General features: G+C 70.3%; 102 protein-coding genes, 1 tRNA gene and 1 pseudogene (1 of these 104 cut by a window edge). 38 read left to right on the forward strand and 66 right to left on the reverse strand.

The genetic code is table 11. The features are described 5' to 3' along the window. The first annotated feature begins 91 nt into the window (after window positions 1-91). The 6 genes from ACTMVF_RS25565 (at window position 92) to ACTMVF_RS25590 (ending at window position 6582) form a co-directional block, all read left to right on the forward strand. The gene (locus ACTMVF_RS25565) at window positions 92-400 is read left to right on the forward strand and encodes a hypothetical protein (protein WP_441273448.1); all 309 of its coding nucleotides are present in this window, start codon (window positions 92-94) and stop codon (window positions 398-400) included. A gap of 483 nt (window positions 401-883) precedes the next feature. After that, complete coding sequence (locus ACTMVF_RS25570) at window positions 884-2113, forward strand: branched-chain amino acid ABC transporter substrate-binding protein (RefSeq protein ID WP_441273449.1); 1230 nt, start codon at window positions 884-886, stop codon at window positions 2111-2113. Window positions 2114-2226: 113 nt separating this feature from the next. Next, on the forward strand, window positions 2227-3156 hold the full coding sequence (locus tag ACTMVF_RS25575; protein WP_441273450.1) for a branched-chain amino acid ABC transporter permease: 930 nt from the start codon (window positions 2227-2229) through the stop codon (window positions 3154-3156). Between the two features lie 23 nt (window positions 3157-3179). Then, on the forward strand, window positions 3180-4991 hold the full coding sequence (locus ACTMVF_RS25580) for a branched-chain amino acid ABC transporter permease (RefSeq protein ID WP_441273602.1): 1812 nt from the start codon (window positions 3180-3182) through the stop codon (window positions 4989-4991). Between the two features lie 5 nt (window positions 4992-4996). Beyond that, a complete protein-coding gene (locus ACTMVF_RS25585) occupies window positions 4997-5869 on the forward strand; it encodes an ABC transporter ATP-binding protein (RefSeq protein WP_441273451.1) in 873 nt (290 codons plus the stop codon). Continuing rightward, on the forward strand, window positions 5866-6582 hold the full coding sequence (locus ACTMVF_RS25590) for an ABC transporter ATP-binding protein (RefSeq protein ID WP_441273452.1): 717 nt from the start codon (window positions 5866-5868) through the stop codon (window positions 6580-6582). Before ACTMVF_RS25585 ends, ACTMVF_RS25590 begins: the two co-directional genes overlap by 4 nt. A gap of 78 nt (window positions 6583-6660) precedes the next feature. Here the strand turns inward: ACTMVF_RS25590 and ACTMVF_RS25595 are convergent, their stop codons facing one another. Continuing rightward, a complete protein-coding gene (locus tag ACTMVF_RS25595) occupies window positions 6661-7317 on the reverse strand; it encodes an ANTAR domain-containing response regulator (RefSeq protein ID WP_234766443.1) in 657 nt (218 codons plus the stop codon). Between the two features lie 101 nt (window positions 7318-7418). Here ACTMVF_RS25595 and ACTMVF_RS25600 point away from each other — a divergent pair. Both ACTMVF_RS25600 and ACTMVF_RS25605 read left to right on the forward strand, forming a co-directional pair. Further along, window positions 7419-7493: transfer RNA gene (locus ACTMVF_RS25600), tRNA-Leu, on the forward strand. A gap of 106 nt (window positions 7494-7599) precedes the next feature. Beyond that, window positions 7600-8373: pseudogene (locus ACTMVF_RS25605) on the forward strand (transcriptional regulator). A 53-nt stretch (window positions 8374-8426) separates the two neighbouring features. On the opposite strand, the gene pyk reads toward ACTMVF_RS25605, so the two are convergent. Both pyk and ACTMVF_RS25615 read right to left on the reverse strand, forming a co-directional pair. Next, window positions 8427-9863 carry a pyruvate kinase gene (pyk, locus tag ACTMVF_RS25610; protein WP_441273453.1) on the reverse strand — a complete coding sequence of 479 codons (1437 nt, stop codon included), beginning with the start codon at window positions 9861-9863 and terminating at the stop codon, window positions 8427-8429. A gap of 207 nt (window positions 9864-10070) precedes the next feature. Then, the gene (locus ACTMVF_RS25615; protein ID WP_441273454.1) at window positions 10071-10787 is read right to left on the reverse strand and encodes an SIMPL domain-containing protein; all 717 of its coding nucleotides are present in this window, start codon (window positions 10785-10787) and stop codon (window positions 10071-10073) included. Between the two features lie 138 nt (window positions 10788-10925). Between ACTMVF_RS25615 and ACTMVF_RS25620 the strand changes: the two genes are divergently transcribed. Further along, a complete protein-coding gene (locus ACTMVF_RS25620) occupies window positions 10926-12749 on the forward strand; it encodes a bifunctional metallophosphatase/5'-nucleotidase (protein ID WP_441273455.1) in 1824 nt (607 codons plus the stop codon). A 76-nt stretch (window positions 12750-12825) separates the two neighbouring features. Here ACTMVF_RS25620 and ACTMVF_RS25625 read toward each other — a convergent pair whose 3' ends face one another. The 6 genes from ACTMVF_RS25625 to ACTMVF_RS25650 form a co-directional block, all read right to left on the reverse strand. After that, entirely contained in the window at window positions 12826-14421 is a 1596-nt protein-coding gene (locus tag ACTMVF_RS25625; protein ID WP_441273456.1) for a lysine N(6)-hydroxylase/L-ornithine N(5)-oxygenase family protein, read from the reverse strand. Continuing rightward, the gene (locus tag ACTMVF_RS25630) at window positions 14418-15800 is read right to left on the reverse strand and encodes a pyridoxal phosphate-dependent decarboxylase family protein (protein WP_441273457.1); all 1383 of its coding nucleotides are present in this window, start codon (window positions 15798-15800) and stop codon (window positions 14418-14420) included. The genes ACTMVF_RS25625 and ACTMVF_RS25630 overlap by 4 nt, the downstream gene beginning before the upstream one ends. Window positions 15801-16074: 274 nt before the next feature. Further along, a complete protein-coding gene (gene pepN / locus ACTMVF_RS25635; RefSeq protein WP_441273458.1) occupies window positions 16075-18582 on the reverse strand; it encodes an aminopeptidase N in 2508 nt (835 codons plus the stop codon). Between the two features lie 56 nt (window positions 18583-18638). Then, entirely contained in the window at window positions 18639-19184 is a 546-nt protein-coding gene (locus ACTMVF_RS25640) for a response regulator (RefSeq protein WP_441273459.1), read from the reverse strand. Window positions 19185-19391: 207 nt separating this feature from the next. Next, window positions 19392-19748: a chorismate mutase gene (locus ACTMVF_RS25645; RefSeq protein ID WP_441273460.1), complete on the reverse strand. Its 357-nt coding sequence runs from the start codon at window positions 19746-19748 to the stop codon at window positions 19392-19394. Window positions 19749-19771: 23 nt separating this feature from the next. Next, window positions 19772-20659: a helix-turn-helix domain-containing protein gene (locus ACTMVF_RS25650; RefSeq protein ID WP_441273461.1), complete on the reverse strand. Its 888-nt coding sequence runs from the start codon at window positions 20657-20659 to the stop codon at window positions 19772-19774. 94 nt (window positions 20660-20753) lie between these two features. Here ACTMVF_RS25650 and ACTMVF_RS25655 point away from each other — a divergent pair, with 94 nt between their 5' ends. Then, window positions 20754-22529 (forward strand): glycoside hydrolase family 35 protein, encoded by a 1776-nt coding sequence (locus tag ACTMVF_RS25655; protein WP_441273462.1) that lies wholly within the window; start codon window positions 20754-20756, stop codon window positions 22527-22529. A 37-nt stretch (window positions 22530-22566) separates the two neighbouring features. Here the strand turns inward: ACTMVF_RS25655 and ACTMVF_RS25660 are convergent, their stop codons facing one another. After that, window positions 22567-23376 (reverse strand): S1 family peptidase, encoded by an 810-nt coding sequence (locus ACTMVF_RS25660; RefSeq protein WP_441273463.1) that lies wholly within the window; start codon window positions 23374-23376, stop codon window positions 22567-22569. Window positions 23377-23524: 148 nt separating this feature from the next. Between ACTMVF_RS25660 and ACTMVF_RS25665 the strand changes: the two genes are divergently transcribed. Further along, window positions 23525-24421: a hypothetical protein gene (locus ACTMVF_RS25665; protein WP_441273464.1), complete on the forward strand. Its 897-nt coding sequence runs from the start codon at window positions 23525-23527 to the stop codon at window positions 24419-24421. 174 nt (window positions 24422-24595) lie between these two features. Here the strand turns inward: ACTMVF_RS25665 and ACTMVF_RS25670 are convergent, their stop codons facing one another. Next, on the reverse strand, window positions 24596-25666 hold the full coding sequence (locus tag ACTMVF_RS25670; protein ID WP_441273465.1) for an SDR family oxidoreductase: 1071 nt from the start codon (window positions 25664-25666) through the stop codon (window positions 24596-24598). A 1-nt stretch (window position 25667) separates the two neighbouring features. Continuing rightward, the gene (locus ACTMVF_RS25675; RefSeq protein ID WP_441273466.1) at window positions 25668-26408 is read right to left on the reverse strand and encodes an SDR family oxidoreductase; all 741 of its coding nucleotides are present in this window, start codon (window positions 26406-26408) and stop codon (window positions 25668-25670) included. A gap of 54 nt (window positions 26409-26462) precedes the next feature. Here ACTMVF_RS25675 and ACTMVF_RS25680 point away from each other — a divergent pair, with 54 nt between their 5' ends. Genes ACTMVF_RS25680 through ACTMVF_RS25695 form a run of 4 tightly spaced genes read left to right on the forward strand, consistent with a single transcriptional unit; the run spans window position 26463 to window position 29865 of the window. Then, window positions 26463-27227, forward strand: coding sequence for an enoyl-CoA hydratase family protein (locus ACTMVF_RS25680; protein ID WP_441273467.1), 765 nt, complete (start codon window positions 26463-26465; stop codon window positions 27225-27227). Further along, window positions 27228-28064: a CoA transferase subunit A gene (locus ACTMVF_RS25685; protein WP_441273468.1), complete on the forward strand. Its 837-nt coding sequence runs from the start codon at window positions 27228-27230 to the stop codon at window positions 28062-28064. Then, window positions 28061-28810, forward strand: a complete 750-nt coding sequence (locus tag ACTMVF_RS25690) for a CoA-transferase subunit beta (RefSeq protein ID WP_441273469.1) — start codon at window positions 28061-28063, stop codon at window positions 28808-28810. The genes ACTMVF_RS25685 and ACTMVF_RS25690 overlap by 4 nt, the downstream gene beginning before the upstream one ends. 11 nt (window positions 28811-28821) lie before the next feature. After that, window positions 28822-29865 carry an NAD(P)H-dependent flavin oxidoreductase gene (locus tag ACTMVF_RS25695; RefSeq protein ID WP_441273603.1) on the forward strand — a complete coding sequence of 348 codons (1044 nt, stop codon included), beginning with the start codon at window positions 28822-28824 and terminating at the stop codon, window positions 29863-29865. A gap of 191 nt (window positions 29866-30056) precedes the next feature. Here ACTMVF_RS25695 and ACTMVF_RS25700 read toward each other — a convergent pair whose 3' ends face one another. The 3 genes from ACTMVF_RS25700 to ACTMVF_RS25710 are packed head-to-tail and all read right to left on the reverse strand — an operon-like array spanning window position 30057 to window position 32656. Continuing rightward, a complete protein-coding gene (locus ACTMVF_RS25700; protein WP_441273470.1) occupies window positions 30057-31214 on the reverse strand; it encodes an acetyl-CoA C-acetyltransferase in 1158 nt (385 codons plus the stop codon). Window positions 31215-31240: 26 nt separating this feature from the next. After that, a complete protein-coding gene (locus ACTMVF_RS25705; RefSeq protein WP_441273471.1) occupies window positions 31241-31852 on the reverse strand; it encodes a TetR/AcrR family transcriptional regulator in 612 nt (203 codons plus the stop codon). A 15-nt stretch (window positions 31853-31867) separates the two neighbouring features. Continuing rightward, on the reverse strand, window positions 31868-32656 hold the full coding sequence (locus ACTMVF_RS25710; RefSeq protein WP_441273472.1) for an SDR family oxidoreductase: 789 nt from the start codon (window positions 32654-32656) through the stop codon (window positions 31868-31870). A gap of 61 nt (window positions 32657-32717) precedes the next feature. Between ACTMVF_RS25710 and ACTMVF_RS25715 the strand changes: the two genes are divergently transcribed. Beyond that, on the forward strand, window positions 32718-33857 hold the full coding sequence (locus tag ACTMVF_RS25715; protein WP_441273473.1) for an acyl-CoA dehydrogenase family protein: 1140 nt from the start codon (window positions 32718-32720) through the stop codon (window positions 33855-33857). A 163-nt stretch (window positions 33858-34020) separates the two neighbouring features. Beyond that, complete coding sequence (locus ACTMVF_RS25720) at window positions 34021-35001, forward strand: acyl-CoA dehydrogenase family protein (protein WP_441273474.1); 981 nt, start codon at window positions 34021-34023, stop codon at window positions 34999-35001. Here ACTMVF_RS25720 and qcrB read toward each other — a convergent pair. Together qcrB and ACTMVF_RS25730 are read right to left on the reverse strand one after the other, a co-directional pair. Further along, window positions 34979-36625: a cytochrome bc1 complex cytochrome b subunit gene (qcrB, locus tag ACTMVF_RS25725; RefSeq protein ID WP_441273475.1), complete on the reverse strand. Its 1647-nt coding sequence runs from the start codon at window positions 36623-36625 to the stop codon at window positions 34979-34981. The two genes, ACTMVF_RS25720 and qcrB, sit on opposite strands and share 23 nt — an antisense overlap. Window positions 36626-36675: 50 nt before the next feature. Continuing rightward, a complete protein-coding gene (locus ACTMVF_RS25730; RefSeq protein WP_441273476.1) occupies window positions 36676-37017 on the reverse strand; it encodes a MerR family transcriptional regulator in 342 nt (113 codons plus the stop codon). A gap of 59 nt (window positions 37018-37076) precedes the next feature. On the opposite strand from ACTMVF_RS25730, the gene ACTMVF_RS25735 reads away from it, so the two are divergent. Then, window positions 37077-37943, forward strand: coding sequence for an aldo/keto reductase (locus ACTMVF_RS25735; protein ID WP_441273477.1), 867 nt, complete (start codon window positions 37077-37079; stop codon window positions 37941-37943). Window positions 37944-37976: 33 nt separating this feature from the next. Here the strand turns inward: ACTMVF_RS25735 and ACTMVF_RS25740 are convergent, their stop codons facing one another. After that, window positions 37977-38702 (reverse strand): vWA domain-containing protein, encoded by a 726-nt coding sequence (locus tag ACTMVF_RS25740; protein WP_441273478.1) that lies wholly within the window; start codon window positions 38700-38702, stop codon window positions 37977-37979. A 145-nt stretch (window positions 38703-38847) separates the two neighbouring features. Here ACTMVF_RS25740 and ACTMVF_RS25745 point away from each other — a divergent pair, with 145 nt between their 5' ends. Beyond that, the gene (locus ACTMVF_RS25745) at window positions 38848-39816 is read left to right on the forward strand and encodes a rhomboid family intramembrane serine protease (RefSeq protein WP_441273479.1); all 969 of its coding nucleotides are present in this window, start codon (window positions 38848-38850) and stop codon (window positions 39814-39816) included. Between the two features lie 141 nt (window positions 39817-39957). Here the strand turns inward: ACTMVF_RS25745 and ACTMVF_RS25750 are convergent, their stop codons facing one another. The 3 genes from ACTMVF_RS25750 to ACTMVF_RS25760 all read right to left on the reverse strand — a co-directional run bounded on the left by ACTMVF_RS25750 (window position 39958) and on the right by ACTMVF_RS25760 (window position 47124). Next, window positions 39958-41421: a glutamate synthase subunit beta gene (locus ACTMVF_RS25750; protein ID WP_441273480.1), complete on the reverse strand. Its 1464-nt coding sequence runs from the start codon at window positions 41419-41421 to the stop codon at window positions 39958-39960. Then, window positions 41414-46021, reverse strand: coding sequence for a glutamate synthase large subunit (gene gltB / locus ACTMVF_RS25755; RefSeq protein WP_441273604.1), 4608 nt, complete (start codon window positions 46019-46021; stop codon window positions 41414-41416). The genes ACTMVF_RS25750 and gltB overlap by 8 nt, the downstream gene beginning before the upstream one ends. A gap of 371 nt (window positions 46022-46392) precedes the next feature. Beyond that, window positions 46393-47124, reverse strand: a complete 732-nt coding sequence (locus ACTMVF_RS25760; RefSeq protein ID WP_441273481.1) for a VIT1/CCC1 transporter family protein — start codon at window positions 47122-47124, stop codon at window positions 46393-46395. Window positions 47125-47395: 271 nt separating this feature from the next. Between ACTMVF_RS25760 and ACTMVF_RS25765 the strand changes: the two genes are divergently transcribed. From ACTMVF_RS25765 to ACTMVF_RS25795, 7 genes are read left to right on the forward strand one after another with little or no spacing between them, the layout of a single operon-like run. Next, the gene (locus ACTMVF_RS25765) at window positions 47396-48463 is read left to right on the forward strand and encodes an ADP-ribosylglycohydrolase family protein (protein ID WP_441273482.1); all 1068 of its coding nucleotides are present in this window, start codon (window positions 47396-47398) and stop codon (window positions 48461-48463) included. Further along, entirely contained in the window at window positions 48460-49881 is a 1422-nt protein-coding gene (locus ACTMVF_RS25770; RefSeq protein WP_441273483.1) for an ADP-ribosylglycohydrolase family protein, read from the forward strand. The genes ACTMVF_RS25765 and ACTMVF_RS25770 overlap by 4 nt, the downstream gene beginning before the upstream one ends. 8 nt (window positions 49882-49889) lie before the next feature. Next, entirely contained in the window at window positions 49890-51065 is a 1176-nt protein-coding gene (locus ACTMVF_RS25775; protein ID WP_441273484.1) for an ADP-ribosylglycohydrolase family protein, read from the forward strand. Further along, on the forward strand, window positions 51053-52534 hold the full coding sequence (locus tag ACTMVF_RS25780; RefSeq protein ID WP_441273485.1) for an ADP-ribosylglycohydrolase family protein: 1482 nt from the start codon (window positions 51053-51055) through the stop codon (window positions 52532-52534). Before ACTMVF_RS25775 ends, ACTMVF_RS25780 begins: the two co-directional genes overlap by 13 nt. Beyond that, window positions 52531-53424 (forward strand): ribokinase, encoded by an 894-nt coding sequence (gene rbsK / locus ACTMVF_RS25785; RefSeq protein WP_441273486.1) that lies wholly within the window; start codon window positions 52531-52533, stop codon window positions 53422-53424. The genes ACTMVF_RS25780 and rbsK overlap by 4 nt, the downstream gene beginning before the upstream one ends. Further along, window positions 53421-54647 carry a CaiB/BaiF CoA transferase family protein gene (locus ACTMVF_RS25790; RefSeq protein WP_441273487.1) on the forward strand — a complete coding sequence of 409 codons (1227 nt, stop codon included), beginning with the start codon at window positions 53421-53423 and terminating at the stop codon, window positions 54645-54647. The genes rbsK and ACTMVF_RS25790 overlap by 4 nt, the downstream gene beginning before the upstream one ends. Continuing rightward, entirely contained in the window at window positions 54644-55462 is an 819-nt protein-coding gene (locus tag ACTMVF_RS25795; RefSeq protein WP_441273488.1) for an HpcH/HpaI aldolase/citrate lyase family protein, read from the forward strand. The genes ACTMVF_RS25790 and ACTMVF_RS25795 overlap by 4 nt, the downstream gene beginning before the upstream one ends. A gap of 66 nt (window positions 55463-55528) precedes the next feature. Here the strand turns inward: ACTMVF_RS25795 and lgt are convergent, their stop codons facing one another. The 11 genes from lgt to hisI all read right to left on the reverse strand — a co-directional run bounded on the left by lgt (window position 55529) and on the right by hisI (window position 64550). After that, a complete protein-coding gene (lgt, locus tag ACTMVF_RS25800; protein ID WP_441273489.1) occupies window positions 55529-56506 on the reverse strand; it encodes a prolipoprotein diacylglyceryl transferase in 978 nt (325 codons plus the stop codon). 102 nt (window positions 56507-56608) lie between these two features. Then, window positions 56609-57385 carry a DsbA family protein gene (locus ACTMVF_RS25805; RefSeq protein WP_441273490.1) on the reverse strand — a complete coding sequence of 259 codons (777 nt, stop codon included), beginning with the start codon at window positions 57383-57385 and terminating at the stop codon, window positions 56609-56611. Window positions 57386-57504: 119 nt separating this feature from the next. Next, window positions 57505-58323, reverse strand: coding sequence for a tryptophan synthase subunit alpha (gene trpA / locus ACTMVF_RS25810; RefSeq protein WP_441273491.1), 819 nt, complete (start codon window positions 58321-58323; stop codon window positions 57505-57507). Next, window positions 58320-59603 (reverse strand): tryptophan synthase subunit beta, encoded by a 1284-nt coding sequence (trpB, locus tag ACTMVF_RS25815; protein WP_441273492.1) that lies wholly within the window; start codon window positions 59601-59603, stop codon window positions 58320-58322. The genes trpA and trpB overlap by 4 nt, the downstream gene beginning before the upstream one ends. A gap of 58 nt (window positions 59604-59661) precedes the next feature. Next, window positions 59662-59904 carry a tryptophan biosynthesis modulator TrpM gene (gene trpM / locus ACTMVF_RS25820; protein WP_441273493.1) on the reverse strand — a complete coding sequence of 81 codons (243 nt, stop codon included), beginning with the start codon at window positions 59902-59904 and terminating at the stop codon, window positions 59662-59664. 21 nt (window positions 59905-59925) lie between these two features. Further along, window positions 59926-60735, reverse strand: a complete 810-nt coding sequence (trpC, locus tag ACTMVF_RS25825; RefSeq protein ID WP_128429144.1) for an indole-3-glycerol phosphate synthase TrpC — start codon at window positions 60733-60735, stop codon at window positions 59926-59928. 135 nt (window positions 60736-60870) lie between these two features. Beyond that, window positions 60871-61314, reverse strand: coding sequence for a DUF2752 domain-containing protein (locus ACTMVF_RS25830; RefSeq protein WP_441273494.1), 444 nt, complete (start codon window positions 61312-61314; stop codon window positions 60871-60873). Window positions 61315-61392: 78 nt separating this feature from the next. After that, on the reverse strand, window positions 61393-61644 hold the full coding sequence (locus tag ACTMVF_RS25835; RefSeq protein ID WP_403327166.1) for an HGxxPAAW family protein: 252 nt from the start codon (window positions 61642-61644) through the stop codon (window positions 61393-61395). Between the two features lie 211 nt (window positions 61645-61855). Further along, complete coding sequence (locus ACTMVF_RS25840) at window positions 61856-62497, reverse strand: TIGR02234 family membrane protein (protein WP_441273495.1); 642 nt, start codon at window positions 62495-62497, stop codon at window positions 61856-61858. A 137-nt stretch (window positions 62498-62634) separates the two neighbouring features. Further along, the gene (locus ACTMVF_RS25845; RefSeq protein WP_441273496.1) at window positions 62635-64122 is read right to left on the reverse strand and encodes an anthranilate synthase component I; all 1488 of its coding nucleotides are present in this window, start codon (window positions 64120-64122) and stop codon (window positions 62635-62637) included. An 11-nt stretch (window positions 64123-64133) separates the two neighbouring features. Beyond that, window positions 64134-64550, reverse strand: a complete 417-nt coding sequence (hisI, locus tag ACTMVF_RS25850; RefSeq protein WP_441273497.1) for a phosphoribosyl-AMP cyclohydrolase — start codon at window positions 64548-64550, stop codon at window positions 64134-64136. A 74-nt stretch (window positions 64551-64624) separates the two neighbouring features. On the opposite strand from hisI, the gene ACTMVF_RS25855 reads away from it, so the two are divergent. Beyond that, entirely contained in the window at window positions 64625-65260 is a 636-nt protein-coding gene (locus tag ACTMVF_RS25855; RefSeq protein ID WP_441273498.1) for a TIGR03085 family metal-binding protein, read from the forward strand. Between the two features lie 4 nt (window positions 65261-65264). On the opposite strand, the gene ACTMVF_RS25860 is transcribed toward ACTMVF_RS25855, so the two are convergent. The 10 genes from ACTMVF_RS25860 to hisD form a co-directional block, all read right to left on the reverse strand. After that, window positions 65265-66515 carry an MFS transporter gene (locus ACTMVF_RS25860; RefSeq protein WP_441273499.1) on the reverse strand — a complete coding sequence of 417 codons (1251 nt, stop codon included), beginning with the start codon at window positions 66513-66515 and terminating at the stop codon, window positions 65265-65267. Window positions 66516-66532: 17 nt separating this feature from the next. Further along, complete coding sequence (locus ACTMVF_RS25865) at window positions 66533-67120, reverse strand: ArsR/SmtB family transcription factor (RefSeq protein WP_441273500.1); 588 nt, start codon at window positions 67118-67120, stop codon at window positions 66533-66535. A gap of 117 nt (window positions 67121-67237) precedes the next feature. Next, a complete protein-coding gene (gene hisF, locus ACTMVF_RS25870; RefSeq protein WP_441273501.1) occupies window positions 67238-67993 on the reverse strand; it encodes an imidazole glycerol phosphate synthase subunit HisF in 756 nt (251 codons plus the stop codon). Then, complete coding sequence (locus ACTMVF_RS25875) at window positions 67990-68403, reverse strand: RidA family protein (RefSeq protein ID WP_441273502.1); 414 nt, start codon at window positions 68401-68403, stop codon at window positions 67990-67992. The genes hisF and ACTMVF_RS25875 overlap by 4 nt, the downstream gene beginning before the upstream one ends. Then, window positions 68400-69125, reverse strand: coding sequence for a bifunctional 1-(5-phosphoribosyl)-5-((5-phosphoribosylamino)methylideneamino)imidazole-4-carboxamide isomerase/phosphoribosylanthranilate isomerase PriA (gene priA / locus ACTMVF_RS25880; RefSeq protein ID WP_403327183.1), 726 nt, complete (start codon window positions 69123-69125; stop codon window positions 68400-68402). Before priA ends, ACTMVF_RS25875 begins: the two co-directional genes overlap by 4 nt. Before the next feature lie 4 nt (window positions 69126-69129). Then, window positions 69130-69774 carry an imidazole glycerol phosphate synthase subunit HisH gene (gene hisH, locus ACTMVF_RS25885; RefSeq protein ID WP_403327185.1) on the reverse strand — a complete coding sequence of 215 codons (645 nt, stop codon included), beginning with the start codon at window positions 69772-69774 and terminating at the stop codon, window positions 69130-69132. Continuing rightward, window positions 69774-69938 (reverse strand): hypothetical protein, encoded by a 165-nt coding sequence (locus ACTMVF_RS25890; protein WP_033318048.1) that lies wholly within the window; start codon window positions 69936-69938, stop codon window positions 69774-69776. The genes hisH and ACTMVF_RS25890 overlap by 1 nt, the downstream gene beginning before the upstream one ends. A 4-nt stretch (window positions 69939-69942) precedes the next feature. Then, window positions 69943-70536: an imidazoleglycerol-phosphate dehydratase HisB gene (hisB, locus tag ACTMVF_RS25895; RefSeq protein ID WP_062719038.1), complete on the reverse strand. Its 594-nt coding sequence runs from the start codon at window positions 70534-70536 to the stop codon at window positions 69943-69945. After that, complete coding sequence (locus ACTMVF_RS25900) at window positions 70533-71645, reverse strand: histidinol-phosphate transaminase (protein WP_441273503.1); 1113 nt, start codon at window positions 71643-71645, stop codon at window positions 70533-70535. Before ACTMVF_RS25900 ends, hisB begins: the two co-directional genes overlap by 4 nt. Further along, a complete protein-coding gene (hisD, locus tag ACTMVF_RS25905; protein WP_441273504.1) occupies window positions 71642-72967 on the reverse strand; it encodes a histidinol dehydrogenase in 1326 nt (441 codons plus the stop codon). The genes ACTMVF_RS25900 and hisD overlap by 4 nt, the downstream gene beginning before the upstream one ends. A 170-nt stretch (window positions 72968-73137) precedes the next feature. Here hisD and ACTMVF_RS25910 point away from each other — a divergent pair, with 170 nt between their 5' ends. From ACTMVF_RS25910 to ybaK, 4 genes are all read left to right on the forward strand, one after another. Continuing rightward, window positions 73138-74727, forward strand: a complete 1590-nt coding sequence (locus ACTMVF_RS25910) for an oxidoreductase (protein ID WP_441273505.1) — start codon at window positions 73138-73140, stop codon at window positions 74725-74727. 125 nt (window positions 74728-74852) lie between these two features. After that, window positions 74853-75899 (forward strand): hypothetical protein, encoded by a 1047-nt coding sequence (locus ACTMVF_RS25915; protein WP_441273506.1) that lies wholly within the window; start codon window positions 74853-74855, stop codon window positions 75897-75899. Window positions 75900-75910: 11 nt separating this feature from the next. Further along, entirely contained in the window at window positions 75911-76648 is a 738-nt protein-coding gene (locus ACTMVF_RS25920) for an LON peptidase substrate-binding domain-containing protein (RefSeq protein WP_441273507.1), read from the forward strand. 20 nt (window positions 76649-76668) lie between these two features. Continuing rightward, on the forward strand, window positions 76669-77175 hold the full coding sequence (gene ybaK, locus ACTMVF_RS25925; protein WP_441273508.1) for a Cys-tRNA(Pro) deacylase: 507 nt from the start codon (window positions 76669-76671) through the stop codon (window positions 77173-77175). A 368-nt stretch (window positions 77176-77543) separates the two neighbouring features. Here the strand turns inward: ybaK and ACTMVF_RS25930 are convergent, their stop codons facing one another. The 4 genes from ACTMVF_RS25930 to ACTMVF_RS25945 all read right to left on the reverse strand — a co-directional run bounded on the left by ACTMVF_RS25930 (window position 77544) and on the right by ACTMVF_RS25945 (window position 81689). After that, complete coding sequence (locus ACTMVF_RS25930; RefSeq protein WP_441273509.1) at window positions 77544-78305, reverse strand: AAA family ATPase; 762 nt, start codon at window positions 78303-78305, stop codon at window positions 77544-77546. A gap of 34 nt (window positions 78306-78339) precedes the next feature. Continuing rightward, a complete protein-coding gene (locus ACTMVF_RS25935) occupies window positions 78340-79164 on the reverse strand; it encodes an ABC transporter permease (protein WP_441273510.1) in 825 nt (274 codons plus the stop codon). 118 nt (window positions 79165-79282) lie between these two features. Further along, complete coding sequence (locus ACTMVF_RS25940) at window positions 79283-80257, reverse strand: ABC transporter ATP-binding protein (protein ID WP_441273511.1); 975 nt, start codon at window positions 80255-80257, stop codon at window positions 79283-79285. A 211-nt stretch (window positions 80258-80468) separates the two neighbouring features. Further along, window positions 80469-81689: an NYN domain-containing protein gene (locus ACTMVF_RS25945; RefSeq protein ID WP_441273512.1), complete on the reverse strand. Its 1221-nt coding sequence runs from the start codon at window positions 81687-81689 to the stop codon at window positions 80469-80471. A 246-nt stretch (window positions 81690-81935) separates the two neighbouring features. Here ACTMVF_RS25945 and ACTMVF_RS25950 point away from each other — a divergent pair, with 246 nt between their 5' ends. Continuing rightward, window positions 81936-82100: a hypothetical protein gene (locus ACTMVF_RS25950; RefSeq protein ID WP_164904785.1), complete on the forward strand. Its 165-nt coding sequence runs from the start codon at window positions 81936-81938 to the stop codon at window positions 82098-82100. A 92-nt stretch (window positions 82101-82192) separates the two neighbouring features. Here ACTMVF_RS25950 and dnaE read toward each other — a convergent pair whose 3' ends face one another. Beyond that, window positions 82193-85732: a DNA polymerase III subunit alpha gene (gene dnaE / locus ACTMVF_RS25955; protein ID WP_441273513.1), complete on the reverse strand. Its 3540-nt coding sequence runs from the start codon at window positions 85730-85732 to the stop codon at window positions 82193-82195. A 205-nt stretch (window positions 85733-85937) separates the two neighbouring features. Between dnaE and ACTMVF_RS25960 the strand changes: the two genes are divergently transcribed. The 4 genes from ACTMVF_RS25960 to ACTMVF_RS25975 all read left to right on the forward strand — a co-directional run bounded on the left by ACTMVF_RS25960 (window position 85938) and on the right by ACTMVF_RS25975 (window position 90747). Beyond that, on the forward strand, window positions 85938-87287 hold the full coding sequence (locus ACTMVF_RS25960; RefSeq protein WP_441273514.1) for a DUF2252 domain-containing protein: 1350 nt from the start codon (window positions 85938-85940) through the stop codon (window positions 87285-87287). Window positions 87288-87376: 89 nt separating this feature from the next. Further along, window positions 87377-88075, forward strand: a complete 699-nt coding sequence (locus ACTMVF_RS25965) for a hypothetical protein (RefSeq protein WP_441273515.1) — start codon at window positions 87377-87379, stop codon at window positions 88073-88075. A 77-nt stretch (window positions 88076-88152) separates the two neighbouring features. Next, complete coding sequence (locus tag ACTMVF_RS25970) at window positions 88153-88992, forward strand: thioredoxin domain-containing protein (protein WP_441273516.1); 840 nt, start codon at window positions 88153-88155, stop codon at window positions 88990-88992. A 93-nt stretch (window positions 88993-89085) separates the two neighbouring features. Continuing rightward, entirely contained in the window at window positions 89086-90747 is a 1662-nt protein-coding gene (locus ACTMVF_RS25975) for an alkaline phosphatase D family protein (protein WP_441273517.1), read from the forward strand. 41 nt (window positions 90748-90788) lie between these two features. On the opposite strand, the gene ACTMVF_RS25980 is transcribed toward ACTMVF_RS25975, so the two are convergent. Beyond that, window positions 90789-91358: a dienelactone hydrolase family protein gene (locus ACTMVF_RS25980; RefSeq protein WP_441273518.1), complete on the reverse strand. Its 570-nt coding sequence runs from the start codon at window positions 91356-91358 to the stop codon at window positions 90789-90791. Window positions 91359-91452: 94 nt separating this feature from the next. On the opposite strand from ACTMVF_RS25980, the gene ACTMVF_RS25985 reads away from it, so the two are divergent. After that, window positions 91453-92583 carry a mechanosensitive ion channel family protein gene (locus tag ACTMVF_RS25985; RefSeq protein WP_441273519.1) on the forward strand — a complete coding sequence of 377 codons (1131 nt, stop codon included), beginning with the start codon at window positions 91453-91455 and terminating at the stop codon, window positions 92581-92583. 44 nt (window positions 92584-92627) lie between these two features. Here ACTMVF_RS25985 and ACTMVF_RS25990 read toward each other — a convergent pair whose 3' ends face one another. The 6 genes from ACTMVF_RS25990 to ACTMVF_RS26015 form a co-directional block, all read right to left on the reverse strand. Further along, on the reverse strand, window positions 92628-93368 hold the full coding sequence (locus ACTMVF_RS25990) for an SDR family NAD(P)-dependent oxidoreductase (RefSeq protein WP_403327223.1): 741 nt from the start codon (window positions 93366-93368) through the stop codon (window positions 92628-92630). A gap of 61 nt (window positions 93369-93429) precedes the next feature. Next, on the reverse strand, window positions 93430-95016 hold the full coding sequence (locus ACTMVF_RS25995; RefSeq protein WP_441273605.1) for a Na+/H+ antiporter: 1587 nt from the start codon (window positions 95014-95016) through the stop codon (window positions 93430-93432). 87 nt (window positions 95017-95103) lie between these two features. Beyond that, window positions 95104-95520 carry a GNAT family N-acetyltransferase gene (locus tag ACTMVF_RS26000; protein WP_441273606.1) on the reverse strand — a complete coding sequence of 139 codons (417 nt, stop codon included), beginning with the start codon at window positions 95518-95520 and terminating at the stop codon, window positions 95104-95106. Window positions 95521-95594: 74 nt separating this feature from the next. Next, a complete protein-coding gene (locus ACTMVF_RS26005; RefSeq protein ID WP_441273520.1) occupies window positions 95595-96539 on the reverse strand; it encodes an RluA family pseudouridine synthase in 945 nt (314 codons plus the stop codon). Between the two features lie 78 nt (window positions 96540-96617). After that, the gene (lspA, locus tag ACTMVF_RS26010) at window positions 96618-97214 is read right to left on the reverse strand and encodes a signal peptidase II (protein WP_441273521.1); all 597 of its coding nucleotides are present in this window, start codon (window positions 97212-97214) and stop codon (window positions 96618-96620) included. Between the two features lie 70 nt (window positions 97215-97284). Beyond that, on the reverse strand, window positions 97285-98280 hold the full coding sequence (locus tag ACTMVF_RS26015; protein WP_441273522.1) for a TraR/DksA C4-type zinc finger protein: 996 nt from the start codon (window positions 98278-98280) through the stop codon (window positions 97285-97287). Between the two features lie 879 nt (window positions 98281-99159). On the opposite strand from ACTMVF_RS26015, the gene ileS reads away from it, so the two are divergent. Next, the gene (gene ileS, locus ACTMVF_RS26020) at window positions 99160-102297 is read left to right on the forward strand and encodes an isoleucine--tRNA ligase (RefSeq protein ID WP_441273523.1); all 3138 of its coding nucleotides are present in this window, start codon (window positions 99160-99162) and stop codon (window positions 102295-102297) included. 219 nt (window positions 102298-102516) lie between these two features. On the opposite strand, the gene ACTMVF_RS26025 is transcribed toward ileS, so the two are convergent. The 12 genes from ACTMVF_RS26025 to ACTMVF_RS26080 all read right to left on the reverse strand — a co-directional run. After that, on the reverse strand, window positions 102517-103653 hold the full coding sequence (locus ACTMVF_RS26025; protein WP_441273524.1) for a DivIVA domain-containing protein: 1137 nt from the start codon (window positions 103651-103653) through the stop codon (window positions 102517-102519). Between the two features lie 55 nt (window positions 103654-103708). Further along, entirely contained in the window at window positions 103709-103996 is a 288-nt protein-coding gene (locus ACTMVF_RS26030; RefSeq protein ID WP_004001943.1) for a YggT family protein, read from the reverse strand. Window positions 103997-104055: 59 nt separating this feature from the next. Continuing rightward, on the reverse strand, window positions 104056-104697 hold the full coding sequence (locus ACTMVF_RS26035) for a cell division protein SepF (RefSeq protein WP_031483359.1): 642 nt from the start codon (window positions 104695-104697) through the stop codon (window positions 104056-104058). Window positions 104698-104825: 128 nt separating this feature from the next. Further along, window positions 104826-105545 carry a YggS family pyridoxal phosphate-dependent enzyme gene (locus ACTMVF_RS26040; RefSeq protein ID WP_441273525.1) on the reverse strand — a complete coding sequence of 240 codons (720 nt, stop codon included), beginning with the start codon at window positions 105543-105545 and terminating at the stop codon, window positions 104826-104828. A gap of 6 nt (window positions 105546-105551) precedes the next feature. Continuing rightward, window positions 105552-106280 carry a peptidoglycan editing factor PgeF gene (gene pgeF, locus ACTMVF_RS26045; RefSeq protein ID WP_441273526.1) on the reverse strand — a complete coding sequence of 243 codons (729 nt, stop codon included), beginning with the start codon at window positions 106278-106280 and terminating at the stop codon, window positions 105552-105554. Window positions 106281-106290: 10 nt separating this feature from the next. Further along, window positions 106291-107514 carry a cell division protein FtsZ gene (gene ftsZ / locus ACTMVF_RS26050; protein ID WP_441273527.1) on the reverse strand — a complete coding sequence of 408 codons (1224 nt, stop codon included), beginning with the start codon at window positions 107512-107514 and terminating at the stop codon, window positions 106291-106293. Window positions 107515-107805: 291 nt separating this feature from the next. Continuing rightward, entirely contained in the window at window positions 107806-108603 is a 798-nt protein-coding gene (locus tag ACTMVF_RS26055) for a cell division protein FtsQ/DivIB (protein ID WP_441273528.1), read from the reverse strand. A gap of 25 nt (window positions 108604-108628) precedes the next feature. After that, window positions 108629-109720 carry an undecaprenyldiphospho-muramoylpentapeptide beta-N-acetylglucosaminyltransferase gene (murG, locus tag ACTMVF_RS26060; protein ID WP_302001378.1) on the reverse strand — a complete coding sequence of 364 codons (1092 nt, stop codon included), beginning with the start codon at window positions 109718-109720 and terminating at the stop codon, window positions 108629-108631. A 6-nt stretch (window positions 109721-109726) separates the two neighbouring features. Further along, window positions 109727-111088, reverse strand: a complete 1362-nt coding sequence (ftsW, locus tag ACTMVF_RS26065) for a putative lipid II flippase FtsW (protein ID WP_441273529.1) — start codon at window positions 111086-111088, stop codon at window positions 109727-109729. Between the two features lie 103 nt (window positions 111089-111191). Further along, a complete protein-coding gene (gene murD / locus ACTMVF_RS26070; protein WP_441273530.1) occupies window positions 111192-112616 on the reverse strand; it encodes a UDP-N-acetylmuramoyl-L-alanine--D-glutamate ligase in 1425 nt (474 codons plus the stop codon). Beyond that, the gene (gene mraY, locus ACTMVF_RS26075) at window positions 112598-113668 is read right to left on the reverse strand and encodes a phospho-N-acetylmuramoyl-pentapeptide-transferase (RefSeq protein WP_302003824.1); all 1071 of its coding nucleotides are present in this window, start codon (window positions 113666-113668) and stop codon (window positions 112598-112600) included. The genes murD and mraY overlap by 19 nt, the downstream gene beginning before the upstream one ends. Beyond that, on the reverse strand, window positions 113668-114871 hold the 3' portion of the coding sequence (locus ACTMVF_RS26080; protein ID WP_441273531.1) for a UDP-N-acetylmuramoyl-tripeptide--D-alanyl-D-alanine ligase. Its footprint extends 212 nt past the window's final position; only the last 1204 of its 1416 coding nucleotides appear in the window; its start codon lies beyond the right edge, outside the window — the gene reads right to left on this strand; the stop codon is at window positions 113668-113670. Before ACTMVF_RS26080 ends, mraY begins: the two co-directional genes overlap by 1 nt.

Here is a 114871-nt window from a genome sequence, read left to right on the forward strand (position 1 = left end):
CGCCATCGCCCCGACGACGGCGCCGTTACGGCCAACACCCTTGGTTTTCCCTGCCGTTGAACCCTGACGCCGGGCGGCATAACGTCGAGGCATGACGACGGGAGGATCCCGCCGGCACGGGGCAGCGCTCGCACTGGCGCTGCCCACCGCCGGCCTTGCGGCCGGACGCGGCGGGCAGCCGGAGGCCCAGGGCGACGCGCCCGAGACCCGGCCGAGCGCCAACTCGCCCTCACCGTCGGCGACTTCACCCGGGCAACTGTGCGCGCAGATCATCGTCCACTGGTCGCGCCCGGCACCGACCGGCGACAGCTACGGCACCCACCGGCCGATGCCCCTGCCCGACGGCCAGTACGAGGCGCTCCGCAGATCCCGCAAGGGCGAACCGACCGGAGGTCCATGAGGCCGAGTCAGTCGCCTTTTCCTTTTTCGTGCCCCATACACGAAATAACGAGGACCGCCGAACCCTATTTCCCGGCCGTAACTCTACGTAATACAGCCGCAATACAAGCCAACAGTTCCCCCACGGCGAGCATCCCTCACACAAGACGACAGAAGCCCCCTGGTAGCCTCCAGCTACGACTTCGGTCATCACCAAAACGTGTGAACACTAGTGAAGAAGCTACGCGCGGACGCTGCAAGTTCTCACTATGTGGACAGGGCGAATCGGCCGGAAATCCACTCTTCCCCCCACTGAGTACCGCTCTGCATTACCCCGTGTCATAACAAGAGCGTCACAGCCTTGGTCAGAGGCTCCTCCATGTTCCCTCCACGCGCTTAGAGTCACCGCCAGTCACCGAGCCACCGGATTCGAAGCCACTTCGGCCCAGCGCTCGACTCGGCGCGCTCCATGGGGAACCGCCGTGCCAGGGAAAGGACCTGATTCGTGCGTCAACGTTCGATCATCGCTATAACCGCCGCACTCGCGGCGGGATCGCTGACACTCACGGCTTGTGGGTCGCGTGACGAGGGCGGCAACAGCAGCAACGGCGACAAGACCACCGTGGTGATCGGCCTCGACGCCCCGCTGACCGGCGACCTGTCCGCACTCGGCCTCGGCATGAAGAACTCCGCCGACCTCGCCGCCAAGACGGCCAACAAGCAGGAGTTCGTCAAGGGCGTCGAGTTCAAGATCGAGCCGCTCGACGACCAGGCGCAGCCCTCCGTCGGCCAGCAGAACGCCCAGAAGTTCATCAGCAACAAGGACGTCCTCGGCGTCGTCGGCCCGCTGAACTCCAGCGTCTCGCAGCAGATGCAGAAGCCGTTCAACGACGCCGGCCTCACCCAGATCTCCCCGGCCAACACCGGTACCGAGCTCACCCAGGGCGACGGCTGGAAGACCGGCGACTCGGTCCGCCAGTTCAAGACGTTCTTCCGCACCGCCACCACGGACGAGATCCAGGGTGCCTTCGCCGCCGACTACCTGTACAACCAGGCGAAGATCAAGAAGGTCTACCTGATCGACGACCAGAAGACCTACGGTGCCGGCCTCGCCGCCTCCTTCAAGACGAACTTCACCAAGTTCGGCGGCAAGATCGTCGGCAGCGACCACATCAACCCCGACGACCGTGACTTCAACGCCGTGGTCGCCAAGATCAAGAAGACCGGCGCCGAGGCCCTCTACTACGGCGGCGAGTACCCGGCCGCGGCTCCGCTGAGCCAGCAGCTCAAGGACAGCGGCCAGAACATCCCGCTCATGGGCGGCGACGGCATCTACTCCGGTGAGTTCCCGAAGCTGAACAAGAAGGCCGAGGGCGACCTCGCCACCTCCGTGGGCGAGCCCGTCGAGAAGCTCGAATCCGCCAAGACGTTCATCAAGAACTACGAGGCCGCGGGCTACGAGGACGACTACGAGGCCTACGGCGGCCTCACCTACGACGCCACCTGGGCCATCATCGAGGCCGTCAAGCTGGCGGTCGAGGGCAACGACGGCGAGGTCCCGTCCGACGGCCGCAAGGCGGTCCTGGACGCCATGGCGAAGGTCAAGTTCGACGGCGTCACCGGCGCCATCTCCTTCGACGAGTTCGGTGACACCACGAACCACACGATGACCGCGTACAAGGTCGAGAAGAACGCATGGGTGCCGGAGTTCAGCGGCGAGCCCAAGCTGGGCTAGCAGAGGACGAGTAGAGAACACTCCCCCATCACACATTGATCCAGGCCGCGCGGGAGCACCCATCAGCGCTCCCGCGCGGCGCCATATCCGAACCACTCCACGGAGGCCCTGCGGTGAACGAACTGCCGCAACAGCTGGCCAATGGACTCATCCTCGGCGCGATGTACGGACTCATCGCGATCGGCTACACGATGGTCTACGGCATCGTCCAGCTCATCAACTTCGCCCACGGCGAGATATTCATGGTCGGGGGCTTCGGGGCCCTCACCGTCTGGTTGGTACTCCCCGAAGGCTTCGCCCTCGGCGCAGCGATCCCCCTCATGATCGTCGCCGGCGTCATCGTCTCCGTCGCCGTCGCCACCGCGGCGGAACGCTTCGCCTACCGACCACTGCGCACCGCGCCACGCCTGGCACCCCTCATCACCGCCATCGGCCTGTCCATCGTCCTCCAGCAGGCCGTGTGGATGTGGTACCCGGACGCGAAGAAGGACCAGCCCTTCCCGCAGTTCGAAGGCGGCCCCATCGACATCCTCGGCGCCAACATCCAGCGCGGCGACCTCTTCGTGCTCATAGCCGCCCCGCTGTGCATGTTCGCCCTCGGCCTCTTCGTCACCAAGACGCGCTCCGGCCGCGGCATGCAGGCCACCGCCCAGGACCCCGACACGGCCAAACTGATGGGCATCAACACCGACCGCATCATCGTCATGGCCTTCGCCATCGGTGCCGCGTTCGCCGCCATCGCCGCCGTCGCCTACGGCCTGAAGAACGGCCAGGTCGGCTTCCGCATGGGCTTCCTGATGGGCCTCAAGGCCTTCACCGCCGCCGTCCTCGGCGGCATCGGCAACATCTACGGCGCCATGCTCGGCGGTGTGGTCCTCGGCGTCGCCGAGTCCCTCGCCACCGGCTACATCGGCGACATCCCCGGCATGGACCTCTTCGGCGGCGGCGCCTGGAAGGACGTATGGGCGTTCGCCCTCCTCATCCTCGTCCTGCTGTTCAGGCCACAAGGCCTGCTCGGCGAACGCGTCGCGGATCGGGCGTGATACCCATGACCACCGAGACCCCCATGGACAAGACCACCGACACCACCAAGGTGTCCACCGCACCGGCCACCCCCATCATCCCGCTGCCGCACACCGCGGCACGCGCGCTGACCGTCGCCGGCTCCGCCCTCGCCTTCGCAGGCACCTTCCTCGCCTGGACCTGGACCGACGAATTCCCGGGCAAGCTCACCATCAACGGCTACCCCGGCGGCCTCCAGGTCCTCACCCTCGTCGGCTCCGTACTCACCCTGCTGTTCGCCCTCTCCGGCTACGGCATCCGCGGCCTCGGCTGGCTCACCCCCGGCGGCAAGAACAGCCCCGTCCTGCTCGCCGCCCTCGGCGTGTTCGGCACCACGGGCTACGCCATGGGCGCCATCAGCCAGGAACTCGGCGGCCTCGTCAACCTGGAGCCCGGCGCCTGGGTCTCCGGCATCGGCGCACTCGTCGCCGTCATCGGCGCCCTCGGCCTCCCGGTCGACCAGCCCTACGACGCGGCGGACCCCACCCCCAACCTCTGGGGCCGGATACGCCACTCGCTCACCGCACCCGAGCCCAGCCGCGCCAAGGACCTGCCCTCCTGGGCGGAGATCCTCATCATCGCCGCGGGCTTCGGCGTCGGCCTGTACGTCTTCGCGTACGGCATCGGCACCGAGTACTCCGAGCTGTTCATCGGCTTCCTGATCATCACGGCCTTCGGCTTCACCGCCGTCACCCGCGCAGGCCTCCTCAAGCGGCTCTCGGCACTCACCGCCAAACACCGCAACGTCGCCATGGCAGCAGCCTTCGTCGCGGCGATCTGCTTCCCGTTCACCCAGACCAACGACCAGTTCGCCCTCATCGGCGCGAACATCCTCATCTTCGCCACGGTCGCCCTGGGCCTCAACGTCGTCGTCGGCCTCGCCGGCCTCCTCGACCTCGGATACGTCGCCTTCCTCGGCGTCGGCGCCTACGCCGCCGCCCTGGTCTCCGGCTCCCCGCAGTCGAGCATCGGCGTCGAATTCCCGTTCTGGGCGGCCGTCCTCACCGGCGCCGCCGCCTCGCTGATCTTCGGCGTGGTGATCGGCGCTCCCACCCTGCGACTGCGCGGCGACTACCTCGCCATCGTGACGCTCGGCTTCGGTGAGATCTTCCGCATCACCATGAACAACCTGAACGGCAACAGCGGACCGGACGTCACCAACGGCTCCAACGGCATCCCCAACATCCCGGACCTGGAGATCTTCGGGTTCAACCTCGGACTGCCGCACAACGTCCTGGGCACCGAACTCACCCGCTCCGGCAACTACTACCTGCTGATGCTGCTGTGCACGGCCATCGTCGTCCTGGTCTTCCGCCGCTCCGCGGAATCCCGCATCGGCCGCGCCTGGGTCGCCATCCGCGAGGACGAAACCGCCGCCACCGCGATGGGCATCAACGGCTTCCGCCTCAAGCTCCTCGCCTTCGCACTCGGCGCCGCCCTCGCCGGCCTCGCCGGCACCGTCCAGGCACACGTGTCCTACAGCGTCACCCCCGAGCAGTACCAGTTCGCCGGCTCCGTACCCCCGAACTCGGCCTTCCTGCTCGCCGCCGTCATCCTCGGCGGCATGGGCACCATCAGCGGCCCGCTCATCGGCGCCGCACTGCTCTACCTGATCCCCGCCAAGCTCCAGTTCATGGCGGAGTACCAGCTGCTCCTCTTCGGCGTCGCGCTGATGCTGCTGATGCGCTTCCGCCCCGAGGGCCTGGTCGCCGACCGCAGGAAGCAGCTCGAATTCCACGAGACCGGACAGCTCGACGTACCGGAGGACAAGCCATTGCCCGAAGGCGCGACCGGCGTCGCCAAGGCAGGGGCGTGACCGCCATGACCACCACCACGACCGCACCCACCGCCACGACGGTGCTCGACGCCAGCGGTGTCACCATGCGCTTCGGCGGCCTCACCGCCGTACGCGACGTGAACCTCACCGTGAACACCGGCGAGATCGTCGGCCTCATCGGCCCCAACGGCGCCGGCAAGACGACCTTCTTCAACTGCCTCACCGGCCTCTACGTGCCGACCGAAGGCAAGGTCGCCTACAAAGGCACCGTCCTGCCGCCCAAGCCCCACCTGGTCACCCAGGCCGGCATCGCCCGCACCTTCCAGAACATCCGGCTCTTCGCCAACATGACCGTCCTGGAAAACGTGCTCGTCGGACGGCACACCCGCACCAAGGAAGGCCTCTGGTCGGCCCTCCTGCGCCTGCCCGGCTTCAAGAAGGCCGAGGAGGAGTCCCGGGCCCGGGCCATGGAACTCCTGGAGTTCACCGGCCTCGCCGCCAAGGCCGACCACCTCGCCCGCAACCTGCCCTACGGCGAACAGCGCAAGCTGGAAATCGCCCGCGCGCTCGCGAGCGAGCCCGGCCTGCTCCTCCTCGACGAGCCCACCGCCGGCATGAACCCGCAGGAAACCCGGGCCGCCGAAGAACTCATCTTCGCCATCCGGGACCAGGGCATCGCCGTCCTCGTCATCGAACACGACATCCGGTTCATCATGAACCTCTGCGACCGGGTCGCCGTGCTCGTCCAAGGCGAGAAGATCGTCGAAGGCCCCGCCGAAGTCGTCCAGGCCGACGAACGCGTCATCGCCGCCTACCTCGGCACACCCTTCGAGGGCGAGCCGGGCAAAGCGGAGGTCGCCGAAGTCGAGGCCGCGGAGGCCGAGGCGCAGAGCAGCACGGAAGGGGACGACAAGTGACCGCACTGCTCGAGGTCGAAGACCTCAGGGTCGCTTACGGCAAGATCGAGGCCGTCAAAGGCATCTCGTTCAAGGTGAACGCGGGCGAGGTCGTCACCCTCATCGGCACCAATGGCGCCGGCAAGACCACCACCCTGCGCACCCTCTCCGGGCTGCTCACGCCGCTCTCCGGCGACATCAAATTCGACGGCAAATCGCTGAAGAAGATCCCCGCCCACAAGGTCGTCTCGCTGGGACTCGCCCACTCCCCCGAGGGGCGCCACATCTTCCCCCGCATGACGATCGAGGACAACCTCCGCCTCGGCGCCTTCCTCCGCAACGACAAGGAAGGCATCGAAAAGGACATCCAGCGCGCCTACGACCTCTTCCCCATCCTCGGGGAGCGCAGGAAGCAGGCCGCGGGCACCCTCTCCGGCGGCGAACAGCAGATGCTCGCCATGGGACGGGCACTGATGTCCCGCCCCAAACTGCTCATGCTCGACGAGCCCTCCATGGGCCTCTCCCCGATCATGATGCAGAAGATCATGGCAACCATCCAGGAACTCAAGTCCCAGGGCACCACCATCCTGCTCATCGAGCAGAACGCCCAGGCCGCCCTCTCCCTGGCCGACCACGGCCACGTCATGGAGGTCGGCAAGATCGTCCTCTCCGGCACCGGGCAGGACCTCCTGGTCGACGAGTCGGTGCGCAAGGCGTACCTGGGCGAGGACTGATCGCCGTACGGTGATCGCCCATACGACGAGGCCCGCGCCCCCTGCTGGGGACGCGGGCCTCTCTCGTACGGTGGGGCGTCAGCCCTTGGCGGCCTTCTTCTCCTCGGCGTCCTGGATAACGGCCTCGGCGACCTGCTGCATCGACATCCGCCGATCCATGGACGTCTTCTGAATCCACCGGAACGCGGCCGGCTCCGTCAGCCCGTACTCCGTCTGCAGGATCGACTTCGCCCGATCCACCAGCTTTCGCGTCTCCAGGCGCAGAGTGAGGTCGGCGACCTCCTTCTCCAGCTCCTTCAGCTCGGTGAACCGCGACACGGCCATCTCGATCGCCGGCACGACGTCGCTCTTGCTGAACGGCTTGACGAGGTAGGCCATCGCACCGGCGTCACGAGCCCGCTCGACCAGATCCCGCTGCGAGAACGCCGTCAGCATCAGAACCGGCGCGATGCTCTCCTCGGCGATCTTCTCGGCCGCCGAAATGCCGTCCAGCTTCGGCATCTTCACATCGAGGATGACGAGGTCGGGCCGGTGCTCGCGGGCCAGCTCGACGGCCTGCTCACCGTCACCGGCCTCGCCGACGACGGTGTACCCCTCTTCTTCGAGCATCTCTTTGAGATCGAGCCGGATCAGCGCCTCGTCCTCGGCGATGACGACACGGGTCGTCAGCGGAGGCACGTGCGACTTGTCGTCGTCGGGCGCGTCTACGGGCTGGGGCGACTCGGGGGCGGTCACGGGGGCTCCTCGTTCAGGGGCAGGGGTGCTGCTCCCAAGAGCCTACCTAGCTACGGTATGGTGGACAGGCAGCGGGTCGAGGTAAACCTTCGATTCACTGGGCCCCGGTAGCCCAATTGGCAGCAGGCAATGGATTCAAAACCCATACAGTGTCGGTTCGAGTCCGACCCGGGGCACTTTTCCTTCGATTCCAAGGTCACCACACATAAGCGGATGTCCACGTTCTCGTGAACATCCGCTTTTTGCTGCGCGCCGTCGCGATCGCTCTCGCAGAGTGTGCACATGTACGACCTCAGCACGCGCAAGCGAGCATTGGCCCTGGTGGGCCAGGGGCACAGCCTCAACTCCGTCAGCAAGCAGACGGGCATATCCCGAGCAGCGATCCGCTCCTGGCGGACGTGCATCGAGCCTCGCCAGCGTGCAGGTCGTCCCTGCCCCCAGATGCCAAGACGTTCCCAGCCCGCCCGGGGACCCTGTGGCATACGCCTACCTACTAGGCCTCTATCTCGGTGACGGCTGCATCAACGCTCATCGCCGGGGCGTCTACTTCATGCGAATCGTGTTGGACAACGCCTGGCCAGGCATCATCGACGCTTGCGAGGCCGCAATGCGCTCCGTGCGCCCGGACAACAGCGTGTGCCGCGTCAAGAAGCAAGGCTGCGTCGCGGTCACGGGCTCCAGCAAGCACTGGCCCTGCCTCTTTCCGCAGCACGGCCCCGGTATGAAGCACCACCGCAAGATCGTCCTTGAATCCTGGCAGCAGGCCATCGTCGACACGCACCCGTGGCAGTTCATCCGCGGCCTCATCCACTCGACGGCTGCCGCATTACCAACTGGACGACTCGCCTCGTCGGCGGTGAGCCCAAGCGCTACGAATACCCGCGATACTTCTTTGCCAACAAGTCGGACGACATCCGGAAGCTCTTCACCGACGCCCTCGACAAGGTCGGCGTCGAGTGGACCACCCTCCCGCGCGGTAGCGACCCGTTCAACATCTCCATCGCCCGCAAAGCCTCCGTAGCCCTCATGGACATCCACGTAGGCCCCAAGCACTGACCCCGCACAACAAAGGGCCCCTCCTCAAGAACTGAAGAGGGGCCCTCCACCCGCTACTTCGGACTGTCGTCCTCCCCGATGTGATGCACCCGCACCATGTTCGTCGAGCCCGACACCCCCGGAGGCGACCCCGCCGTGATGACGACCGTGTCGCCCTTCTTGCAGCGGCCGTACTTCAGCAGCAGCTCATCCACCTGGTCGACCATCGCGTCCGTCGACTCCACATGCGGCCCAAGGAACGTCTCCACACCCCACGTCAGATTCAACTGCGACCGCGTCGCCGGCTCCGGCGTGAACGCCAGCAGTGGGATCGGCGAGCGGTAGCGGGACAGGCGGCGGACGGTGTCGCCGGACTGGGTGAAGGCGACCAGGAACCGGGCGCCGAGGAAGTCGCCGATCTCGGCTGCCGCGCGGGCCACCGCGCCGGCCTGGGTGCGGGGCTTGTTGCGTTCGGTCAGGGGCGGGAGGCCCTTGGCGAGGATGTCCTCCTCGGCCGCCTCGACGATCTTCGCCATCGTGCGGACCGTTTCGATGGGGTACTTGCCGACGCTCGTCTCGCCGGACAGCATCACCGCGTCCGTGCCGTCGATGACCGCGTTGGCCACATCCGACGCTTCCGCGCGCGTCGGGCGGGAGTTGTCGATCATCGAGTCGAGCATCTGCGTGGCCACGATCACCGGCTTGGCGTTGCGCTTGGCCAGCTTGATGGCGCGCTTCTGGACGATGGGGACCTGTTCCAGGGGCATCTCGACGCCCAGGTCACCGCGGGCGACCATGATGCCGTCGAAGGCGGCGACGATGTCGTCGATCGCGTCGACGGCCTGGGGCTTCTCCACCTTGGCGATGACGGGGAGGCGGCGGCCTTCCTCGTCCATGATGCGGTGGACGTCCTCGATGTCGCGGCCGCTTCGCACGAACGACAGGGCAATCACGTCGAAGCCGGTGCGCAGCGCCCAGCGGAGGTCGGCCTCGTCCTTCTCCGACAACGCGGGTACCGAGACCGCGACGCCCGGCAGGTTCAGGCCCTTGTTGTCGGAGACCATGCCGCCTTCGACGACTGTCGTGTGGACGCGTGGTCCGTCGACGGACGTGACTTCCAGGCAGACTTTGCCGTCGTCGACGAGGATGCGCTCCCCCGGGGTGACGTCGGCGGCGAGGCCGGAGTAGGTGGTGCCGCATTGCTGGCGGTCGCCCTCTGCGCCCTCCTCCACGGTGATGGTGAAGGTGTCCCCGCGTTCAAGGAGTACGGGTCCTTCGGTGAAGCGGCCGAGGCGGATCTTCGGGCCTTGAAGGTCGGCGAGGATGCCGACGCTGCGGCCGGTCTCGTCGGAGGCCTTTCGTACGTGCTGGTAGCGCTCTTCGTGGTCGGCGTAGCTGCCGTGGCTGAGGTTGAATCGGGCGACGTCCATTCCGGCGTCGACCAGTGCCTTTATCTGGTCGTAGGAGTCGGTGGCGGGGCCCAGGGTGCAGACGATTTTCGCTCGGCGCATGTTTCGACTCTATGACTTACCGGCGGGTAGTGAATTGGCCGCGTATGACTACTCAACAACCTTTGCGTGAAGGGCTATTGACAAGTGTTGAATTGTGCGGCGGGGTGCTCCGATGAGCGTTCGAAGCACCCCCGGTGAACGTGATGGCCGTTCATCCGTGACCGCAAGTGAATTCGAATTGCCGTGCATTCACAGCTTTCCGTGCATTCACAGCCGCGGCGGCGTCATCGTAAAGCGGGCGTTGACCTGGGCGTAGACGTGCTGGCGCTGGGGTTCGAGATCGAGGGGGGCGGCGGCGGTGTCTTCCGCGGCGCCGTAGGCCAGGGAGCGCATGCGGCTGCCGGGGGCCTGTGGGTAGGGCGGCGGGGCGTTCTCCGCGCCGATGTCGGCGAGTTCGACCAGTGCGGCCAGGGAGGTGCCGAGCGCTTCCGCGTACTCCCGCGCGCGCTGCACCGCCTCCCGTACTGCCTGTTGCCGTGCCTGCCGGTGGGCCGGGGAGTCGGGGCGCAGGGCCCAGTAGGGGCCGTCGACGCGGGTGAGGTCCAGGTCGGCCAGGCGTGTGGTGAGTTCGCCGAGGGCGGTGAAGTCGGTGAGTACGGCGGTGATGTGGACGCGGCCGTGGTAGGCGTGGACGCGTTCGCCGCGGCCTTTGTCCTTGAGTTCGGGGCTGATGGAGAAGGCGCCGGTTTCCAGTCGTTCGACTGCGTCGCCGTAGGTTTTGACGAGGTCGAGGACGGTGGTGTTGCGGCGGGTGAGGTCGTCCAGGGCGGCGCGGCGGTCTTTGCCGCGGGAGGCGACGGTGATGCCGATGCGGGCGATTTCGGGGTCGACTTCGAGGCGGGCTTCTCCGCGGACGGCGATGCGGGGGGCGTCGGGGGTGCCGTAGGGGACGGCGGGCTGAAGTTCCTCTGATGGGGCGGTCATACGTCCCACTCTGTCATCGTTTGCTGGGTTACGGGTGCTGCTGGTCATCAGATCGAAACCTGCGGGGGCTGTTGCTGCCTGCCATGGCCAGGTCAGAATCTACGCGCGTTGTTGACCGTTCGCCTGGGAGAAGCAGTCATGCCGTTGAACCGTCGGAAGTTCCTGAAGAAGTCTGCCGTGACCGGAGCGGGGGTGGCGGTGGCGGGTGCGGTGGCTGCCCCGGCGGCGCAGGCCGCGGAGACGGTGACGGGGTCGGGGCCGGCGAAGGGCTCTCGGCCGGTGAAGCGGTATTCGCTGACGGTGATGGGCACGACCGATCTGCACGGCAACATCTTCAACTGGGATTACTTCAAGGACGCTGAGTATGCGGACGCCAAGGGCAACGCGAAGGGTCTGGCGCGTGTCTCGACGTTGGTGAGCCAGGTGCGTGAGGAGAAGGGTCGGCGCAACACGCTGCTCATAGACGCGGGCGACACGATTCAGGGCACGCCGCTGACGTACTACTACGCGAAGGTGGATCCGATCACCGCGAAGGGTGGTCCGGTCCATCCGATGGCGGCGGCGATGAACGCGATCGGGTATGACGCGGTGGCGCTGGGCAACCACGAGTTCAACTACGGCATCGAGACGTTGCGCAAGTTCGAGGAGCAGTGCGACTTTCCGCTGCTGGGTGCGAACGCGCTGGACGCCAAGACCCTCAAGCCGGCCTTCCCGCCCTACTTCATCAAGAAGTTCTGCCCGCCGGGCCTGCCGCCGGTCAAGGTCGCGGTCCTCGGTCTGACCAACCCGGGCATCGCGATCTGGGACAAGGCGTACGTCGAGGGCAAGATGGTGTTCCCGGGCCTTGAGGAGCAGGCCGCGAAGTGGGTGCCGAAGCTGCGGTCGATGGGCGCGGACATCGTCGTCGTGTCGGCGCACTCCGGTTCGTCGGGGACGTCGTCGTACGGTGACCAGTTGCCGTACATCGAGAACTCGTCGGCGCTGGTGGCGCAGCAGGTGCCGGGTATCGACGCGATTCTGGTCGGGCACGCGCACACGGAGATCGCGGAGCTGCTGGTCACGAACGAGAAGACGGGCAAGACGGTCGTGCTGTCGGAGCCGCTGTGTTACGCGCAGCGGCTGACCCTGTTCGACTTCGAGCTGGTCTTCGCCAAGGGCCGCTGGACGGTCGAGTCGGTGAAGGCGACGGTGCGTGACTCGAAGACGGTCGCCGACGACCCGAAGATCACCAAGCTGTTGAAGGACGACCACGACATCGTGGTGGAGTACGTCAACCAGGTCGTGGGCACGGCGACCGAGAAGCTGACGACGGTCGATGCCCGTTACAAGGACGCCCCGATCATCGACCTGATCACGAAGGTGCAGGAGGATGTGGCGAAGGCGGCGCTGGCGGGCACGGAGTATGCCTCGCTGCCGGTCATCTCTCAGGGGTCGCCGTTCTCCCGTACTTCGGAGATTCCGGCCGGTGAGGTGACGATCCGGGATCTGTCGAGTCTGTATGTGTACGACAACACGCTGGTCGCGAAGCTGATGACGGGTGCGCAGATCAAGGCGTATCTGGAGTATTCGGCGGAGTACTTCGTGCAGACGGCGCCGGACGCGACGGTCGATGTGGAGAAGCTGACGAACGCGGGTGGCCGCCCGGACTACAACTACGACTATGTGTCGGGGCTGTCCTACGAGATCGACATCGCTCAGGCGGCCGGTTCGCGGATCAAGAACCTGTCGTACAACGGTGCCGCGCTGGACGACGCCCAGCGGTTCGTGTTCGCGGTGAACAACTACCGGGCCAATGGCGGCGGTGCGTTCCCGCATGTGGCGTCGGCTCAGGAGTTGTGGTCGGAGTCGACGGAGATCCGCACGCGGATCGCGGAGTGGGTGACCGCGAAGGGTGTGCTGGATCCGAAGGACTTCGCGTCGGTGGGCTGGAAGTTGACGCGGAACGGTACGCCGGTGTTCTGAGCGGTGATGCGTGAGGCGCCTGAGCGCCCCTCTTTGGGGGGTGGTCAGGCGCCTTTGCGTATGTCCTGGCGTCCCGTCAGCCCTTGAGTGGGACGACCGTTCCGCGTTGGGCGCCGATCTGGCGGGAGCGGACGTGGCGCGGTAGGGCCGGGTCGAGACCGAAGGTGGTGAAGGCGGTCCGGGTGGGCAGGGGGTAAGCCTCTTTGCCGGTGATGGAGTTGAGGATGGCGGCGCTGCGCCAGGCGGCGAGGCCGAGGTCGGGGGTGCCGATGCCGTGGGTGTGGCGTTCGGCGTTCTGGACGTAGATGTTGCAGCCGGAGCCGGTGATGGAGGGGTCCATGGCGAGGCGGTACTGGTCGTCGATGCGGGGGCGTTCTTTGCTGTCGAGGCGCATGTAGGGGTCGAGGCCGGCGAGGATGCGGCTGAGGGGGCGTTCGCGGTAGCCGGTGGCCAGGACGACGGCGTCGGTGGTGAGGCGTGAGCGGGTGTTCTGGTGGATGTGCTCGAGGTGGAGTTCCACCTTGGTGGTGGCGACACGGCCGGCGGTGCGGACGCGGACGCCGGGGGTGAGGACGGTGTCGGGCCAGCCGCCGTGCAGGGTACGGCGGTAGAGCTCGTCGTGGATGGCGGAGAGGGTGCCGGCGTCGATGCCCTTGTGGAGCTGCCACTGGGAGGTGAGGAGCTGGTCGCGGACGGGTTCGGTGAGGGCGTGGAAGTAGCGGGTGTAGTCGGGGGTGAAGTGTTCCAGGCCGAGCTTGGAGTACTCCATGGGGGCGAAGGCGTCGGTGCGGCCGAGCCAGTGCAGTCCCTCGCGTCCGAGGGGGCGGTGTCGGAGCAGGTCGAGGAAGACTTCGGCGCCGGACTGTCCTGACCCGATGACGGTGATGTGGTCGGCGGCGAGGAGTGTCTCGCGGTGGTCGAGGTAGTCGGCGGCGTGGATGACGGGGACGCCGGGTGCCTCGACGAGGGGCTTGAGTGGGTCGGGCACGTCGGGCTCGGTGCCGATGCCCAGGACGATGTTCTTGGCGTAGGTGCGGCCGAGGGCTTCGGCCTCTCCGTCGGGGCCGAGCTTGGTGAAGTCGACTTCGAAGACGTCGCGTTCGGGGTTGTAGCGGACGGCGTCGACCTGGTGGCCGAAGCTCAGTGCCGGGAGGTTCTCGCTGACCCAGCGGCAGTAGGCGTCGTATTCGGCGCGCTGGATGTGGAAGCGCTCGGCGAAGTAGAAGGGGAAGAGCCGGTCGCGGGTTTTGAGGTAGTTGAGGAAGGACCAGGGGCTGGCGGGGTCGGCGAGGGTCACCAGGTCGGCGAGGAAGGGGACTTGGATGCGGGCGCCTTCGATGAGGAGGCCGGGGTGCCAGGCGAAGGTGGGGCGCTGTTCGTAGAAGACGGCGTCGAGGCCGGTGAGGGGGTGGGCGAGGGCGGCGAGGGAGAGGTTGAAGGGGCCGATACCGATGCCGACGAGGTCGCGTGGGGTGTCGGGGTCGTCGGGGGTGTCGGGGTCGTGGCGTGGGGTTGTCCTGAGGGTGGGCTGCGGGCCGGTGTCGGGGACGGCGTGGGGGCCGGTGCCGGGGCTTGTCTGAGGGCGGGTGAAGGCGCTTGTCTGGGGGCGCGTGTGGGTGCCGGTGTGGGGGTTCGGCTGGGTGCCGGTGTGGGGGTTCGGCTGGGGGATCATCCGGGGGTGTTTCCTTCCACCAGTTTCAGGAGAGCGGCCAGGTCGTCCGGGCGTGTGTGGGGGTTGAGGAGCGTGGCTTTGAGCCACAGGCGCCCGTCTATCCGGGCCCGTCCGAGAACGGCGCGGCCGTCGGTGAGGAGCCTTCGGCGTACGGCTGCGACGGCGGCGTCGGTGGCGTGTGCGGGCCGGAACAGGACCGTGCTGATGGTGGGCGGGTCGTAGAGCTCGAATCCGGGGTGGTCGTGGACGAGGGCGGCGAACTCGCGGGCGTGGTCGCAGACTTGCTCGACGAGGCGGCCGAGGCCGCTGCGGCCGAGGGTCTTGAGGGTGACGGCGATCTTGAGGACGTCCGGTCGGCGGCTGGTGCGCAGGGAGCGGCCGAGGAGGTCGGGCAGGCCCGCTTCGGTGTCGTCGTGGGCGTTGAGGTAGTCGGCGTGGTGGTGGAGCGCGGTGAGGTCGTGCGGGTCGCTGACGGCGAGGAGGCCGGCGGCGACCGGTTGCCAGCCGAGCTTGTGCAGGTCGAGGGTGACGGTGTCGGCGGCGTCGAGGCCGGTGAGCCGGTCGCGGTACCGGTCGCTGAAGAGGAGGCCTGCGCCGTAGGCGGCGTCGATGTGGAGCCGGGCGCGGTGGGCGGCGCACAGGGCGGTGATCTCGGGGAGTGGGTCGATGAGTCCGGCGTCGGTGGTGCCCGCGGTGGCTGCCACCAGGTGGGGGCCGGGGAGCTGGGTGAGGGCCTCGTCGAGGGCGGCGGGGTCGAGCGTGCCGGCCGGGGCGGGTACGGCGACGGGTTCGGGCAGGCCGAGCAGCCAGGCGGCGCGGGGCAGCGAGTGGTGGGCGTTGGCCCCGTGGATCAGGCGAACGCCGGCGCCTTGGGCCTCTCGGGCGAGGAGGAGGGCCAGTTGGTTGGATTCGGTGCCGCCGGTGGTGAGGAGCGTGGCGCTGCCCCTCTCCTCTCCCACGCCGCCGAACACCTCCGCCGCGAGCGCCCCCGTCACCAACGTCTCCAGCTCCGACGCCCCGGGCGCCTGGTCCCAGGAGTCCAGCGAGGGGTTGAGGGCTGAGGCGGCGAGGTCGGCGGCGGTGGCGAGGGCGAGGGGTGGGCAGTGCAGGTGGGCGGCGCAGAGGGGGTCCGAGGGGTCGGTGGCGCCCGCTGCGAGGGCCCGCACCAGGTTGTGGAGGGCGTCCGGGTCGCCCTGGTGCGGGAGTACGTCCCCGACCGCGTCCCGCATGCGCGCGGCGACCGCGTCCGGGCCGCCGGCGGGCAGTGGTCCCCCGCGTGTTCGGGCGCCCTCGCTCAGTGCTTCGAGCACGGTGTCGAGCAACGGCCGCAGGGCGTGGGGACCTTCAGGGCCTGAAGCGAGCGACGGTGACGCGCTCATGGTGTCCTCCCGGGCGCAGGGCAAGAGGGACTTCCAGCTTGTACCCGGATGCGTGATCGCGCCCGAAAAGCCCAACGACAGGAACCCGAAAGGGGTAGTTGCGCGCGGGGAAAGCGTGTCGGGGGTGGTTTGCCGAAGGTGGCGGAGTAAGGGGCGGCGAGGGGCGGCGGCGGTCCTCTTCTGTCGAGGGCTGATCCTCCTGGGCGTGCAGGAAGATCAGCCCGCAGCATCGCTCCCCCGGGTGCCGGTGGCGTCTACGCCACCGGCACCAGCGTCACTCACCCTCCCGCACGCGCAGCGCCCGTGCCAGGTCGTCGAGTTGGTCGGCGAGCCTGCGTCGCAGCGCCGGGATCGGCTCGCCGTCGCGCAGGCATTCCTCGCCCAGTCGCAGGTTGTCGGCGTCGACGGCGTACGCGGGGAAGGCGCAGCGGCCGGCGGCGTCGGCGATGGCGGGGCCGCGGCGGGCGGCGACGGCGACCGCGTCCTCGTAGTAGCGCGGCACGTACTGCCGCACGAGGTCGGCCTGTTCGGGCTGCCAGAAGCCCTGGGCTGTGGCGATGAAGAGGTAGTTGGACAGGTCGGTGCCGTCGTCGGTGGCGAACATGGCGTCCCAGGCCTTTGCCTTGGCTTCGGCGTCGGGCAGGGCGGCCCGGCAGCGGGCGGCGCCCTCCTGGCCGGTGGCGCTCGGGTCGCGTGACAGTTCGTCGGCGATGGCGGCCTCGTCGACGGCGCCGAGGACGGCGAGGCGGCCGAGGACGCGCCAGCGCAGCTCGGGGTCGAGTTCGGGGCCGCCGGGCACGGTGCCGTCGGCGAGCCAGGCGGCGATGGTGTCGGGGTGGGCGGCGACGTCGATGAAGTGGCGTACGGCGATCAGGCGCAGTCCGGGGTGGTCGCCGTCCTCGGTGCGGCGGATGAGGTCGCGGCACAGGGAGGAGAGGGTGGCCAGGGCGGCGGGGCGCTGCTCGGGGGTGAGGTAGCGGTCGGCGACCTGGGTGGTGGCGAAGGCGAGGACACCCTGGACGATGGCGAGGTCGGTCTCGTGCGGCAGGTGGGTGCGGGCGGCCTCCAGGTAGGCACCGGCTGTCAGTTCGCCGTCGCGGACGGCGTCGCGCAGGGCGTTCCAGACGAGCGCGCGGGTGAGCGGTTCGGGCAGCCCGGCGAGGCTCGTGCGGATGGTTTCGAAGGATTCGGGTTCGAAGCGGATCTTGGCGTAGGTGAGGTCGCCGTCGTTGAGGAGGAGCAGTGCGGGGCGCTTGCCGATGGGCTGCGGGGCGGTGTGCGGGACGTCGAGGTCGAGGCGTTCGCGCAGGACGAGGTGGCCGTCGTTGTCGCCGAGGTCCAGGTCGTACAGGCCGACGGCGATGCGGTGGGGGCGGCTGCCGGCGTGGTCGACGGTGAGGCTGTACGTGCCGTTCTCGCCGGGGGTGACGGTGGGGGTGAGGGTGTCGACGCCGGTGGTGCGCAGCCAGCTGTCGGCCCAGGCGTGGACGTCGCGTTCGGTGGCGGCGGCGAGGGAGTCGATGAAGTCGGCGAGGGTGGCGTTGGCGAATTTGTGGCGGGCGAAGTGGGTGTTGATGCCGGCGAGGAAGTCCTTCTCGCCGAGCCAGGCCACCAGTTGGCGCAGTGCGGAGGCGCCCTTGGCGTAGGAGATGCCGTCGAAGTTGAGCATGGCCGTGGCGGTGTCGTGGACGGCTTCGGGGGCGACGGGGTGGGTGGAGGGGCGCTGGTCGGCGTCGTAGCCCCAGGCCTTGCGGGCGACGCCGAAGTCGGTCCAGGTGTCGGTGAAGCGGGTGGCCTCGGCGCAGGTCTGGTAGCCCATGTACTCGGCGAAGGACTCGTTCAGCCAGATGTCGTCCCACCAGCGCAGGGTGACGAGGTCGCCGAACCACATGTGGGCCATCTCATGGGCGATGACCATGGCGCGGGTCTGGCGCTCGGTGTCGGTGACGGCGGAGCGGTAGACGAACTCGTCGCGGAAGGTGACCAGTCCGGGGTTCTCCATGGCACCGGCGTTGAACTCGGGGACGAACGCCTGGTCGTAGGAGTCGAAGGGGTAGGGCTCGTCGAACTTCTCGTGGTAGCGGTCGAAGCACGCGCGCGTGACGTCGAGGAGTTCGTCGGCGTCCGTGTCGAGGTAGGGGGCGAGCGAGCGGCGGCAGTGCAGGCCGAAGGGCAGGCCTCGGTGTTCGGTGCGCACGGAGTGCCAGGGGCCGGCGGCGACGGCGACGAGGTAGGTGGAGATCAGCGGGGTGGACGCGGCCTGCCAGCGTCCGTCGCCGAGGTGTTCGGTGATGCCGTTGGCGAGGACGGTCCAGCCCTGGGGGGCCGTGACGGTCAGGTCGAAGACGGCCTTGAGGTCCGGCTGGTCGAAGGCGGCGAAGACGCGCTGGACGTCCTCCATGAACAGCTGGGTGTAGACGTAGGTCTCGCCGTCGGTGGGGTCGGTGAAGCGGTGCATGCCCTCGCCGGTGCGGGAGTAGCGCATGGCCGCGTCGACGCGCAGTTCGTGCTCGCCGGCGGTGAGGTTCTTCAGGGGCAGCCTGTTCCCGTCCAGGGTCTGCGGGTCGAGGGGTTGTCCGTCCAGCGTGACGGAGCGCAGTTCGGCCGGCTTGATCTCGACGAAGGTGTCCGTGTCCGCCTGGTCCGCGCGCGTGGTGAACCGGATGACGGTGCGGGAGTCGAAGGTCTCGTCCCCGGTGGTCAGATCGAGTTCGATGGTGTAGCGGTGGACGTCGAGGAGCAGGGCACGGGTCTGCGCTTCGTCGCGCGTCAGTACGGACATGCAGGACATGCTGCCTGATGCCGCTGACAAGACACAGGGGCTGATCAATAAGTGCGTTATGTCCGGCCCTTGGCCGATGTCGCCGCCGGGCTGTCCCGCTGGGGCGGGACGCGGGCGTCGGGGTGGGGCAGGGCGGGGCGTGGGCCGGGTTCCCGGCCGCCTGGGTCGTCCTTGATGCGGGCGCGTAACTCGTGGACCTCCCGCTCCAGGGTGCGCCGGCGCTGGTGGGAGTCGTACAGGTAGCGGACCTTGGTGCGCAGTGCCCAGGGTTCGATGGGTTTCATGACCAGGTCGGCGACGCCGAGTCCGAAGGCGGTCGCGGTCAGTTCGTGGTCCGCGCCGAAACCGGTGAGCAGGATGACCGGTATGTGCCGGGTCTGTTCCAGGCGCCGCATGTAGCGCACCACCTCCAGACCGCTGACGCCGGGCATCCGGACGTCCAGGAGCAGCAGGCCGACCTGCCCGCGGAGCACCTGCTTGAGCGCCTCGTCACCGCTGGTGGCACGGGCGAGCCGATAGCCCAGCGGCGCCAGGGCGCTCTCGAGCGCGTACAGCGTGTCCTCGTGGTCGTCGACGATGAGGATCTTGGCATCCGACGGCATGGCCCGACGTCCCTCCCGCGTGGACATCCAGGGTATGTCCGGGGCGCTGACGGGGAGTACGTGTCAGCTGGCATGGAGTGCACAGCGCAGCATGCCCGGCATCGGCCGCCGTGTCACTCCCTCGGGAGGGTCCGTCCAGGTCCTGTCGGCATATTCGCGTCGTCCGCCGGGAGGGCGGGCGGGAATGCGGCGAGAGAGCCTGCGCGCCTACGGCCGGTTCGCCGTGGGCGCGGCGCCGTTGATCGTGTCCTCGGCGATGCTCTCGTGGTGCCTGATCACTTCGGCGATGATGAAGTTGAGGAACTTCTCGGCGAAGGCCGGGTCGAGCTTGGCGTTTTCGGCGAGCGTGCGCAGGCGGGCGATCTGGCGGCCCTCACGGGCGGGGTCGGCGGGCGGCAGCTGGTGCTTGGCTTTGAGGTGGCCGACCTGCTGGGTGCACTTGAAGCGTTCGGCGAGCATGTGGACGACGGCCGCGTCGATGTTGTCGATGCTGTCGCGCAGCCGGGCGAGCTCCTCGCGGACGCGGGGGTCGACATCGCCGGGGGACATGTTGCTGGTGGTCATGAGGGCCCAGCCTACGGGGCTCCTCACAGGGGCGTTCGTTCGATCACGGGTGGATCGTCGGGGTCGGGGACCTGGTTGCTCCAGCCGCCGGGGACGGTGCGGCCCTGCTGGGCGCGGAAGCGGACGGGGGCCACGCCGACGCGGCGGGTGAACAGGCGGGAGAAGTAGGCGGGGTCGTCGTAGCCGACGCGGCGGGCGACGGCCGCGACGGGCAGCTCGGTGGCGGCGAGGAGTTCCTTGGCGCGGCCCAGGCGGATGCCGAGCAGATAGTCCTTGGGGCTGCAGCCGGCGCCGCGCCGCACGGCGGTGCGCAGTTCGGCGAGGGTCATGCCGTGCCGGGCGGCGTGCTCGGCGACCGTGAGCGGCAGGCACGCGTCGCGTGCCAGCGCCTTGAGGACCGCCTCCCCGTCGGGGGCGAGGTCGGCGCGGGCGCGGCGCAGGGCGACGAGGAGCTCGTGGACGGCGGCGCCGGTCTCGACCTCCAGGAGGGGGTTGTCGCGGCGGGCGGCGCGCACCATGCGTCCGATGACGGCACGCGGGCCGGAGGCGTCGGAGAGGGGCACGACGGGGCGGTCCGGTTCGATGTAGCCGAGTTCGGTGTACGTCGTGGTGGCGGGCCCGGCGAAGTCGACGAAGCCCTCGTCCCAGCCGGTGCCGGGGTCGGGCGCGTAGTGGTGCGGCACACCGGGGGTGAGCCACAGCAGCGCGGGTGCGGTGACGGTCGTACGGCGGCTGTCGGGGCCCTCGTACCAGCCGCCGCCCGCGTTGATGACGACGGCGACGTGGTGGTCGAGGGTGCGGGGGCCGACGGTGGGCAGGGCGCCGTACTGCAGGCCGACGCCGAGGCAGACGAGGCCGAGCCGGTGGTGGGCGGGGCCGGGCGTGAAGAACCGCATCCAGGTGTGGTACATCCGCGGTCCTCTCCGGGCGGCTGCGTCGTTTCGGTCCAAGCAGCGCCGATCTTTGTCCATGGACCTGATCACCGCCAGAGGTGAGGGTGGGCGCATGAGCGAGTTCAGGGTGGGGGACGAGGACTTCCTGCTGGACGGCAGGCCGGTGCGGCTGCTGTCCGGCGCGCTGCACTACTTCCGGGTGCACGAGGCGCAGTGGGGGCACCGGCTGGCGATGCTGCGGGCGATGGGCCTCAACTGCGTGGAGACGTATGTGCCGTGGAACCTGCACGAGCCGAGTCCCGGGCACGGCCGGGACGTGCAGGCGCTGGGTCGTTTCCTGGACGCGGCGCGGGAGGCGGGGCTGTGGGCGATCGTGCGGCCGGGGCCGTACATCTGCGCCGAGTGGGAGAACGGCGGGCTGCCGTACTGGCTGACGGCCGAGGTGGGCGCACGCGCGCGTACGCGTGACGAGCGCTATATGGCGTATGTGGCGAGCTGGTTCCGGCGGCTGCGGCACGAGATCGTGCCCCGGCAGATCGACCGCGGCGGACCGGTGATCATGGTGCAGGTCGAGAACGAGTACGGCAGCTACGGCTCGGACGCCGAGTATCTGCGCCGCCTGGCCGACCTGCTGCGAGAGTACGGCGTCACGGTCCCGATGTTCACCTCGGACGGCCCCGAGGACCACATGCTCTCCGGCGGCTCGATCCCCGGAGTCCTGGCGACGGTGAACTTCGGCTCCCACGCACGCGTGGCCTTCGAGACACTGCGCCGGCACCGCCCCGACGGTCCGCTGATGTGCATGGAGTTCTGGTGCGGCTGGTTCGACCACTGGGGCGGCGAGCACGTCGTACGGGATCCCGGGGACGCGGCGGCGGCCCTGCGGGAGATCCTGGAGTGCGGGGCGTCGGTCAACCTGTACATGGCGCACGGCGGCACCAGTCTCGCCGGCTGGGCGGGCGCCAACCGGGGCGGCGGCGCGCTGCACGACGGCCCGCTGGAGCCCGACGTGACGTCCTACGACTACGACGCCCCGATCGACGAGTACGGCCGGCCCACGGCGAAGTTCTGGGCCTTCCGCGAGGTCCTCGCCGAGTACGCCGAGGGCCCTCTCCCCGAAGTCCCGCCCGCACCCGCCTCGTTGGGCATATCGACCGAGGCGGTCCTGACCGGCTGGGCGCCCCTGAGCGACGTACTTCAGACGCTGGGCGGCCCGGAGACGTCCGGTCCCGTCCCGCCCACCTTCGAGGAACTGGGCGTCGAGCGGGGCCTGGTGCGGTACGAGGTGACGGTGCCGGGGCCGCGGCAGCCGTATCCGCTGATGGTGCGCGGGCTGCGGGACCTGGCCGTGGCGTACGTCGACGGGGAGCCGGCCGGGGTGCTCACCGAGGAGGACGCGTGTCTGAAGGAGCCCGTCGCCGGGTACGCGCGCGTGGAGCTGTGGGTGGAGTCCCTGGGGAGGGTCAACTACGGGCCGCGGCTGGGCGAGCCCAAGGGGATCACCGGGGGCGTGCTGCACGAGCGGCAGTATCTGCACGACGTACGCGCGCGTGGGCTGCGGCTGGAGGCGCTGGACGACGTCGAGCGGGTCCGGGCGGTGCCGTCGCGGGAACTGCCCGAGGGCGGGGCCCCGGGTCTGTACCGGGGCACCGTCACGGTGCGGGGCGCCGGTGACGCCCGCCTGGAGCTGCCGGGCTTCACCCGTGGGTTCGTGTGGATCAACGGCTTCGGTCTCGGCCGTTACTGGTCCACGGGCCCGCAGCGCTCGCTGTACGTCCCGGGGCCCGTGCTGCGGGAGGGAGCCAACGAGGTGTGGGTGCTGGAGTTGGCGGAGACGGCCCGGTCGGGGTCCGGCGAGGCGGGTGCCCCGGTGCTCCGGGCCGTCTGACGCAACCCTGCTGACGTGCCCCTGGTACGGAGGCTGCCTACAGGGCGTTCGCCGCGCGGGCGATGTCCTTAGCGAAGGTGCTGACCTCGGTGTAGACGCCGGGCACACCTGTGCGGGCGCAGCCGTCGCCCCAGCTGACGATGCCGACCTGGATCCACTTGCCCGCGTCGTCCTTACGGAACATGGGGCCGCCGGAGTCGCCCTGGCAGGTGTCGATGCCGCCGCTCTGCCAGCCGGCGCACAGTTCCTCCTTCGACACCAGCCGGTTCCCGTAGTGGCGCTTGCAGACGCGGTCGGCGACGAAGGGAACGGTGGCCTTGCGGAGCTTGGTCGTGCCCGTGCCGGCTCCCTCCTGGGTGTCGCCCCACCCGGCGATCGTGAACATGCCGCGGTTGTAGCGGTCCGTGGTGGCGATCTTCAGCGTCGGCTTGTCGATGGGCCGGGCGAGCTTGATCAGCGCCCAGTCCTTGCCGCTGCCGTCGTAGCCCGGGGCCACCTTGACCTTCTTCGACTTGACCTTGATCGCGGCGGAGGAGTCGAGATCGTTGACACCAGCGGTGACGGTGATGCTGGTGTCGTTTCCGGAGCCGCTCATGCAGTGGGCGGCGGTCAGCACGACGTCCTTCTTGTAGAGCGCCCCTCCGCAGCCCATCGAGAGATGGACCATGAACGGGAACTCGTTCTGCGCGGCGGGCGTTCCACCGACGACGCGGGTGGACGCGGCCTGCGCGCTGAGGGGCTGAAGGGAGGCGACCGCGAGGGCCACGGCACCGACCGCCGCGGCTCTTTTGGCCAGGGTTATGCCGCTTCTCTTCGGCGAGCTGAGGGTCAACGTACGTCCTTTCATGGCGTGTTGAGCGGCCCGCAGTATGAAGATCAGGTGGCATGCTTGACAAGGACGGATCTCACGCCCCGGGCATGGAACCTCGCCGGGGAAAAACCCCTCACATCCCCGTAGAGTGGAATCGGGTTCAAGGCGTCTTGGGGGTACGGGCGTGGCGAACGGCGGACCGGTCCAGCACGGCTTCCCACACCTTCAGACGGTGCGGGCCTCGATCACCGCGCTCTACAGGCGGCTGTCGTACGACACCGTCCAGACGTTCGCGACCAGCGTGCTGCCGGCCGATGTGGCGTTCTGCGACACGGACGATCTGTATCTGGGTGCGCAGCGGGTGGCGCGTGAGCTGGTGCGGCACTACCACCTGCCGGACGCCCGCCTGATCGTCAGCTTCCGGGAGATGTCGCACGCCGCGAACGTCGAACTCGCGGCCGGGCCCGAGTACTTCGTCGAGCTGAACGACCGTTTCCGCACCCATCGCCGGGACATCGGAGCGGCCCTCGCCCACGAGGTGATGCATGTGTACCTGCACCGCCTGGGCCTGTCCTTCCCCGGCACCCGGGACAACGAGATCCTCACCGACACGGCGACGACGTATCTCGGCGCGGGCTGGCTGCTCCTCGACGCGTACCGGGAGGACGCGGCGTCGTCGCAGAAGCTGGGGTATCTGACGCCGGAGGAGTTCGGGTACGTCCTCGCCAAGCGGGCGCTGGTCTTCGCCGAGGATCCGTCGGTGTGGTTCACCAGTCCGCAGGCGTACACGGCGTATGGGAAGGGCCTTGCCGAGGCCCGGCGCGACGAGCAGCAGCCGCCGCTGACGGCGGCGGGGTGGGCGGGGCGGCGGCGGTACGCGCGGGATCGGCGGCATGCCCAGGAGCGGGATGGGGTGGGGGCGCAGGCGGGGGTGCCGTATGCGTTCACGCCCGATGGGCGGGGGCCGTTGCGGGTGTCGTTTCCGTGTCCGACGTGTCAGCAGCGGATTCGGGTGCCGGTGCGGGGGCGGGTTCGGGCGCGGTGTGGGTTGTGCCGGACGGTACTGGAGTGCGACACGTAGGGGTTTTTCGCCCCCGCCGCCCCTACCCGTCCCATCCTCAAGGGGCTCCGCCCCTTCGACCCCGGCCAGGGGGCTCTGCCCCCTGGACCCCCGCTCCTCAAACGCCGGAGGGGCTGAATTTCAGCCTGCCCGGGCCGAAGCGGGGGTCTGGGGGCGGCGGGGGCGGAGAACCCCTCACGCGCCGTACACGGGCCCCGGCACCTCCGCCTCCCCCAACAGCTTCAGCACCGTCTCCCCCGCCCCCTCCGGCGTCCACCGCGCCCCCTTGTCCGCACTCGGCCCCGCCCGCCACCCCTCCATGACCGTGATCCGGCCACCCTCCGCCTCGAAGACCCGCCCCGTCACACCCTCGCTCCCCGCCGAGCCCAGCCACACGGCCAACGGGGAGACGTTCGCCGGGGCCATGGCGTCGAAGCCGGCGTCAGGGGCCGCCATCGACGCAGCGAAGGTACGTTCCGTCATGCGGGTACGGGCCGCCGGGGCGATCGCGTTGACCTGAACGCCGTAGCGGCCCAGCTCGGCCGCCGCGACCAGGGTCAGGGCGACGATGCCGGCCTTCGCGGCGCTGTAGTTGGCCTGGCCGAGCGAGCCCAGCAACCCCGCCCCACTGCTCGTGTTGACGACCCGGGCGACCGGCGTGCGACCCGCCTTCGCCTCCGCCCGCCAGTGCGCGGCCGCGTGCTTCAGGGGAAGGAAGTGACCCTTGAGGTGGACCCGTACGACGGCGTCCCAGTCGTCCTCGTCGAGGTTGACGAGCATCCGGTCGCGCAGGAAGCCGGCGTTGTTGACGAGGGTGTCGAGACGGCCGTACGTCTCCAGCGCGGTCGCCACCAGGGACGCCGCCCCGGTGCTCGTCGCGATGTCGCCGCCGTGCGCGATCGCCTCGCCGCCCGCCGCGCGGATCTCGTCGACCACCTGCCGGGCCGGGTTGCCGACGGCCACCTGCCGTGCGGGGCCCTCAACGGTCACCTGCCGCGCCGGACCCTCGACCACCACCTGCCGCGCAGAGCCCTCGGCGGCCACCCCTGGCCCGGGACTGTCGACGGCGGCCACCTCCCGCGCAGAGCCGTCGGCCGCCACCTCCCCCGCAGGACCGCCGGCGGCCGGCGTGCCGTCGAGGTCCACCCCGAGATCGTTGACGACGACCCTCGCTCCCGCCGCCGCGAACGCGAGCGCATGCGCGCGCCCGAGCCCCCGACCCCCGCCGGTGACGATCACGACCCGCCCCTCACACATCCGGCTCATGTCATGCCTCCTTGTTGACCGTTGCGGCGTCCAGGAACGCGGGTCGCTCGCCCCCGCCGTGCACGAGAAGGCTCGCCCCGCTGATGTAGGCGGCGGCGTCGGAGGCGAGGAAGACGGCGGCCGCGCCCACGTCGGACGGTTCGGCGAGGCGACCGAGCGGGACGGTGCGGGAGACACCCGCGATGCCCTCCTCGCCCCCGTAGTGGAGATACGACTGCTCCGTGCGGACCATGCCGACGACCAGCGTGTTCACCCGGACCTCCGGCGCCCACTCCACCGCCATCGAACGGGCCAGGCTCTCCAGCCCGGCCTTGGCCGCCCCGTACGCCGCCGACCCGGGCGACGGACGGCCACCGCTGACGCTGCCGATCATCACCACCGAGCCCCGCACACGCCTCAGGTGCTCGTAGGCGGCCAACGACGCCGTCAGCGGGGCGAGAAGGTTCAGCTCCACCACGCGCGCGTGCCGCTCGGCATCCGCGTCCGTCAACCGTCGGTACGGTGTGCCACCCGCGTTGTTGACGAGGACGTCGAGGCGGGGCAAGGCCGCGAAGAAGGCCCGTACGGCTGCCGGGTCGCGGAGGTCGAGCGGCCTGAACTCGGCTCCGGCCAGCGGGACTTCGGGCGGTCTGCGTGCACAGACCACGACATCCGCGCCGACCTCGGCAAAAGCCCTCGCCACCCCCGCACCGACGCCCCGGGTACCGCCCGTGACGACCACGACCTTCCCGTCCAGCCCCATCCCCGGCTACCCTTCACCTAACAAACGTTTGGTGGAAAGGTAGCTGATGCGGCCATGGGTGTCTCCACCTCGCCCCCGGAAAAGGGGCCCGGAAAAAATGGAATCGCCGTCGTCACGGTCGACTTCCCGCCGGTGAACGCCCTGCCGGTGAAAGGCTGGTTCGCCCTGGCCGACGCCGTGCGGGCGGCGGGACGCGACCCGGGGGTCCGGTGTGTCGTCATCACGGCCGAGGGGCGCGGGTTCAACGCGGGCGTGGACATCAAGGAGTTGCAGAGGGACGGGCACAGCGCGCTGATCGGCGTCAACCATGCCTGCGCGGAGGCCTTCGGCGCGGTGTACGACTGCGAGGTGCCCGTCGTCGCGGCCGTGCACGGCTTCTGTCTGGGCGGCGGTATCGGCCTGGTGGGCAACGCGGACGCGATCGTGGCGAGCGAGGACGCCACCTTCGGGCTGCCCGAGCTGGACCGGGGAGCGCTGGGCGCGGCCACCCATCTGGCCCGGCTGGTCCCCCAGCATCTGATGCGCGCGCTGTACTACACCTCGCGCACGGCGACCGCGGCCGAGCTGCACGCGCACGGCTCGGTGTGGCGGGTCGTGCCGCGCGCGGAACTGCGCGCCGCGGCCCTGGAGTTGGCCGGCGAGATCGCCGCCAAGGACGGGCAGCTGCTGCGCCTGGCCAAGGCCGCCATCAACGGCATCGATCCGGTCGACGTGCGCCGCGGCTACCGCTTCGAGCAGGGCTTCACCTTCGAGGCCGGCCTCAGCGGGGTGGCCGACCGGGTCCGTGACACCTTCGGCAAGGCGCAGGAGGGGGCGTAGATGAGCGACAAGACAATGAGCGCCGAGCAGGCCGTCTCCCGGCTGCACAGCGGCATGACCCTCGGCATCGGCGGCTGGGGCTCACGCCGCAAGCCGATGGCCCTGGTCAGGGCAGTGCTCAGGTCCGAGGTCACCGACCTCACCGTCGTCTCGTACGGCGGCCCGGATGTCGGCATGCTCGCCGCCGCCGGGCGGATCCGCAGGCTGGTCGCCCCCTTCGCCACCCTCGACTCCATCCCCCTCGAACCGCACTTCCGCGCGGCCCGGGAGCGCGGCGCCTTCGACATGATGGAGGTCGACGAGGCGATGTTCATGTGGGGGCTGCACGCGGCCGCGAACCGGCTGCCCTTCCTGCCGGTGCGGGCCGGGATCGGTTCGGATGTGATGCGGGTCAACCCGGGCCTGCGGACGGTGACGTCGCCGTACGACGACGCCGAGACGTTCGTCGCCATGCCCGCGCTGCGACTCGACGCGGCCCTGGTCCACGTCAACCGCGCCGACCGGCTGGGCAATGGGCAGTGTCTGGGACCCGATCCGTACTTCGACGACCTGTTCTGCGAGGCGGCCGACGCGGCGTACGTCTCGTGCGAACGCATCGTCGACACGGCCGAGTTGACGAAAGACGCGGCCCCGCAGTCGCTGCTGATCAAGCGGCACACGGTGACCGGTGTCGTCGAGGCCCCGAACGGGGCGCACTTCACGTCCTGTGCGCCCGATTACGGCCGGGACGAGGCCTTCCAGAAGACGTACGCGACCACGCCCTGGCCGCGGTTCGCGGCGCGGTTCCTCGACGGGGACGAGCAGGCGTACCAGTCGGCGGTCGGGGAGGGCTCATGACGGCGACGGAGGCCACCCGCACACCTCTTCTCCCGCCCACCCGTGCCGAGTACTGCGTGATCGCCTGCGCCGAGGCCTGGCGCGACGCGGGTGAGATCCTGGCGAGCCCGATGGGCCTGATCCCGTCGGTGGGGGCCCGGCTGGCACGGCTCACGTTCTCGCCGGACCTGCTGCTGACCGACGGCGAGGCGATGCTCGTCCGCCCGGACGGGACCACCGAGGGCTGGCTGCCGTACCGACAGCACCTGGCCCTGGTCACCGGGGGCCGACGGCACGTGATGATGGGCGCGAGCCAGATCGACCGCTTCGGCAACCAGAACATCTCGTGCATCGGCAACTGGGAGCGGCCGAAGCGGCAGCTGCTCGGGGTGCGCGGGGCGCCGGTCAACACGCTCAACAATCCGACCAGTTACTGGATCCCGAGGCATTCCCGGCGGGTCTTCGTCGAGAAGGTCGACATGGTGTGCGGGGTCGGCTACGACCACGCGGGCGGCGCCCCGTATCACCGCATCCCTCGTGTCGTCTCCGACCTCGGCGTCTTCGACTTCGCCACGCCCGACCACACGATGCGTCTGGCCTCGCTCCATCCGGGAGTCACCCTGGAGCAGGTCAGGGAGGCGACCGCGTTCGACCTGGTCGTCCCGGACGATGTGCCGCCGACCCGCGAACCCACCGCCGATGAACTGCGCCTCATCCGCGAGGTCATCGACCCCGCGAACACCCGCACCAGGGAGGTCGGTGCGTGATGAATCCGGCGATGGAGACGCCGCTGACCCGGCTGGTCGGGGTCCGCCACCCGATCGTGCAGACGGGGATGGGCTGGGTGGCGGGCCCGCGGCTGGTCTCGGCGACGGCGAACGCGGGTGCGCTGGGCATCCTGGCCTCCGCGACGATGACCGTCGACCGGCTGCGTGCGGCGATACGCGAGGTCAAGTCCCGTACGGGCGCGCCGTTCGGGGTGAATCTGCGCGCGGACGCCTCGGACGCCGGTGACCGGGTCCGCATCGTGATCGACGAGGGTGTGCGCGTCGCCTCCTTCGCTCTCGCGCCGTCCCCCGCGCTGATCGCCGAGCTCAAGGACGCGGGCGTGATCGTCATCCCCTCGATCGGCGCCCGGCGGCATGCCGAGAAGGTCGCGGCCTGGGGCGCGGACGCGGTGATCGTGCAGGGCGGGGAGGGCGGCGGACACACCGGCGAGGTCGCGACGACGGTGCTGCTGCCCCAGGTGGTCGACGCCGTGGACATACCGGTCGTGGCGGCGGGCGGCTTCTTCGACGGACGGGGACTGGTCGCGGCGCTGGCCTACGGGGCGGCGGGCGTCGCGATGGGCACGCGGTTCCTGCTGACGTCGGACTCGACGGTGCCGGATGCGGTGAAGGCGCGGTATCTGGCGGCGACGGTCAGGGACGTGACGGTGACCCGAGCGGTCGACGGCCTGCCGCACCGCATGCTGCGTACGGACCTGGTGGCCGCGCTGGAGAACTCCGGCCGCACGAAAGCCCTGGTGCACGCGGTCCGTCGCGCGGCCGGCTTCCGGAAACTGTCGGGGCTGACCTGGCGGCAACTGATCCACGACGGCCTGGCGATGCGGCACGGCAAGGACCTCACCTGGAGCCAGGTCCTGCTCGCCGCCAACACCCCGATGCTGCTCAGATCGGCGATGGTCGACGGCCGTACGGATCTCGGAGTCATGGCCTGCGGACAGGTCACCGGGGTGATCGACGACCTGCCGTCGTGCGCGGAGCTGGTGGAACGGATCATGAAGGAGGCCGAGGAGGCGCGGGACCGCCTCACGCAGTGAGGGCTACCACCTCTCGATGATCGTCACATTGGCCTGCCCTCCGCCTTCCGCCCTCCGCCCTCCGCCCTCACACATCGACACCACCCCCACGGCCTCCTCGCACTGCTCGGCCCCGGAGGGCCTCCCAGGCTTCGGGAGCCTGCGCCGGACTCCGTCCGCCGGAGTGAGCGCCCGCCCGTGCACCCCTCGTCTCAGAGCCGCTCGATGATCGTCACATTGGCCTGTCCCCCGCCCTCGCACATCGTCTGCAGTCCGAACCGGCCCCCCGTACGCTCCAGTTCGTGCAGCAGGGTGGTCATCAGCTTCACACCCGTCGCCCCCAGCGGATGCCCCAGAGCAATCGCACCGCCATTGACATTGACCTTCTCCGGGTCCGCACCGGTCTCCTTCAGCCACGCCAGGACGACCGGCGCGAAGGCCTCGTTGATCTCCACGAGGTCGATGTCGTCGATGGTCAGGCCGGTCTTCTTCAGGGCGTGGGCGGTGGCGGGGATGGGGGCGGTGAGCATGCGGATGGGATCCTCACCGCGCACCGAGAGGTGGTGCACCCGGGCCCGGGGCGTGAGCCCATGCTCGCGCACCGCCCGCTCCGAGGCCAGCAACATCGCCGCCGCGCCGTCGGAGACCTGCGAGGAACAGGCGGCCGTGATCGTGCCACCGTCGATGACGGGCTTGAGCCCGGCCATCTTCTCCAGGGAGGTGTCCCGGCGCGGCCCCTCGTCGACGGCGACCCGACCGTAGGGCACGAGCTCGCGCTCGAAGCGGCCCTCGTCGATCGCCCGCAGCGCCCGCCGGTGCGAGCGCAGCGCGAACTCCTCCTGGTCCTGCCGGCTGATCCCCCACTTCGCGGCGATCATCTCGGCGCCCACGAACTGGTTGACGGGCTTCTCCCCGTACCGCGCCCGCCAGCCCTCACTGCCCGCGAAGGGCCCCGCCGTCAGCCCCAGCGGCTCCGCGGCCTGCCGGGTGGCGAAGGCGATGGGGATCATCGACATGTTCTGCACGCCGCCCGCGACCACCAGATCCTGGGTGCCGGACAGCACACCCTGCGCCGCGAAGTGCACGGCCTGCTGCGAGGACCCGCACTGCCGGTCCACGGTCACCCCCGGCACCTCCTCCGGCAGCCCGGCCGCCAGCCAGCAGGTCCGCGCGATGTCGCCGGCCTGCGGCCCCACGGCGTCCAGGCAGCCGAAGACGACGTCCTCGACGGCGGCCGGATCCATGCCCGCGCGCGAGACGAGTTCCCTGAGGACATGCGCGCCCAGGTCGGCCGGATGGACCCCGCTGAGCCCTCCTGCGCGCCGCCCGACGGGCGTACGGACCGCTTCGACGATGTATGCCTCGGCCATGGCGACTCCCCAGACTCCTCGGTGAGTTACTTACGTACGGCGATCCCGTCCAGCACCATCGACAGGTACTGCCGGGCGATCTCCTCCGGGCTGTGCTGTCCACCGGGCCGGTACCAGGACGCGGCGACCCACACCGTGTCCCGCACGAACCGGTAGGTGAGCCGGACATCGAGGTCGGACCGGAACACCTCGGCCGCGACCCCGCGCTCCAGCGTGGACAGCCACGCCTTCTCGAACTTGCGCTGCGACTCGGCGAGGAACGCGAACCGCTCCTGCGCCACCAGCTGTCTGTTCTCCTTCTGGTAGATCGCGACGGCGGCACGGTGCCGGTCGATCTCCCGGAACGACTCGGTGACCAGCGCCTGAAGCGTCTCGCGCGGGTCCAGCTCGGCCGCCAGGACGGCGTCGTAGCCGCTCCACAGCTCGTCGAGGAAGGACCGCAGGATCTCCTCCAGCATCGACTCCTTGGAGTCGAAGTGGTAGTAGAGGCTGCCCGCGAGCATGCCCGCGTGGTCGGCGATCTTGCGTACGGTGGTGGCGTTGTAGCCCTGCTCGGCGAAGACCTCGGCGGCGGTGTCGAGGAGTTCGCGGCGCCTGGCGGCTGCGGCGGTCACCTGGGGCTTCTTCTTGGTCGGCACGGGTCCATTGTCGTCCTAGGCGTGCTGGCTGCTGACGGAGACGATCTCTCCCGTCATGTACGAGGAGTAGCCGGACGCCAGGAAGACGATGACGTTGGCCACCTCCCAGGGCTCGGCGTACCGCCCGAAGGCCTCGCGCGCGGTCAGTTCCTCCAGCAGCTCGGGGGTCGTCACCTTCGCCAGGTGCGGATGCATGGCGAGGCTCGGCGACACCGCGTTGACCCGCACCCCGTACTCGGCCGCCTCGACGGCGGCGCACCTGGTCAGCGCCATCACGCCCGCCTTCGAGGCCGCGTAGTGCGCCTGCCCGGCCTGGGCGCGCCAGCCGACGACGGAGGCGTTGTTGACGATCACGCCGCCACGCCCGTCCGCGCGAAACAGCCGTAGCGCCGCCCGCACGCACCGGAATGTGCCGTTCAACGTCACGTCCAGCACCCTCGCCCACTGCTCGTCGGTCATGTCGACGAGGGGTGAAGTCCCGCCGAGGCCCGCGTTGTTGACGACCACGTCGAGCCGGCCGTGCTCCTGTACGGCGGTGTCGAACAGCGCCTGCACCTGCGTCTCGTCGGTGACATCGCACACCGCGGACGCCACCGCGCCCTCGAACTCCCGGGCCAGCTCCGCCTCGCACTCCTTCAGTCGCCGCGCGTGCGCGTCGCTGATCAGCACGCGCGCGCCCTCTTCGAGGAAGCGGCGCGCGGTCGCCCCGCCGATGCCCGCGCCCGCCGCCGCGGTGATGACGGCGGTGCGCCCGCGGAGCAGTCCGTGCCCGGGAACGTACGCCGGCGCCTCGACGTTTGTCATAGCAGCACGCTAACCTACCAAACACTTGTTAGGGAAGAACTCGTGAGGAGGGAGGGCGACCGTGGACCTCACCCACTCCGCCGCCGACGAGGCGTTCCGCGCCGAGGCCCGCGCCTGGCTCCACGCGCATGTGCCGCCCGATCCGCTCCCCTCCCTGGAGACCGGGGAGGGCTTCGCGGCGCACCGGGCGTGGGAGGCCGAACTGGCGGCGGACCGCTGGTCGGTGGTGAACTGGCCGACGGCGTACGGCGGCCGGGACGCCACACTCGTGCAGTGGCTGCTGTTCGAGGAGGAGTACTACGCGGCGGGCGCCCCCGGCCGCGTCAATCAGAACGGCATCAGTCTCCTCGCCCCGACCCTCATCGATCACGGCACCGAGGAGCAACGCGCCCGTGTGCTCCCTCCCATGGCCACCGGCGAGGTGATCTGGGCGCAGGCGTGGTCGGAGCCGGAGGCGGGTTCCGACCTGGCGTCCCTGAGGTCCGGGGCCACCCGCACGGAGGGCGGCTGGCTGCTGTCCGGCCAGAAGACCTGGTCGTCGCGCGCCGCCTTCGCCGACCGCGCGTTCGGCCTGTTCCGCACCGACCCGGACGCGCCGAAGCCCCACCAGGGCCTGACCTACCTGATGTTCGACCTGCGCGCCCCCGGTGTCACGGTCCGCCCCATCGCCCGCCTGGACGGCAAGCCCGCCTTCGCCGAGCTGTTCCTGGACGAGGTGTTCGTACCGGACGAGGACGTGATCGGCGAGCCGGGCCAGGGCTGGCGCATCGCCATGTCGACGGCGGGCAACGAGCGCGGCCTGATGCTCCGCTCCCCCGGCCGTTTCCTCGCGAGCGCCGACCGGCTGCACCGGCTCTGGCAGGCCCAGGGCAGCCCGGAGAGCAGCGAGAACCGCGTGGCCGACGCCCTGATCGGCGCCCGCGCCTACCAGCTCTTCACCTTCGCCGCCGCCTCCCGCTTCCTCGACGGCGAGTCGATCGGCCCGGAGTCCAGCCTGAACAAGGTCTTCTGGTCGGAGTACGACATCGCGCTGCACGAGACTGCGCTCGATCTGCTGGGCGCCGAGGGCGAGTTGGCCGACACCGACTGGTCCGAGCGGTACGTCTTCTCCCTCGCCGGCCCCATCTACGCCGGGACGAACGAGATCCAGCGCGACATCATCGCCGAGCGGTTGCTGGGCCTGCCGAAGGGGCGACGCTGATGCGACAGGGCTCCGCCGATGCCAAGGGGAACACCACGGGCGCCGAGGCGCGGGCCGGCCGCGGCCGGCTTGGGCCGACGTCGACGCCAACCGGGACGTCGGCGGGGACGCCGGCGGGGACACCGCGGCCGCTGAAGGGACCTCTGCCGAAGGGACCTCGCTGATGCGCTTCCTCCTCGACACCGAGCAGCGTGCCTTCGCCGACTCGCTGAACGCCATGCTGGCTGCCGCGGACACGCCCTCGGCCGTACGGGACTGGAGCCGCGGCGAGCATGCGCGGGGCCGTGCGTTGTGGTCCCGTATCGCCGAGACGGGGGTGTTCGCACTGGCGGTTCCGGAGGCGTACGAGGGGATGGGCCCACGGCCCGTCGAACTTGCCGTCGCCTTCCTGGAGTTGGGGCGTCACGCGGTTCCGGGACCGCTGGTGGAGACGGTCACGGCAGCGATCCTGCTCGCCGACCTGCCGGACCCCGGCCCGGCCAAGCGGCTCCTGCCGGCGCTGGCGACGGGCGAGGCGGTGGCGACGCTGGCGTGGAGGGCGCCGTACGCCCTGGACGGCGACGTGGCCACCACCCACCTGGCCCTCACCCCCCAAGGCCTGCGCATCTCCCCCGGTCACGGCCCGGTACGCCCCTCCCTGGACCCGGCCCGCCGCCTCACCCCCCTCGAACCCGGCGGCGAACTCCTCAGTCCCGCCCCGGCCACCGCCCACGCCCTCACCTGCGCCCGCCTCACGACCGCCGCCCAGGCCCTCGGCGTCGGCCTCGCGCTCCTGGACAAGACGATCGCCCACGTCAAGCAGCGCACCCAGTTCGGCGCTCCCATAGGTTCGTTCCAGGCGGTCAAGCATCGCCTCGCCGACGCGAAGATCGCCCTGGAGTTCGCCCGCCCCCTCCTGTTCGGCGCCGCGCTCACCATGGCGCCCGCCGACGTCGCCGCCGCCAAGGTCACCGCCTGCGAGGCGGCGTACGCCACCGCCCGTACCGCGCTGCAGTTGCACGGCGCGATCGGCTACACGGCGGAGTACGACCTGTCGCTGTGGCTGACCAAGGCCCGCGCCCTGCGCACCGCCTGGGGCGACCCGGACCTGTGCAGAGCCGATGTGCTCGGTGCCCGCGCCCTCAGTGGTGATCGCCGCTGGTGATCTCGCGGTACTCCTCCACCGTCGGCTTGGCGATCCGCGTCTGCGGCCCGAACATCGCCCGCGCCAGCCTGGCCCGCACGCGCTGCGTCGGGCTGACCCGGCGCCGGACGCCGTTGGCGTCGACGAGCGGGCCGATGTCGTACGGCTGGTGCTCCTCGTGCTGGGTGAGGGCGAACAGCTGCGCCTGCGAGAGCGGTTCGTGGACCTCGATGTACTCGCCGTTCGGGAGCCGTTTGATGGTGCCCGTCTCCCTGCCGTGCAGCACCTTGTCCCGGTCCCGGCGCTGCAGCCCGAGACAGATGCGTTTGGTCAGGAAGAAGGTGACGACCGGCACGACGAAGACCGAGATCCGCACGAACCAGGTGATCGCGTTGATGGACAGATGCAGATGCGTGGCCACGATGTCGTTGCCGCCGCCGATCAGCAGCACCGCGTACAGGCTCAGCCAGGCCGCGCCGAGGCCGGTGCGCACGGGCATGTTGCGCGGCCGGTCGAGGATGTGGTGCTCGCGTTTGTCGCCGGTGATCCACGCCTCCAGGAAGGGATACAGGCCGAGCGCGAGCAGGATCAGCGGGAAGAGCGAGAAGGGGATGAAGACGCCCAGTTCCAGGGTGTGGCCCCAGAAGTTGATCTCCCATCCCGGCATCACCCGGATCAGGCCCTCGGAGAAGCCCAGATACCAGTCGGGCTGGGCGCCCGTGGTCACCAGGTCCGGGCGGTAGGGACCGAACGCCCACACCGGGTTGATGCTGGCGATGCCACCCATGATCGCCAGCACGCCGAAGACGAGGAAGAAGAAGCCGCCCGCCTTGGCCATGTACACCGGCAGGAAGGGCATGCCGACGACCGACTTCTCGTCGCGGCCGGGGCCCGGGAACTGCGTGTGCTTGTGGTAGAAGACCAGGATCAGATGGGCGGCCACCAGGCCGAGCATGATCCCGGGCAGCAGCAGGATGTGGATCGGGTACAGCCGCGCGATGAAGTCCTCCCCGGGGAACTCCCCGCCGAAGAGGAAGAACGCCACGTACGTCCCCACGATCGGGATGGACAGGATCGCGCCGTGGGCGAAGCGCAGGCCGGTGCCGGACAGCAGGTCGTCGGGGAGGGAGTAGCCGGTCAGGCCGGTGATGATGCCGAGCATCAGCAGGGTCCAGCCGAACACCCAGTTGAGCTCGCGCGGCTTGCGGAAGGCGCCGGTGAAGAACACCCGCATCATGTGCACCATCATGCCGGTGATGAAGACCAGCGCCGCCCAGTGGTGGATCTGCCGCATGAGCAGCCCGCCGCGCACATCGAAGCTGATGTCGAGCGTGGACTCGTACGCCCTGGTCATCAGGACGCCGTTGAGGGGCTCGTAGGAGCCGTTGTAGACGACCTCGTGGGTGCTCGGATCGAAGAACAGGGTGAGATAGACGCCGGTGAGGATCAGGACGAGGAAGCTGTAGAGGCTGACCTCGCCCAGCATGAAGGACCAGTGGTCGGGAAAGACCTTGCGCATGTTGGCCTTGGCCAGCGCGTACAGCCCGAGACGCCCGTCGGCCCAGTCGGCGATCTTCTCGCCCTTGCCGGGCGGGGCGGGCCGCCTCGCCGCCGTGTCTTCGTTCCCCGATCGTGCGCCGTCCATACGTGGTCGCCTCCCCGTCGGATCACCTCAGGGTGGCATGGGCCCACCGGCTAGGCCAACGGGGCGAGCAGGCGGGTGAGCGACTGCCGCGAGCCCTCCAGATCGGCGATCCGTTCCTCGATCCCCTGCAACTGCTCCACCAGCAGCGGTGTCAGACACGGCTCCACCTCGGCCTCGCTGCCGCAGACACAGGCGAGCACCTCGCGGATCACCCTCGTGGGCAGGCCGGCGTCGAGGAGAGTGCGGATGCGGCGTACGGTCGCGGGCGCGTCGGCGTCGTACACCCGCTGACCGCCCGGGGTGCGCTCGGCGGCGAGCAGCCCCTGCTCCTCGTAGTAGCGGAGCAACCGGACGCTGACGCCCGTCTCCCGGGAGAGCTGCCCGATCTTCAAGTGACCCCCCTCACATCGGCTTGAAGCTCTCATCCATGTGAGCTCCTACCGTCGCAGCCATGACGAACGCGACGATATTCCAGCTCGGCGGCGACCTCACGGTACGGCGGATCGGCTACGGCGCCATGCGGCTGGCGAACGCCCCGCACGAGCGCTCCGGCATGACCGCCCCGATCTGGACCGCACCCACCGACCGCCCCGAGGCGATCGCCCTGCTGTGCAAGGCGGTCGACCTGGGCGTGAACCTCTTCGACACCGCCGACGCGTACGCGCTCGGGTCCAACGAGGAGTTGCTGGCCGAGGCCCTTCACCCGTACCGCGACGGCATCCTGATTGCGACCAAGGCAGGCGTCGTGCGGCCGAGCCCGACCGAGTGGATCACGCACGGCCATCCGGCCTATCTGCGCCAGCAGGCCGAGCTCAGCCTGCGTCGGCTCCGCACCGACCGCATCGACCTCCTCCAACTGCACCGCGTCGACCCCGAGTACCCTCTCGCCGACCAGATCGGCGCGCTCAAGCAGCTCCAGGAAGAGGGCAAGGTCCGGCACATCGGGCTGTCCGAGGTGACGGTGGCGGAGCTGACGGCCGCCGAGCGGATCGCGCCGATCGTGAGCGTGCAGAACCTCTACAACCTGGCCGAACGCGGCCACGACCCGGTGATCGACCACACCGCCGAGCGCGGCATCGCCTTCCTGCCGTACTTCCCGATCGCCCGCGGCGAGCACTCGGCCGACGGCAGCCCGCTCGCACAGGTCGCCGAGGAGCTGGGCGCCACCCCGTCCCAGACCGCTCTGGCCTGGCTGCTGCACCGCGCCCCGAACGTGCTCCCCATCCCGGGCACCTCCTCCCCCATCCATCTGGCGGAGAACACCGGCGCCCTCGAACTCGCCCTGACCGCCGATCAGTTCAAGCGCATCGCCGGGTGAACCGCAGGGCCGCGTGAGTCAGGCACGCGTGAGTCAGGGACGACGTACGATCCCCCGCGCCCGCGCCGCCGCCAGCCACTTCGGGAACTCCCCGACCAGGCGGTCGTACAACTCGGCGTCGGCGACGGTCCGCGGATCCGAGCCGGCGTGGAAGAAGCCGGCGTTGTCGACCACCCGCTTGTCCGGCACCGCCAGCTCGTCGAGCTTGCGCAGGAAGTCGAACTGCCGGCTGGTCGGGTCCCCGAAGCCGATGAACTGCCAGAACAGCGGGAGCGGGGCCGCCTTGCACAGGTACCGTTCCGCGGCGAGCTTGTTGATGGGCCCGCCGTCGGTCTGGAAGACGACCAGGGCGGGGTCCTTCGACCCGCTGTCCAGGTAGTGGTCGATGACGGCGTCCATGGCGAGGTGATAGCTGGTCTTGCCCATGTGCCCGAGGCCGGCCACGATCCGCTCGATCCGCCCCTGATGGTCGGCCAGGGCGATCTCGGTCTCGGCATCGACGTCGGTGGAGAAGAACACCACCGGCACGGTGCCGTCGTCGTCGAAGTGCGCCGACAGCCCGAGCACCCGGTCGGCGAGCGCCTGCACGCTGCCGTCCTTGTAGTACGGCTTCATCGACCCGGAGTAGTCGACGACCAGATAGACCGCGGCCCGCACCCCGTCCAGCCGGTGCTTGTGCAGCGACACCCCGGCGCTCTTGTACAGGCTGACCAGCGCGGGTGCGGTCTCCTCGACCTTGCTGAGACTGATCGCGGCCATGTGCTCTCCCCCTCGTGCATCGTGCGGCTGCCGAGGTTACGGCACATTGGCCCCGCCTCTCCCTCCGTCCACAGGTGTTCGCTATTTTGTTCGCCGCCGTCCCCACCGGCTCACCCTTCGTCCCGTCCCCATCGAGGAGCCGGCTGTGGAGCCCGAGTCCACCCCGTCCCAGTCCACCCCGTCCCAGTCCACCCCGCCCGAGTCCGCCGAGCCCACCGTCACGACCTGCTATCGCCACCCCAAGGTGGAGTCCCACGTCCGCTGCACCCGCTGCGACCGGTACATCTGCCCGGACTGCATGCGGGAGGCGGCCGTCGGACACCAGTGCGTGGAGTGCGTGCGGGAGGGCGCGCGGTCGGTGCGCCAGGCCCGCACGCTCGTGGGCGGACGGATCGCCGCGACGCCCCTCGTGACCTCCGTGCTCATCGGGCTCAACGTCCTCGCCTATCTGGCCGAGGTGGTGCGCCCGGAGCTCCTGGACCGGTTCGCGATGCTCACCGCCCGGCTGGTCGGGCCGGACGGCGGCTACTACCTCTACGAGGCCGGCCACCCGTCGAGCTTCCACGCCGAGGGAGTGGTCGCCGGGCAGTGGGACCGGCTGCTGACCAGTGGGTTCCTCCACACACCGCCGACGGAGGGCACCTTCGGGCTGCTGCACATCGTGATGAACATGCTCTCGCTGTGGCAGCTCGGCCGGGTCGTGGAACCCATGCTGGGCCGCGTCCGGTACGTCGCGCTCTACCTGCTGGCGACGCTGGGTGGTTCGGTGTTCGAGCTGCTGCTCACCGACGCGCACGTGGAGTCGGTCGGTGCGTCGGGCGCGATCTTCGGCCTCGGCGCCGCGTACTACGTCCTCGCCCGCCGGATCGGCGCTGACATGCGCAGCATCAATCGCTTCATGACGTTCCTGCTGCTGTGGCTGCTGCTCTCCGCGGGCCTCACCTCCTGGCAGGGCCATCTCGGCGGGCTGCTGACGGGGGCCGCGGTCACCCTCGCCTACGCCTACGCCCCACGCGGGCCGCGCCAGGCCCTGATCCAGGCGGCCGCCTGCGTGGGCGTACTGGTGCTGCTGGCGGTGGTCGCGGTCGCGAAGGTCTCGGAGCTGACGGGCTGAGGGCCGGCGCCACACCTCTGAGCACAAGCGGCGGCGCCCGCCCAGTCGTCCGGTCGGGGACTGTGGGCAGGCGCCGTCTGTGTTCCGTACGCCGTTGTACGGGACGTTTTTTGAGTGACCGTCAGGTCACTTGTCGAACCGTCACACCATCAGCGCGCGGTCCGTGGGCCGGATCGGGGCCGGCAGTTCGCTGGTTCCGGTCAGGAAGCGGTCGGTGCCGCGGGCGGCCGAGCGGCCCTCCGCGATCGCCCACACGATCAGGGACTGACCCCGGCCCGCGTCACCGGCGACGAAGACGCCCGGCACGTTGGTCTGGAAGTCGGCGTCGCGGGCGATGTTGCCGCGCTCGTCGAGCTCCAGGCCGAACTGCTCGACCAGGCCGTTCTCGCGGTCGGTGCCCGTGAAGCCCATGGCGAGGGTGACCAGCTGGGCGGGGATCTTGCGCTCCGTGCCCGGCTTCGGGGTCAGCTTGCCGTCGATGAACTCGACCTCGGTGAGGTGCAGCCACTGGACGTTGCCGTCCTCGTCGCCCTCGAAGTGGGTCGTCGAGACGGAGTAGACCCGCTCGCCGCCCTCCTCGTGCGCGGACGTGACCTTGTACAGCATCGGGAAGGTCGGCCACGGCTGGGCGACCGGGTTCCGCTCGTCGTTCGGGCGGGGCATGATCTCCAGCTGCGTGACGGAGGCCGCGCCCTGGCGGTGGGCGGTGCCCACGCAGTCGGCGCCGGTGTCGCCACCGCCGATGACCACGACGTGCTTGCCCTCGGCCGAGATCGGGGGCGTCACGAAGTCGCCCTCCTGGACCTTGTTGGCCAGCGGCAGGTACTCCATGGCCTGGTAGATGCCCTTGAGCTCGCGGCCGGGGACCGGGAGGTCGCGGGCGGTCGTCGCACCGGCGGCGATGACGATCGCGTCGTACCGCTTCTTCAGGTCGGTCGCCTTGAGGTCGCGGCCGATCTCGATGCCGGTACGGAAGCGGGTGCCCTCCGCGCGCATCTGCTCGATACGGCGGTTGATGTGCCGCTTCTCCATCTTGAACTCGGGGATGCCGTAACGGAGAAGGCCTCCGATGCGGTCCGCGCGCTCGTAGACGGCGACCGTGTGGCCGGCCCGGGTCAGCTGCTGGGCGGCGGCCAGGCCCGCCGGGCCCGAGCCGATGACGGCGACGGTCTTGCCGGACAGGCGCTCGGGGATCTGCGGGGCGACGGTGCCCTCGTCCCACGCCTTGTCGATGATCGAGACCTCGACGTTCTTGATGGTGACGGCCGGCTGGTTGATGCCGAGCACGCACGCCGACTCACAGGGAGCCGGGCACAGCCGTCCCGTGAACTCGGGGAAGTTGTTGGTCGCGTGCAGACGCTCGCTCGCGGCCGCCCAGTCCTCGCGGTAGGCGTAGTCGTTCCACTCGGGGATCAGGTTCCCCAGCGGACAGCCGTTGTGGCAGAAGGGGATACCGCAGTCCATGCAGCGGCTGGCCTGCTTACTGATGATCGGCAGCAGGGAGCCGGGGACGTAGACCTCGTTCCAGTCCTTCAGACGCACGTCGACGGGACGGGACTTGGCGACCTCGCGGCCGTGGTTGAGAAAGCCCTTGGGATCAGCCATTGGTCGCCGCCTCCATCATCTTCTCGGTGATCTCGGTCTCGGAGAGACCGGCTCGCTCGGCGGCGTCCTTGGCGGCGAGCACTGCCTTGTACGTGCTGGGGATGATCTTGCTGAAGCGGTCCACCGCGGTGTCCCACTCGGCCAGCAGCTTCTCGGCCACCGTCGAGCCGGTCTCCTCCTGGTGGCAGCGCACCACGTCGTGCAGCCACTGCTTGTCGGCCTCGTCCAGGGCCTCCACGGCACCGACGTTGCCGACGTTGACGTTGTCGCGGTCGAGGTCGATGACGTAGGCGATACCGCCGGACATACCGGCCGCGAAGTTACGGCCCGTCTCGCCGAGGACCACCGCGTGACCACCGGTCATGTACTCGCAGCCGTGGTCGCCCACGCCCTCGGAGACCACCAGCGCACCGGAGTTGCGGACGCAGAACCGCTCGCCCGTACGACCGCGCAGGAACAGCTCACCGCCGGTCGCGCCGTACGCGATCGTGTTGCCCGCGATCGTCGAGTACTCGGCGAGGTGGTCCGCGCCCCGGTCCGGACGGACGATGACACGGCCGCCGGAGAGGCCCTTGCCGACGTAGTCGTTGGCGTCGCCCTCCAGGCGCAGCGTGACACCGCGCGGGAGGAAGGCGCCGAAGGACTGGCCCGCGGAGCCGGTGAAGGTGATGTCGATCGTGTCGTCGGGCAGGCCCGCCCCGCCGAACTTCTTGGTCACCTCGTGGCCGAGCATGGTGCCGACCGTGCGGTTGATGTTGCGGATGGCGACCTGGGCGCGCACCGGCTGGGCGTCGGTCGCGGAGTCCGCGGCCAGGGCGTCGGCGGCGAGCTTGATGAGCTCGTTGTCGAGCGCCTTCTCCAGGCCGTGGTCCTGCTCGATCAGCTGGTGGCGCACCGCGCCCTCGGGCAGCGCCGGCACGTGGAACAGCGGGGCCAGGTCCAGGCCCTGCGCCTTCCAGTGGTCGACCGCGCGGGTCACGTCGAGCGCCTCGGCGTGACCGACGGCCTCCTCGATGGTGCGAAAGCCCAGCTCGGCGAGGATCTCGCGGACCTCTTCGGCGATGAACTGGAAGAAGTTCACGACGTACTCGGCCTTGCCGGAGAACCGGTCGCGGAGCGTCGGGTTCTGGGTGGCGATGCCGACCGGGCAGGTGTCCAGGTGGCAGACGCGCATCATGACGCAGCCGGAGACGACGAGCGGCGCGGTCGCGAAACCGAACTCCTCGGCGCCGAGCAGCGCGGCGATGACGACGTCACGGCCGGTCTTCAGCTGGCCGTCGGTCTGCACGACGATGCGGTCGCGCAGGCCGTTGAGCAGCAGGGTCTGCTGGGTCTCGGCGAGGCCGAGCTCCCAGGGACCACCGGCGTGCTTCAGCGAGGTGAGCGGGGAGGCACCCGTACCACCGTCGTGGCCGGAGATCAGGACGACGTCCGCGTGCGCCTTGGAGACACCCGCGGCGACCGTGCCGACACCGACCTCGGAGACCAGCTTGACGTGAATCCGCGCCTGCGGGTTCGCGTTCTTGAGGTCGTGGATCAGCTGGGCCAGGTCCTCGATGGAGTAGATGTCGTGGTGCGGCGGCGGGGAGATCAGGCCCACGCCCGGCGTCGAGTGACGCGTCTTGGCGACCCACGGGTAGACCTTGTGGCCGGGCAGCTGACCGCCCTCACCGGGCTTGGCGCCCTGGGCCATCTTGATCTGGATGTCGTCGGCGTTGACCAGGTACTCGGACGTGACACCGAAGCGGCCGGACGCGACCTGCTTGATGCTCGACCGGCGCGCCGGGTCGTACAGACGCTCCGGGTCCTCGCCGCCCTCACCGGTGTTGGACTTGCCGCCCAGCTGGTTCATGGCGATGGCGAGGGTCTCGTGCGCCTCCTTGGAGATGGAGCCGTACGACATGGCGCCGGTGGAGAAGCGCTTGACGATCTCGCTGGCCGGCTCGACCTCGTCGATGGAGATCGGCTGCCGGTCGGACTTGAAGCCGAAGAGCCCGCGGAGCGTCATCAGCCGCTCGGACTGCTCGTTCACGCGGTCCGTGTACTTCTTGAAGATGTCGTAGCGGCCGGTGCGCGTGGAGTGCTGGAGGCGGAAGACCGTCTCCGGGTCGAACAGGTGCGGCTCGCCCTCGCGGCGCCACTGGTACTCGCCGCCTATGTCGAGGGCGCGGTGCGCGGGCGCGATGCCGGAGGCCGGGTACGCCTTCGCGTGGCGGGCGGCGACCTCCTTGGCGATGACGTCGATGCCGACGCCGCCGATCTTGGTGGCGGTGCCGTTGAAGTACTTCTCGACGAAGGCGTCTTCGAGACCGACGGCCTCGAAGACCTGGGCGCCGCGGTAGGAGGCGACCGTCGAGATGCCCATCTTGGACATGACCTTCAGGACGCCCTTGCCGAGGGCGTAGATCAGGTTGCGGATGGCCTGCTCGGCCTCGATGTCCGAGAGGAAGGTGCCCGCGCGGACCAGGTCCTCGACGGACTCCATCGCCAGGTACGGGTTGACGGCGGCGGCGCCGTAGCCGATGAGCAGGGCGACGTGGTGGACCTCGCGGACGTCACCGGCCTCGACCAGCAGGCCCACCTGGGTGCGCTGCTTGGTGCGGATGAGGTGGTGGTGGACGGCCGCGGTGAGCAGCAGCGACGGGATCGGCCCGTGCTCGGCGTCCGAGTGACGGTCCGACAGGACGATCAGACGGGCGCCGTTTTCGATGGCGGCGTCGGCCTCGGCGCAGATCTCCTCGATGCGCGCGGCGAGGGCGTCACCGCCGCCGTGCACCCGGTACAGACCGGAGAGGGTCGCGGCCTTGAAGCCCGGCATGTCACCGTCGGCGTTGATGTGGATGAGCTTGGCCAGCTCGTCGTTGTCGATCACCGGGAACGGCAGCGTGACGCTACGGCAGGACGCGGCCGTCGGCTCCAGCAGGTTGCCCTGCGGGCCGAGGGAGCTCCTGAGCGAGGTGACGAGCTCCTCGCGGATGGCGTCCAGCGGCGGGTTGGTGACCTGCGCGAACAGCTGGGTGAAGTAGTCGAAGAGCAGACGCGGGCGGTCGCTCAGCGCGGCGATCGGCGAGTCGGTGCCCATCGAACCGATCGGCTCGGCACCGGCCTTGGCCATCGGCGCGAGGATGACGCGCAGCTCCTCCTCGGTGTAACCGAAGGTCTGCTGGCGGCGGGTGACCGAGGCGTGGGTGTGCACGATGTGCTCACGCTCGGGCAGGTCGGACAGCTCGATCTCGCCGGCTTCCAGCCACTCCGCGTAGGGGGCCTCGGCGGCGAGCTGCGCCTTGATCTCGTCGTCCTCGATGATGCGGTGCTCGGCGGTGTCGACGAGGAACATGCGGCCGGGCTGGAGGCGGCCCTTGCGGACGACCTTGGCGGGGTCGATGTCGAGGACGCCGACCTCGGAGCCGAGGACGACGAGGCCGTCGTCGGTGACCCAGTAGCGGCCGGGACGCAGGCCGTTGCGGTCGAGCACGGCGCCGACCTGGGTGCCGTCGGTGAAGGTGACACAGGCCGGGCCGTCCCAGGGCTCCATCATCGTGGAGTGGTACTGGTAGAAGGCGCGCCGGGCCGGGTCCATGGAGTCGTGGTTCTCCCACGCCTCCGGGATCATCATCAGCACGGAGTGCGGCAGCGAACGGCCACCGAGGTGCAGCAGCTCCAGCACCTCGTCGAAGGACGCGGAGTCGGAGGCGTCCGGCGTGCACACCGGGAAGATCCGCTCGAGGGCCTTGCCGTCGGAACCGAACAGGTCCGAGAGGAGCTGCGACTCGCGGGCGACCATCCAGTTGCGGTTGCCCTTGACGGTGTTGATCTCACCGTTGTGCGCGACGAAGCGGTAGGGGTGCGCGAGCGGCCACGACGGGAAGGTGTTCGTCGAGAAGCGCGAGTGGACGAGGGCGATCGCCGAGCCGAAGCGGCGGTCGGACAGGTCCGGGAAGAAGGGCTCCAGCTGACCCGTGGTCAGCATGCCCTTGTACACGATCGTGCGGGCCGACAGCGACGGGAAGTAGACACCGGCCTCGCGCTCGGCGCGCTTGCGCAGCACGAAGGCCTTGCGGTCGAGGGCGATATCCGTAGCCGGCACCGTGGAACCGTCCGCCACGAAGACCTGGCGGAAGACGGGCATCGTCGACCGGGCGGTGGCGCCGAGCAGTTCGGGGGCGACGGGCACCTCGCGCCAGCCGAGGACGGTCAGCCCCTCCTCGGACGCGATCGTCTCGATCTGCGAGACGGCGTCCTGGGTTCCGTTCTCCGGCAGGAAGGCGATACCGACGGCATACGCACCGGCCTCGGGCAGTTCGAACCCGGCCACCTCCCGGAAGAAGGCGTCCGGCACCTGAGAGAGGATGCCCGCGCCGTCACCCGAGTCGGGCTCGGAGCCGGTGGCACCGCGGTGTTCGAGATTGCGCAGAACGGTCAGCGCCTGCTCGACCAGCGCATGGCTCGCCTCGCCGGTGAGGGTGGCCACGAAGCCGACACCACAGGCGTCGTGCTCGTTGCGGGGGTCGTACATACCCTGCGCAGCAGGGCGAGCATCCATGAACGACCAGTTCTGGCCATTCGCGGAGTGCTGGGACGGCTGGCGCGGCGTACGCATCGGCTCTCCCGTCGTCGTCATGTGGCATATGCAAGGTGCCGAGGGACGACGTTGGCCCTCTGCGTGATCGCAAAATTTCGTGCAGGTTACATGATGGAACGGTTCTCGGGAACCGGGATAATCCGTTCCAACATGCGGACGCCATGCGCTTGCGTCGGGGTTCCGCGCACATGGCTTGAAGTATGTGAGGACCGATCGTGACAGGTCTATGTCCGTCGATCCGAGGGGCGGAGGAGGCGGCGTCGCCCACCCCGCGAGTGCGCCGCAGGCGTCATTGCCCACAGCGCTTACGGCTCATGCCCAGTGGTTAAGCATTCGAAACCAGCGAGTAACGGCTACTTATGCGGCCCAACGCATAAGTTCCAGCCGAACTATCCTACGGCCGTTCCGAACAAGCTGCCCAGGGCGTACGTCACACCGGCCGCGGCACCACCGAGAGCGAGCTGTCGCAGCCCGCTGAACCACCAGGTCCGCGCGGTCACCTTGGCCACGACCGCACCGCACAGGAACAGCCCGACGAGCGCGAGCAGCACGGCCGGCCACAGCGCGGTCGCGCCGAGCAGATACGGCAGTACGGGCAGCAGGGCGCCCAGCGCGAACGACCCGAACGACGACACGGCCGCGACCAGCGGTGAGGGCAGATCGCCGGGGTCGATGCCGAGCTCCTCGCGGGCATGTATCTCCAGGGCCACCTCGGGATCACGGGAGAGCTGCTCGGCGACGGCCTGCGCGAGCTTCGGCTCGACCCCCCGCGCCTCGTAGAGCGCCGCGAGCTCGGCCTCCTCGTCCTTCGGGTGCTTTCTCAGCTCCCGCCGCTCGACATCCAGCTCGGCCTCGACGAGCTCACGCTGCGAGGCGACGGAGGTGTACTCGCCGGCGGCCATGGAGAAGGCGCCGGCCGCGAGCCCGGCGAGCCCGCTCAGCACAATGGTCTGGTGACCCACGGCCCCACCCGCGACACCGGTCATCAGGGCGAGGTTGGAGACCAGACCGTCCATCGCGCCGAAGACGGCGGGGCGCAGCCAGCCGCCGTTCACATCCCGGTGCGTGTGGTTGTCACGGTGCGCCTCGTGCAGCGGCGCTTCGGTCTCGATGATGGCCATGAGGGTCCCCCAGGAAGCTCAGGTAAGGCTGTCTTTAGACATGTTCTACTCTTGGACAGCACTCAATCTACGCCTGGAAATTCCGCCCCGCCAGCAAGGAAAGGCTGGGCTAACCTGCGGTTTTCCCTAGAACGCTCATTCGTGCCCGGCCCTGCACAGATGTCGACCGGGTGACACTGAGGCCTTCGAGGCTCTGGTCAACCGCCGACGGTGGGACACATCCGCAAAGGGCTCCGCGCCCTGGGCGGAGCCCCCGGAGGAGAGGCCGCGCATGCCATCCATCGCCTGCATTCCCTCGGTCCCGGCGCCCGGGGACGCCGCCGAACTCCGCGACCGGGCACGCGGCGCGATGCTGGGCCTGGCGGTCGGCGACGCGCTGGGCGCCCCGGCGGAGAACATGAAGCCCTCCGAGATCCGCGCCCGGTGGGGCCGCATCACGGGATTCGTCACCGACAACCCGGCCGGCACGGACGACACCGAGTACGCGATCTTCTCGGGTCTCCTCCTCGCCCGCCACGGCTCGGCTCTCACTGCCGCCCATGTGGAGACGGCCTGGCACGAGTGGATCGCGGACCGTTCGGAAGGCCCCTTCCGGGGCGCCGGTTTCAGCGAACGCGGCACGCTGGAGAACCTCCGCCGCGGCCTCGCGGCCCCCATCTCGGCCCAGCACCGTCACGCCTGGAGCGACGGCCTCGCCATGCGGGCGGCCCCCTTCGGCGTCTTCGCGGCGGGCCGCCCGGCCGAGGCGGCCCGCCTGGTGGCCATCGACGGCTCGGTGAGCCACGACGGCGAGGGCATCTACGGCGGCCAGGCGGTGGCGGCGGGCGTGGCGGCGGCGATGGCGGGGGCACCGACGATCGCGGTGGTCGCGTCAGCCCTGGCGGTGGTCCCGGACGACTCCTGGACGGCCCGTTCCCTGCGCCGCGCCGTGGCGGTGGCCCACCGCGGCGAACGCGCGGTCCGCTCCGCGGTCGTGATCGGCGGCTACCCCTGGACCGACCTGGCCCCCGAGGCGGTCGCGCTGGCCTTCGGGGCGTACGCGGCGGCGGACGGCGACTTCGTCCAGGCGGTCCTCACGGCCGTGAACATGGGCCGGGACGCGGACACGACGGCCGCGGTGGCGGGTGCGCTGGCAGGTGCGACGCAAGGGGCGTCGGCGATCCCGACGGAGTGGGCGGCGGCGATCGGGCCGGCGCGGGGAAGCTGCCTGCCGTCGATGGCCGGGCATCACGTGCTGGACGTGGCGGAGTTGCTGGTGCCGGGGGAGGACAGGAAATGGGTGACGGGGGGACTCACAACGGCTGAGGCGCCGACACCACACGCCGGAGCCCGACGATGACCCCGCCCACCCCATGGGACGAGGGCACCCCGACGACAACCGCCCCCGAAGCCGAGCCCACGCTGCTGACACAGCCACCCGAACCCACGGCCGCGGACGGCACGACGCTCACGGAGCCGAACGAACCTACGGCCGCCGAGGGGACGACTCTCACACAGCCGCACGAGCCCGCGGCCGCCGACGGCGAGCACGCTCCACTGGGGCCACCCGCACCCGCAGACGAAGACGAGAGCCGCACGGGCGGTGCGGGTGCGAAACGACCGGCCGAAGGCGAAGCCGAGGCCGGCACGGCGCACCCCCCGGAGGGCAACCGCATCCTCGGCCTCCTGCTCGGCCTGGCCGCAGGCGACGCCGCAGGCTGGCCCGCCGCCCGCCACAGAGCCGCCCGTATGCCCGACTGGACCCGCCGCCTCACCCGCGAACTCGACACCTTCGCCGAGCAGAACGCGACCACCACCCTCCCCGTCCCCATCGCCCTCAACCAGCATCCCGAACCCCTCCGCCTGGGCCCCTCCGACGACGCCGAATGGGCGGCCTTCGCAGCCGAGGCAGTCCTGCGAGCCGGCGACGACACCGCCCTGGGCGACCTGAGCCGAGAACGCCGCACCCGAACCGCGATCGACCTGACCTGGACCGCCTTGGCCGACGAAGTCGCCGCCGCGGCGGACCGCGCCCCCGAGGTCGAGTCGGCCATCCTCCCCCTGCGCGCCCGCATCTCCGTCCGCGCCGGCCTCGGCAACCTCGCGACGGGCCTGCGCCCACCCGCCACCGGCCACGACAACCCGCACTACTTCGACGACGCGGCCTGCGTAAGGGCCTGCGTCCTCGCCGTAGCCCACCCCGGCGACCCCCGCGCCGCCGCCGACCTCGCCGAGTTCGACGCCCGCTACACCCAGGACGGCGACGGCGTACACGGCGCGAGGGCGATGGCGGCGGCCCTCGCCCTCGCCCTGACCGGCGCGGACACCGCGGCCTGCGTGGCAGCGGCACTCACCGAACTCCCCGAGGAAACGGAGATCGGGCGCAACGCCCGCCACGCGCTGAAGCTCGCCCAGGACGCCGACAGCGCCTTCGCCCTGATCCCCCTCCTCGAGCACCAAATCGTCGACCACGTCTACAGCTACGGCATCGCGGCAGCGGAAACGGTCCCGGTCGCCCTGGCCCTCGCCGTCGCCGCAGAAGGCCGTATCGCCGAAGCGGTGCCCGCCGCCGCGTGCCTCTCCCGGGTCGCGGACTCGGCACCGGCTCTGGCGGGCGCGCTGACCGGCGCACTCGGCGGCGGTACGGCGATCCCGGCGTCCTGGCGCGACACCTGCCGCACCCTCTCCGGCTGCGTACTCCCCCGGCTCACCGGCACCGACCTGGTGGAACTCGCCGAACTCCTGGAAGCCACGCAACCGGCCCGACCAGGAGGATGATTCGGGGCATGACGCCCAAAGCAGAAGAAAGCAGTGGCCCGCGTCTCGACGAGCGGATCACCGGCGCCCTGGTCGGCGCGGCGGTCGGCGACGCCCTCGGCGGCCCGGTGGAGGGCTACTCCCCCGACCAGATCCTTCAGCGCCACGGCGGCCGCGTCCACGGCATCGTCGGCCCCTGGAACGGCGACGCCTGGCGCACGGCCCGCCCCATCGCGCCGTACCACAAGGGCGACGGCCACGTCACCGACGACACCTTGATGACCCACGCACTGGTCCGCGTCTACGCCACGGTCCGCGACCACCTCGACGCCTACGCCGTCGCCGACCACCTGGTCCCCGACCTGATGACGACCCCGCGCTGGATCCCGGAACTGGAGACGGAGGCCCTCCCCCTCCAGCGCCTCTTCCTTGCCGAGAAATGGCTGGTGACCCGCCTCCACTACGGCCACGTGGACCCCCGCGAGGCCGGCGTCGGCAACATCGTCAACTGCGGTGCGGCGATGTACATGGCCCCGGTCGGCCTGGTCAACGCGGCCGACCCGAGGGCCGCGTACGCCGAGGCGCTGGACATCGCGGGCGCCCACCAGTCGTCGTACGGCCGCGAGGCGGCGGGCGTCTTCGCGGCGGCGGTGGCGGCGGCGTGCACCCCCGGGGCGACGCCGGACTCGGTCGTCACGGCCTGCCTGTCCCTGGCGAAGGACGGGACGAGGGCGGCGATCGAGCAGGTCTGCGAAGTGGCAAGCCACTACACGGACTTCGAGTCGGCCCTGACCCCGCTCCGGGAGGCGGTGACCCCGTACGACACGGTGGGCCCCGACTACCGGCAGCCTTCCCTCGGCGCCCGCCGCCCCTCCCGCCTGCACGCGATCGAGGAACTCCCCGTCGCGCTGGGGATGCTGGTCGTGGCGAACGGCGACTACCGCGCATCGGTCCTGGGCGCGGTGAACTACGGCCGGGACTGCGACTCGATCGCGACGATGGCCGGCGCCCTGTCCGGCGCCCTGGGCTCACCGCCCCCGCAGGACTGGTCGAAGACGGTCGCGGAAGCCAGCCGCCTGGACCTCTGGGAACCGCCGCGCGCGCTGACCGAGGTGACGAGGGAGATCCACGAACGGGACGTACACCGCCGCCGCGCGCACGAGGCGGCCTTCACCGCACTGGAGGGCCGAGGATGCTCCGACTGACCTGGGTCCAGCCGGAGGACCTGCTGGGCCACGAACTCCGACAGGCGACCCTGGACGGCCGGGAGCCGTCGAGGATCGCGGAGAGGTGGAGGACGGCGGGCGGCAGAGAGGCCCCTCTGCGGGCCGGGGTGTCACCGGAACCGGCGTCGCGCTATCTGCGCCAACTGGCAGAGGACTTGTTGGATGAACTGGCCGATCTGCCAAGCAAGTTGGAGGACAAGGAACCCACCGACCTGGCCCGGATCAGGGCCAGCTGCTCAGCCTGGCCGGCTCTGGCTGCGGGCAGTCGTGCCGCTGGGGCGGCTCCCGGCCCAAAGAGAGGCGGCACCCCGCCGGCGCCGGCGAGCGTCCCCACCCCCACAGCAGCCCCCACCCAGGCCCGCCTGGAAGCCGCCTGGCTGGGCCGAGCAGTCGGCTGCCTCCTGGGCAAACCCGTCGAAAAACTCCCCCTCGAAGCCATCCGCCAACTAGCCGCGGCAACCGGCAACTGGCCCCTGACCACGTACTTCACCGCCAAAGGAGTCCCCGAGGAACTGGCCGCGGAATACCCCTGGAACCGCCGCTCAGCGAAAACCTCCCTCGCCGAAAACATCGACGGCATGCCCGAGGACGACGACCTCAACTACCCGCTCCTCAACCTCCTCCTCATCCAGCGCCACGGCAAAGCCTTCACCACCACCGACGTAGCCCGCCTCTGGCTCGACGAACTCCCACCCGGCCGCACCTTCACAGCCGAACGCATCGCCCACCGCAACCTCCTCCTCGGCATCGAACCCCCGCACACGGCCCGCCACCGTAACCCCTTCCGCGAATGGATCGGCGCCCTCATCCGCGCCGACGTCCACGGCTGGACCAACCCCGGCGACCCCGCCGCCGCAGCCGAACAGGCGCACCGGGACGCCACCCTCACCCACACCGCGAACGGCGTCTACGCGGCGATGTTCACGGCGGCCGCCATCGCACAGGCAGCGACAGCGACCGGCCCCCACGCCATCCACGACTGCCTGAGCACCGGCCTCACGGTGATTCCCCCGCACTCCCGCCTGTCCCATGCCATCCGCCACTCCATCCAGCTGGCGCACACCCACGACGACTTCGACACGGTCGTCGACGCACTGCACGCCACCTACTCCCCCACCCACCACTGGGTCCACGCCATCCCCAACACCGCCCTGATCACCGCCGCCCTGACCCACGCCGACGGTGACTTCACCGGCTCGATCTGCCGTGCCGTATCAGGAGGTTGGGACACGGACTCCAACGGCGCGACGGCCGGCAGCATCGCCGCCCTCCTCGCCGGCACCCCCACCGCCCTCCCCGACCGCTGGACGGCCCCCCTCAAGAACCGCCTCGCCACCTCCGTCGCCGACTTCAACGGCACCGGCTTCGACACCCTGGCCCAGCTCACCTGCGAACTCACCCACGACCTCCCCCGCGAACTCACCCCCTTGGAGGCCACTCGCCCATGACCGACATCGTCGTGCTCGGCAGCACGAACATGGACCTCGTCACCTACGTCGAGAAGGCCCCGCAACGCGGGGAGACCGTGACGGGCCGGGAGTTCCGTACGATCCCCGGCGGCAAGGGCGCCAACCAGGCGATCGCGGCGGCCCGCGCGGGCGGCACCGTCACGATGATCGGCGCCGTCGGCAACGACGCCTTCGGCACCCACCTGCGCTCCAATCTCGAACACTCCGGCGTCGACACCGACGACCTCCGCACGGCCGAGGGCCCGTCCGGCACCGCGCACATCGTCGTGGACGACGAGGGCGGCAACGCGATCGTCGTGATCCCCGGCGCGAACGGCACACTGGACCATCTGAGCCCCGGCGACGAGGGCGTCATCGCCTCCGCCGACATCCTGCTGCTCCAGTTGGAGATCCCGCTGCCCGCGGTCATCGCCGGCGCCCAGGCGGCCCGCCGCCACGGCGTCCGTACGTTCCTCACCCCATCCCCCGCAAAGCCGCTCCCGGACGAACTCCTCACCGCCGTCGACCTGTTGGTCCCCAACGAGCACGAGGCCACCACCCTCACCGGCCGCACCGACCCGCGCGAGGCGGCCATCGGGCTGCTCGACCTGGTGCCCGAGGTGGTCGTCACGCTGGGTGCGGCCGGAAGCCTGTACGCCACCCGCGGCGCCGACCCGGTGACCGTCCCGGCGCCCAAGGTCACCGCCGTCGACTCCACCGGCGCCGGCGACACCTTCGTCGGTGCCCTCGCGGTGGCACTCGGCGAGGGACGGCCGATGCGGGAGGCGCTGGCGTGGGCGGCAGAGGCCGCGGCACTGTCGGTGCAGCGGGAGGGCGCCTCGGTGTCGATGCCGTACCGCCCCGAGATCGACGAGCGGTACGCCTCATGACCGCGCCCGGCACCCAGCCCCGTAGCGCCTCAGTCCCTGCCCCTCCCCTGACCGGTCTGCGCGTCCTCGACCTCGCCACCCTCTTCGCCGGCCCCCTCGCCGCCACGATGCTCGGCGACTTCGGCGCGGAGGTCATCAAGGTCGAGCACCCCACGAAGCCGGACCCCTCCCGCGGACACGGCCCGTCGAAGGACGGCGTCGGCCTGTGGTGGAAGGTCCTGGGCCGCAACAAGCGCACGATCACCCTGAACCTCTCCAAGCCCGGCGGCCGCGCCACCCTCCTGCGTCTGGCCGCGACCGCGGACGTCGTCATCGAGAACTTCCGCCCGGGCACCCTGGAGAAATGGGACCTCGGCTGGCCCGAACTCTCCGCCGCCAACCCCCGCCTGGTCCTCACCCGCGTCACCGGCTTCGGCCAGTTCGGCCCCTACGCCCACCGCCCCGGCTTCGGCACCCTCGCCGAGGCGATGAGCGGCTTCGCCGCGCTCACCGGCGAACCTGACGCGCCCCCGACCCTCCCGCCCTTCGGCCTGGCCGACTCGATCGCCGGCCTCGCGACCGCGTACGCGGTGCTGACGGCGCTGGCCGCGCGCGAGCGCACCGGCGAGGGCCAGGTCGTCGACATGGCGCTCATCGAGCCGATGCTGCTGGCTCTCGGCCCCCAGCCGACCTGGTACGACCAGCTGGGCTACGTCCAGGAACGCACCGGAAACCGCTCCGCCAACAACGCCCCGCGCAACACCTACCGCACCGCGGACGGCACCTGGGTCGCCGTCTCCACTTCCGCTCAGTCGATCGCCGAGCGGGTGATGCATCTGGTGGGGCGCGCCGATCTGATCGACGAACCGTGGTTCGCGACGGGCGCCGACCGGGCCCGCCACGCCGACGTCCTCGACAAGGCGGTCGGCGACTGGATCGCCCGCCACACCCGCGCCGACGTCCTCGCGGCCTTCGAGAAGGCGGAGGCGGCGGTGGCCCCGATCCAGGACGTACGCGAGGTGATGACCGACCCCCAGTACGCGGCCCTCGGCACGATCACCACCGTCGACGACCCCGAACTCGGTCCCCTCCGCATGCAGAACGTCCTCTTCCGTCTCTCCGCCACCCCCGGCACGATCCGCTGGCCGGGCCGCCCACATGGCGCGGACACGGACGAGATCCTCACCGACTTGGGCCTGACCCCCACCGAACTGGCGGCCCTGCGCGAGGAGGGCACCCTGTGACGGCCTGCCCCCTCACCTGGCTGTACGCGCCGGGCGACCGGCCCACGGTGGTGGCCAAGGCGCTCGTCTCCGGAGCGGACGTCGTCGTGATCGACCTGGAGGACGCGGTCGCCCCCGACCGCAAGGAGTACGCCCGTGAGGCCACCGCCGAGCTTCTCTCCCAGCCGCAACCGGTACCCGTCCACGTCCGGGTGAACGCCCTGGACGGTCCGCTGGCACCGGCGGACCTGTGGGCGGTGGCACACCTGCCGGGCGTCTCCGGCCTCCGCCTCCCGAAGGTGACATCGGCCGAGCAGGTCACCTGCCTCGTGGAGACCTTCGGCAGAACACCCCCGCTGTACGCCCTCCTCGAAACAGCCGTCGGCATCGAACACGCCTACGCGATCGCCTCCGCCCATCCCTCCCTGCGCGGTATCTCCCTGGGCGAGGCGGATCTACGGGCCGACCTGGGCGTACGGGAGGACGCGGGCCTCGACTGGGCCCGATCGCGCGTCGTCGTGGCAGCCAGAGCAGCCAAACTGCCCCCTCCACCCCAGTCCGTCCACCCGGACATCCGCGACCTGGAGGGCCTGGCGGCGTCCTGCGCCCACGGCCGCGCCCTGGGCTTCCTGGGCCGGGCGGCCATCCACCCCCGCCAGCTCCCGGTGATCGAACGGGCCTACCTCCCCACGGAGGCGGAACTGGAACAGGCGGAGACGATCGTCAAGGCAGCGGCGACAGAACACGGCGCCCAGGCCCTGCGGGACGGAACCTTCATCGACGCGGCGGTGGTGGCAGCGGCCCAGCGCACCCTGTCCCTCGCCCGCAGGCGCTGACCACGCCGACACACAAATGAGGGCGCCCGGACAGTCCCGAGCGCCCTCATCACGTAGAACCGAGCGTCACGTCTTCTTCGTCGCCGACTCGGCCTTGTCGCTGGGTTCCTTCTCGTCCTCCGCGTCCGCCTCGGCCTTCTCGCCCTCGGCCTTCTCGTTCTCGGCCTTCCCGGCGTCGGCCTCGGTACCGCCCCCGACCTCACCGTCGGCCTCGCCGTCGGAGGCAGCGGCGCCCGGCTCGACCACGGCCTCCCTGCCCGGCCGCTTGTTCGCCGACACCACGAGGTACGTCACCGCGAGCAGGAACACGATCAGCGCGGTCCAGACGTTCAGCCGTACGCCCAGGATGTGGTGGGCGTCGTCGACCCGCATGTACTCGATCCACGCGCGGCCCGAACAGTACGCGGCGACGTACAGTGCGAACGCCCGCCCGTGCCCCAGCTTGAAGCGGCGGTCGGCCCAGATGACCAGCAGCGCGACGCCGATGCACCACAGGGATTCGTACAGGAACGTCGGGTGGTAGAGGCCCGGCACCCGCCCGTCCGTCGAGGACGTGATCTTCAGGGCCCACGGGAGGTCGGTCTCGTGGCCGTACAGCTCCTGGTTGAACCAGTTGCCCCAGCGCCCGAGCGCCTGGGCGAAGGCGATCCCGGGGGCGACGGCGTCGGCGTACGCGGGCAGCGGGATGCCCCGGCGGCGGCAGCCGATCCACGCGCCCAGCGCGCCGAGCGCGATCGCGCCCCAGATGCCGAGGCCGCCCTCCCAGATCTTGAAGGCGTCCACCCAGTCGCGGCCCTCGCTGAAGTACAGCTCGTAGTCCGTGATCACGTGGTAGAGACGTCCGCCGATGAGGCCGAAGGGCACGGCCCAGACCGCGATGTCGGCCACCGTGCCGGCCCGCCCGCCCCGGGCGATCCAGCGTTTGTTGCCGAGCCAGACGGCTACGAAGACACCGATGATGATGCAGAACGCGTAGCCGCGCAGCGGGATGGGGCCGAGGTACAGCACCCCGCGCGACGGGCTGGGAATGTAGGCAAGTTCCATGGCAAGGTCGACGCTACCCTGCCGGGCGGCAGCGATGGCAGGCAGCCCGGCTACGGGTCCATAACGGGCAGCGCCTCGATCAGGCCCTGCCCTGCGGGAGCTTCACCCCTTGGCGGCCTCCTCCACCATCTGCTTCAGCTTCGCCGGCGTCATCGTCTGGTCCTGGTAGATGTTCTTGCCGTTCAGCAGCACCGTCGGCGTGCCGCTGAAGCCGCCCTTCTGGAACGCCTCGTTGGACTTGTTGACCCAGCTGTTGTGCGTACCGTCCTCGACGCACTTGCGGAAGGCGGGCGTGTCCAGGCCCTTGACCTTGGCCGCGAGCTCCAGGAGCTTGCTGTTCTTGGCGAAGGCGTCGTCGACCTCGGGGGGCTGGTTCTGGTACAGCACGTCGTGGTATGGCGTGAACTTCCCGACGTCCTGGGCGCAGGCCGCGGCATTGGCCGCGGCGCGGGAGCCGGTGCCGCCCATGTTGCCGTCGATGATCGTCGCCAGGTGGTAGTCGACCTTGAGCTTTCCGGACTCCGTCAGCTCGTGGATCGTCGATCTGTACGCGTCCTCGAAGGACTTGCAGGCCGGGCAGCGGAAGTCCTCCCAGACGGTGAGCGTCGACTTGGCGCTCTCCTCGCCCACCGGGATCGCGAGCCCGTCCTTGCCCTGCGCCCCCGAGGGCCCGACCACCGGCCCCGCCGAGTCACTGCCGTCGTCCTTGCCCGCGTTCGCCGCGACGACTCCGACCACCGCCGCGAGTCCCAGGACGCAGACGACGCTCGCGCCGACGATCAGCGTACGGCGCCGCCTGTCGGCGGCCTTCTGCTTCTCACGCTCGACCGCCAGCCGCTCGCGGGCGGTCCGCTTTCCCTCACGATTCTGTTCGCTCACACCCGCAGAACGAACCGGGGAGGCGCAGCGCGCCTCCCCGGCCTCAGGTCCACCCGTTCGAGCGACTCGTACGGAATGACCTTCTTCTGAAGATGTCTCCTACGGCCGCGGGACGCTTCCTACGCCTGCCCGCGCACGCCCTTCGCCAGGTCACCGGCGAGCGTGCGCACGGCCTCGACGCCGGCCGCGTCGTCCGGCGCGTCCAGCATCCGCTTGACGAAGGCCGAGCCGACGATCACGCCGTCGGCGAAGCCGGCGACCTCGGCGGCCTGCTCGGCGTTGGAGACGCCGAGCCCGACGCAGACGGGCAGGTCGGTGCCGGTGGCCCGGGTGCGCTCGACCAGGTCCTGCGCCTGGGCGCCCACGGACTCACGGGTGCCGGTGACGCCCATCAGCGAGGCGGCGTAGACGAAGCCGCTGCCCGCCGCGGTGATCTGCCCGAGCCGCTCGTCCTTGCTGCTGGGCGCCACGACGAAGACCGTCGCGAGCCCGTGCTTCTCGGCGTGCTCCCTCCACAGGGCCGACTCCTGCACGGGCAGGTCGGGCAGGATGCACCCGGCACCGCCCGCCTCGGCGAGCTCGGCGGTGAAGCGCTCGACGCCGTAGCGGTCGATGGGGTTCCAGTACGTCATGACGAGGATCGGCTTCCCGGTGGCCTCGTAGGCCTCCTTGACCGTGCGCATGACGTCCGCGATCTTGACCCCGCCGCGCAGGGCGATGTCGTCGGCGGTCTGGATGACGGGGCCGTCGAGGACGGGGTCGCTGTGCGGCAGACCCACCTCCACGACATCCGCGCCCCCGTCGAGTACGGCCTTGATCGCCTCGATGCCGCCGTCCACGGTCGGGAACCCGGCCGGGAGGTAGGCGATGAGGGCGGAGCGGCCCTCGGCCTTGGCACCGGCGAGGGTGTCCGTCAACAGCTGGATGTTGCCGCTCACTTGGCGTCCCCCTCGATCTCCGCGACATCGGCTGCGTTGGCGGCGACTTCGGCATCGGTGTCGTACAGGCCGAAGTAGCGCGCGGCGGTGTCCATGTCCTTGTCGCCGCGCCCGGACAGGTTGACCACGATCAGCCCGTCCTTGCCCAGTTCCTTGCCGACCTCGAGGGCGCCCGCGAGGGCGTGAGCGCTCTCGATGGCCGGGATGATGCCCTCGGTGCGCGACAGCAGGCGCAGGGCCTGCATGGCCGCGTCGTCGGTGATCGCGCGGTACTCGCCGCGTCCGCTGTCCTTGAGGTAGGAGTGCTCGGGGCCGATGCCGGGGTAGTCCAGTCCGGCCGAGATCGAGTAGGGCTCGGTGATCTGGCCCTCCTCGTCCTGCAGGACGTAGGAGCGGGAGCCGTGCAGGATGCCGGGCTCGCCGGCGGTCAGCGTCGCCGCGTGCTCACCGGTCTCGACGCCGTGCCCGGCGGGCTCGCAGCCGATGAGGCGTACGTCCGTGTCCGGGATGAAGGCGTGGAAGAGACCGATGGCGTTGGAGCCGCCGCCGACGCAGGCGACTGCGGCGTCGGGGAGGCGGCCGGCGCGCTCCAGGAGCTGACGGCGCGCCTCGACTCCGATCACGCGGTGGAAGTCGCGGACCATGGCGGGGAAGGGGTGCGGGCCGGCGACCGTGCCGAAGAGGTAGTGCGTGTGGTCGACGTTCGCCACCCAGTCGCGGAACGCCTCGTTGATGGCGTCCTTGAGCGTCCGGCTGCCGGACTTCACGGCGATGACCTCGGCGCCGAGCATGCGCATCCGGGCCACGTTGAGGGCCTGGCGCTGGGTGTCGATCTCGCCCATGTAGATCGTGCACTCGAGGCCGAACAGCGCGCAGGCGGTCGCCGTCGCGACGCCGTGCTGGCCGGCGCCGGTCTCGGCGATGACGCGGGTCTTGCCCATGCGCTTGGTGAGCAGGGCCTGGCCGAGCACATTGTTGATCTTGTGGGAGCCGGTGTGGTTGAGGTCCTCGCGCTTGAGGAAGACGCGGCAGCCACCCGCTTCCGCGGCGAAACGGGGGACCTCGGTGAGCGCCGACGGGCGGCCGGTGTAGTTGACCAGCAGGTCGTCGAGTTCTCGGGCGAACTCGGGGTCGTGCTTGGCCTTGTCGTACTCGACGGCCACCTCGTCCACGGCGGCGACGAGGGCCTCCGGGATGAACTTGCCGCCGAACGCGCCGAAGTAACCTTCGGCGCTGGGGATTTGACCCTCCGGGTCGGGGATGAAGAAGTCGCTGGGCATGCGGAAACCTCACGGTGAGATTGTGGAAAGACACTAATCGCCGTGGGGGCAGGGATGGTCAGTTGACTGCGGGCCCGTTGTAGCCGGTCGCGCCCGCGCGGCGGTAGCCGCAAATCAAACAGAGCCCCGCGCCCCTGAAGGGGCGCTGCCATCGACGGCCGTTGACCTGCCCAGGCTCGTCACCGATGACGTATCGCACCCGACGGCCATGCACCCTGCGTGCGGGCGCGCGGCAACCACGGGGGCGGCAGCCGCGCGCGAGGCGGGCGTACCTGTCCGTGGTCGTCGTCGTGAGCGTCATCGGGGCAACTCTATCGGGTGATCAGCCGCGGCCGTGCCGCAATGCGGGATGTTCGCCCGCCGCCACCAGGTCGGCGACCGCCGTCTTCGGGTCCTTGCCCGTGACCAGGGACTCGCCGACCAGGACCGCGTCGGCGCCGGCGTTGGCGTACGCGATGAGGTCGTGCGGGCCCCGGACGCCGGACTCGGCCACCTTGACGAGGCCCGCGGGGATCTCGGGCGCGACGCGCTCGAAGGTCCCTCGGTCGACCTCCAGGGTCTTCAGGTTCCGCGCGTTGACACCGATGATCTTCGCGCCCGCGTCCACGGCACGCTCGACCTCGTCCTCGTCGTGCACCTCGACCAGCGGGGTCAGGCCGATGGACACGGCCCGCTCGATCAGCGACTCCAGCGCCGACTGGTCGAGGGCCGCGACGATCAGCAGGGCGAGGTCGGCGCCGTACGCCCGGGCCTCCCACAGCTGGTACGACGTGACGATGAAGTCCTTGCGCAGGACCGGGATGTCCACGCGCGCGCGGACCGCCTCCAGGTCGGCCAGCGAGCCGCCGAAGCGCCGCTGCTCCGTCAGGACGGAGATGACGGCCGCGCCGCCCGCCTCGTAGTCCGCGGCGAGTCCGGCCGGGTCGGCGATCGCGGCCAGCGCGCCCTTGGAGGGGCTGGAGCGCTTGACCTCGCAGATGACCTTGACGCCGTCGCCCTTCAGCGCGGCGACCCCGTCCTTGGCCGCGGGGGCCTTCGCCGCGCGCTCCTTGAGCTCGTCGAGGCTGACGCGCGCCTGCCGCTCCGCGAGGTCGGCACGGACTCCGTCGATGATCTCGTCGAGCACACTCACGCGAGCGGCCCCCTTCCAGACGGTCGGTTGTGAAAGCGGTGCGAAAACTATGGTCACTGCGATGGTATCCGGAGGAGGGCGTAGGCCTCGCATCCGGTTGACGCCGGTCCCACTACCTGGACGTTCTCCAGTTGATCAAGGGTGTAGCCAGCCACCGAACGGCAGGTTCCGGACAACCGTGAAGACCAGCAGCAATGCCCCTACGGCCCGCAGCTGCACCGGCGAGAGAACGAGGCTGATCGGCCGCCCTCGTACCGCCCGGACCACCCAGACGGTCCACACCACGGCGAAGAGCGCATAGCCGACGACAGCGAGCGCGTTGTCCTGGAGTGCCGCCGCGAAGTCCCCGTGGACGACGGCGTGCGCACTGCGCAGTCCGCCGCAGCCGGGGCAGTAGATGCCGGTGTACTGCAGGAGCGGACAGGCGGGGTAGTGGCCGGGCTCGTTCGGGTCGACGGTGCCGACGTACGCGAAGGCGCCGACGACGGCCGCGAGTACTCCCGCCGGGCCGGCCAGTCGCCCCAGCACGGCGCCGGACCGGGTCGACGACCTCCGGTTGTCGGCGTTCACGTCCTGCATTGTCCCCTCCGAACGCGGGAGGGGCGCCCCCTGGCACCCCTCGGTGCCGGGTCGCCCCTCGGCGAAGCCGTACGGCTCTCAGCTCTCGACGGCCGCCGTCTCGCGCTCCTGCGTCGTGAGCAGCGCCTTGTGAGCGTCCTTCGGCTGGCCCATGCCCATCGCGCTCATGATCCAGCCGACGACGCCACCGAGGACCACGACGCCCAGGCCGGCCCAGAATCCCGCGGGCTGGGCCATCACCATGAAGGCGCCCGAGACGCAGAAACCGATGAAGGCGATCGTGACACCGGTCCAGGCGGCCGGGGTGTGACCGTGGCTGCTGCCCGCCATTGCTTGCTCCTCGTTGCTGAAGTACATGTCCGAGCCGGACGCTCGCTGCCATTGTCGCGCACGCGTGAGCACGAGGTGATCGGGGGTAGCCCTCACGGGGCGACGCCGGGGGGCTGCAGCGCCCTCAAGGGGCGCGAGGAACGGCGCGACCAGCCCCCCGACCCACAGCTTCAAAACCCACAGCTTCAAAACCGCCCTCCCGAGCGGAGCGCTACGCGCCGGTCGGGTCCTCGCCCCGGTCGAGGGCCTTCCAGAGCTCCTCGGGCCGGTCGGGGTCGGCGGCCGGGGCCTTGCGGCGCGGCCGGGGGGTACCGCCGCGCTCGTAGCGGCCGGACATGCCGGGCCACAGCCTGCCGTAGCGCAGGGCCAGCAGTCCGGCGAGCAGGATCAGGGCGCCGCCGACGGCCGCGACGTACGGCCATGCGGTGTGGGTGAGGGCCTGGACGGTGGCCGAGGTGTCGCCGGAGGCCTGGGCGGCCTTCTCGTCCAGCGCGGAGCTGTCGGAGGCGCCGAGCAGGGCCGCGGCGACGGTGCCGGCGCCGGAGAGCGCGAGCAGGGCGGCGACCATGAAGCGGCCGGCCCGGCGGACGGCGAAGACGGCGACGAGCGCGGCGAGCCCCACTATGGCCAGGGCCGCGGGGACGCCCGTGACGTCGCTGCCCTTGGCGATCAGCGGGAACGGGCCGCCGGCCACCGTCACGGTGCCCTCCGACCAGCGCTGCCGGGTGGCGAGCAGCGCCACGGCCGCGCCGAGCGCGCCGCAAAGCAGGGCAACGGCAAGACTCAGACGGCCGGCCCGGGCGGAACCGGGGGCTTCGGAACGGGGGTGCGGAACAGCAGTCACGTACTCCACTATCACCCGAACCCGGAACGATCAGTCACCCGGGGTTCATGTGAGAGAGCCAAGAGAGCCACCTGGGTTCCCACCCGGCCGCCACCGGCGGCTCCCACCCGACCGCCAGCGTGGATCATGTACGGCGCCACCCCCGCTCACGTGAGTCGGTTCGCCGTGTGTACCGCCCGCAGTACCGCCGCCGCCTTGTTCCGGCACTCGGTGTCCTCGGCGACCGGGTCCGAGTCGGCGACGATGCCCGCGCCCGCCTGGACGTACGCCGTGCCGTCGCGCAGCAGGGCCGTACGGATCGCGATGGCCGTGTCGGAGTCGCCCGCGAAGTCGAGGTAGCCGACGCAGCCGCCGTACAACCCCCGCCTGGACGGCTCGAGTTCGTCGATGATCTGCATCGCGCGGGGCTTGGGCGCGCCGGAGAGCGTGCCCGCCGGGAAGCAGGCCGTCAGGACGTCGAAGGCCGTGCGGCCGGAGGCCACGCGTCCCGTCACCGTCGAGACGATGTGCATCACATGGGAGTACCGCTCGATGGACATGAAGTCCACGACCTCGACCGAGCCCGGCTCGCAGACCCGCCCGAGGTCGTTGCGGCCGAGGTCGACCAGCATGAGGTGCTCGGCGCGCTCCTTGGGGTCGGCGAGCAGTTCGTCGGCGAGGGCCTGGTCCTCCTGCGGGGTGGCCCCGCGCCAGCGCGTCCCGGCGATGGGGTGGACCATGGCCTGCCCGTCCTCGACCTTCACCAGGGCTTCCGGTGAGGAGCCGACGACGTCGAAGCCGTCGAAGCGGAACAGGTACATGTACGGGGAGGGATTGGTCGCCCTGAGGACCCGGTAGACGTCCAACGCGCTTGCCGTGCACGGCGTTTCGAAGCGCTGGGAGGGGACCACCTGGAAGGCGTCGCCGGCCCGGATGCGTTCCTTGATGTCCTCGACGGCCGCCTGGAAGTCCTCGCCGCCCCACAGGGCCGTGTAGTCGGGGAGCTCGGAGGGCGGGAGGACGGCGGGCGGCTGGGCGACCGGGCGCGACAGGTCGGCCTGCATGGCGTCGAGGCGGGCGACCGCGTCGGCGTAGGCCTCGTCGACGCCCGTGTCGAGGTCGTTGTGGTTGATCGCGTTGGCGATCAGCAGGACGGAGCCCTCCCAGTGGTCCATGACGGCGAGGTCACTGGTGAGCAGCATGGTCAGCTCGGGCAGCTTGAGGTCGTCCCGCTCGCCGGGGCCGATCCTCTCCAGGCGGCGCACGATGTCGTAGCCGAGGTAGCCGACCATGCCGCCGGTGAAGGGCGGCAGGCCCAGGTCGTGGGCGAGGTCACGGGGGGTGTGCAGGGCCTCGATGGTGGCGCGCAGGGCGACGAGAGGGTCGCCCTCGACGGGGACGCCGACGGGCGGGGTGCCGAGCCAGTGGGCCTGCCCGTCGCGCTCGGTGAGGGTCGCCGACGAACGTACGCCCACGAATGAGTAGCGGGACCACGAACGGCCGTTCTCCGCGGACTCCAGCAGGAACGTGCCGGGGCGCTCGGCGGCGAGCTTGCGGTAGAGCGCGACCGGGGTGTCGCCGTCGGCGAGGAGCTTGCGGGTGACCGGGATGACACGGCGGTCGCTGGCCAGTTTGCGGAACGTCTCGAGGTCCATGGCGGCTGACCTTACTGATCCGAGACCGGTACGCCGGAATCGGCGCCCTCGGTCTCCTTGAGCAGCACATCCACGTCGAAGCAGGTGCGCGCGCCCGTGTGGCAGGCGGCGCCGACCTGGTCGACCTTGACGAGCACGGTGTCGGCGTCGCAGTCGAGGGCCACGGACTTGACCCACTGGAAGTGGCCGGAGGTGTCGCCCTTGACCCAGTACTCCCGGCGGCTGCGCGACCAGTAGGTGCAGCGGCCGGTGGTGAGCGTGCGATGCAGCGCCTCGTCGTCCATCCAGCCGAGCATCAGCACCTCTCCGGTGTCGTACTGCTGGGCGATGGCGGGCAGGAGTCCGTCCGCGCTGCGCTTGAGGCGCGCGGCGATCTCGGGGTCCAGCCGGCTGGGCTGACGGGGCGTGCTGATGGTCATGGATGCCATTGTGCCGCGCGCCACTGACAGTGACCGTGAGGTGTCCACTGGGCGGACCTCATAAGCAGTCGTAGGCTGACTGCATGTCGACCTTCGCCAAGCGTGAACGACTTCTCCTGGCCGACCTCTTGGAGGCCGAGGGCCCGGACGCCTCCACCCTCTGCGAGGGGTGGACGACCCGCGATCTCGCCGCGCACGTGGTGGTGCGCGAGCGCCGCCCCGACGCTGCCGCCGGCCTGCTGCTCAAGCAGCTCGCGCCGCGCCTGGACAAGGCGATGGAGGAGTTCGCGGCGAAGCCGTACGAGGAGCTGATCCAGCTCATCCGTACCGGCCCGCCGCGCTTCTCGCCGTTCCAGCTCAAGCAGATCGACGAGTTGTCGAACACCATCGAGTTCTACGTCCACACGGAGGACGTCCGCCGCGCCCAGCCGGACTGGACGCCCCGCGAACTCGACCCGGTCTTCCAGGACGCACTCTGGTCCCGGCTGGAGCGTTCCGCCCGTCTGATGGGCCGCGGCGCGCCCACGGGACTGGTGCTGCGCCGCCCGAACGGCCAGACGGCGGTCGCCCACCGGGGCACGCCGGTGGTCACGGTGACGGGCGAGCCGTCGGAGCTGCTGCTCTTCACCTACGGCCGCCAGGATGCCGCCAACGTCGAACTGGACGGCGACAAGGACGCGATCACGAAGCTGCACGAGGGAAAGCAGCTGGGGATCTGAGAGGTCACTTCGGGAGTTCGGCGCGGCGCAGGGCGGGCACGCCCAGGGCGATCACTCCGCCCAGCCCGCACACCGCCGCGCTGACCACGAAGACCGGTCCGGTGCCCCAGGCGCCGATGGCGGCGGCGGACAGCGGCATGCTGAGCGGCGCGAAACCGAGGCTGACCAGCCCGGAGACGGCGGTGACACGGCCCAGGTAGGCGGCGTCGGCCTGGGTCTGCAGCAGGGCGCCGCACATGGCGCCGCTGAGCCCGGCGAGCAGTCCGATGAGCAGGGCGACCCCGACGGCCGCGATCACGCCGGGCACGAAGGCCAGAGCGCCGATCGCGACCGACCCCGCGAGGATCGCCCACCCCGCCACCTGCCCGGCGTGCGGCAGGCGTCCGCGCACGGTCAGCAGCAGGGACGCGGCACCCGCGCCGACGCCGAAACCGGCGAGCACCCAGCCCATTCCGGAGGCGCCCCAGCCCCGCTCGTCGGCGAGCAGCGTCAGACCGACGTTGAGCGGGCCGACGAAGCCCAGGTCGCCGAGGGCGATGGCCAGCATCAGCGGAGCGAGCACCCGGTGGCGGCGGATGTAGCCGAGGCCGGCCACCAGATCGCGCCAGGCGGTGCCGCCCTGCGCGGTCGACACGTCGTCGGCGGGAAGCTCCCGCACCCGCACGGAGATCAGCAGCGGCACCGACACCGCGATGAGCAGCCCGGCGAGGCCGAACGCGGCCGCCGCGCCCCCGACCGCGACCCCGAGACCGCCGAGCGGACCGCCGACGACGCTCGCGAACCGGATCCCGAGGCCCCGCATGCCCTGCACGCGCGCGAGCTGGTCGCGGGTCGTCACGCGCGCGGGGAGCGCGCCCACGGCCGGCATGAACACGGCGTCGACGGTGCCGAAGACCAGGGCGAGCGCGGCCAACGGCCACAGGCCCGGGGTGGTGAGGAACACCAACCCCGCCACCGCGAGGACGGCCGCGCACCGCACCACATCGCTGCCGATGACGACCCTGCGCGGCCCGAGCCGGTCGGCGATCACTCCCCCGCCCAGCATCAGCAGGGCCCGCGGCAGGGCGCTCACCGCCATGACCACTCCGGCCTGGGACGGCGAGCCGGCCTGTACGGCCGCCCAGGAGAGGGCGATGTAGTAGACGCTGTCGCCCATCATCGAGGAGGTGTAGGCGGCGAGCCAGCGCAGGACGTTGGGGTCGCGGTGGGCGGGTCTGGCGACGACGTCGGTGGCGGCTGTGAGCGTGGCGGTCACGGGAGGGGTGTCCTCTCTCAGACGCGGAACGGGAAGCCGTACAGGTGCAGGGCGACGTTCTCGCGCCCCTCGGTCTCGCCGGCGGCCTCGCGGGCGCGCCCCTGTTCGTCGTACCTCTTGAGCACGTCGTGCAGGTCCTTCTTCAGCTCGGCCAGTTCGCCGGCCGTGAGTCGCAGCAGCGACTCGGAGTCGTGCGCGGCCTCGCTCCACTCCGGGCCCCAGTGGGCGCGCTCGTCGAGGTAGGTGCGGTACATCTCGGAGCGCTGTTCCTGGAAGAGCCGCGACGCCGCGACGTGGGCGGCCACCTTCTCGGGAGCGTCCTGGAAGTCCGTGTCGCGGACAGTGACGCCCTGCGAGGCCGGCTGCCACCAGCGCTCCCGGGCGTCGGCGCTGCGCGGTTCGGCCTCCTCGACGAGCCCGTGCTCGGCCAGCTTGCGCAGGTGGTAACTGACCAGGGAGACAGCCTCGTCGACCTGCTCGGCGAGCTGCGAGGCGGTCGCCGCCTCGGCGACGAACAGCAGCCGGTAGAGCTTCATGCGCAGGGGGTGCGCGAGGGCCTTGAGCGTGCCCAGGTCGGTGATGAGGCGGATGTCCTTGCTTGCCATGCCCAAACCGTAGATACGAAAGGAAAGTTGCGCAATATATTTTGCGCAACTTTCCTTTCGTATCTGCTCATGAGAAAGCCCCGGCCTGCTCGACCGGGGCTCAGCTCGGGCTCCGCCTCAGCGGACGGGGTGCCCGGCCTCCCGCAACGCGTTCTTCACCTCGCCGATCCGCAGATCCCCGAAGTGGAACACCGACGCCGCGAGCACCGCGTCCGCCCCCGCCTCGATGGCCGGCGGGAAGTCGGCGAGCTTGCCGGCGCCGCCGGAGGCGATGACCGGGACCGTTACATGCTTGCGCACGGCCTCGATCATCTCGATGTCGTAGCCGTCCTTCGTGCCGTCCGCGTCCATCGAGTTGAGCAGGATCTCGCCCGCCCCCAGCTCGGCGGCGCGGTGCGCCCACTCGACGGCGTCGATGCCGGTGCCCTTGCGGCCGCCGTGGGTGGTGACCTCGAAGGTGCCTTCGGGAGTGCGGCGCGCGTCCACCGACAGCACCAGCACCTGTCGCCCGAACCGCTCGGCGATCTCACGGATCAGGTCGGGCCGGGCGATGGCGGCGGTGTTGACGCCCACCTTGTCGGCGCCCGCGCGCAGCAGCTTGTCCACGTCCTCGGCCGTGCGGACGCCGCCGCCGACGGTGAGCGGGATGAACACCTGCTCGGCCGTACGGCGCACCACGTCGTACGTGGTCTCGCGGTTGCCCGACGAGGCGGTGATGTCCAGGAACGTCAGCTCGTCGGCGCCCTCGGCGTCGTACACCTTGGCCATCTCGACGGGGTCGCCCGCGTCGCGCAGGTTCTGGAAGTTGACGCCCTTGACGACCCGGCCGTTGTCCACGTCCAGGCAGGGGATGACTCGGACCGCCAGGGTCATGAAACCGGCTCCTCCAACGTCCTTCTGAATGCTTCTATTTCCACTTCGACCAGGATGCGTGAGTCCACGAAACCCTCCACGACGAGCAACGTCGAGACCGGGCGCACCGTGTCGAAGAACTCCTTGTGGGCGCGGCCCACGGCGTCCACGTCCCGTGCGTGGGTCAGGTACATCCGGGTCCGGATGACGGACTCGACGCCCAGTCCGAACTCGCCGAGCGCCTCGACCGCGCTGGTGAAGGCCACCGTGGCCTGCTCGTACGGGTCGCCCTCGCCGTACAGCACATCGCCCTTGAAGGAGGTCGTGCCTCCCACCAGGACGCGGTCACCCGCCGCGACGGCGCGTGCGAAACCGAAGGACTCTTCCCAGGGACTTCCGCTCTGCACACGCCGTACGGCATCGGACGTCATGACGAGACAACCTCCAGGGCCTCTTCCAGGGTGAACGCCTTCGCGTACAGGGCCTTCCCGACGATGGAGCCCTCGACACCGAGCGGGACCAGCTCGGCGATGGCCCGCAGGTCGTCCAGGGACGAGACGCCGCCGGAGGCGACCACCGGGCGGTCCGTCGCCGCGCAGACGTTCTTCAGCAGCTCCAGGTTCGGTCCCTGGAGCGTGCCGTCCTTGGCGATGTCGGTGACGACGTACCGCGCGCAGCCCTCGCTGTTGAGGCGCTCCAGCGTCTCGTAGAGGTCGCCGCCGTCGCGGGTCCAGCCGCGGCCGCGGAGCGTGGTGCCCCGTACGTCCAGGCCGACCGCGATCTTGTCGCCGTGCTCGGCGATGACCTTGGCGACCCACTCGGGCGTCTCCAGGGCGGCCGTACCGAGGTTCACGCGCGTGCAGCCGGTGGCGAGCGCGGCGGCCAGGGAGGCGTCGTCGCGGATGCCGCCGGACAGCTCGACCTTGATGTCCATCGCGCCCGCGACCTCGGCGATCAGCTCACGGTTGTCGCCGGTGCCGAAGGCGGCGTCCAGGTCGACCAGGTGCAGCCACTCGGCGCCCGACCGCTGCCAGGCGAGGGCGGCCTCCAGCGGGGAGCCGTAGGAGGTCTCGGTGCCGGACTCGCCGTGCACGAGGCGGACGGCCTGGCCGTCGCGGACGTCGACGGCGGGGAGGAGTTCGAGCTTGGCCATGTCTCTACAGGGTTCCGATCCAGTTGGTGAGCAGCTGCGCTCCGGCGTCGCCGGACTTCTCGGGGTGGAACTGCGTGGCCCACAGGGCGCCGTTCTCCACGGCGGCCACGAAGGGCTTGCCGTGCGTCGACCAGGTGACCTTGGGTGCCTGCATCAGCGGGTTGTGCACCTCCAGGGCCCAGTCGTGGACCGCGTAGGAGTGCACGAAATAGAAGCGCGCGTCCGCGTCCAGGCCGGCGAACAGCTCGGTGCCGGCCGGCACGTCCACGGTGTTCCAGCCCATGTGGGGCACGATGTCGGCCTGGAGCGGCTCGACCGAGCCGGGCCACTCGCCGAGGCCTTCGGTCTCGACGCCGTGCTCGATGCCCCGCGCGAACAGGATCTGCATGCCGACGCAGATGCCCATCACCGGGCGCCCGCCGGCCAGCCGACGCTCGACGATCCAGTCGCCGCGCGCCTCCTTGAGGCCCTGCATGCAGGCCGCGAAGGCGCCGACGCCGGGCACCAGCAGGCCGTCGGCGTTCATGGCCTTGTCGAAGTCACGCGTGATCTCGACGTCCGCTCCCGCGCGCGCGAGGGCGCGTTCGGCGGAGCGGACGTTGCCGAAGCCGTAGTCGAAGACGACGACCTTCTTCGCGACGGTGCTCATCAGTTCCACACCTCCAGCCTCAGGATGCCCGCGACGAGACACATCGCGGCGCCGATCGAGAGCAGCACGATGAGGCTCTTCGGCATCTGCTGCTTGGCGAACGAGATGATCCCGCCGACGAGGAAGAGGCCGACGACGATCAGGACGGTGGACAACCCGTTCATGGGGTTACAGGGCACCCTTCGTGGAGGGAAGGATGCCCGCCGCGCGCGGGTCCCGCTCGGACGCGTACCGCAGGGCCCGGGCCAGCGCCTTGAACTGGCACTCCACGATGTGGTGGGCGTTGCGCCCGTACGGCACGTGCACGTGCAGCGCGATCTGCGCCTGGGCGACGAAGGACTCCAGGATGTGCCGGGTCATCGTGGTGTCGTACTCGCCGATCATCGGCGCCATGTTCTCGGGCTCGGTGTGCACGAGGTACGGGCGGCCGGACAGGTCGACGGTGACCTGGGCGAGGGACTCGTCCAGCGGGACCGTGCAGTTGCCGAATCGATAAATCCCCACCTTGTCGCCCAGCGCCTGCTTGAAGGCGGCGCCCAGCGCGAGGGCGGTGTCCTCGATGGTGTGGTGCGAGTCGATGTGCAGGTCGCCCTCGGTCTTGACCGTGAGGTCGAAGAGGCCGTGGCGGCCGAGCTGGTCGAGCATGTGGTCGTAGAAGCCGACGCCGGTCGACACATCGACCTTCCCGGACCCGTCGAGGTCGATCTCGACGAGGACCGAGGTCTCCTTCGTCACCCGCTCTATGCGTCCTACGCGGTTCATGCGCTCTGCTCCTTCTTCATTTCACGTACCGCGTCGAGGAACGCGTCGTTCTCTTCGGGGGTTCCGGCGGTGACCCGCAGCCACCCCGGCACGCCGTTGTCCCTGACCAGGACGCCCCGGTCGAGGATCTTCCGCCAGGCGGCGTGGGCGTCGTCGAACCGCCCGAACTGCACGAAGTTGGCGTCCGACGGCGTGACGTCGTAGCCGATGGCAAGCAGCTCGCTCACCAGCCGGTCCCGCTCCGACTTCAGCTGCTCGACGTACTTCAGCAGGGTGTCGGTGTGTTCGAGGGCGGCCAGGGCGGTCGCCTGAGTGACGGCCGACAGGTGGTAGGGCAGCCGTACGAGCTGGACGGCGTCCACCACGGCCGGGTGCGCGGCGAGATAGCCGAGGCGCAGGCCGGCGGCGCCGAAGGCCTTGGACATCGTCCGGGAGACCACGAGATTCGGCCGGCCTTCGAGCAGCGGCAGCAGCGAGTCGCCGTGGCTGAACTCGATGTACGCCTCGTCGACCACGACCATGGACGGCTTCGCCGCCTGCGCGGCCTCGTACAGCGCGAGGACGGTCTCGGGCGGGACCGCGGTGCCCGTGGGGTTGTTGGGGGTGGTGATGAAGACGACGTCGGGCCGGTGCTCGGCGATCGCCTTCTCGGCGGCCGCGAGGTCGACCGTGAAGTCCTCGTTCCGCGGGCCGGAGATCCAGCCCGTGCCGGTGCCGCGCGAGATGAGACCGTGCATCGAGTACGACGGCTCGAAGCCGATGGCCGTACGGCCGGGCCCGCCGAAGGTCTGCAGCAGCTGCTGGATGACCTCGTTGGAGCCGTTGGCCGCCCAGACGTTCGCGAGACCCACCTCGTGACCGGACGTGTCCGTCAGGTACTTGGCGAGCTGCGTGCGCAGCTCGACCGCGTCCCGGTCCGGGTAGCGGTTGAGGTGGCGGGCCGCCTCACGGACACGCTCGGCGATCCGTTCGACCAGCGGCTCGGGCAGCGGATAGGGGTTCTCGTTGGTGTTCAGCCGTACGGAGACGTCCAACTGGGGCGCGCCGTAAGGGGACTTGCCGCGCAGCTCGTCCCGCACGGGGAGATCGTCGATACGTACGTCGCTCACTTGCTCTTCGGTACCTTCCAGCCGAACCTCGCCTTGATCGCCGCGCCGTGCGCCGGCAGATCCTCCGCCTCCGCCAGCGTGACCACGTGATGCGCGACGTCGGCCAGCGCGTCCTTCGTGTAGTCGACGATGTGGATGCCCCGGAGGAAGGACTGCACGGACAGGCCGGAGGAGTGGCAGGCGCAGCCGCCGGTCGGCAGCACGTGGTTGGAGCCGGCGGCGTAGTCGCCGAGCGAGACCGGCGCCCAGGGGCCGATGAAGATCGCTCCGGCGTTGCGTACCCGGTCGGCCACGGCGGCCGCGTCGGCCGTCTGGATCTCCAGGTGCTCGGCGCCGTACGCGTCGACCACCCGGAGTCCCTCGTCGACCCCGTCGACCAGGACGATCGCGGACTGCCTGCCCTTGAGGGCCGGGACGATCCGGTCGTCGATGTGCTTGCTGGCCGCGACCTGCGGCTCCAGCTCCTTCTCCACCGCGTCCACGAGCTCCACGGAGTCGGTGACGAGGACTGCGGCGGCGAGCGGGTCGTGCTCGGCCTGGCTGATCAGGTCGGAGGCGACGTGGACCGGGTCGGCGGTGGCATCGGCCAGGATCGCGATCTCGGTCGGGCCCGCCTCGGCGTCGATGCCGATCTTGCCGGTGAAGTAGCGCTTGGCGGCGGCGACCCAGATGTTGCCGGGGCCGGTGACCATGGGGGCGGGCGGGCAGGACTCGGTGCCGTACGCGAACATCGCGACGGCGGTCGCACCGCCGGCGGCGTACACCTCGTCGACGCCGAGCAGCGCGCAGGCGGCGAGGATCGTCGGGTGCGGCAGGCCGCCGAAGTCGGCCTGCGGCGGGGAGGCGAGGGCGAGGGACTCGACGCCGGCCTCCTGGGCCGGGACGACGTTCATGATCACGGAGGACGGGTAGACGGCCCGCCCGCCGGGCGCGTACAGCCCGACCCGCTCGACCGGCACCCACTTCTCGGTCACCGAGCCGCCGGGCACGACCTGGGTGGTGTGCGTCGTACGGCGCTGCTCGCGGTGGACGAGCCGGGCGCGGCGGATGGACTCCTCCAGAGCCGCGCGCACGGCGGGGTCGAGTTCCTCCAGCGCGCGCGTGAGCGCGGCGGGCGCCACCCGCACCTGGTCCAGCTTGACCCCGTCGAACTTCTCGGCGAAGTCGATCAGCGCCGCGTCGCCCCGATGATGCACGGCCTCGCAGATCGGACGCACCTTCTCCAGGGCGGCCTGAACGTCGAACTCGGCTCGGGGCAGCAGGTCGCGCAGGGCGGGGCCCTCGGGAAGGGCGTCGCCGCGCAGATCGATTCGGGAGATCACGGGCTCAATTCTCTCAGACCCGGGTCCGGCACCGTCCGCGCGTATCAATGGCTGATACAGAACGCCCCGGGAACCCGGAAGATCACCTTCACGTCTAGCGTTCGGGGCGTCACTCAGCGGGCATGAACAGTTGTACGAACCCATGAGTAGATGAGGGGGATGGGCGAAACGTGACCGAAGGTGCCGGCCTCCGCGACGGAGACCTGCCGGACGACCTGCCGAACGACCTGACCGCCGCCGAACTCGGCATGTGGCAGGCCTTCCGCAACGGCAGTGTCTACGACCTGAGCAGCGGCGACACGGTCGTCGACGATCCGCACGGCGGGCACCCGTGGGGCGAGGAGCGGACCGTACGCGCGCGGATCATCTGCTGGCTGCTGCTGGACGGGCCGCCCGCCCTCGCGGGCCGGGTGTCGTCGCTGAAGCTGGTCGGCGTGCGGATCAGCGACGCGATGGACCTCGCGGGCGGCACGGTGGTGCCTTACGTGGAGATGCGCGGCTGCCGCTTCGACCAGGAGATCCGGCTGCCGGAGGCCCGTTTCACGACCGTGCGGCTGGTGGACTGCGCGGTACCGCGCCTGGAGGCGGCCCGGGTGCACACCGAGGGCGATCTGCATCTGCCGCGCTGCCGCTTCCAGGGCGGTATACGGCTCACCGACGCGCAGATCGGCACGGATCTGCTGCTCAACCAGGCGATCGTCTACCGCGACCGCAGCGGCCGCTCGATCGCCGCGGACGGCATCAGCGTCGGCCAGGACCTCCAGGCCGAGATGCTGGAGTCGCACGGCGAGCTGAGCCTGCGCGGCGCGAACATCGGCGTGTCGCTGAGCCTGCGGGGCGCGCGGCTGGTCAACCCGTACACACGGCTCGCGCTGAACGCCCCCCAGCTGACCGTCGGGCGCACCCTGTACCTGACTCCGGCGGGCGTCGGCAGTCCGCTGCTGAGCGGCCGTACACCCGCGCGCGGGACGCGCATCCAGCGCTTCGCGTGCCAGGGCGGGGTGCGGCTGGACGACGGGCGGTTCGGGGACGCGGTCGACCTGGAGCGGGCCCGGTTCACCTTCTCGGACGAGCAGGAACTGTCCCTGCGTCGCATCCAGACGCCCGAGCTGCGCTTCCTCGGGGAGCGGCCGGAGCGCGGCCGGGTGGTGCTGTCCGGGGCACGGGTCGTCAACCTGATGGACCGGGCGGACGCCTGGCCGGGCCCGGGTCTGCTGCACATGGGCGGCTTCAGCTACGAGAACCTCGTGCCGCGCGGCCCGTTCCCGCTGGAGCGGCGGCTGGAGTGGGTGGCCGCCGCGACCGCCGAGTACAACCCGGAGCCGTACGAACTGCTGGCCTCCGTACTCCGCAACGGCGGTGAGGACGAGGACGCGCGCGAGGTGCTGCTCGCCAAGCAGCGCCGGCGCCGCGAGACGCTGCCGCCCGCGGCCAAGCTGTGGGGGTACGCGCAGGACTGGATGGTCGCCTACGGCTATCGGCCGGGCCGCGCCGCCGTGTGGATGGCGGTGCTGTGGGCGGCGAGTTCGGTGGCCTTCGCACATGCCGACCCTCCCCCACTGAAGGGCGGCGAGCATCCGACCTGGAGTCCGGCCCTGTTCGCCCTGGACCTGCTGCTGCCGGTCATCGACCTGGGCCAGGTCGGGTTCTGGCACCTGAGCGGCGCCTGGCAGTGGCTGGCCGCGGCGATGATCCTGCTGGGCTGGATCCTGGCGACGACGGTGGCGGCGGGGGCGACACGCACGCTGCGGCGGAGCTGACCCGACCGAGGTGGATGTCGGACTGTTGTTGAACAGTCGACCTTTACCGGTTCTTGACCGATCCGTGTACAACTTTCCGCGGGTTGCCCTTTCCCTCTGGCGCGGGCACGACCAGCGGTCTTTCAATGGTCGACACCATGGCTCTGCTGCTCCCGTTCGGCCGCGCGTCCCGGCCGGCAAGGACCGTAGAACACCCCGCCGTCGGGCTCCCCGCCGACGCCGAGGTGCTCCTCGACACGCCCGACGACCGCCTCGGACCCGCGCTGGTCGCGGCCGGGCGGGGCATGTACGAGACCGCCGCCGAGGTGCTCGCCGCCACCCGGCTGAAGGCGCAGTGGGAGTACCGCGACGGGTACACGCTGCGCCTGGCCGCCTTCGCGCGCTCGCGGCCGGAGTGGCTGGAGGCCTGGTGCGCGGCCGCCCCGAACGATCCGGACGCGCTGCTGGTCCGGGCCCAGCTGGCGGTGGACCGCGCCTGGCAGTCCCCTGCCCGGGCCGAACTGCTGCGCGAGGTGAGCCCGCTGATCACCGCCGCCGCGCGCGCCGACGACCGCGACCCGGTGCCGTGGCGGATCGCACTGGACCACGCGCGCGGCGCACGCGCCGGGCACACCTACTTCGGGGAACTGTGGGCGGCGGCCCTGTGCCGCGCCCCGCTCCACTACGGCTGCCATGTCGCCGCCCTGCGCTACCTCGCCTCGTCCTGGCACGGCTCCCACCGGGAATGCCTCGACTTCGCCGACCGGGCCGCGCAGGACGCCCCGGCCGACTCCCTCGTACAGGCGCTGCCGACCCGGGCCGTCCTCAGCTACCTGAACGACGGCTGCGGTCCGGGCGTGCCGCCCGAGCGGCTGGACGCGGCGGCCGACCGGGCGATCGCGCTCTCCGCCCGCTTCCCGGCCGCCGACCTCTGGCCGGCCGCGATCCGCAATAAGCTGGCGTACGTCCTGGTCCGGCTGGGCCGCTGGGAGGACGCCCTGGAGCAACTGCGCCTGATCGGCCCGTACGCCACCTCCTTCCCCTGGAGCCGGTACTCGGACGATCCGCTCGGCCGGTTCCTGGAGGTGCGCGACGAGGTCCGGCACCGGACGGCCTCCGCTCCTGCCCGGGGGGCGCGTGCCGGTCATCCACGGAGTGGGCACGCCGGACGCGTTCACTCCGGCGACCACTAGGCTTTGACGCCGTGACCGTCCGCCTTCCGCTCTTCCCCCTGAACTCGGTGCTGTTCCCGGGCCTCGTCCTTCCTCTGAACGTCTTCGAGGAGCGCTATCGCGCCATGATGCGCGATCTGCTGAAGACCCCCGAGGAGGAACCGCGCCGTTTCGCCGTCGTGGCGATCCGCGACGGCCACGAGGTGGCCCAGAGCGCGCCCGGCATGCCGGACCCCACGTCCATCCCCGAGCGCGGCCCCGCGGCGGGCTTCGGCCCGGACCCGGTCAAGGCGTTCCACGGGGTGGGCTGTGTGGCCGACGCGGCGACGATCCGGGAGCGGGCCGACGGCACGTTCGAGGTGCTGGCGACGGGAACGACGCGGGTCCGGCTGCTGTCGGTCGACGCCTCGGGCCCGTTCCTGACGGCGGAGCTGGAGGAGCTGCCGGATGAGCAGGGTGACGAGGCGGGGGCGCTGGCGGAAGGGGTGCTGCGCGCGTTCCGCCAGTACCAGAAGCGCCTGGCAGGCGCCCGCGAACGCAGTCTGTCCACCACGGCCGACCTCCCGGACCAGCCCTCGGTCGTCTCCTACCTGGTGGCGGCCGCGATGATGCTGGACACCCCGACGAAGCAGCGCCTGCTCCAGGCTCCGGACATCGCGTCCCGCCTGCGCGACGAGCTGAAACTCCTGCGCGCCGAGACCTCGATCATCCGTACTCTGCCGTCGCTGCCGGCGTCGGATCTGACGCGCGGCCCGACGAGTCTGAACTGAGCGGAACCGAGCGGAACGACATGGCGAAGAAGTCGAAGAAGACCCAGCAACCGGCCGGCGGCACGCCCGCGACGGTCGCCCTCTCGGCAGCGGGCGTCGAGTACACGCTCCACGCCTACGATCACGACCCCTCCCACCCGTCCTACGGCGAGGAGGCCGCGGAAGCGATGGGCGTCTCCCCCGACCGGGTCTTCAAGACCCTCGTGGCCGAGGTGGACGGCACCCTCACCGTGGCGGTGGTCCCGGTCGCCGGCCAGCTGGACCTCAAGGCCCTGGCATCGGCGGTCCACGGCAAGCGCGCCGCGATGGCCGACCCGGCCCTGGCGGAACGCACCACGGGCTACGTCCGGGGCGGCATCTCTCCCCTGGGCCAGCGCAAGAAGCTCCCCACGGTCGTGGACGCCTCGGCCGCCACCCACTCCACGATCTGCGTCTCGGCCGGCCGCCGCGGCCTGGAGGTCGAACTCTCCCCCGAAGCCCTGACCAAGCTCACGAACGCGACCCTCGCCCCCATCGGACGCGTGTAACCCCTCGACGAACCCCGCCCCCTCGGTTAAGTACGAGGGACATGTCGAAGAAAACGCGGAAACGCAAGTGGCGCACCAAGAAGGGCCGCTCGAACCATGGACGGCGCCCGGCATAGAACCCGAAGACGCCGATCTCGACGCGCCATCCAGCCCGTCCGACGTTCGGGGACGAGACCTCACCATCCCTTCACGACGCGGACGGCCACTCCCAGACACCGACCCGCGCATCCCAGCCCGTCCGGCGTTTGAGGACAAGGCCCGTTCAGGGCCGAAGCGGGGGTCTGGGGGCCGCAGGCCCCCAGGGGCCGGGGTCGAAGGGGCAGCGCCCCTGGTGGATGGGACGGGTAGGGGCGGCGGGGGCGAGAAACCTACGCCGGCGGCACCCCGTACGGCCCCTGCTGAGCCCCCGAAGGCTCCACCTGATACGGCTCCGCATCCCGAGGCCCGAACAACGCCGTCAACCCCAGATGCACCACCAACGCAGCCAGCGGCCACGCCAGCCACGCCCCCTTGGCGCCAAGCTTCAGCGGCGCCGAGAACGTAACCCCCTTGCCCACTTCCTTCGCGTGGCCGATCACATCCTCCGCAGGCCCCAGCCACACCCCGACCCGCCAGGCCAGCAACGCCCCGAGAAACCCCCCGAGGGCCAGCCCCACCACCAGCGGCACACCCCCACGCCGCCGCCAGACAAAGACGGCAACCGCACTCACCAGCCCGAACGCGAGCGCGAGCAGAGTGAACGTTCCGTCCACCCCGACCGCCTGCTCCCCCTCGGTGTCCTTGAAGTAGACGACCCAGCTCTTGTCGACGACATCCCCGACCAGCGGCACACTCGGCGCCAACCACCACCACAGCACCCCGAGCAGCGCTCCGAAGAGCGCCACCACGACCGCGACCACGGCGGCCTCTCGCACCTCGGTCTTCATCCCAGGACCGTCCTGTCCGTACGAGCCATATATGCCGTACGCGCCGTGAGAGCCATGAGAGCCGTGCGGACCTTGTGCCCCGGGAGGCGCGCCGTACACGGCGTCATACGGCCCGGAACCCGCGCGCCCGGCAGCGGGCTGCTGCCACGCGTGGTGGGAGGACTGGTCACGGGGCGGCGGCGGAGGAGTCAGCGGAGCGGTCACCCTGCCATCGTGCCAGGCGGAACTGTGCGACGCGTCACCGGACCGCAGCCCGGCGGTACGCCCAGGTGGCGACGGCCAGCGAGACGACGCCGACCCCTCCGCACACGGCGAGGTCACCCAGCACGAAGGCCCAGTCGGGGTGCGGCCCGAAGGTCCGCGCGAAGGCCTCCACGCCGTACGTCGACGGCAGCAGGTCACGCGCGAACCGCACCACCTCCGGCATCCGGTCGGCCGGCAGCACCCCCAGCAGCAGCGCCGCGGACATCCCCAACTGCCCGAGCAGCGTGGCCAGTTCGGGCCGCGGCGCGAGCAGTCCGAGCGCCGCGCCGAGCCCGGCGAGCGCGGCCCCGGCCAGCGGGATCACCGCGACGAGCACCCACAGGTGCGCCATCGGCAACCCGAACAGCACGCACCCGAAGAGCGCCGTCACCACGGTCCCCGGCACGGTGAAGGAGGCGTACGCCCCCGCTGCCCCGAGCACCACCGCGGCCGGCGGCACCGGCAGCGTGGCGTAGTGGTCGAGCCCGCCGCTGGCCCGCAGCTGCCCGAAGTACTGCGCGAGCAGGTTCAGCGCGACGAAGGCCACGACGAGCACCGCCGACCCGGCGACCACGGCCTGCGCCTCGGCACCTCCGTCCACGACCCCGCGCATCAGGACCATGATCCCGATCGACTGGAAGGTCGCCACGAACAGCAGCGGAATGCGCGCGACCCGGGCACGGGACAGCTGCGCCCGGTACACGGCGCACAGCGACGGCCACAGCCGCGCCCGCGGCCCGAGCTCGGCCGCGGCCGGACGGGCCGTCTCGTCCACGGCCAGGGCGCTGCCCGGCAGAACCTCGGCGGGTACGACACTCACGTGGCGCTGCTCCCTTTCACACGGGGGATCACTGGGGAGGTGGCCCTGTTCCGTACGGAGGCGCTGTTCCGCACCGAAGCCCTGTTCCGTACGGATACGGATGCGACAGTCTGCGTGCTCAAGCCTTCACCAGCCCCTGCTGCGCGGCCCCGCCCAGCTCCAGATAGACGTCCTCCAGGCTCGGCGTGGCCAGCGTGAAGTCGTCCAGCGCGGCGAAGGCGGCCCCGCCGGTGACGGTGGCGACGACCGCGCGGGCCTCCTCGGGGGCGAGCCGCAGCGTCCAGCGCCGCCCGGACTCGACGACCCGGTCCTGCAGCGCGGCGACCTCGGGCACCTCCAGGGGCGCCCGGTCCCGCCACAGCAGCTCGACCCGCACCTCGCCCGCGACCCGTTCCTTGAGCCCGGACGGCGTGTCACAGGCGATCACACGGCCCCGGTCGAGCACCGCGACCCGGTCGAGCACGGTCTCGGCCTCGATGACGTTGTGGGTGACGAGCAGCACGGTCGTCGCGCGCTCGGCCCGCCGCCGGTCCACAGCCGACCACACGGCCCGCCGCGCCACCGGGTCCATCGCGGTGGTCGGCTCGTCGAGCACGAGCAGCGGCCGCTCCCCGACCAGCGCGGCGGCGAAGCAGGCCAGCCGCCGCTGGCCACCGGACAGCTTCTTGATCGGCCGTCCGGCGAGCGGCCCGAGGCCCAGTTCGTCGAGTACGTCGTCCCGCTCGGCCCGCGCCTGCCGCACGTCCAGACCGCGCAGCCGCCCGGTCGTCTCGGCGGCGAGGGACACGGTCAGCTCGTCGAGGGCGGTCGACTCCTGCCCGAGGTAGGCGAGAATGCGCGCGGCCCGCTCCGGGTGCCGCACGATGTCGTGCCCGAGGATCTCCACACTGCCGGTGTCGGGCCGCATCAGCCCGGTGAGCTGCCGTACGAGGGTGGTCTTGCCGGCGCCGTTCGGGCCGAGCAGCCCGAAGATCTCGCCGCGCCGGATGTCCAGCCGTACGTCGTCGGTGGCGCGCACCTCGGGTGTTCCGGGCGCTCCGCGCCGCCCTCGTACCGCCGGATAGGTCTTGGTCAGCCCGCGCACGGCACACACGACATCCCCACTGTGCCGAAGTGCCTGTCCCGCGCGCGTACTCACAAGGGACGAGACTACGGGGTCCGGAACCCCGATCCGCCCTCGGGTCGGCCACTCGGCACAAACCGGCAGCTCGCCGCAGGAAATCCGCCGGTAACCCCAAATCCGCCGCAACGGCGCTCAACCCCGACGACGCGTCCGGGCGGCGTCGGGCTCCCCTCGGCCCGCGTCATTCGCCCACAGGGGCGTGCTCCGCGGCCGTCCGCACATCGATCTCCCGCCAGAACCCGGCTCGGATCGCGTACCGATCATGCTCGTCGATCTGGTCGTCCTTGTGCGCGAGCAACCCGAACCGAGCGGCGTACCGCAGCAGCTCCCCGTCGATCCGATGCGGGATCCGCGGATACATCCCGGAGAGCTTCTGCAGATGGCTCTGCTCCCCCAGCCGCTCCATCCACCGCCGGGCGAAGACCTGCCCCACCTCGTACGGATCACCGCCGACCGTGGTGATGTCCTCCTCCCGGTCGGCCCATCGCTGCTCCGCCGTGGTCAGCTGCGCGAGCGTCGGCATGGAGGCGGCGTCGGGCGGCTCGGCCGCGACGCCGGGCCGGTCGACCCACCCCTTGTCGGAGGACCAGCGCAGCGTCGCGCTCGCGGGGGGCTGGGCCGGCTGGACGCCGGGCGCGCGCAGGGCGGCGAGGTCCTTCGGCGTGGGCACGCCCTTGGGCGCCGGCACCCGCTCCTGCGTGCCGTTCTCCGAGGCGGTGGCCGCCGGGGCGTGTTCGCCCTCCTCGGCGGGCCGCTCGCCCCTCGCGCCGAGCGCGGAGTCGGGCAGCGGCGCGGAGAGGATCGCGGCGATCTCGGGCCGGGGCACGGGCGGCGGCGCGCAGACGCCGGTGAGCTCCTTGGCGCGTACGGCCTTGGTGATCCACGTACGGTCGAGCACGCGTCGTTCGTCGGCCTCGGCGACCAGGTCCTCGGACTGGTTGTAGTCCCCGTCGGCGGCCTGCACCGCCCACAGGTGTACGGCGACGCCGTGCTCCTTGGCGGCCATCATGCCCGGCAGCAGATCGCCGTCGCCGGTCACCAGCACCACGTCCGAGCAGGCGCGGTTGCGGGCCAGCTCGGTGAGCTCGGCGTGCATCGCGGCGTCCACGCCCTTCTGGGCCCAGCGACCGTCGCTTCGGGTCAGGGCGCCGAGGCGGACGGTGACCCGGGGCATCACACGCAGCCTGCGGTGCTCGGGCTGCGGGACGCGGTCGGGGGCGCCGTCGAACCAGTAGATGCGCAGCAGGGGCTGCTGCGTGTCGGACTCGGCGCGTTCGCGCAGCCCCTGGATGAGGGCGGTGTGGTCGACGGTGATCCGGGACCGGGAGGGCTCCCCGGCGAGGAGGCTCGCGGCGGCCCCCAGCAGATACCCGGCGTCCACCAGGACGATGCAGCGGTCCACGCGACTCACCCTCTTCCTGGGAGGTTTGCTTCGGGGCTTCCTTCGAGTCTGCCCGACCGCGCGGGGGTTAACGGGGCGAACTCGATCTTCGGCGTGGCGTTTCGGGGCATCGCCATCGCGGCGCGCCAGGCCTCACGCCCCGACAACCCCCGTTACACACGGTAATTATCCGAAATGCAGTCTTTGTCAGCCTATGTGAATCTGGTCCCGGCCCTGGCCCCTAGATCCCCCACAGGAGGCATCACCATGGCCAAGAACAAGAAGCAGGACCGGAAGCAGCCGCAGTCCGAGCGTGGTCAGCAGCAGGCCGAGCACTCCTCGATGGAGTCGCAGGCCGAGCAGCGCATCACGCAGGCGACACCGGGCGACATGGCCCGCAAGGGTCGGCAGAAGCGCTTCGGTCACAACTGACATCTGCATAACGGGTTGTTGAGACCCAGGCACAGGAAGAGGGGCGCACCCCATGCGGGGTGCGCCCCTCTCGCGTGTCGACCGGTGGCCGCTCAGCCCGCCAGGCAGGACGGACCGAGCAGCACCTTCAGGTCACCGAACAGCGCCGGGTCGGGCTTCACTCGGTGCCGGTCCAGCCGCAGCACCGTCGTCTTGGTCGGGCCCTGGAGCTTGATGCGCACCTCGCTGTCGCCCTTGTGGTGGCTGAGGATCTCGCCGAGGCGGTTGACCATCGGCGGGGTGACCCTGGTGGCCGGGATGGTGAGGACCACGGGCGCGTTGGTGCCCGCGTTCGACAGGTCGGGGACCTGGAGCTCCATCGCGACCAGCCGGGGCACGTCCTCGCGCTTGTCGAGGCGGCCCTTGACGAACACGACGGCGTCCTCGACGAGTTGGGTCGAGACGAGCTGGTACGTCGCCGGGAAGAACATGCACTCGATGGAACCGGCGAGATCCTCGACCGTGGCGATCGCCCAGGCGTTGCCCTGCTTGGTCATCTTGCGCTGGAGGCCGGAGATGATGCCGCCGATGGTCACCACCGCGCCGTCGGCGTGCTCGCCGCCCGTCAGCTGGGCGATGCCGGCGTCCGCCTTGTCGGACAGGACGTGCTCCAGGCCGAAGAGCGGGTGGTCGGAGACGTACAGACCGAGCATCTCCCGCTCCTGGGCGAGCAGATAGGTCTTGTCCCACTCCTCGTCCGTGAACTGCACGTCGAGTCCGAAGCCGGGCTCGTCGCTCTCCTCCTCGCCCATGCCGCCGAAGAGGTCGAACTGGCCCTCGGCCTCCTTGCGCTTGACCGCGACCACGTTGTCGATCATCGGCTCGAAGTGCGCGGTGAGGCCCTTGCGGGTGTGCCCCAGTGTGTCGAACGCGCCCGCCTTGATCAGCGACTCGGTGGTGCGCTTGTTGCAGGCGACCGCCTCGACCTTGTCGAGATAGTCGGGGAAGGAGGCGTACTTGCCCTTGGCCTTGCGGCTCTTGATGATCGACTCGACCACGTTCGTGCCGACGTTGCGCACCGCTTCGAGGCCGAAGAGGATCACGTCGTCGCCCTGGGCGGCGAAGTTGTGCACCGACTCGTTGACGTTCGGCGGGAGCACCTTGATGCCCATGCGGCGGCACTCGTTGAGGTAGACCGCCGACTTGTCCTTGTCGTCCTTGACGGAGGTCAGCAGCGCGGCCATGTACTCGGCGGGGTGGTTCGCCTTGAGGTAGGCGGTCCAGTACGAGACCAGTCCGTACGCGGCGGAGTGCGCCTTGTTGAACGCGTAGCCGGCGAACGGGACCAGCACGTCCCACAGGGCCTGGATGGCCTCGTCGCTGTAGCCCTTCTTGCGGGCGCCGTCCTGGAAGAGGACGAAGTTCTTCGCCAGTTCCTCGGGCTTCTTCTTGCCCATCACACGGCGGAGGATGTCGGCTTCGCCGAGCGAGTAGCCGGCGATGATCTGGGCGGCCTTCTGCACCTGCTCCTGGTAGACGATCAGGCCGTAGGTGACGTCCAGGACCTCCCTGAGGGGCTCTTCGAGCTCCTTGTGGATGGGGGTGATCTCCTGGAGCTTGTTCTTGCGCAGCGCGTAGTTGGTGTGCGAGTCCATGCCCATCGGGCCGGGACGGTAGAGCGCGGAGACGGCGGAGATGTCTTCGAAGTTGTCGGGCTTCATCAGGCGCAGCAGCGAGCGCATGGGGCCGCCATCGAACTGGAAGACGCCGAGGGTCTCGCCGCGCTGGAGCAGTTCGAAGGTCGTAGGGTCGTCCAGCGGGAGGCTCAGCAGCTCCAGGTCGATGCCCTTGTTGGACTTCACCATCTTGACGGCGTCGTCCATGATCGTCAGGTTGCGCAGACCGAGGAAGTCCATCTTCAGCAGGCCGAGCGACTCGCAGCTCGGGTAGTCCCACTGCGTGATGGTCACGCCGTCGGTGTGCCTGACCCAGACGGGCACGTGCTCGGTGATGGTCTCACTGGACATGATCACGCCGGCCGCGTGCACACCCATCTGCCGCACCAGGCCCTCGACGCCCTTCGCGGTGTCGATGACCTTCTTCACGTCCGGCTCGTTCTCGTACATCGCCCGGATCTCACCCGCCTCGCTGTAGCGGGGGTGCGAGGGGTCGGTGATGCCGTTCAGGTCGATGCCCTTGCCGAGGACGTCGGCGGGCATGGCCTTGGTCAGGCGGTCACCCATGGCGTACGGGTAGCCCAGCACGCGCGCGGAGTCCTTGATCGCGTTCTTCGCCTTGATCTTGCCGTAGGTGCCGATCATGGCGACCTTGTCGGCGCCGTACTTCTCGGTCACGTACCGGATCACCTCGACGCGCCGGCGCTCGTCGAAGTCGATGTCGACATCGGGCATCGAGATGCGCTCGGGGTTGAGGAACCGCTCGAAGATCAGGCCGTGCGGGATCGGGTCGAGGTCGGTGATGCCCATGGCGTACGCGACGATCGAACCGGCCGCGGAGCCTCGGCCGGGGCCGACCGCGATGCCGTTGTTCTTGGCCCACATGATGAAGTCGGCGACGACGAGGAAGTAGCCGGGGAAGCCCATCGAGATGATGACGTCCATCTCGTAGTCGGCCTGCTTCTGGCGGTCCTCGGGGATGCCGCCGGGGAAGCGGCGCTCCATGCCGCGGCGGACCTCCTCCTTGAACCAGGTGACCTCGGTGTAGCCCTCGGGGATGTCGAACTTGGGCATGAGGTTCTTGGCCTCGAACATGCCGGTGGTGTCGACCATCTCGGCGACGAGGAGGGTGTTGGCGCAGCCCTGCTGCCAGGCGTCCGAGGAGTCGATGGCGTACATCTCGTCCGTGGACTTCAGGTAGTAGCCGGTGCCGTCGAACTTGAAGCGGTCCGGGTCGGAGAGGTTCTTGCCGGTCTGGATGCACAGCAGCGCGTCGTGCGCGCCCGCCTCATGGGCGTAGGTGTAGTGCGAGTCGTTGGTGACCAGCGGGGGGATGCCGAGCTTCCTGCCGATCTCCAGCAGGCCGTCTCGGACCCGGTGCTCGATGTCGATGCCGTGGTCCATCAGCTCCAGGAAGTACTTGTCCTTGCCGAAGATGTCCTGGTAGTCGGCGGCCGCCTTGAGGGCCTCCTCCTCCTGGCCCAGCCGCAGCCGGGTCTGGACCTCGCCGGAGGGGCAGCCGGTGGAGGCGACGATCCCCTCGGACCACTGCGAGATGGTCTCCTTGTCCATCCGGGGCCACTTCTGCAGCCAGCCCTCGGCGTACGCGTCCGAGGACAGCCGGAAGAGGTTGTGCAGGCCCGTCTTGTTCACGGCCCACATCGTCTTGTGGGTGTAACCACCCGAACCGGAGACGTCGTCCCGCTTCTGGTGCGGCTGGCCCCACTGGATCTTGCGCTTGTTGCGCCGGGACTCGGGGGCGACATACGCCTCAATCCCGATGATCGGGGTGACTCCGGCCTTCTTCGCGGAGTGGAAGAAGTCGTACGCCCCGTGAAGGTTGCCGTGGTCGGACATGGCGATGTGCGTCATGCCCATCTCGTTGCAGGCGTTGAACATGTCCTTCAGCCGCGCGGCACCGTCCAGCAGCGAGTACTGGGTGTGGACGTGCAGGTGCGTGAACGGCGGCTTTGACACGGTGCGGCCTCCAAAGGAAACGCTCGGCAACGGGCTGGCGGACAGTCCTGGGGTCAGCGTCGAAGTCTATGCCTCGGGACTGACACCGGGCGGGCTCCCCCGCGTACCTTCACAGCGAGGGTCGCGGGCACTTCCGGGTGCCCTCACCCGTTGGAGACGACAGAAACGCTGTCGTACACGTTCATGCACCAGGAGGCACCCAGCGATGTCGGTCCCCCAGCTCAACGGCGAGCAGCGCGGCGACGAGATCCTCGCCGTCTTCGACACCGCCTTCGGCGAGCTCCTGGCCGCCGACCCGGCCGCGTTCCGCGTGAAGTTCCGGAAGATGGCGGCCTCGGCGTTCGCGTTCTACCGCGGCACGGCGTGCCTCTTCTACCACGACCTGGACGCCGAGAACGCCGGGCGGGGCGGCGGGAAGATATACAGCGGACCGTACCTCGACGAGCGCACCTCGCGCGTGTGGATCCACGGCGACCTGCACGCCGAGAACTTCGGCACGTACATGGACGCCAACGGCCGGCTGATCTTCAACGTCAACGACTTCGACGAGGCGTACGTCGGCCCCTTCACCTGGGACCTCAAGCGCTTCGCCGCCTCGATCGCCCTCATCGGGTACGCCAAGGCGCTCAGCGACGAGCAGATCACCGAGCTGGTGCAGATCTACGCGGGCGCGTACCGCGAGCGTGTGCACGCCCTGGCCACCGGCGCCAAGAGCGACGAGGTCCCGCCGTTCACGCTGGACACCGCCCAGGGCCCGCTCCTGGACGCGCTGCGCGACGCCCGCGCCCTGACCCGCTTCGGGCTGCTGGACTCGATGACCGAGATCCGGGACTTCGAGCGCCGCTTCGCTTCGGGCGGCGGCTCCATCGAGCTGGACGCGGCCACGCGCTACAAGGTGCTCGCGGCCTTCGACGGCTACCTGGAGACGCTGCCGGACTCCTCGCTGGCCCGCCCGGACTCGTACCGGGTGAAGGACGTGGTGGGCCGGCGCGGCATCGGCATCGGATCGGCCGGGCTGCCGTCGTACAACATCCTTCTGGAGGGCCACAGCGACGCCCTGGAGAACGATGTCGTGATCTACATCAAGCAGGCTCAGACCCCGGCCGTCTCCCGCCACATCACCGACCCGGCGATCCGCCAGTACTTCCAGCACGAGGGGCACCGCACGGTGATCTCCCAGCGCGCCCTGCAGGCGCACGCCGACCCGTGGCTGGGCTGGACCGAGCTGGACGGCGCGGGCCAGCTGGTCGCCGAGGTCTCGCCGTACGCCGTGGACCTGGACTGGGGCGACATCGACGACCCGGAGGAGATCGCGGCGGTCGTCGCCGACCTCGGCCGGGCCACGGCCACGATGCACGCGGCGGCAGACGACACCTCCGGCGAGTCCCTGGTGCCGTTCTCCACCGAGCGGGCCATCGACGCGGCGATCGCGGCCGACGAGGACGGCTTCGCGGAGCTCCTGGCCGACTTCGCGCACGACTACGGCGCACGCGCGCGTGCCGACCACCAGATCTTCGTGGACCTGTTCCGCAACGGCCGGATTCCGGGTCTGTGACGGAAAGGCCGCACACCGGCGCGCACCGGCCGCTCACAGGCACCCTTTAAGGGTCTCTTACAGGCCTACGTGACACACTCTCCTCCGCTATGGACATATCCGGGACCCAGCTACGAGCCGTACGCGCGGCGCTGTTCACGTCACTCGTCGTGACGCTCAGCACCGCGTCGCACGTGCTGCTGTCCCGGGCCCCGTTGCCGCTGAACACGGTGGCCCTGCTCGCGGCCGCCATGTTCGTCCTCGCGTACACCCTGGCCGGCCGCGAGCGCAGCTTCGGGCGGATCGCCGCCCTGCTGATCCCGCTGGAGCTGGCCGCCGACACGATCCTCACCACCGGCCAGCACGTCTGTTACGGCAAGGCGGGCGGCCCGGTCGCCGGCCCGCTGGCCTCGGTCGGCTGGGACGTGCTGTGCGGCGACGGCACCCAGGTCGGCACCCCCCTGGCCCAGGTCACCGGCACCGACCCCGACCGGCTCGGCGGTCTCCTCGCCCACGCCGACCCGGCCACCGCCTGGCTGCTGCTCGGCGCGCACGTCTCGGTCGGCCTCCTCGCCGCCGCCTGGCTGCGCCGCGGCGAGCGGGCCCTGGCCCAGTTGCTGAGCGCGGTGACGGCGACCACGTTCCGCCCGCTGCTGCTGGCGGTCGCCGCGGTGACGGTGCGCCGGATCACACCGGCCCGCCGCCTGCCGCGCCCCTCCGGCCGTACGGCCACCGCCCGCAGCCTCCTCCTCGTGCACTCCCTGGGACGGCGTGGACCGCCGTGCTCGCCCGCCTTCACCTGCGCGTGAACGGCATCTGAGCAGCACAGCCCACCCATACGTATCCCGCACACACACGTGTGCGTGTCCCTCTGGAGATCACCAACATGAGCAAGCGGAACAGCCAGGCAGCGAAGACGGCGGCCCGGGAGCGGCTGCGCGCCGAGCGCGAGCGCGAGGCCAAGCGGGCGAAGGTCAGGCGGCAGATCATCGTCGCCTGCTCGGTCGTCGGCGTACTGGCGGCGGCCGGCGGCATAGGCTACGCCGTCGTCCAGGCCAGCAAGCCCAGCCACTGGGAGGCGGTGAAGGACGAGAAGGTCGTCGCCCCGGCGCACACCACGGGTACGAACGGCACGACCGTCGTCATCGGCAAGGACAGCGCCAAGAAGACCCTCAAGATCTACGAGGACCCGCGCTGTCCCGTCTGCGCCTCGTTCGAGCAGGCCGCCGGTTCGGTCGTCGACAAGGACATCGCGGCCGGCAAGTACAAGATGCAGTTCATCGGTGGCACGTTCCTCGACGGCGACCAGCTGCAGGACGGCAAGATCGGCGCCAACGCCGAGGGCTCCAAGAACGCGATGAGCGCCCTGGGCGCCGCGCTGAACGTGAGCACGGATGCGTTCCTCGAGTACAAGACCGCGCTCTACTCGGCGAAGTACCACCCGGAGGAGTCGGACGACAAGTTCAAGGACGACGACTACCTCATCGAGATCGCGGACTCCGTCCCCGCTCTCAAGAACAACACCAAGTTCGAGAATGCCGTGAAGAACGGCACGTACGACGCCTGGGCGCTGGCCATGTCGAAGGCCTTCGACACCAACAAGGACGGCGTGACGGGGACCCCCAGCTTCGTCATGGACGGCAAGCAGCTGAAGACCTCCGGCCCCAACCAGCCGTGGACGGCGGAGGAGTTCACCAAGGCGGTGGACGCGGCCCTCAAGGGCTGACGTCGACTGGGAAGTCGACCTTCGTATGAAAGGCGGGCGAACTTTCCCGGGTTCGCCCGCCTCTGTTCATACCGATCAGTAACCTGATCGGCTGTGACCAGTCGATACAGATCATCCGAGCAGCTCAACTCCCTTACTCCTCGCCGCCGTACGGTCGTCAAGGCCGCGGCGGCGACGGCTGTCCTGGCCGGCCCGCTCGCCGCCGCTATGCCCGCCCGGGCCGCCGAACAGACCCCCGCCTTCCTGCACGGCGTCGCCTCCGGCGACCCGCTGCCCGACGGCGTCCTGCTGTGGACCCGGGTGACTCCGACCGCCGAGGCCGTACCCGGCTCCGGGCTCGGCCCGGACACCGAGGTCAGCTGGATCGTCGCCCGGGACAAGGCGCTGACGAACATCGTCGCCAAAGGCTCGACCACCGCGACCGCCGCCTCCGACCACACCGTCAAGGCCGACATACGCGGCCTGGAGCCGGCCACGGACTACTGGTTCCGCTTCTCGGCGGGCGGCACGGACTCCCCGGTGGCGCGTACCCGCACCGCGCCGGCGGCGAGCGCGTCCGTGTCCAACCTCCGCTTCGGCGTGGTCTCCTGCGCCAACTGGGAGGGCGGCTACTTCGCCTCGTACCGCCATCTCGCCGCCCGCGGCGACCTTGACGCGTGGCTCCACCTCGGCGACTACATCTACGAGTACGGCACCGGCGAGTACGGCACGCGCGGCACCGTCGTACGCCAGACCGCGCCCACCCACGAGATCCTCACGCTCGCCGACTACCGCGTCCGGCACGGCAAGTACAAGACGGACCCCGATCTGCAGGCCCTGCACACGAAGGCGCCGGTCATCGCGATCTGGGACGACCACGAGATCGCCAACGACGCCTGGTCCGGCGGCGCCGAGAACCACACCGAGGGCGCCGAGGGCACCTGGGCCGCACGTCAGGCCGCCGCCAAGCAGGCCTACTTCGAGTGGATGCCGGTGCGCCCGGCGATCGCCGGCACCACCTACCGCCGCTTGCGCTTCGGCAAGCTCGCCGACCTCTCCCTGCTCGACCTGCGCTCCTTCCGCTCGCAGCAGGTGAAGGTCGGCAACGGTGAGGTCGACGACCCGGACCGTACGCTCACCGGGCGGGCCCAACTGGACTGGCTGAAGGCGGGGCTGAAGTCCTCCGACACCACCTGGCGGCTGGTCGGCAACTCGGTGATGATCTCGCCGTTCGCGATCGGCTCCCTCACCGCGGACCTGCTCAAGCCGCTGGCCAAGCTGATGGGCCTGCCGCAGGAGGGCCTCGCCCTCAACCCGGACCAGTGGGACGGCTACACGGACGACCGCCGGGAGCTGCTCGCCCACCTGCGCTCGAACGCGATCCGCAACACCGTGTTCCTGACCGGCGACATCCACATGGCGTGGGCCAACGACGTGCCGGTGGACGCCGGTACCTACCCGCTGTCCGCCTCCGCCGCCACGGAGTTCGTCGTCACGTCGGTCACCTCGGACAACCTCGACGACATCGTCAAGGTCCCCGAGGGCACGGTCTCCGCGATCGCCGCGCCGGTCATCAAGGCCGCCAACCGGCACGTCCACTGGGTCGACACCGACCGCCACGGCTACGGCGTCCTGGACATCACGGCCGAGCGGGCGCAGATGGACTACTACGTCCTGTCCGACAAGACCAGGAAGGACGCGACCGCCTCCTGGGCGCGCTCGTACCGCACGCGCAGCGGGACGCAGAAGGTCGAGCGGACGTACGACCCCGTCTGACAGCCCCTGCCCCTCGGTCGGCTGACAGCCGCTGACGGCCGCTAGAGGGTTTCGAGGAAGCCGAGCGCCACCCGCCAGGTGGCCTCGGCGGCCTCCTCGTCGTAGTCCGGCAGGTCGGGGTCGGTGAACAGGTGGCCCGCCCCGGCGTATCTGTACACCTCGACGTCGGCGCCCGCTCTGCCCATCTGCAGATACCAGGCGCTCAGCCAGTCGTCCGTCTCGAACGGGTCCGGCTCGGCGACATGCAGCTGCACCGGCAGCTCGTCCACCGAGGCGTTCGCCGCGATGTCCGAGGTGCCGTGCAGGAGCAGCACCCCGCGCGCCTTCTCGTCGCCGAGAGCGAGGGTCTGCGCGATGGAGGCGCCGAGCGAGAACCCGGCGTACACGAGGCCTCGCTCCGAGTAGGGCGCGGCGGCGAGCACGGCCCGCTTCAGCAGCTCGTCCTTGCCGATCCGGTCGTGGTACTCCATGCCTTCCTCGACCGTCTCGAACGTGCGCCCCTCGAAGAGGTCCGGCGTCCACACCTCGTGTCCGGCGGCGCGCAGCCGTTCCGCGGCCTGGCGCACCGCGGGCCTGAGGCCATAGGTCGAGTGAAAGAGCATGATGTTCATGAGGCCATGGTGCCAGCCGGGTACGACAACGCCGTGACCACCGCCTCACCGACGCACATGTTCATGACCCCCCTCGGCTGGTTACGTTCGGGGGATGGAGAACATACTCCGACCACTGATCGTGATCGGCGGCTCGGTTCTGCTCACCGTGATCATCGGGTGGGCCACCGACCGCCTGATGCGCAAGGCCGACGACCGGCACAGTGAGACGCCGCTGTGGGGTCTGCTGCGCCGCAGCCGCGTCCCCTACCAGCTCGTTCTGTGCACGGCCCTGCTCAGAGCGTCGTACCACGAGGCCGACCTGCTCCCCGAGCACCGGGAGGCCGTCGGACGGTTGCTGACCCTGGTGCTGATCGGGGCGACGGCCTGGCTGGCGATCCGGATCGCGGCGGCGATCGTGGAGACCTCGTACAGCCGCTATGCCCGCGTCCACCGTGACGCGGCCCGGGTCCGACGGGTGCGCACCCAGGTGACACTGATCATGCGCGTGGTGTCGGCGGTCGTCGGCGTGGTGGCCGTCGCCGCGATGCTGCTGACGTTCCCGGCGTTCCGCGCGGCCGGCGCCTCGCTGCTGGCCTCGGCCGGCATCCTCGGCATCGTCGCCGGTGTCGCGGCCCAGTCCACGCTGAGCAACATGTTCGCCGGGTTCCAGATCGCCTTCGGCGACATGGTGCGCCTCGGGGACACGGTCGTGGTGGACGGCGAGTGGGGCACGGTCGAGGAGATCACGCTGACGTTCCTGACGGTGCGCACGTGGGACGAACGCCGGATCACGATGCCGGTGTCGTACTTCACCTCGAAGGCCTTCGAGAACTGGTCACGCGGCGGCGCCCAGATGACCGGCACCGTCTTCCTCCACCTCGACCACTCGGCACCGATGGAGAAGATGCGCGAGCGGCTCCGCGACATCCTGCGCGCGTGCCCGGCGTGGGACGGCCGCGACTACGGCCTGGTCGTCACGGACTCGACACCGAGCACGATGGAGGTGCGGGCCCTGGTCACGGCGAAGGACGCGGACGACCTGTGGACGGTACGGGTCACCGTGCGCGAGCAGCTCATCGGCTGGCTGGCCGAACAGCACCCGTACGCGCTGCCACGCGTCAACGCGACGGACGCGGCGCTGCCGCCCGGCTTCCCCGTCCCCGGTGCCGTGCCCGGCCGCGTCCCGGCCCGCCGCACGCACCAGCACGACCACCAGCCGGCGGCGCGCCCGGAGCGTCCCTGAGCCTCACCGACCGTTTCTGCCCGCATCCGACCGGCCCTGACCGTTCAGTGGCCGCGCTCGGCCCCGCCGTTGACCTGGATGATCTGCGAGGTGATGTGCCCGGCGGCGTGGGACGCCAGCCAGTGCAGGGTCGCGGCGACGTCCCCCGGCGTGGCGGCCCGCCCGGTCGAGGTCTCCGCGACGAGCCGCTCGTGCCGCTCCCGGTCCATCGTGTCGCCGAAGAAGTCGGTGTCCTCGACATAGCCGGGCGCGACCACATTCACGGTGATCCCGCGCGGCCCCAACTGCCGGGCCAGATCATGGGCGTACGGATGCAGCGCCGCCTTGGACGCCGCGTACGCCCCGCTGCCGGACCCCCGGAACGCGGCGATGGAGCTGAGGAACAGCACCCGCCCGCCGGGGTCGGCGAGCCGGTCCTTCAGCGCCTCGGTGAGCAGGGCCGCGGTCAGGGTGTTGAGGCCGAAGTTGAGGGTCCAGTTGTGCAGGACGACATCGAGGGGTTCGTCGCTGTCCACCGTGGGCTCCAGGTAGCCGGCGCCTCCGGCGCTGTGGATCAGTACGTCCACGGTGCCGAACTCCGACGCCACGAACCGCTCCACGCCCCGCACGCCGCGCGGCTTGCTCAGATCCGCCGCATATGTGAGGGCCCCGCGCACACCGGCCTGCTCCAGCACCTCGGCGCGCCGCCCGAGCAGCAGCACCTGATCCCCGTCCGCCGCGAAGAGCTGCGCCGCCGCGAGCCCGATTCCTGTACCGCCACCACTGATGACAACGTTGCGAGCCATGATCCGACCCTACAAAGGGACGCCGCACATGCCTCGTACGTTCACACGACTGCCATAAAGGTCACCGAAGACTACGCACGTCCAAATGCCGCAGTACCCGGTCCACCACCTCGGGATCGGCCCCCGGCTCACTGCGCGCCGCCAGCACCTCGTGCCTGGCCGCGCTCAGCAGCTCGCCCTGGATCCGCCGCACCCGCTTCAGCCGCCGCACCCGCTGCTGATGCGCCTCCCTGCGCTCCTCCTCGCCCATCTCCGGGCTGATCCGCACCCCGATCTCGAACGCCCGCCGCAGCATCTGCTCGGCCAGGTCCTCGGGCAGGTCCTCGACGGCCTCGATCTCCCTCAGCCTCCGCTTCGCCGCCTTCGCCGCCCGCACCGCCAGCTGCTTCTCGAACTCCTTCTCCCGCTCGCTGTCGGCACGCACCCCGAGCCGCTTCACCAGCCACGGCAGGGTCAGCCCCTGCAGCACCAGCGTCGCCATGATCACCCCGAACGCGATGAACACGATCTCGTCCCGGTCGGGAAACGCGGCGCCCGAATCCGTCTCCAGGGGGATGGCCAGCGCCAGGGCCACCGAGGCGACGCCCCGCATCCCCGACCACCACATCACGATGGTCTCGCGCCAGCTGACCGGGATCTCCTCGTCGTAGTCCCGTTTCGCGTGCATCCGCTTGGTGAGCCAGGTCGCCGGCAGCAACCACAGCAGACGCACCAGTACGACCACGCCGACCACCGCGGCCGCCCAGCCGAGCATCTCGTCCCACCGCCCGGACGCCGTCCGCACCGCGATGTGCAGTTCGAGCCCGATGAGCCCGAACGCGACGCCGGTGACCAGCGTGTCGACGATGTCCCAGAAGGTGTGCCCGGCGAGCCGTGTCATCACGTCGTCCGCGTCGGTGGCGTACTCGGCGAGGAACAGGGCGGTGACGAGCACGGCGAGCACGCCGGAGCCGTGGAGCTCCTCGGCGAGCACGTACGAGGCGTACGGCACGAGCAGGGTGAGCCCGATCTGCAGGGTCGGGTCCCCCAGCAGGTCCATCAGCTTGTTGGCGCCCCATCCGAGAGCGAGCCCGACGGCCAGCGCCACCACGGCGGAGAGCACCAGATCCAGTCCGGCCTCCCACGGCGAGAAGCTGCCGCTCACGGCGGCCGCGATCGCCACGTGGTACAGCACGATGGCCGTCACGTCGTTGAAGAGACCCTCGCCCTCCAGGATGGACACCAGCCGCCGCGGCAGCCCCAGTTGCCCGGCGACGGCGGTCGCCGCGACCGGGTCGGGCGGCGCGACGAGCGCGCCCAGCGCCACGGCGGCGGCGAGCGGCAACCCCGGCACGATCGCGTGGGCGACCGCGGCCACGCACACCGTCGTGACGAACACCAACGCCACGGCCAGCAGAAGGATGGGCCGCACATTCGCCGCGAACTGCCGCCACGAGGTCCGCCGTACGGCGGCGTACAGCAACGGCGGCAACAGCAGCGGCAGAATCAGATCGGGCGGAATGTCGACATTGGGCACGAAGTCGAGCAGCGCGAGAACGATCCCGAGCAGCGTCATCAGCACCGGCGCCGGCAACCCGACCCGGTCCCCCACCGGGACACTCACCACGGCCCCGAGCAACAGCACGAACAACAGGGCCAACTGATCCACGGTCAGCGCTCCGGTGAGATCGACGTCCACAAGACAGACCTCAAGCCTGCCAGGCCGCCCTTCTCACCAGCGCGTACGGCCCCTCGACTACAGAGCGCGCCGCATCGCCCGGTGCGGTATCCCCGCGTCGGGGAACTCCGGCCCGTACGCCGCGTACCCCAACCGCTCGTAAAAACCCAGCGCGTGCGTCTGCGCGTGCAGATCCACGGCTGCGAGCCCACGCGCGCGTGCCGTCTCCTCGATGGCCCGCACCAGCGCGACGCCGACGCCGAGCCCGCGCGCCGCCTTCGTCACCGCGAGCCGCCCCAGCGACCCCACCGACGGATCGCCGTCGACCTTGGCCGCGGCCGCCTCCCCGTGCAGCAGCCGCCCGGTGCCCAGCGGCACCCCGTCCTCCCGCACGGCCAGCACATGCACGGCCACGGCGTCGTACGCGTCGTACTCCAGGTCCTCGGGGACGCCCTGCTCTCCGACGAAGACCTCTTTGCGCACCGCGAAGCACATCTCACGGTCGGCGGAGTCCTCGGCGACCCGGACCGCATAGGACGTGAACGGCGAGGACGGCGACGACGGCGAACTCACGCGTACGTCTCCTCGCGAACCTGGTCCAGGGCCTTCTGCAGGTCGGCCGGGTAGTCGCACCCGAACTCCACCCACTGCCCGTCCCCGGGGTGCTCGAAGCCGAGGCGTACGGCGTGCAGCCACTGGCGGGTCAGGTGGAGCCGCTTGGCCAGCGTCGGGTCGGCGCCGTACGTCAGGTCGCCGACGCAGGGGTGGCGGTGGGCGGCCATGTGGACGCGGATCTGGTGGGTGCGGCCGGTCTCCAGCTTCACATCGAGCAGGGAGGCCGCGCGGAACGCCTCGATGAGGTCGTAGTGGGTGACGGACGGCTTGCCTTCGGCCGTGACCGCCCACTTGTAGTCGTGGTTGGGGTGGCGGCCGATGGGCGCGTCGATGGTGCCGCTGGTCGGGTCGGGGTGGCCCTGGACGAGCGTGTGGTACCGCTTGTCGACCGTGCGCTCCTTGAACTGGCGCTTGAGCGACGTGTACGCGTACTCGGACTTGGCGACGACCATCAGCCCGGACGTGCCCACGTCGAGCCGGTGCACGATGCCCTGGCGCTCGGCCGCGCCGGACGTCGAGATGCGGTAGCCGGCCGCTGCCAGCCCACCGATGACCGTCGGACCGCTCCAGCCCGGCGACGGATGCGCGGCCACACCGACCGGTTTCACGATCACGACCACGTCATCGTCGTCGTGCACGATCTCCATGCCCTCGACCGGCTCGGCGACGACCTGCACCGGCGCGGGCGCCTGCGGCATCTCCACCTCCAGCCAGGCGCCGCCGTGCACGCGCTCCGACTTGCCGACCACCGACCCGTCGACCGTGACCTTCCCCGCGGCGGCGAGCTCGGCCGCCTTGGTCCGGGAGAAGCCGAACATGCGGGAGATGGCGGCGTCGACGCGCTCGCCCTCCAGGCCGTCGGGCACGGGCAGGGTTCGGATCTCGGGAATCGTGCTCACCCGACGAGTATGCCGGACGGGGCCGACAGCCCCGTACGGAGCCTGTGGACAACCCTCGCCGGCCGGGCCCGCGGGGCCTCAGTCCTTGTGGACGGTCCCGTCGGGGTCCAGCCCCTTGAACGACAGCAGCACGATCAGGATGCCGCCGCACACGATCGCCGAGTCGGCCAGGTTGAACACCGCGAAGTGCTTGGGCGCGATGAAGTCCACGACCGCGCCCTCGAAGACACCCGGCGAGCGGAAGATCCGGTCGGTGAGGTTGCCGAGCGCACCGCCGAGCAGCAGGCCGAGCGCGATCGCCCAGGGCAGGCTGTACAGCTTGCGGGCGAGCCGGGCGATCACCACGATCACGGCCGCCGCGATCACCGTGAAGATCACGGTGAAGGCCTCACCGAAGCCGAAGGCCGCGCCCGCGTTGCGGATCGCCTCGAACTTCAGCCAGTCCCCGATGACCTCGATCGGCGGGTGGTGCTCCAGCTTGGCGACCACGATCATCTTGCTGACCAGGTCGAGGGCGTAGGCGAAGGCGGCGACCCCGAACAGCACGGCGATCCGGCGCCTGCCCCGGGGCCGCTCGGCCGCGGCTTCCTTCGCGTTCTCGTCGGACTGCTCCGGCTCGGCTCCCGCCGCCTCTGGGGTATCCGGCGTACCGATGATGCGCTCCGCCTCTGCCACGTGAGTCCTTCAACCTAGGTACCTGACTGAGGACGAGAGTACGACACGTCCGGCGGTACCCGGATACCAGTCAGTACCGGCGTTCTTGCTTCTGCTTGCACTCCACGCACAGGGTCGCGCGCGGGAAGGCCTGCATCCGCGCCTTGCCGATCGGATTGCCGCAGTTCTCGCACAGGCCGTAGGTACCCGCGTCGAGCCGCTCCAGGGCGCGCTCGGTCTGGGTGAGCATCTCGCGCGCGTTGGCGGCGAGGGCCAGCTCGTGCTCGCGCGTGATGTTCTTGGCGCCGGTGTCCGCCTGGTCGTCGCCGGCCCCGTCCCCGGAGTCCCGCATCAGGCCGACCAGGGACTGCTCGGACGACGCGAGCTCGTCGCGCAGCCGCATCACCTCGGACATCAGCTCGGCTCGTGCCTCCTCGACCTCCTCCGGGGTCCAGGGGTCCTCACCGGGGCGCACCGCGAGCTCGCCGGGCTCCACCGCCGCGGCGATGCGTGCCTTGGGAAGGGCGGTCTTCGCCGCCGTGGCCGTGCCAGGAGTCTTCTTCGCAACCACCGTCGTGGCTCCCGTCTGCTCCGCGGCCTGCGCCGCGCCCGCCTTCTTGGCCCTGCTCTCGGCGACCGCACTCTTCCCGGCCGCCCGCTCCGCGACCGCTTTCTTCCTGGCCGCGGCCCTCTTGGACGTGGTGCTCGTCCTGGACGTGCTCCTCTTGGAGGCGCCCTGCACCACAGCACCGCGCCCCTCCCCACCCGCACCGACGCCCTTCTCCCCGGCCGCCTTCTCCCCGGCCGTTTCCTTCCCAGCTGCTTCCTTCCCGACGGCCACCTTCACGGCCACCTTCTTGGCGGCACCTTCCTTGGCCACGGCCTTCTCGACCGCGCTCCCCTTGGCCGCCTTCCTGGCGGCGCTTTCCTTAGGTGTCGCCTTCTTCGCGACCACCGTCTTCGCGACCGCCTTCTTCGCGATCACCTTCTTCGCGACCGCTCTCTCTGCGGTCGCCTCTTCGGCCGCCGCCTCCTTGACTCCCTTGCCTCCGGGCTCGACCTTCTTGGACCCGACCTTCTTGGACACCGCCTTCTTGGCAGCCGCTTTCGAGCCAGTCCCCCTCCCGGCCTTCTCCTCCGCTTCACCCCCGACAGGCCCCCGAACGGTCTTCACCGGCTTCCCGCCCCGTACACCCGCGGAGGAACCTCCCCGCGCCCCCGCAGAACTCCCCCGCGCACTCTTCTTCCCGCCCACATCCTTGGCCGCACCGCCAGAGGCACCGGCACTCGTACCGCCGGAGGCACTCGCATGGGTGGACCCGCCCGACGCCGACTGCTGTACGGCGGTCTTCTTCGCCACCATGCCGCGGCCCCTTCACATATTGTGATCTTGCTCGCGAATCGTGCTGGGACGATAAATCGACTTGAGTCCCGCGGCAACGGGGCACACCGCCCGATTCGCCCGCCTCGCGCATGCCGCGCGCCAGACCTGCATGCGTTGTGCCCAGCTCCCCGCCGGGTATGCAATCGAGCCGGACGTCCCAGAATCCGAACACGCGTACCGATCCATTCGGGTCACCCCGGCCGGTAGGCACCACCTCCCCCCGGGTGCCGTAAATCCGGTCGGCCGCTGTCCCCGCGGCGCCGTACACTGGGCGGAGCGAAAAGCGTGGATGGGGACGAGTAGCGGCGTACGCAGCCCAGAGCGACCCGGGGACGGTGGAAGCCCGGGGGCGAGCGCGACGTGAAGATCACCCCGGAGCCGCCGGAAGAAAGCCGCAGCCGTACGGCAGTGGTCGGTAGACCCGGCATCGCGACCCCAATGAGGGGGTTCACCGACGCACACCCCGCGTCGGCGGGCCAAGGAGGGTGGTACCGCGGGAGCGCGCCGAAACCGGCGTACGGAAAGACACGGCTCTCGTCCCTCCGGACGGAAGGCAGCAAGTCCGCCGGAGGAAGCTCGCTGATGACAACGCCGACGTACCGCCAGGTACCCGCCCAGGTCGACCTGCCCGCGCTCGAGCACGCCGTGCTCGACTTCTGGCGCGAGCAGAAGATCTTCGCCAAGAGCCTGGAGCAGTCCGAGGGCCGCCCCGAGTGGGTGTTCTACGAGGGCCCGCCCACCGCCAACGGCATGCCCGGCGCCCATCACATCGAGGCCCGCGTCTTCAAGGACGTCTTCCCCCGCTTCCGCACCATGCGCGGCTACCACGTCGCCCGCAAGGCCGGCTGGGACTGCCACGGGCTCCCGGTGGAGCTGACGGTCGAGAAGGAGCTCGGCTTCAGCGGCAAGCAGGACATCGAGGCCTACGGCATCGCCGCCTTCAACTCCAAGTGCCGTGAGTCCGTGCTGCGCCACACCGACGCCTTCGAAGAGCTCACGAACCGTATGGGCTACTGGGTCGACCTCAACGACGCGTACGTCACGATGGAGCCCGAGTACATCGAGTCGGTCTGGTGGTCGCTCAAGGAGATCTTCAACAAGGGCCTGCTGGTCCAGGACCACCGCGTAGCGCCTTGGTGCCCCCGCTGCGGCACCGGCCTGTCCGACCACGAGCTGGCGCAGGGCTACGAGACGGTCGTCGACCCCTCGGTCTACGTCCGTTTCCCGCTCACCTCCGGTCCGCTCGCCGGCGAGGCCGCGCTCCTGGTGTGGACGACCACGCCGTGGACGCTCGTCTCCAACACGGCCGTGGCCGCGCACCCCGACGTCACCTATGTCGTCGCGACGAACGGCGAGGAGAAGCTCGTCGTCGCCGAACCGCTCGTCGCCAAGGCCCTGGGCGAGGGCTGGGAGACCACCGGCCAGATCTTCACGGGCGCCGAGATGGAGCGCTGGACGTATCAACGTCCGTTCGAGCTGGTCGAGTTCCCGGCGCCGGCGCATTTCGTCGTCAACGCCGAGTACGTCACGACCGAGGACGGTACGGGTCTGGTCCACCAGTCCCCCGCCTTCGGTGAGGACGACCTGAAGGTCTGCCGCGCGTACGACCTGCCGGTCGTGAACCCGGTCCGCCCGGACGGCACCTTCGCCGAGGACGTCCCCCTCGTCGGCGGCGTCTTCTTCAAGAAGGCGGACGAAAAGCTCACCGAGGACCTCCAGCAGCGCGGTCTGCTCTTCCGGCACATCCCGTACGAGCACAGCTACCCGCACTGCTGGCGCTGCCACACCGCGCTCCTCTACTACGCGCAGCCGTCCTGGTACATCCGCACCACCGCCATCAAGGACCGTCTCCTCCAGGAGAACGAGAAGACCAACTGGTTCCCGGAGACGGTGAAGCACGGCCGCTTCGGCGACTGGCTGCAGAACAACATCGACTGGGCGCTGTCCCGCAACCGCTACTGGGGCACCCCGCTGCCGATCTGGCGCTGCGAGGACGACCACCTCACCTGCGTCGGCTCCCGCGCGGAGCTCACCGAGCTGACCGGCACCGACCAGTCGGGCCTGGACCCGCACCGCCCGTACATCGACGACGTCACCTTCGCGTGCCCCCAGTGCGAGAAGACGGCCACGCGCGTGCCGGAGGTCATCGACGCCTGGTACGACTCGGGCTCGATGCCGTTCGCGCAGTGGGGCTACCCGTACAAGAACAAGGAGTTGTTCGAGAGCCGCTACCCGGCGCAGTTCATCAGTGAGGCCATCGACCAGACGCGCGGCTGGTTCTACACGCTGATGGCGGTCGGCACGCTGGTCTTCGACAAGTCGTCGTACGAGAACGTCGTCTGCCTCGGCCACATCCTCGCCGAGGACGGCCGCAAGATGTCCAAGCACCTGGGCAACATCCTGCAGCCGATCCCGCTGATGGACCAGCACGGCGCGGACGCGGTGCGCTGGTTCATGGCGGCCGGCGGCTCCCCGTGGGCGGCCCGCCGCGTGGGCCACGGCACCATCCAGGAGGTGGTGCGGAAGACCCTCCTCACCTACTGGAACACGGTCGCCTTCCAGGCCCTGTACGCCCGTACCTCGAACTGGGCGCCGTCCGCGGCCGACCCGGCCCCCGCCGACCGCCCGGTCCTGGACCGCTGGCTGCTGTCCGAACTGCACGCGCTGACCGACCAGGTGACCCAGTCCCTGGAGGCGTACGACACCCAGCGCGCCGGCAAGCTGCTCTCGGCGTTCGTCGACGACCTGTCCAACTGGTACGTCCGCCGCTCGCGCCGCCGCTTCTGGCAGGGCGACAAGGCGGCGCTGCGCACCCTGCACGAGGTCGTCGAGACGGTCACCAAGCTGATGGCCCCGCTGACCCCGTTCATCACCGAGCGGGTCTGGCAGGACCTGATCGTGCCGGTGACCCCGGACGCGCCGGAGTCGGTCCACCTGGCGTCCTGGCCGGAGGCGGACCTGTCGGCGATCGACCCGGAGCTGTCGAAGCAGATGGTCCTGGTCCGCCGGCTGGTCGAGCTGGGCCGCGCCACGCGTGCGGAGTCGGGCGTGAAGACCCGCCAGCCGCTGCGGCGCGCGCTGGTCGCCGCGACCGGCTTCGAGGCGCTCAACCCCGAGCTGCACACGCAGATCACGGAAGAGCTGAACGTCGAGTCGCTGGCGTCGCTGTCCGAGGTGGGCGGCAGCCTGGTGGACACCACCGCCAAGGCCAACTTCCGCGCCCTGGGCAAGCGTTTCGGCAAGCGCGTCCAGGACGTGGCGAAGGCCATCGCGAACGCGGACGCGGCGGCACTGTCCCTGGCCCTGCGCGAGGGCACGGCGTCGGTCGAGGTCGACGGCGAGACGGTCACCCTGGCTCCGGACGAGGTGATCATCACGGAAACCCCGCGCGAGGGCTGGTCGGTGGCGTCCGACTCGGGCGCGACGGTCGCCCTGGACCTGGAGATCACCGAGGAGCTGCGCCGCGCGGGCCTGGCCCGTGACGCGATCCGCCTGATCCAGGAGGCCCGCAAGAACAGCGGCCTGGACGTGGCCGACCGGATCGCCCTGCGCTGGGCGGCTACGGACGCGGCGACGATCGCGGCGCTGGGCGAGCACGCCGAGCTCATCGCCGACGAGGTCCTCGCCACGGACTTCGCCCAGGGCGAGGCGGACGACACCTACGGCTCCCCGTTCACGGACGAGGGCCTGACCCTGACGTTCCGCCTGCGCAAGGCGTAGCCGAGGGACACGGCACAGCGGAACAACCGAAGGCCCGGGCCGACCAAGAAAATCTTGGTCGGCCCGGGCCTTCGGCGTTGTGTACGTCGGACACCGCACCCAACCCACGAACAAACGCCGCAAACCCCGTGAACACGCGTAGCAAAAGGGCGGGGCCCCGGATCGAAATCCGGGGCCCCGCCCTGAACGCTGCCGACGCCTACGGCGTACTACCAACCGTCAGTTGTCATCCTCGTCGATGAGGAACCCGCGCATCGGAGACGGAGCCTGGCCCATCGGGGACGGACCCTGCGGCCGGACCGGTGCCATGGGCTGGGTCATCGCCGGGGACATCTGCTGCTGACCGCCGTAGGACGGAGCAGCCGGAGACGGGGCGCCGCCCATCGTCTGGTTGCCGCCGTACGACGGGGCACTCGCGCCGGCCGGTGCCATGGAAGGCGCCGGGGACGGCGGGAGGGACGCCGTGGCCGGGGTGCGCGGCGGGGCGAGCGAGTCGTCCGACTGGGTCTCCAGCTGGCGCAGCTGGGACTCCAGGTAGGACTTCAGCCGCGTGCGGTACTCGCGCTCGAAGCCGCGCAGGTCCTCGACCTTGCGCTCCAGCGTGGCGCGGGCGGACTCCAGGGAGCCCATCGCGACACGGTGCTTCTCCTGCGCGTCCCGCTCCAGGGCGTCAGCCTTGGCACGGGCGTCACGCTCGAGACCCTCGGCACGCGAACGCGCCTCGCCGACGATCTTGTTGGCCTCGGAACGAGCCTCGGCGATCGCCTGGTCGGCGGTCTGCTGGGCCAGCGAGAGGACACGGGCGGCGCTGTCGCCACCGGGGCCACCCTGACCCGGGCCACCCATGGGGCCGTGGCCACCCATGGGACCGCCCATCGGGCCACCCATCTGCTGCTGCATCGGGGGCTGGCCCATCGGCCCCGGACCCTGGCCCATCGGACCGGGACCCTGCGGGCCACCCTGACCGCCGGGACCGGCGGGCAGCTGCGGAGCACCGCTGGGCAGCTGGGGCGGGCCTCCCATGGGGCCGCCCATCTGCTGCTGCGGCGGGCCCGATATGCCGGCGGGCACAGGAGCGCCGGGACCGCGCATGCCCTGCTGAGGCATGCCGCCCTGCTGCTGGTCCTGCGGGCCGCCGGGACCTTCCGGGGGCTTGCGCATGTTCTGCTGGTTCTGGGCAGCAGCACGGGTGGCCGCGGCCAGCTTGGCGCGCAGGTCCTCGTTCTCGCGGAGCAGGCGCGTCAGTTCGGCTTCGACCTCATCGAGGAAGGCATCGACCTCGTCCTCGTCATAGCCTTCTCGGAGGCGGACGGTCGTGAACTGCTTGTTCCGCACGTCCTCGGGGGTCAACGGCATCTCTTCACCTCAACGTAGTCGTCGGCAGTCGGCAAGACCGTATCTGTCACATCGCTCACATCGCGCTCCGCACGAGCGTGATCAGGATGTAGACGATGATCATCAGAACGAAGAAGGACAGGTCGAGCGCCACGCCCCCGAGACGCAGCGGCGGGATGACCCGCCGCAGAAGCTTGAGCGGTGGATCAGTGACAGTGTAGGTGGCCTCCAGAACGACCACCATCGCCTTGCCGGGTTGCCACGAGCGGGCGAACTGGAAGACGTAGTCCATGACCAACCGGAAGATGAGCACGATGAGGAAGACCATCAGCGCGATGTAGAGAACCTGCAAGACCACGCTCATGACTGGTGCTTCCCTCTCCCCTGTTCCCTGTTTCGTGCGTGTGTTTCCGGTGGTGCGTCTCAGCTCTGGTTGAAGAACCCGCCCTCTGCGATACGGGCCTTGTCCTCCGCCGTGACATCGACGTTAGCAGGCGACAACAGGAACACCTTCTGCGTCACCCGCTCGATGCTGCCGTGAAGACCAAACACCAAACCGGCCGCAAAGTCGACAAGTCGCTTGGCGTCTGTGTCATCCATCTCAGTCAGATTCATGATCACCGGGGTGCCTTCACGGAAGTGTTCCCCGATGGTACGGGCCTCGTTGTAGGTCCGCGGGTGAAGCGTGGTGATCCGGTAAGGCTCTCGTTCCGACACGACCTTGGGCATGATCACCGGTGCGTTCTTCTCCAGGCTTGCGCGTTCTTGTGTGATGGATGCCACGGGCGCGATGCGCGCCGGACGGCTGGATTCCGCGGGTAGCGAAGTCGATCTGGCCACGGGTTCACGCGGCGCGGGCGGCTGCACGATTCGCACCTCTTCGTCCCTTTGGGACTGATGTGCACTGTGCGACTGGTGGGACGGCTCGTGCCGTCGGTGGTCCCGCTCGGGCTCCGGGTCCAGTTCGGGCTCGAAGTCGTCATCGGGGTCGAACCCCCGGCCGTCGTACCCATCGTCCTCCACGAGGCCGAGGTAGACCGCCATCTTGCGCATCGCGCCGGCCATGCTCTGAGTCCTCCGCTCTGTGGTGGATCGGCTGACGACTGCCAAGTGCCCGCGATCCACGCGGTCGTTACGCCACCTTTCGGCGACATTGACCATATTTTCTGCTGTGGTCCGACTTCCTGGCGACGTTACCCGAGCCTGGGGCGGACTCCGAGTACCGCAGTGCCGACGCGCACATGTGTCGCACCGGCCGCCACGGCCTCCTCGAGGTCCGCACTCATTCCCGCCGACACCATGTTCGCAGTCGGATGAGCTCGGCGCAGGGCGGTCGACAAATCCATCAACCGCTCGAACGCCGCCTGTTGGCGCCCGGCGTACTCCCCGGTGAGCGGGGCAACGGTCATGAGCCCGTCGAGCCGCAGTCCCGGAGCCTTCGCGACAAGGTCGGCCAACTCTTCGATCCCGCCCGGCGCCACACCACCCCTCTCACCCCTTGCGCGCTCTCCCGCATCCAGCGCGACCTGGATGAGGCAGCCCACTTCGCGCTCCTGCCGTGCGGCCTCCTTCGACAGGGCCGTCACCAGCTTGGAACGATCGACGGACTGCACGAGATCCGCGTAACCGACCACAGATCGCACTTTGTTGGTCTGCAACTGGCCGACAAAATGCCACACAAGGGGCAGGTCCGAGCATTCGGCGGCCTTCGGTGCCGCGTCCTGATCGCGGTTCTCGGCGACGTGGCGCACACCGAGTTCGGACAGGATCCGCACATCGCTCGCCGGGTACGTCTTGGTGACCACGATCAGGGTCACTTCCTCGCGGCCACGCCCGGCGGCCGCGCAGGCGGCGGCGATCCGGTCCTCCACTTTCGCCAGGTTTGCGGCGAGTTCGTCCTTACGGTCCGTCATGTCCATTCAGTCCAGCCACACATAGCCCGCGAGCCGACCGGTGGTGCGGTCGCGTCGGTACGAGAAGTGGTCGCTCGACTCCCGCGTGCACACCGGCGAGTGCTCCCGGTCACCCACACCGCGCCGTGCGAGCTGCGCGTGCACCCCGGCGGCCACATCGACCGCCGGCGTGCCCCAACTCGTCTCGGCGTGCGCCGCCGGCTCCACGGCGGCAACCTCCGCGCGCATCGCCTCCGGCACCTCGTAGCACCGGCCGCAGACGGCGGGGCCGGTGCGGGCGACGATTCGGGCGGGGTCGGCGCCCAATTCCGTCATCGCGCGTAGCGCGGCGGGGACGACCCCGGCGACCATGCCCGGACGCCCCGCGTGGGCCGCGGCGACGACCCCGGCGACGGGGTCGGCCAGCAGGACCGGCACGCAGTCGGCGGTGAGGACGGCGAGGGCGAGACCCCGCTGTGCCGTGACCACCGCGTCGACCTCGGGCACCGGACGATCACGCCACGGCCCGTCGACCACCGCGACGTCCTTCCCGTGCACCTGGTTCATCCAGACGACGTCGCCCGCACCGAGCCCGAGCGACTTGGCCGCGAGCTCGCGATTGGTCAGTACGGCGTCGGCGTCGTCACCGACGGCCCCGCCGAGATTGAGCTCCTCATACGGAGCGGCGCTCACCCCGCCCCACCGGTCGGTGAAGGCGAAGTGCGCGCCGCTCACGATGTCGCGCTGTGCTATCACGTCAGAAGGATCACTTAAGGAAGTCCGGGACGTCCAGCTCCTCCGCCGCGCTGTCGGCGTAGGTCCGCGACGGCGGTACCGGCGGGGCGACCGGGATGTCGGCCACCGGGTCCGGCGCGGCGGGCTCGGGCTCCTCCTTCGGCGTGACGCTGCCGAGCGAGCCGAAGGACGGGCGGCTCTCGGGCTGCCGTACCGGAGTGGGCTCCTCGCGGCGGGGCGAGGATGCCGTCGAGGACGACGACGAGGACGAGGTCGAACCGAGGACGGTGTCCCGTCGGGCCGGCGGCTGGCCCCCGTCGAAGCCGGCCGCGATCACGGTGACCCGCACCTCGTCGCCGAGGGCGTCGTCGATGACCGCGCCGAAGATGATGTTGGCCTCGGGGTGGGCGGCCTCGCTGACCAGCTGGGCCGCTTCGTTGATCTCGAACAGGCCGAGGTCGGAGCCGCCGGAGATGGAGAGCAGCACGCCCCGTGCGCCGTCGATGGACGCCTCCAGGAGCGGCGAGGAGATCGCCATCTCGGCCGCGGCCACCGCGCGGTCGTCGCCGCGGGCCGAGCCGATGCCCATGAGGGCCGAACCGGCCTCGGACATCACGGACTTGACGTCGGCGAAGTCGAGGTTGATCAGACCCGGCGTGGTGATGAGGTCGGTGATGCCCTGGACACCGGAGAGCAGGACCTGGTCGGCCGACTTGAAGGCGTCGAGGACGGAGACCTGGCGGTCCGAGATGGACAGCAGCCGGTCGTTGGGGATGACGATGAGGGTGTCGACCTCTTCGCGGAGTTCGGCGATGCCGTCCTCGGCCTGGTTGGCGCGGCGCCGTCCCTCGAAGGTGAACGGGCGCGTGACCACGCCGATGGTGAGGGCGCCCAGGGAGCGGGCGATGTTGGCCACGACGGGCGCGCCGCCGGTGCCGGTGCCGCCGCCTTCACCGGCCGTCACGAAGACCATGTCGGCCCCCTTGAGGACCTCTTCGATCTCCTCGCGGTGGTCCTCGGCGGCCTTGCGGCCGACGGCCGGGTTGGCTCCGGCGCCGAGTCCGCGGGTGAGTTCACGGCCGACGTCGAGCTTGACGTCGGCGTCGCTCATCAACAGAGCTTGCGCGTCGGTGTTGATGGCGATGAACTCGACGCCCTTGAGACCGACCTCGATCATCCGGTTGATGGCATTGACACCACCGCCGCCGACACCGATGACTTTGATGACTGCGAGGTAGTTCTGCGGTGCTGCCACGTCGAAGGCCTCTCGCCTCGAGTTACGGGTCGTCGGATCACGGGGAAGCGCTGTAGCTCCGCGAAACCCGGCGACTGATGCCGAATGGGACGGTCCGTAGCGCCGACCCGAACCCTAACCCTGAAGTTTAGGGTTACCAGTGTGTCTGTTCCTTGAAGTCTTCTGAACAGGACACTAAGTCGACAAGTGGCGCACGTTCAACGAACACGCCGAACCTCCCGTTTTTCTTTTCACCCTATGTGATCAGCCATGTCGCTGCCCAACCAGGGTGCTGGCCTGCGCAGATGTGCGTCAACTCCCCGATGACGCAGGGGCGGTGGGAACGCTGACGTCGAAGTACCGCGCATCCGGCGAGGCTTTCATGAGAGCGGTGAGTGTGCGAGCCTTCGCGGCACCCTTCTCGCCACTCCCCCAGGCGACGGTTCGGCCGTCGCCCAACTCCAGTGAGATGTCGTCGTAGGAACGGACCTTGACGACCTGGGTGACACGCGCGACGGCGGCCGGAATGGCACCGGCGACCCGCACCGCCTCCCGCACCAGACGGTCCTCGCCGAAGCGGCGCAGGCTCGCGGCGGCGGAGCTCGACCGAGAGACCGTCAATTCCAGCGCGGGAACGCCTTTCGGAGCCTCAGAAACCGTGGCGAATCGGACACCTTCATCGTCCACTTCGACGAACTTTCCGCCCCTTTGGACAATCAGAACCGGAGTACGCTCCACCACTTTCAGGCCGATTCCATGCGGCCAGGAGCGGACTACGTCAACCTCGTCAATTCGGGGCAATTTCCGGCGCAGTCGCGCCTCAATCGCATCGGTGTCGATGGAAATCAGCGGCGCCCCGAGGGGCACGTCGGCCGCCTCGCGGACCTGTGCGGGCGTCAGGACCCGGGTTCCGGCGACGGATACCCGTTCGACGCGCAGCCATTTGGACCCGTACAGCAGCCAGACGGAGCCCGCGCCGAGGAGCGCGAGCAGCACGGCAAGAATGATGATCACACGAAGGCGCGACAGCCTCAATCGCCGCCGGGCGAGGGGCGGGTCGGACGACTCCTGCTGGCGTTCACCGCGCTCGGCGGTCGTCGGTCCGGCCACGCTCCCTGCCCTCCGTCATACGTTCCTAGCGGCGATGCGAGGCGATCGCCTCGTACACCATGCCGACGAGCAGGTCGTCGGCGTCCCGGCGGCCGAACTCGCTTGCGGCGCGGGACATCTCGTACAGCCGGTGCGGGTCGGCGAGCACGGGCAGGACGTTCTGCTGCACCCACTCGGGGGTGAGTTCCGCGTCGTCGACCAGCAGGCCACCGCCGGCCTTGACCACCGGCTGGGCGTTCAGCCGCTGTTCGCCGTTGCCGATGGGCAGCGGGACGTAGGCGGCCGGAAGTCCGACGGCGGAGAGTTCGGCGACGGTCATCGCGCCCGCGCGGCAGAGCATCATGTCGGCCGCGGCGTACGCGAGGTCCATCCGGTCCAGGTAACTTACCGGGATGTAGGGCGGCATTCCCGGCATCTGGTGCACTTGCGGCAGTTCGTTCTTCGGGCCCACCGCGTGCAGGATCTGGATTCCGGCCTGCTGGAGCCAGGGCGCGACCTGCTGGACGACCTCGTTCAGGCGGCGGGCGCCCTGCGAGCCGCCGGAGACCAGCAGCGTGGGCAGGTTCGGGTCGAGCCCGAACGCGGCGCGGGCCTCGGGGCGCATCGCGGCCCGGTCGAGGGTGGCGATGGTCCGGCGCAGCGGGATGCCGATGTAGCGCGAGTTGCGGAGCTTGCTGTCCGGGGTGGAGACGGCCACCTGGGCGGCGTACCGCGAACCGATCTTGTTGGCCAGGCCCGGGCGGGCATTGGCCTCGTGGATGACGATCGGCACACCGAGGCGCTTGGCGGCGAGGTAGCCGGGCAGGGCGACATAGCCGCCGAAACCGACGACGCAGTCCGCTTTGGTGCGCTCCAGGATCTGCTCGGTCGCCTTGATCGTGCCGCGCAACCGGCCCGGCACGGTGATCAGCTCAGGCGTCGGCTTGCGCGGCAGCGGGACGGCGGGGATCAGCGCGAGCTCATAGCCCCGCTGCGGAACGAGCGTGGTCTCCAGGCCGCGCTCCGTGCCCAGGGCCGTGATCCCCACGGTCGGGTCCTGCCTGCGCAGGGCGTCCGCGAGGGCGAGCGCGGGCTCGATGTGGCCGGCGGTCCCCCCACCGGCGAGTACGACATGCACCGAAATTCACCGCTCTCCGGACGAACGCGCCGCCGAGGCACGCCGTCGCATCGTGTTCCATCTCCGAGGCTCCCGGCCGCGGCCGGCGCCTCCCGCACGCTTTCTACCAAAGCGGGGTTGCCGCGCAGAAAGCGCTGCCCGCGCAGCGGGCTCGTCGCGTGCGAAGGCGATCAGCAGCCCGATGGCGAACATGGTCGGCAGCAAGGCGGATCCCCCGTAGGAGAACAGCGGGAGGGGGACGCCGGCGATCGGCAGCAAGCCGAGCACCGCACCGATGTTGATCACGGCTTGCGCCGTGATCCAGGTGGTCACGCCTCCCGCGGCATACCTCACGAAGGGGTCCTCCGTGCGTCCGGCCACGCGGATACCCGCATAGCCTAGAGCCGCGAAGAGGGCGAGTACCGACACCGTCCCCGCCAAGCCCAGTTCCTCACCGGTGACGGCGAAGATGAAGTCCGTGTGGGCTTCGGGGAGTTGCCCCCATTTCTCCACGCTCGCACCCAGTCCGGAGCCGAAGATTCCGCCGGAGGCGAGCGCGTAGATGCCGTGCACCGCCTGCCAGCAGTCGACGAGGCCGCTGCGCGGCTCGGTGGCGCCGAGGCACTGCAGGCGGGCCATGCGGTTCTCGCTGCTCTTGATGAGGAGCACGCCGATCGCGCCGGCGACCGACAGCACCCCCACGAACAGCCGGGTCGGGGCCCCCGCCAGCCACAGCAGGCCGAAAAGGATCGCCGACAGGATGATCGCCGTACCCATGTCGCCGCCGAGCATGATCAGTCCGAGGAGCATGAAGGCGACCGGCACGAGCGGCACCAGCATGTGCTTCCACTGGGTCAGCAGCTTCTTGTCCTGCTTGCGGGCGATCAGGTCGGCGCCCCACAGCACCAGCGCGAGCTTGCCGAACTCGCTGGGCTGGATCTGGAAGGAGCCGCCGAGGGCGATCCAGTTCTGGTTGCCGTTGACCGCGACTCCTATCCCGGGGACCTGCACGAGTGCCATCAGGAAGACGGCACCGGCGAGGATCGGGTAGGCGAGCGCCCGGTGCAGCTTCACGGGCATCCGGGAGGCGGCGAGCAGCAGCCCGGCGCCGATCGCCGCGGCCAGCAGCTGCTTGCGGAAGAAGTACGACCCGGGCAGCGACATCTGCAGCGCGGTGATCTGGGAGGCCGAGTAGACCATCACCAGACCGAGCACGGTGATCAGCAGGCTGCCGCCGAGAATCAGGTAGTAGGCGGTCAGCGGCCGGTCCCAGGCCCGGTGCAGGCGCGTGTAGAGGCGTCGTACGGGGTTGTCGCGCGGCGGCCCGGGAGCGACGGGGCGCCGAACGGCCCGCTGGACGGGGGGTCGTCCCGTACGGCTACCGGGCATCGGCGCTCACCGCCCCGCCGTGGGCGTGCGTACCGTCCAGCCACATCCGAGTCACGCGTCCCTCCAAGGGTCCCGAAGCACCCGCAGTGGCCGAGACCCGGCGTCAGGCGCCCGCGCCGAGTTCGCGAACCGCCTCCGCGAACACGTCACCGCGCTGGTTGTAGTTGGCGAACATGTCCATCGAGGCACAGGCCGGGGCAAGGAGCACCGTGTCGCCGGGCTGTGCGAGCCGCTTCGCCTCCTGGACTGCCGCGAGCATCGCCCCAGTGTCGGTCCGGTCGAGGTCGACGACGGGTACTTCCGGCGCGTGTCGCGCGAGGGCTTCACGGATGAGGGCGCGATCCGCGCCGATGAGCACGGCTGCGCGAAGTCGCTTTGCCGACTTGGCGACCAGCTCGTCGAAGACGGCGCCCTTGGCGAGCCCGCCCGCGATCCACACGATGGACTCGTAGGCGGCCAACGAGGCCTCGGCCGCGTGGGTGTTGGTGGCCTTGGAGTCGTCGACGTACGCGACCCCGTCCACGTCCGCCACGTGCGCGATGCGGTGGGCGTCCGGGGTGAAGGCCCGCAGGCCGTCCCGTACGGCCCTGGGGGGCACCCCGTAGGCCCGGGCGAGGGCCGCTGCCGCGAGGGCGTTGGCGATGTTGTGCGGGGCCGGCGGGTTGACGTCGGCGACCTCGGCGAGCTCCTGGGCGTTCTTCTGCCGGTTCTCGACGAAGGCGCGGTCGACGAGGATGCCCTCCACCACGCCGAGTTGGGACGGGCCGGGGGTGCCCAGCGTGAAGCCGATGGCCCGGCAGCCCTCCTCGACGTCGGCCTCGCGCACCAGGTCCTCGGTGGCCTTGTCGGCGACGTTGTAGACGCAGGCGACGCGATTGCCCTCGTAGATACGGCCCTTGTCCTTGGCGTACGCCTCCATGGAGCCGTGCCAGTCGAGGTGGTCGGGTGCGATGTTCAGCACGGCCGCCGAGTGGGCCCGCAGTGAGGGCGCCCAGTGCAGCTGGTAGCTGGACAACTCCACGGCGAGGACGTCGTACTGCTCCTCGCCGAGCACCGCGTCGAGGAGCGAGACGCCGATGTTGCCGACGGCGGCGGTGCGCAGGCCGGCCGCCTCGAGGATCGAGGCCAGCATCTGGACGGTCGTGGTCTTGCCGTTGGTGCCGGTGACGGCGAGCCAGGGCGCGGCGTCGGGGCCACGGAGCCGCCAGGCCAGCTCCACGTCGCCCCAGACCGGAACGCCTGCTTCATGAGCCGCCAAGAAGAGCGGCTTGTCCGGCTTCCAGCCGGGTGCGGTGACGATGAGTTCGGTGCCTTCGGGCAGGGTCGCCCCGTCGCCGAGGCGGACGGCAATGCCGAGCCCCTCCAGCTCGGCGGCCTGGGCACGCGCGCGTGCGTCGTCGCCGTCATTGACGACGGTGACCTTCGCGCCGAGGCCGTGCAGCACCTTGGCCGCCGGGATCCCGGAGACGCCGAGCCCGGCGACGGTGACGTTCTTCCCCTGCCAGTCGGTCACTTGTCCGCTGCCCATCCCGCGTAGAAGAGACCCAGTCCGACGATCACACAGATGCCCTGGATGATCCAGAAGCGGACCACCACAAGGACTTCGGACCAGCCCTTGAGTTCGAAGTGGTGCTGCAGTGGCGCCATCCGGAAGACGCGCTTGCCGGTGAGGCGGAAGGAGCCGACCTGGATGACCACCGACATGGTGATCAGCACGAACAGGCCGCCGAGGATGGCGAGCAGCAGCTCGGTGCGGGAGCAGATCGCGAGACCGGCGAGCACACCGCCGAGCGCGAGCGAGCCGGTGTCACCCATGAAGATCTTGGCCGGCGACGTGTTCCACCACAGGAAGCCGAGGCAGGCGCCCATCAGGGCGGCGGAGACGACGGCGAGGTCGAGTGGATCGCGTACCTCGTAACAGGCACCGGGGTTGGTCAGGGTCTGCGCGTTGGCGCAGGACTCCTGGAACTGCCAGACGCCGATGAACGTGTAGGCGCCGAAGACGAGCACGGAGGCGCCGGTGGCCAGACCGTCGAGACCGTCGGTCAGGTTCACGCCGTTCGACATCGCGAGGATCATGAACAGCGCCCAGACGACGAACAGCACCGGGCCGATCGTCCAGCCGAAGTCGGTGATGAACGACAGCTTCGTGGACGCCGGGGTGTTGCCGCGGGCGTCCTCGAACTGCAGCGACAGCACCGCGAAGGCGATACCGCCGAGCAGCTGGCCGGCCATCTTGGCCTTGGCCCGCAGGCCCAGCGAACGCCGCTTGACGATCTTGATGTAGTCGTCCAGGAAGCCGACCAGGCCCATGCCGACCATCAGACCCAGCACGAGCAGACCCGAGTAGGTCGGGGTGTAGCCGGTGATGAGCTTGGACAGGAAGTAGGCCGCCACCGTCGCGAAGATGAAGGCGATACCGCCCATCGTCGGCGTACCGCGCTTGCTGGCGTGCTCGCGTGGGCCGTCGTCGCGGATGTACTGGCCGTAGCCCTTGCGCGCGAGGAGCTTGATCAGCAGGGGGGTGCCGATCAGGGTCAGGAAGAGGCCAATGACTCCTGCGAACAGGATCTGCTTCATCATCGGGCGGCAACCTCACCCTCGGCACCGGTCCCGAGCAGCGCCTCGGCGACGCTCTCCAACCCCACCGAACGGGACGCCTTCACGAGCACGACGTCCCCCGGGCGCAACTCGCTGCGCAACAGGTCGACCGCCGCCTGTGCGTCGGACACGTGCACCGACTCCTCACCCCACGAACCCTCGTTATATGCGCCCAGTTGCAGCCAGGACGCTTCCCTGCCCCCGACCGCGACGAGCTTGCCGACATTGAGCCGCACGGCGAGCCGTCCGACCGCGTCGTGCTCGGCGAGCGCCTCGTCCCCGAGCTCGGCCATCTTGCCGAGCACCGCCCAGGTCCGCCGCCCCTTGCCCATGGCTGCCAGCGCCCGGAGGGCGGCCCGCATGGACTCGGGGTTCGCGTTGTAGGCGTCGTTGACGACCGTCACGCCGTCCGGGCGCTCGGTGACCTCCATCCGCCAGCGGGAGAGGGAGCCCGCCTCGGAGAGCGCGGTGGCGATCTCTTCCGCGGACATGCCCAGCTCATGGGCGACGGCGGCCGCGGCGAGCGCGTTCGACACGTGGTGCTCACCGTACAGGCGCATGGTCACATCGCTTGCACCGGAGGGTGTGTGAAGAGCGAAAGCAGGCTGTCCACTGTCCGTGAGTCTCACGTTCTCGGCGCGTACGTCCGCTTCGCCTGACTCTCCGAAAAGGACCACCTTCGCCTTCGTACGGGACGCCATGGCCCGTACGAGGGGATCGTCGGCGTTGAGGATCGCGGCGCCGCCGTCCTCCGCCGACGGCAGGCTCTCGACGAGCTCGCCCTTGGCCTGCGCGATCTGCTCGCGGCCGCCGAACTCGCCGATGTGGGCGGTGCCGACGTTGAGGACGAGGCCGATCTTCGGGGGCGTCAGATCGGCGAGGTAGCGGATGTGGCCGATGCCGCGGGCGCCCATCTCCAGGACGAGGAACCTGGTCTCCTCGGTGGCGCTCAGGGCGGTCAGCGGCAGCCCGATCTCGTTGTTGAGCGAGCCCGGCGTCCACACGGTGGGCGCCTTGTGCTGGAGCACCTGGGCGATCAGGTCCTTGGTGCTGGTCTTGCCCGCCGAGCCGGTCAGGGCCACGAGGGTCGCGCCGAGCCGTCGTACGACATGGCGGGCGAGGGCGCCGAGGGCCTTCTGGACGTCCGCCACGACGATCGCGGGAACGCCGACGGGGCGCGAC

The sequence above is a fragment of the Streptomyces sp. SD31 genome (assembly GCF_052068475.1).
In the GTDB taxonomy this organism is placed as follows: Bacteria; Actinomycetota; Actinomycetes; order Streptomycetales; family Streptomycetaceae; genus Streptomyces.

Excerpts from the sequence above, each read along its gene's own strand:
- ACTMVF_RS25655 (WP_441273462.1), top strand. The coding sequence starts at position 20,754 with ATGAGCGAGTTCAGGGTGGGGGACGAGGACTTCCTGCTGGACGGCAGG.
- ACTMVF_RS25640 (WP_441273459.1), bottom strand. The coding sequence starts at position 19,184 with ATGCCGTCGGATGCCAAGATCCTCATCGTCGACGACCACGAGGACACG.
- ACTMVF_RS25970 (WP_441273516.1), top strand. The coding sequence starts at position 88,153 with ATGAGCAAGCGGAACAGCCAGGCAGCGAAGACGGCGGCCCGGGAGCGG.
- ACTMVF_RS25675 (WP_441273466.1), bottom strand. The coding sequence starts at position 26,408 with ATGGGGCTGGACGGGAAGGTCGTGGTCGTCACGGGCGGTACCCGGGGC.
- ACTMVF_RS25790 (WP_441273487.1), top strand. The coding sequence starts at position 53,421 with ATGACCGCGCCCGGCACCCAGCCCCGTAGCGCCTCAGTCCCTGCCCCT.
- ACTMVF_RS25565 (WP_441273448.1), top strand. The coding sequence starts at position 92 with ATGACGACGGGAGGATCCCGCCGGCACGGGGCAGCGCTCGCACTGGCG.
- hisF (WP_441273501.1), bottom strand. The coding sequence starts at position 67,993 with ATGACCCTGGCGGTCCGAGTCATCCCCTGCCTGGACGTGGACAACGGC.
- ACTMVF_RS26035 (WP_031483359.1), bottom strand. The coding sequence starts at position 104,697 with ATGGCCGGCGCGATGCGCAAGATGGCGGTCTACCTCGGCCTCGTGGAG.
- lgt (WP_441273489.1), bottom strand. The coding sequence starts at position 56,506 with ATGGAACTTGCCTACATTCCCAGCCCGTCGCGCGGGGTGCTGTACCTC.
- ACTMVF_RS25710 (WP_441273472.1), bottom strand. The coding sequence starts at position 32,656 with ATGACAAACGTCGAGGCGCCGGCGTACGTTCCCGGGCACGGACTGCTC.
- ACTMVF_RS25585 (WP_441273451.1), top strand. The coding sequence starts at position 4,997 with ATGACCACCACCACGACCGCACCCACCGCCACGACGGTGCTCGACGCC.
- trpM (WP_441273493.1), bottom strand. The coding sequence starts at position 59,904 with ATGACGCTCACGACGACGACCACGGACAGGTACGCCCGCCTCGCGCGC.
- ACTMVF_RS25845 (WP_441273496.1), bottom strand. The coding sequence starts at position 64,122 with ATGGACCTCGAGACGTTCCGCAAACTGGCCAGCGACCGCCGTGTCATC.
- ACTMVF_RS25990 (WP_403327223.1), bottom strand. The coding sequence starts at position 93,368 with ATGGCTCGCAACGTTGTCATCAGTGGTGGCGGTACAGGAATCGGGCTC.
- ACTMVF_RS25865 (WP_441273500.1), bottom strand. The coding sequence starts at position 67,120 with ATGGCAAGCAAGGACATCCGCCTCATCACCGACCTGGGCACGCTCAAG.
- ftsW (WP_441273529.1), bottom strand. The coding sequence starts at position 111,088 with ATGCCCGGTAGCCGTACGGGACGACCCCCCGTCCAGCGGGCCGTTCGG.
- ACTMVF_RS25695 (WP_441273603.1), top strand. The coding sequence starts at position 28,822 with ATGGAGACGCCGCTGACCCGGCTGGTCGGGGTCCGCCACCCGATCGTG.
- ACTMVF_RS25670 (WP_441273465.1), bottom strand. The coding sequence starts at position 25,666 with ATGAGCCGGATGTGTGAGGGGCGGGTCGTGATCGTCACCGGCGGGGGT.
- ACTMVF_RS26000 (WP_441273606.1), bottom strand. The coding sequence starts at position 95,520 with ATGTGCTTCGCGGTGCGCAAAGAGGTCTTCGTCGGAGAGCAGGGCGTC.
- ACTMVF_RS25650 (WP_441273461.1), bottom strand. The coding sequence starts at position 20,659 with ATGTACCACACCTGGATGCGGTTCTTCACGCCCGGCCCCGCCCACCAC.
- ACTMVF_RS25775 (WP_441273484.1), top strand. The coding sequence starts at position 49,890 with ATGACGCCCAAAGCAGAAGAAAGCAGTGGCCCGCGTCTCGACGAGCGG.
- murD (WP_441273530.1), bottom strand. The coding sequence starts at position 112,616 with ATGGGCAGCGGACAAGTGACCGACTGGCAGGGGAAGAACGTCACCGTC.
- mraY (WP_302003824.1), bottom strand. The coding sequence starts at position 113,668 with ATGAAGCAGATCCTGTTCGCAGGAGTCATTGGCCTCTTCCTGACCCTG.
- ACTMVF_RS25660 (WP_441273463.1), bottom strand. The coding sequence starts at position 23,376 with ATGAAAGGACGTACGTTGACCCTCAGCTCGCCGAAGAGAAGCGGCATA.
- rbsK (WP_441273486.1), top strand. The coding sequence starts at position 52,531 with ATGACCGACATCGTCGTGCTCGGCAGCACGAACATGGACCTCGTCACC.
- ACTMVF_RS25780 (WP_441273485.1), top strand. The coding sequence starts at position 51,053 with ATGCTCCGACTGACCTGGGTCCAGCCGGAGGACCTGCTGGGCCACGAA.
- ACTMVF_RS25735 (WP_441273477.1), top strand. The coding sequence starts at position 37,077 with ATGACGAACGCGACGATATTCCAGCTCGGCGGCGACCTCACGGTACGG.
- ACTMVF_RS25700 (WP_441273470.1), bottom strand. The coding sequence starts at position 31,214 with ATGGCCGAGGCATACATCGTCGAAGCGGTCCGTACGCCCGTCGGGCGG.
- priA (WP_403327183.1), bottom strand. The coding sequence starts at position 69,125 with ATGGCCAAGCTCGAACTCCTCCCCGCCGTCGACGTCCGCGACGGCCAG.
- ACTMVF_RS25630 (WP_441273457.1), bottom strand. The coding sequence starts at position 15,800 with ATGAGCGCGTCACCGTCGCTCGCTTCAGGCCCTGAAGGTCCCCACGCC.
- ACTMVF_RS25875 (WP_441273502.1), bottom strand. The coding sequence starts at position 68,403 with ATGACGTCCGATGCCGTACGGCGTGTGCAGAGCGGAAGTCCCTGGGAA.
- ACTMVF_RS25980 (WP_441273518.1), bottom strand. The coding sequence starts at position 91,358 with ATGAACATCATGCTCTTTCACTCGACCTATGGCCTCAGGCCCGCGGTG.
- trpB (WP_441273492.1), bottom strand. The coding sequence starts at position 59,603 with ATGCCCAGCGACTTCTTCATCCCCGACCCGGAGGGTCAAATCCCCAGC.
- ACTMVF_RS25580 (WP_441273602.1), top strand. The coding sequence starts at position 3,180 with ATGGACAAGACCACCGACACCACCAAGGTGTCCACCGCACCGGCCACC.
- ACTMVF_RS25855 (WP_441273498.1), top strand. The coding sequence starts at position 64,625 with ATGTCGACCTTCGCCAAGCGTGAACGACTTCTCCTGGCCGACCTCTTG.
- ACTMVF_RS25770 (WP_441273483.1), top strand. The coding sequence starts at position 48,460 with ATGACCCCGCCCACCCCATGGGACGAGGGCACCCCGACGACAACCGCC.
- ACTMVF_RS25625 (WP_441273456.1), bottom strand. The coding sequence starts at position 14,421 with ATGATCCCCCAGCCGAACCCCCACACCGGCACCCAGCCGAACCCCCAC.
- gltB (WP_441273604.1), bottom strand. The coding sequence starts at position 46,021 with ATGCGTACGCCGCGCCAGCCGTCCCAGCACTCCGCGAATGGCCAGAAC.
- ACTMVF_RS25720 (WP_441273474.1), top strand. The coding sequence starts at position 34,021 with ATGCGCTTCCTCCTCGACACCGAGCAGCGTGCCTTCGCCGACTCGCTG.
- ACTMVF_RS25685 (WP_441273468.1), top strand. The coding sequence starts at position 27,228 with ATGAGCGACAAGACAATGAGCGCCGAGCAGGCCGTCTCCCGGCTGCAC.
- ileS (WP_441273523.1), top strand. The coding sequence starts at position 99,160 with ATGACAACGCCGACGTACCGCCAGGTACCCGCCCAGGTCGACCTGCCC.
- qcrB (WP_441273475.1), bottom strand. The coding sequence starts at position 36,625 with ATGGACGGCGCACGATCGGGGAACGAAGACACGGCGGCGAGGCGGCCC.
- ACTMVF_RS25965 (WP_441273515.1), top strand. The coding sequence starts at position 87,377 with ATGGACATATCCGGGACCCAGCTACGAGCCGTACGCGCGGCGCTGTTC.
- ACTMVF_RS25985 (WP_441273519.1), top strand. The coding sequence starts at position 91,453 with ATGGAGAACATACTCCGACCACTGATCGTGATCGGCGGCTCGGTTCTG.
- pyk (WP_441273453.1), bottom strand. The coding sequence starts at position 9,863 with ATGCGCCGAGCGAAAATCGTCTGCACCCTGGGCCCCGCCACCGACTCC.
- ACTMVF_RS26025 (WP_441273524.1), bottom strand. The coding sequence starts at position 103,653 with ATGCCGTTGACCCCCGAGGACGTGCGGAACAAGCAGTTCACGACCGTC.
- ACTMVF_RS25680 (WP_441273467.1), top strand. The coding sequence starts at position 26,463 with ATGGGTGTCTCCACCTCGCCCCCGGAAAAGGGGCCCGGAAAAAATGGA.
- ACTMVF_RS25950 (WP_164904785.1), top strand. The coding sequence starts at position 81,936 with ATGGCCAAGAACAAGAAGCAGGACCGGAAGCAGCCGCAGTCCGAGCGT.
- hisH (WP_403327185.1), bottom strand. The coding sequence starts at position 69,774 with ATGAGCACCGTCGCGAAGAAGGTCGTCGTCTTCGACTACGGCTTCGGC.
- ACTMVF_RS25890 (WP_033318048.1), bottom strand. The coding sequence starts at position 69,938 with ATGAACGGGTTGTCCACCGTCCTGATCGTCGTCGGCCTCTTCCTCGTC.
- ACTMVF_RS25915 (WP_441273506.1), top strand. The coding sequence starts at position 74,853 with ATGGTCGACACCATGGCTCTGCTGCTCCCGTTCGGCCGCGCGTCCCGG.
- ACTMVF_RS26030 (WP_004001943.1), bottom strand. The coding sequence starts at position 103,996 with ATGAGCGTGGTCTTGCAGGTTCTCTACATCGCGCTGATGGTCTTCCTC.
- ACTMVF_RS25830 (WP_441273494.1), bottom strand. The coding sequence starts at position 61,314 with ATGCAGGACGTGAACGCCGACAACCGGAGGTCGTCGACCCGGTCCGGC.
- ACTMVF_RS25750 (WP_441273480.1), bottom strand. The coding sequence starts at position 41,421 with ATGGCTGATCCCAAGGGCTTTCTCAACCACGGCCGCGAGGTCGCCAAG.
- ybaK (WP_441273508.1), top strand. The coding sequence starts at position 76,669 with ATGGCGAAGAAGTCGAAGAAGACCCAGCAACCGGCCGGCGGCACGCCC.
- ACTMVF_RS25765 (WP_441273482.1), top strand. The coding sequence starts at position 47,396 with ATGCCATCCATCGCCTGCATTCCCTCGGTCCCGGCGCCCGGGGACGCC.
- ACTMVF_RS26040 (WP_441273525.1), bottom strand. The coding sequence starts at position 105,545 with ATGACGGACCGTAAGGACGAACTCGCCGCAAACCTGGCGAAAGTGGAG.
- ACTMVF_RS25760 (WP_441273481.1), bottom strand. The coding sequence starts at position 47,124 with ATGGCCATCATCGAGACCGAAGCGCCGCTGCACGAGGCGCACCGTGAC.
- hisB (WP_062719038.1), bottom strand. The coding sequence starts at position 70,536 with ATGAACCGCGTAGGACGCATAGAGCGGGTGACGAAGGAGACCTCGGTC.
- ACTMVF_RS25615 (WP_441273454.1), bottom strand. The coding sequence starts at position 10,787 with ATGACCGCCCCATCAGAGGAACTTCAGCCCGCCGTCCCCTACGGCACC.
- ACTMVF_RS25740 (WP_441273478.1), bottom strand. The coding sequence starts at position 38,702 with ATGGCCGCGATCAGTCTCAGCAAGGTCGAGGAGACCGCACCCGCGCTG.
- ACTMVF_RS25960 (WP_441273514.1), top strand. The coding sequence starts at position 85,938 with ATGTCGGTCCCCCAGCTCAACGGCGAGCAGCGCGGCGACGAGATCCTC.
- hisI (WP_441273497.1), bottom strand. The coding sequence starts at position 64,550 with ATGGCATCCATGACCATCAGCACGCCCCGTCAGCCCAGCCGGCTGGAC.
- pepN (WP_441273458.1), bottom strand. The coding sequence starts at position 18,582 with ATGTCCGTACTGACGCGCGACGAAGCGCAGACCCGTGCCCTGCTCCTC.
- ACTMVF_RS25690 (WP_441273469.1), top strand. The coding sequence starts at position 28,061 with ATGACGGCGACGGAGGCCACCCGCACACCTCTTCTCCCGCCCACCCGT.
- ACTMVF_RS25835 (WP_403327166.1), bottom strand. The coding sequence starts at position 61,644 with ATGGCGGGCAGCAGCCACGGTCACACCCCGGCCGCCTGGACCGGTGTC.
- ACTMVF_RS25620 (WP_441273455.1), top strand. The coding sequence starts at position 10,926 with ATGCCGTTGAACCGTCGGAAGTTCCTGAAGAAGTCTGCCGTGACCGGA.
- ACTMVF_RS25645 (WP_441273460.1), bottom strand. The coding sequence starts at position 19,748 with ATGACCACCAGCAACATGTCCCCCGGCGATGTCGACCCCCGCGTCCGC.